This is a genomic window from Streptomyces sp. NPDC088745, from assembly GCF_044751045.1.
Taxonomy (GTDB): domain Bacteria; phylum Actinomycetota; class Actinomycetes; order Streptomycetales; family Streptomycetaceae; genus Streptomyces; species Streptomyces cremeus.
On sequence record NZ_JBIVLB010000001.1, the window covers coordinates 908436 to 1020515 of the forward strand.

84 protein-coding genes, 10 tRNA genes, 1 other RNA gene, 4 pseudogenes and 1 riboswitch are annotated in these 112080 nt (G+C 71.0%); of the genes and pseudogenes, 51 read left to right on the forward strand and 48 right to left on the reverse strand.

The window, feature by feature from the left end:
* Nucleotides 1–116 precede the first annotated feature (116 nt).
* Both cynS and ACIP93_RS04140 read right to left on the reverse strand, forming a co-directional pair.
* Complete coding sequence (gene cynS / locus ACIP93_RS04135) at nt 117–599, reverse strand: cyanase (RefSeq protein ID WP_345220658.1); 483 nt, start codon at nt 597–599, stop codon at nt 117–119.
* 65 nt (nt 600–664) lie between these two features.
* The gene (locus ACIP93_RS04140) at nt 665–1285 is read right to left on the reverse strand and encodes a carbonic anhydrase (protein ID WP_401755395.1); all 621 of its coding nucleotides are present in this window, start codon (nt 1283–1285) and stop codon (nt 665–667) included.
* Between the two features lie 152 nt (nt 1286–1437).
* Between ACIP93_RS04140 and cynR the strand changes: the two genes are divergently transcribed.
* Complete coding sequence (gene cynR, locus ACIP93_RS04145; RefSeq protein ID WP_401755398.1) at nt 1438–2382, forward strand: transcriptional regulator CynR; 945 nt, start codon at nt 1438–1440, stop codon at nt 2380–2382.
* Nucleotides 2383–2427: 45 nt separating this feature from the next.
* Here the strand turns inward: cynR and ACIP93_RS04150 are convergent, their stop codons facing one another.
* The 3 genes from ACIP93_RS04150 to sigJ form a co-directional block, all read right to left on the reverse strand.
* Entirely contained in the window at nt 2428–2997 is a 570-nt protein-coding gene (locus ACIP93_RS04150) for a hypothetical protein (protein ID WP_401755401.1), read from the reverse strand.
* A 193-nt stretch (nt 2998–3190) separates the two neighbouring features.
* Nucleotides 3191–4279, reverse strand: a complete 1089-nt coding sequence (locus tag ACIP93_RS04155) for an NAD(P)/FAD-dependent oxidoreductase (protein ID WP_401755404.1) — start codon at nt 4277–4279, stop codon at nt 3191–3193.
* A gap of 292 nt (nt 4280–4571) precedes the next feature.
* Nucleotides 4572–5459 carry an RNA polymerase sigma factor SigJ gene (gene sigJ / locus ACIP93_RS04160; protein ID WP_345220648.1) on the reverse strand — a complete coding sequence of 296 codons (888 nt, stop codon included), beginning with the start codon at nt 5457–5459 and terminating at the stop codon, nt 4572–4574.
* Nucleotides 5460–5532: 73 nt separating this feature from the next.
* Here sigJ and ACIP93_RS04165 point away from each other — a divergent pair, with 73 nt between their 5' ends.
* Both ACIP93_RS04165 and ACIP93_RS04170 read left to right on the forward strand, forming a co-directional pair.
* Nucleotides 5533–6303: a PIG-L deacetylase family protein gene (locus tag ACIP93_RS04165; protein WP_401755407.1), complete on the forward strand. Its 771-nt coding sequence runs from the start codon at nt 5533–5535 to the stop codon at nt 6301–6303.
* 138 nt (nt 6304–6441) lie between these two features.
* The gene (locus tag ACIP93_RS04170) at nt 6442–6882 is read left to right on the forward strand and encodes a DUF6083 domain-containing protein (RefSeq protein WP_401755410.1); all 441 of its coding nucleotides are present in this window, start codon (nt 6442–6444) and stop codon (nt 6880–6882) included.
* Between the two features lie 15 nt (nt 6883–6897).
* Here ACIP93_RS04170 and ACIP93_RS04175 read toward each other — a convergent pair whose 3' ends face one another.
* Nucleotides 6898–8238 carry an SGNH/GDSL hydrolase family protein gene (locus ACIP93_RS04175; protein WP_401755413.1) on the reverse strand — a complete coding sequence of 447 codons (1341 nt, stop codon included), beginning with the start codon at nt 8236–8238 and terminating at the stop codon, nt 6898–6900.
* 171 nt (nt 8239–8409) lie between these two features.
* Here ACIP93_RS04175 and ACIP93_RS04180 point away from each other — a divergent pair, with 171 nt between their 5' ends.
* On the forward strand, nt 8410–9318 hold the full coding sequence (locus tag ACIP93_RS04180) for a LysR family transcriptional regulator (RefSeq protein WP_401755416.1): 909 nt from the start codon (nt 8410–8412) through the stop codon (nt 9316–9318).
* A gap of 99 nt (nt 9319–9417) precedes the next feature.
* On the opposite strand, the gene ACIP93_RS04185 is transcribed toward ACIP93_RS04180, so the two are convergent.
* Both ACIP93_RS04185 and ACIP93_RS04190 read right to left on the reverse strand, forming a co-directional pair.
* Nucleotides 9418–10953, reverse strand: a complete 1536-nt coding sequence (locus ACIP93_RS04185; RefSeq protein ID WP_401755664.1) for a M28 family metallopeptidase — start codon at nt 10951–10953, stop codon at nt 9418–9420.
* A 225-nt stretch (nt 10954–11178) separates the two neighbouring features.
* Nucleotides 11179–11901 (reverse strand): TetR/AcrR family transcriptional regulator, encoded by a 723-nt coding sequence (locus ACIP93_RS04190; protein ID WP_401755419.1) that lies wholly within the window; start codon nt 11899–11901, stop codon nt 11179–11181.
* 254 nt (nt 11902–12155) lie between these two features.
* On the opposite strand from ACIP93_RS04190, the gene ACIP93_RS04195 reads away from it, so the two are divergent.
* Both ACIP93_RS04195 and ACIP93_RS04200 read left to right on the forward strand, forming a co-directional pair.
* Complete coding sequence (locus tag ACIP93_RS04195) at nt 12156–12896, forward strand: aquaporin (protein ID WP_401755422.1); 741 nt, start codon at nt 12156–12158, stop codon at nt 12894–12896.
* Nucleotides 12897–13215: 319 nt separating this feature from the next.
* The gene (locus tag ACIP93_RS04200; RefSeq protein WP_401755425.1) at nt 13216–14622 is read left to right on the forward strand and encodes an LPXTG cell wall anchor domain-containing protein; all 1407 of its coding nucleotides are present in this window, start codon (nt 13216–13218) and stop codon (nt 14620–14622) included.
* A 103-nt stretch (nt 14623–14725) separates the two neighbouring features.
* Here ACIP93_RS04200 and ACIP93_RS04205 read toward each other — a convergent pair whose 3' ends face one another.
* The 4 genes from ACIP93_RS04205 to ACIP93_RS04220 all read right to left on the reverse strand — a co-directional run bounded on the left by ACIP93_RS04205 (nt 14726) and on the right by ACIP93_RS04220 (nt 20904).
* Nucleotides 14726–15427 carry a sensor domain-containing protein gene (locus tag ACIP93_RS04205; protein WP_345220631.1) on the reverse strand — a complete coding sequence of 234 codons (702 nt, stop codon included), beginning with the start codon at nt 15425–15427 and terminating at the stop codon, nt 14726–14728.
* Between the two features lie 281 nt (nt 15428–15708).
* Nucleotides 15709–17940, reverse strand: a complete 2232-nt coding sequence (locus ACIP93_RS04210; protein WP_401755667.1) for an ABC transporter permease — start codon at nt 17938–17940, stop codon at nt 15709–15711.
* A 92-nt stretch (nt 17941–18032) separates the two neighbouring features.
* Nucleotides 18033–18707: an ABC transporter ATP-binding protein gene (locus tag ACIP93_RS04215; RefSeq protein ID WP_401755428.1), complete on the reverse strand. Its 675-nt coding sequence runs from the start codon at nt 18705–18707 to the stop codon at nt 18033–18035.
* Between the two features lie 835 nt (nt 18708–19542).
* Nucleotides 19543–20904, reverse strand: coding sequence for a hypothetical protein (locus tag ACIP93_RS04220; RefSeq protein ID WP_401755431.1), 1362 nt, complete (start codon nt 20902–20904; stop codon nt 19543–19545).
* A 437-nt stretch (nt 20905–21341) separates the two neighbouring features.
* Between ACIP93_RS04220 and ACIP93_RS04225 the strand changes: the two genes are divergently transcribed.
* From ACIP93_RS04225 to ACIP93_RS04240, 4 genes are all read left to right on the forward strand, one after another.
* Nucleotides 21342–22931: an endonuclease NucS domain-containing protein gene (locus tag ACIP93_RS04225; protein WP_401755434.1), complete on the forward strand. Its 1590-nt coding sequence runs from the start codon at nt 21342–21344 to the stop codon at nt 22929–22931.
* A 206-nt stretch (nt 22932–23137) separates the two neighbouring features.
* Entirely contained in the window at nt 23138–23470 is a 333-nt protein-coding gene (locus ACIP93_RS04230; protein WP_401755437.1) for a hypothetical protein, read from the forward strand.
* Nucleotides 23471–23482: 12 nt separating this feature from the next.
* Nucleotides 23483–24352 carry a tyrosine-type recombinase/integrase gene (locus tag ACIP93_RS04235; protein WP_401755440.1) on the forward strand — a complete coding sequence of 290 codons (870 nt, stop codon included), beginning with the start codon at nt 23483–23485 and terminating at the stop codon, nt 24350–24352.
* Nucleotides 24353–24391: 39 nt separating this feature from the next.
* Nucleotides 24392–25200 (forward strand): IS5 family transposase gene (locus tag ACIP93_RS04240; protein WP_401755442.1). Its coding sequence is split into 2 segments (ribosomal slippage): nt 24392–24740 and nt 24740–25200, totalling 810 coding nucleotides; the frame shifts between segments, so codons are not numbered across the junction.
* 88 nt (nt 25201–25288) lie between these two features.
* Here ACIP93_RS04240 and ACIP93_RS04245 read toward each other — a convergent pair.
* The 4 genes from ACIP93_RS04245 to ACIP93_RS04260 form a co-directional block, all read right to left on the reverse strand.
* Nucleotides 25289–28366 carry a type I restriction endonuclease subunit R gene (locus tag ACIP93_RS04245; RefSeq protein WP_401755445.1) on the reverse strand — a complete coding sequence of 1026 codons (3078 nt, stop codon included), beginning with the start codon at nt 28364–28366 and terminating at the stop codon, nt 25289–25291.
* A 3-nt stretch (nt 28367–28369) separates the two neighbouring features.
* Complete coding sequence (locus ACIP93_RS04250; RefSeq protein WP_401755448.1) at nt 28370–29557, reverse strand: restriction endonuclease subunit S; 1188 nt, start codon at nt 29555–29557, stop codon at nt 28370–28372.
* Complete coding sequence (locus ACIP93_RS04255) at nt 29550–31121, reverse strand: N-6 DNA methylase (RefSeq protein ID WP_401755451.1); 1572 nt, start codon at nt 31119–31121, stop codon at nt 29550–29552. The genes ACIP93_RS04250 and ACIP93_RS04255 overlap by 8 nt, the downstream gene beginning before the upstream one ends.
* Before the next feature lie 328 nt (nt 31122–31449).
* Nucleotides 31450–31534: transfer RNA gene (locus ACIP93_RS04260), tRNA-Ser, on the reverse strand.
* Nucleotides 31535–31656: 122 nt separating this feature from the next.
* Here ACIP93_RS04260 and ffs point away from each other — a divergent pair.
* The 6 genes from ffs to ACIP93_RS04290 all read left to right on the forward strand — a co-directional run bounded on the left by ffs (nt 31657) and on the right by ACIP93_RS04290 (nt 41055).
* Nucleotides 31657–31747: signal recognition particle sRNA small type (ffs, locus tag ACIP93_RS04265), an RNA gene on the forward strand.
* Nucleotides 31748–31812: 65 nt separating this feature from the next.
* Nucleotides 31813–34050, forward strand: a complete 2238-nt coding sequence (locus ACIP93_RS04270; RefSeq protein ID WP_401755454.1) for a DNA polymerase III subunit gamma and tau — start codon at nt 31813–31815, stop codon at nt 34048–34050.
* A gap of 647 nt (nt 34051–34697) precedes the next feature.
* A complete protein-coding gene (gene purD, locus ACIP93_RS04275; RefSeq protein WP_345220624.1) occupies nt 34698–35975 on the forward strand; it encodes a phosphoribosylamine--glycine ligase in 1278 nt (425 codons plus the stop codon).
* 498 nt (nt 35976–36473) lie between these two features.
* Nucleotides 36474–38237, forward strand: a complete 1764-nt coding sequence (locus ACIP93_RS04280; protein WP_401755457.1) for a hypothetical protein — start codon at nt 36474–36476, stop codon at nt 38235–38237.
* A 320-nt stretch (nt 38238–38557) separates the two neighbouring features.
* Nucleotides 38558–40036: a N,N-dimethylformamidase beta subunit family domain-containing protein gene (locus ACIP93_RS04285; RefSeq protein ID WP_401755460.1), complete on the forward strand. Its 1479-nt coding sequence runs from the start codon at nt 38558–38560 to the stop codon at nt 40034–40036.
* Between the two features lie 98 nt (nt 40037–40134).
* Nucleotides 40135–41055, forward strand: a complete 921-nt coding sequence (locus ACIP93_RS04290) for a phosphoribosylaminoimidazolesuccinocarboxamide synthase (protein WP_345220617.1) — start codon at nt 40135–40137, stop codon at nt 41053–41055.
* Nucleotides 41056–41208: 153 nt separating this feature from the next.
* Here the strand turns inward: ACIP93_RS04290 and ACIP93_RS04295 are convergent.
* The 8 genes from ACIP93_RS04295 to ACIP93_RS04330 form a co-directional block, all read right to left on the reverse strand.
* A tRNA-Gly gene (locus ACIP93_RS04295) sits at nt 41209–41281 on the reverse strand.
* 23 nt (nt 41282–41304) lie between these two features.
* Nucleotides 41305–41916 carry a response regulator transcription factor gene (locus tag ACIP93_RS04300; RefSeq protein WP_345220615.1) on the reverse strand — a complete coding sequence of 204 codons (612 nt, stop codon included), beginning with the start codon at nt 41914–41916 and terminating at the stop codon, nt 41305–41307.
* Nucleotides 41913–43247: a sensor histidine kinase gene (locus ACIP93_RS04305; protein WP_401755466.1), complete on the reverse strand. Its 1335-nt coding sequence runs from the start codon at nt 43245–43247 to the stop codon at nt 41913–41915. Before ACIP93_RS04305 ends, ACIP93_RS04300 begins: the two co-directional genes overlap by 4 nt.
* Before the next feature lie 57 nt (nt 43248–43304).
* Nucleotides 43305–44123, reverse strand: a complete 819-nt coding sequence (locus ACIP93_RS04310; protein WP_401755469.1) for an ABC transporter permease — start codon at nt 44121–44123, stop codon at nt 43305–43307.
* The gene (locus ACIP93_RS04315) at nt 44120–45088 is read right to left on the reverse strand and encodes an ABC transporter ATP-binding protein (protein ID WP_401755472.1); all 969 of its coding nucleotides are present in this window, start codon (nt 45086–45088) and stop codon (nt 44120–44122) included. The genes ACIP93_RS04310 and ACIP93_RS04315 overlap by 4 nt, the downstream gene beginning before the upstream one ends.
* Nucleotides 45089–45245: 157 nt before the next feature.
* Nucleotides 45246–45321, reverse strand: a tRNA-Gly gene (locus ACIP93_RS04320).
* 77 nt (nt 45322–45398) lie between these two features.
* Nucleotides 45399–45470, reverse strand: a tRNA-Gly gene (locus ACIP93_RS04325).
* A gap of 166 nt (nt 45471–45636) precedes the next feature.
* A complete protein-coding gene (locus ACIP93_RS04330; RefSeq protein ID WP_345220606.1) occupies nt 45637–45954 on the reverse strand; it encodes an Lsr2 family protein in 318 nt (105 codons plus the stop codon).
* Nucleotides 45955–46298: 344 nt separating this feature from the next.
* Here ACIP93_RS04330 and purS point away from each other — a divergent pair, with 344 nt between their 5' ends.
* From purS to purM, 7 genes are all read left to right on the forward strand, one after another.
* Nucleotides 46299–46550, forward strand: coding sequence for a phosphoribosylformylglycinamidine synthase subunit PurS (gene purS / locus ACIP93_RS04335; protein WP_266651644.1), 252 nt, complete (start codon nt 46299–46301; stop codon nt 46548–46550).
* Nucleotides 46547–47251 carry a phosphoribosylformylglycinamidine synthase subunit PurQ gene (gene purQ, locus ACIP93_RS04340; RefSeq protein WP_345220601.1) on the forward strand — a complete coding sequence of 235 codons (705 nt, stop codon included), beginning with the start codon at nt 46547–46549 and terminating at the stop codon, nt 47249–47251. Before purS ends, purQ begins: the two co-directional genes overlap by 4 nt.
* Entirely contained in the window at nt 47248–49521 is a 2274-nt protein-coding gene (gene purL, locus ACIP93_RS04345; protein WP_401755477.1) for a phosphoribosylformylglycinamidine synthase subunit PurL, read from the forward strand. Before purQ ends, purL begins: the two co-directional genes overlap by 4 nt.
* A 116-nt stretch (nt 49522–49637) precedes the next feature.
* Nucleotides 49638–50489, forward strand: coding sequence for a sterol carrier family protein (locus ACIP93_RS04350; RefSeq protein ID WP_401755480.1), 852 nt, complete (start codon nt 49638–49640; stop codon nt 50487–50489).
* A gap of 148 nt (nt 50490–50637) precedes the next feature.
* Complete coding sequence (locus tag ACIP93_RS04355) at nt 50638–51501, forward strand: META domain-containing protein (RefSeq protein WP_401755482.1); 864 nt, start codon at nt 50638–50640, stop codon at nt 51499–51501.
* 120 nt (nt 51502–51621) lie between these two features.
* The gene (gene purF / locus ACIP93_RS04360; RefSeq protein WP_401755485.1) at nt 51622–53148 is read left to right on the forward strand and encodes an amidophosphoribosyltransferase; all 1527 of its coding nucleotides are present in this window, start codon (nt 51622–51624) and stop codon (nt 53146–53148) included.
* Between the two features lie 48 nt (nt 53149–53196).
* Nucleotides 53197–54273, forward strand: a complete 1077-nt coding sequence (gene purM / locus ACIP93_RS04365) for a phosphoribosylformylglycinamidine cyclo-ligase (protein WP_401755488.1) — start codon at nt 53197–53199, stop codon at nt 54271–54273.
* A 195-nt stretch (nt 54274–54468) separates the two neighbouring features.
* Here purM and ACIP93_RS04370 read toward each other — a convergent pair whose 3' ends face one another.
* Together ACIP93_RS04370 and ACIP93_RS04375 are read right to left on the reverse strand one after the other, a co-directional pair.
* Nucleotides 54469–54717, reverse strand: coding sequence for a DUF3073 domain-containing protein (locus tag ACIP93_RS04370; RefSeq protein ID WP_345220585.1), 249 nt, complete (start codon nt 54715–54717; stop codon nt 54469–54471).
* A 275-nt stretch (nt 54718–54992) separates the two neighbouring features.
* Complete coding sequence (locus tag ACIP93_RS04375; RefSeq protein WP_345220583.1) at nt 54993–56078, reverse strand: Glu/Leu/Phe/Val dehydrogenase dimerization domain-containing protein; 1086 nt, start codon at nt 56076–56078, stop codon at nt 54993–54995.
* 196 nt (nt 56079–56274) lie between these two features.
* On the opposite strand from ACIP93_RS04375, the gene ACIP93_RS04380 reads away from it, so the two are divergent.
* Both ACIP93_RS04380 and bldC read left to right on the forward strand, forming a co-directional pair.
* Nucleotides 56275–57126, forward strand: coding sequence for a hypothetical protein (locus tag ACIP93_RS04380; protein ID WP_401755491.1), 852 nt, complete (start codon nt 56275–56277; stop codon nt 57124–57126).
* Nucleotides 57127–57748: 622 nt separating this feature from the next.
* A complete protein-coding gene (gene bldC, locus ACIP93_RS04385; protein WP_003949541.1) occupies nt 57749–57955 on the forward strand; it encodes a developmental transcriptional regulator BldC in 207 nt (68 codons plus the stop codon).
* A 603-nt stretch (nt 57956–58558) separates the two neighbouring features.
* Here bldC and ACIP93_RS04390 read toward each other — a convergent pair.
* From ACIP93_RS04390 to hrpA, 3 genes are all read right to left on the reverse strand, one after another.
* Entirely contained in the window at nt 58559–58804 is a 246-nt protein-coding gene (locus tag ACIP93_RS04390; protein ID WP_401755494.1) for a DUF6274 family protein, read from the reverse strand.
* Nucleotides 58805–58921: 117 nt separating this feature from the next.
* Nucleotides 58922–58996: transfer RNA gene (locus ACIP93_RS04395), tRNA-Asp, on the reverse strand.
* Nucleotides 58997–59096: 100 nt separating this feature from the next.
* A complete protein-coding gene (gene hrpA / locus ACIP93_RS04400; protein WP_345220577.1) occupies nt 59097–63020 on the reverse strand; it encodes an ATP-dependent RNA helicase HrpA in 3924 nt (1307 codons plus the stop codon).
* Between the two features lie 271 nt (nt 63021–63291).
* On the opposite strand from hrpA, the gene ACIP93_RS04405 reads away from it, so the two are divergent.
* The 3 genes from ACIP93_RS04405 (at nt 63292) to ACIP93_RS04415 (ending at nt 65450) form a co-directional block, all read left to right on the forward strand.
* Nucleotides 63292–63651, forward strand: a complete 360-nt coding sequence (locus ACIP93_RS04405; protein ID WP_401755497.1) for a hypothetical protein — start codon at nt 63292–63294, stop codon at nt 63649–63651.
* A 75-nt stretch (nt 63652–63726) separates the two neighbouring features.
* Complete coding sequence (locus ACIP93_RS04410; protein WP_401755500.1) at nt 63727–64587, forward strand: DsbA family protein; 861 nt, start codon at nt 63727–63729, stop codon at nt 64585–64587.
* The gene (locus ACIP93_RS04415) at nt 64584–65450 is read left to right on the forward strand and encodes a cytochrome c biogenesis CcdA family protein (RefSeq protein ID WP_401755503.1); all 867 of its coding nucleotides are present in this window, start codon (nt 64584–64586) and stop codon (nt 65448–65450) included. Before ACIP93_RS04410 ends, ACIP93_RS04415 begins: the two co-directional genes overlap by 4 nt.
* 71 nt (nt 65451–65521) lie before the next feature.
* On the opposite strand, the gene ACIP93_RS04420 is transcribed toward ACIP93_RS04415, so the two are convergent.
* The 5 genes from ACIP93_RS04420 to ACIP93_RS04440 form a co-directional block, all read right to left on the reverse strand.
* Nucleotides 65522–67597: a LamG domain-containing protein gene (locus ACIP93_RS04420; RefSeq protein ID WP_401755506.1), complete on the reverse strand. Its 2076-nt coding sequence runs from the start codon at nt 67595–67597 to the stop codon at nt 65522–65524.
* Between the two features lie 165 nt (nt 67598–67762).
* Nucleotides 67763–67836 (reverse strand) — tRNA-Phe (locus ACIP93_RS04425).
* Between the two features lie 20 nt (nt 67837–67856).
* A tRNA-Asp gene (locus ACIP93_RS04430) sits at nt 67857–67931 on the reverse strand.
* 38 nt (nt 67932–67969) lie between these two features.
* A tRNA-Glu gene (locus ACIP93_RS04435) sits at nt 67970–68042 on the reverse strand.
* Between the two features lie 81 nt (nt 68043–68123).
* Nucleotides 68124–69596, reverse strand: a complete 1473-nt coding sequence (locus ACIP93_RS04440) for a metallophosphoesterase (RefSeq protein ID WP_401755509.1) — start codon at nt 69594–69596, stop codon at nt 68124–68126.
* Between the two features lie 461 nt (nt 69597–70057).
* Here ACIP93_RS04440 and ACIP93_RS04445 point away from each other — a divergent pair, with 461 nt between their 5' ends.
* From ACIP93_RS04445 to ACIP93_RS04470, 6 genes are all read left to right on the forward strand, one after another.
* Nucleotides 70058–70408, forward strand: coding sequence for a metallopeptidase family protein (locus ACIP93_RS04445; RefSeq protein WP_345220564.1), 351 nt, complete (start codon nt 70058–70060; stop codon nt 70406–70408).
* Complete coding sequence (locus ACIP93_RS04450) at nt 70405–70809, forward strand: CrcB family protein (RefSeq protein ID WP_401755513.1); 405 nt, start codon at nt 70405–70407, stop codon at nt 70807–70809. Before ACIP93_RS04445 ends, ACIP93_RS04450 begins: the two co-directional genes overlap by 4 nt.
* Nucleotides 70806–71180: a fluoride efflux transporter CrcB gene (crcB, locus tag ACIP93_RS04455; protein WP_401755516.1), complete on the forward strand. Its 375-nt coding sequence runs from the start codon at nt 70806–70808 to the stop codon at nt 71178–71180. Before ACIP93_RS04450 ends, crcB begins: the two co-directional genes overlap by 4 nt.
* Nucleotides 71181–71372: 192 nt before the next feature.
* Nucleotides 71373–71975 carry a hypothetical protein gene (locus ACIP93_RS04460; RefSeq protein WP_401755518.1) on the forward strand — a complete coding sequence of 201 codons (603 nt, stop codon included), beginning with the start codon at nt 71373–71375 and terminating at the stop codon, nt 71973–71975.
* Nucleotides 71976–72169: 194 nt separating this feature from the next.
* Entirely contained in the window at nt 72170–74578 is a 2409-nt protein-coding gene (locus ACIP93_RS04465) for a DEAD/DEAH box helicase (protein WP_401755521.1), read from the forward strand.
* Nucleotides 74579–75064: 486 nt separating this feature from the next.
* Nucleotides 75065–75138 (forward strand) — tRNA-Lys (locus ACIP93_RS04470).
* A 256-nt stretch (nt 75139–75394) separates the two neighbouring features.
* On the opposite strand, the pseudogene ACIP93_RS04475 reads toward ACIP93_RS04470, so the two are convergent.
* Nucleotides 75395–75814 (reverse strand): annotated as a pseudogene (locus ACIP93_RS04475) (hypothetical protein); the annotation flags it as partial.
* Between ACIP93_RS04475 and ACIP93_RS04480 the strand changes: the two are divergent.
* The 6 genes and pseudogenes from ACIP93_RS04480 to ACIP93_RS04505 all read left to right on the forward strand — a co-directional run bounded on the left by ACIP93_RS04480 (nt 75804) and on the right by ACIP93_RS04505 (nt 77680).
* Entirely contained in the window at nt 75804–76115 is a 312-nt protein-coding gene (locus tag ACIP93_RS04480; protein WP_401755524.1) for a transposase, read from the forward strand. The pseudogene ACIP93_RS04475 and the gene ACIP93_RS04480 overlap by 11 nt on opposite strands.
* A gap of 120 nt (nt 76116–76235) precedes the next feature.
* Nucleotides 76236–76397, forward strand: a pseudogene (locus ACIP93_RS04485) (IS3 family transposase); the annotation flags it as partial.
* Nucleotides 76398–76418: 21 nt separating this feature from the next.
* Nucleotides 76419–76640 (forward strand): DDE-type integrase/transposase/recombinase, encoded by a 222-nt coding sequence (locus ACIP93_RS04490; protein WP_401755679.1) that lies wholly within the window; start codon nt 76419–76421, stop codon nt 76638–76640.
* Nucleotides 76625–76975, forward strand: a complete 351-nt coding sequence (locus tag ACIP93_RS04495; protein WP_401755527.1) for a transposase — start codon at nt 76625–76627, stop codon at nt 76973–76975. Before ACIP93_RS04490 ends, ACIP93_RS04495 begins: the two co-directional genes overlap by 16 nt.
* A gap of 11 nt (nt 76976–76986) precedes the next feature.
* Nucleotides 76987–77253: pseudogene (locus ACIP93_RS04500) on the forward strand (creatininase family protein); the annotation flags it as partial.
* Between the two features lie 43 nt (nt 77254–77296).
* Entirely contained in the window at nt 77297–77680 is a 384-nt protein-coding gene (locus ACIP93_RS04505; RefSeq protein WP_401755530.1) for a creatininase family protein, read from the forward strand.
* An 89-nt stretch (nt 77681–77769) separates the two neighbouring features.
* On the opposite strand, the gene ACIP93_RS04510 is transcribed toward ACIP93_RS04505, so the two are convergent.
* Both ACIP93_RS04510 and ACIP93_RS04515 read right to left on the reverse strand, forming a co-directional pair.
* The gene (locus ACIP93_RS04510) at nt 77770–78492 is read right to left on the reverse strand and encodes a very short patch repair endonuclease (RefSeq protein ID WP_401755533.1); all 723 of its coding nucleotides are present in this window, start codon (nt 78490–78492) and stop codon (nt 77770–77772) included.
* A gap of 74 nt (nt 78493–78566) precedes the next feature.
* On the reverse strand, nt 78567–79886 hold the full coding sequence (locus tag ACIP93_RS04515; protein WP_401755536.1) for a DNA cytosine methyltransferase: 1320 nt from the start codon (nt 79884–79886) through the stop codon (nt 78567–78569).
* 83 nt (nt 79887–79969) lie between these two features.
* Between ACIP93_RS04515 and ACIP93_RS04520 the strand changes: the two genes are divergently transcribed.
* A complete protein-coding gene (locus tag ACIP93_RS04520; RefSeq protein ID WP_401755539.1) occupies nt 79970–80890 on the forward strand; it encodes a GIY-YIG nuclease family protein in 921 nt (306 codons plus the stop codon).
* A gap of 206 nt (nt 80891–81096) precedes the next feature.
* On the opposite strand, the gene ACIP93_RS04525 is transcribed toward ACIP93_RS04520, so the two are convergent.
* A complete protein-coding gene (locus tag ACIP93_RS04525; protein ID WP_401755542.1) occupies nt 81097–81663 on the reverse strand; it encodes a phospholipase D-like domain-containing protein in 567 nt (188 codons plus the stop codon).
* A gap of 3 nt (nt 81664–81666) precedes the next feature.
* Here ACIP93_RS04525 and ACIP93_RS04530 point away from each other — a divergent pair, with 3 nt between their 5' ends.
* On the forward strand, nt 81667–81870 hold the full coding sequence (locus tag ACIP93_RS04530; RefSeq protein WP_401755545.1) for a hypothetical protein: 204 nt from the start codon (nt 81667–81669) through the stop codon (nt 81868–81870).
* A 20-nt stretch (nt 81871–81890) separates the two neighbouring features.
* Here the strand turns inward: ACIP93_RS04530 and ACIP93_RS04535 are convergent, their stop codons facing one another.
* Both ACIP93_RS04535 and ACIP93_RS04540 read right to left on the reverse strand, forming a co-directional pair.
* Entirely contained in the window at nt 81891–83759 is a 1869-nt protein-coding gene (locus ACIP93_RS04535; protein WP_401755548.1) for a hypothetical protein, read from the reverse strand.
* Between the two features lie 62 nt (nt 83760–83821).
* On the reverse strand, nt 83822–87316 hold the full coding sequence (locus ACIP93_RS04540) for a helicase-related protein (protein WP_401755550.1): 3495 nt from the start codon (nt 87314–87316) through the stop codon (nt 83822–83824).
* A gap of 486 nt (nt 87317–87802) precedes the next feature.
* On the opposite strand from ACIP93_RS04540, the pseudogene ACIP93_RS04545 reads away from it, so the two are divergent.
* A pseudogene (locus ACIP93_RS04545) lies at nt 87803–87942 on the forward strand (IS5/IS1182 family transposase); the annotation flags it as partial.
* Between the two features lie 290 nt (nt 87943–88232).
* On the opposite strand, the gene ACIP93_RS04550 reads toward ACIP93_RS04545, so the two are convergent.
* Nucleotides 88233–89996 carry a protein kinase gene (locus tag ACIP93_RS04550; RefSeq protein WP_401755670.1) on the reverse strand — a complete coding sequence of 588 codons (1764 nt, stop codon included), beginning with the start codon at nt 89994–89996 and terminating at the stop codon, nt 88233–88235.
* A gap of 220 nt (nt 89997–90216) precedes the next feature.
* Here ACIP93_RS04550 and ACIP93_RS04555 point away from each other — a divergent pair.
* From ACIP93_RS04555 to ACIP93_RS04570, 4 genes are all read left to right on the forward strand, one after another.
* A tRNA-Met gene (locus ACIP93_RS04555) sits at nt 90217–90290 on the forward strand.
* A gap of 284 nt (nt 90291–90574) precedes the next feature.
* Nucleotides 90575–91723: a PP2C family protein-serine/threonine phosphatase gene (locus ACIP93_RS04560; protein WP_401755553.1), complete on the forward strand. Its 1149-nt coding sequence runs from the start codon at nt 90575–90577 to the stop codon at nt 91721–91723.
* Between the two features lie 233 nt (nt 91724–91956).
* Nucleotides 91957–92090: riboswitch (cyclic di-AMP (ydaO/yuaA leader) on the forward strand.
* A gap of 197 nt (nt 92091–92287) precedes the next feature.
* Nucleotides 92288–93484: a M23 family metallopeptidase gene (locus ACIP93_RS04565; protein WP_401755673.1), complete on the forward strand. Its 1197-nt coding sequence runs from the start codon at nt 92288–92290 to the stop codon at nt 93482–93484.
* Between the two features lie 53 nt (nt 93485–93537).
* Nucleotides 93538–94491: an aldo/keto reductase gene (locus ACIP93_RS04570; protein WP_345220545.1), complete on the forward strand. Its 954-nt coding sequence runs from the start codon at nt 93538–93540 to the stop codon at nt 94489–94491.
* 18 nt (nt 94492–94509) lie between these two features.
* Here the strand turns inward: ACIP93_RS04570 and ACIP93_RS04575 are convergent, their stop codons facing one another.
* From ACIP93_RS04575 to ACIP93_RS04590, 4 genes are all read right to left on the reverse strand, one after another.
* Nucleotides 94510–95889 carry a PrsW family intramembrane metalloprotease gene (locus ACIP93_RS04575; RefSeq protein WP_401755556.1) on the reverse strand — a complete coding sequence of 460 codons (1380 nt, stop codon included), beginning with the start codon at nt 95887–95889 and terminating at the stop codon, nt 94510–94512.
* Nucleotides 95890–95959: 70 nt separating this feature from the next.
* On the reverse strand, nt 95960–96820 hold the full coding sequence (trmB, locus tag ACIP93_RS04580; protein ID WP_401755676.1) for a tRNA (guanosine(46)-N7)-methyltransferase TrmB: 861 nt from the start codon (nt 96818–96820) through the stop codon (nt 95960–95962).
* 164 nt (nt 96821–96984) lie between these two features.
* Nucleotides 96985–98193 (reverse strand): L-2-hydroxyglutarate oxidase, encoded by a 1209-nt coding sequence (gene lhgO, locus ACIP93_RS04585; protein WP_345220541.1) that lies wholly within the window; start codon nt 98191–98193, stop codon nt 96985–96987.
* Nucleotides 98194–98316: 123 nt separating this feature from the next.
* On the reverse strand, nt 98317–99747 hold the full coding sequence (locus tag ACIP93_RS04590) for an MFS transporter (protein WP_345220539.1): 1431 nt from the start codon (nt 99745–99747) through the stop codon (nt 98317–98319).
* 798 nt (nt 99748–100545) lie between these two features.
* On the opposite strand from ACIP93_RS04590, the gene ACIP93_RS04595 reads away from it, so the two are divergent.
* Entirely contained in the window at nt 100546–102666 is a 2121-nt protein-coding gene (locus ACIP93_RS04595) for an asparagine synthase-related protein (RefSeq protein ID WP_401755560.1), read from the forward strand.
* Nucleotides 102667–102777: 111 nt separating this feature from the next.
* Here the strand turns inward: ACIP93_RS04595 and ACIP93_RS04600 are convergent, their stop codons facing one another.
* Both ACIP93_RS04600 and ACIP93_RS04605 read right to left on the reverse strand, forming a co-directional pair.
* Nucleotides 102778–104610, reverse strand: a complete 1833-nt coding sequence (locus ACIP93_RS04600) for a sigma-70 family RNA polymerase sigma factor (protein WP_401755563.1) — start codon at nt 104608–104610, stop codon at nt 102778–102780.
* A 444-nt stretch (nt 104611–105054) separates the two neighbouring features.
* Complete coding sequence (locus ACIP93_RS04605; protein ID WP_401755566.1) at nt 105055–105909, reverse strand: TetR/AcrR family transcriptional regulator; 855 nt, start codon at nt 105907–105909, stop codon at nt 105055–105057.
* 356 nt (nt 105910–106265) lie between these two features.
* Here ACIP93_RS04605 and ACIP93_RS04610 point away from each other — a divergent pair, with 356 nt between their 5' ends.
* Both ACIP93_RS04610 and ACIP93_RS04615 read left to right on the forward strand, forming a co-directional pair.
* Nucleotides 106266–107630 (forward strand): NAD(P)/FAD-dependent oxidoreductase, encoded by a 1365-nt coding sequence (locus tag ACIP93_RS04610; protein ID WP_401755568.1) that lies wholly within the window; start codon nt 106266–106268, stop codon nt 107628–107630.
* A gap of 273 nt (nt 107631–107903) precedes the next feature.
* On the forward strand, nt 107904–109553 hold the full coding sequence (locus ACIP93_RS04615; protein ID WP_380836665.1) for a SpoIIE family protein phosphatase: 1650 nt from the start codon (nt 107904–107906) through the stop codon (nt 109551–109553).
* Nucleotides 109554–109557: 4 nt separating this feature from the next.
* On the opposite strand, the gene ACIP93_RS04620 is transcribed toward ACIP93_RS04615, so the two are convergent.
* Complete coding sequence (locus ACIP93_RS04620) at nt 109558–110853, reverse strand: MFS transporter (protein WP_345220527.1); 1296 nt, start codon at nt 110851–110853, stop codon at nt 109558–109560.
* Between the two features lie 114 nt (nt 110854–110967).
* Between ACIP93_RS04620 and ACIP93_RS04625 the strand changes: the two genes are divergently transcribed.
* The gene (locus tag ACIP93_RS04625; RefSeq protein ID WP_345220525.1) at nt 110968–111525 is read left to right on the forward strand and encodes a MarR family transcriptional regulator; all 558 of its coding nucleotides are present in this window, start codon (nt 110968–110970) and stop codon (nt 111523–111525) included.
* Nucleotides 111526–112080: the final 555 nt, after the last annotated feature.

Here is a 112080-nt window from a genome sequence, read left to right on the forward strand (position 1 = left end):
GGGGGGGGGGGGGGGGGGGGGGGGGGGTCGGGGGGGGGGGGGGGGGGGGGGGGGGGGGGGGGGGGGGGGGGGGGGGGGGGGGGTTCCCCCCCCCCCCCCCCCGCCCCGGTGGAGGACTAGAAGGGCTTGGTGGGGAGGTACTTGCCGTCCAGCGTGATGACGGCCCGCTCGCCGCCCTCGGGGTCCGCGACCTTCTGCACGTCCAGCCTGAAGTTGATCGCCGAGATGATGCCGTCCCCGAACTCCTCGTGCACCAGGGCCTTCAGCGTGGTCCCGTACACCTGGAGCATTTCGTAGAAGCGGTAGATGGTCGGGTCCGTGGGGATGCCGCCGTTGCCGACGATGCTGCCGCGCATCGGGACGGTCTGGAGGAGGCGTACGGCCGCGTCGTCCAGGCCGAGCAGGTCGGCGACCGTGCGGGCGGCGTCGGCGGGCAGCGGGTGCTGGCCGAGGAGGGCGGCCGTCACGAAGGCGACGGACAGGCCGGTCGGCTCGGCGATCTCCTTCCAGGACAGGTCACGGCGGGTCTTGGCCTCGATGGCCGCGACGGTGAGCTGCTGACGGGAGTTCTGGTCGGCCTGGGCGTGGAGGGTGGTCATGGAGGAGGTCCTGCTTTCGTGGGTGGGGGGAGTCGGTTCTCGTGGGGGGGGAGGGGTCCGTGGGGTCAGGCGGCCTGTCGGGCCGGTGCTCCCGCAGCCGTGTCGAGGGCTTCGACGCGGCCGGAGCCGATGTCGTAGACCCAGCCGTGCAGGGTGAGTGCGTCGCGGGCCAGGGCGCGCGCCACCGAGGGGTGGGTGCGCAGGTGGGTGAGCTGCGTGGCCACGTTGAACCGGATGAGGGCGGCGATCCGCTCCTCGCCCTGCTGGAAGGCGTCCAGCAGCGCCTGCGAGGAGTCCGCGTGCCGCAGCCAGTCGGCCGTGGCGGGCAGGGACGACATGTCCGTGCCGGAGGCCAGCGCGGTCATCGCGCCGCAGGCGGAGTGGCCGCAGACGACGATGTCGGCGACCCCGAGGGCGTTCACCGCGTACTCGATGCTGGCGGCGATGCCGTCCGCGCCCTGCCCGTACGCCGGGACGAGGTTTCCCGCCGTACGGATGACGAACAGCTCGCCCGGTTCGCGCTGGGTGATCAGTTCGGGGACGACCCGGGCGTCCGAGCAGCCGATGAACAGGGCGTTCGGCGTGTGGGTGGTGGCCAGCCGCCGGAAGAGCTCGGCTCTGGGCGGGAAGGCCTCGCGCCGGAAGCGCTCGACTCCGGCCTCGAATCCTGCTGCGATCTCCGGCATGGGACCACTCCTTGCGGCCTTGCGGCTGACGGGGGCTCTCGCCCGGTTCGCCGGGCTGTTCGTCCGACGTGCTCCACCATGCATGAGCTGGCTCTATAGAGTCCAAGAGCTGTTGCCGCTGTCAGTGATAGGTCGCATCTATAGTCGAGGTCATGGCTCTGGAACTCCGTCACCTCCGCTATCTCCTCGCCGTCGCCGAGCACGCGAACTTCACGCGCGCCGCCGAGGCCCTGCACATCTCGCAGCCGACGCTCTCGCAGCAGGTCAAGCAGTTGGAACGGGCGTTGAAGGTGCAGTTGCTCGACCGTTCCGGGCGGTCGGTGCGGCTCACCGACGCGGGTGAGGCGTACGCGGCGTACGCGCGCCGGGCGCTGCGGGACCTGGCGGCCGGCGAGCGGGCGGTGCTGGACGTGGGGGACCTCTCGCGGGGGGCGCTGCGGGTCGCGATGACGCCGACGTTCGCGACGTACCTGGTGGGGCGGCTGGTCGCGGACTTCCACGCCCGTCACCCGGGGATCACGCTCGACGTGCGGGAGATGACGCAGGCGCGCATCGAGGCCGAACTCCTCGACGACCGGGTCGACGTGGGAATCGCCTTCACGGGCGAGCGCGTGGCGGGGGAGGGGGCTGCCGGCGGGCACGCGCCGGGGATCGTGGTGACGCCGTTGTTCGAGGAGACGTTGGGGCTCGTGGTCGGACCGGGGCATCCGTACGCGGAGCGGGACGCGGGGAGTGGTCCCGTGCCGCTGACATCGCTGTCGGGGCGGCAGCTCGCGCTGCTCAGCGGTGACTTCGCGACCCGGCGCCACATCGATGCCTACTTCGAGCGGGAGGGCGTGCGGCCCGGCATCGCGGTCGAGGCGAACTCGCTCGGCGTGCTGGTGGAGGTCGTCGGGCGGGGCGGCCTGGCGACCGTGCTGCCGGACCCCATCGCGGCGGGCGACGGCCGGCTGCGGCGGGTGCCGGTCGAACCCGCGCTGCCCGCGCGGACGGCGGCGCTGCTGCGCCGGGACTCGGCGTACCGGAGCGCGGCGGCGCGGGCGTTCGAGGAGCGGGTGGCGGGGTGGGTCCGGGAGGAGGGGCTGCGGGGGGTGTGACGAGGGGAACGGAGGAGGGCCGTCCGGTGTCGGCTGCGTCGGCGCCTATCGCGACGTGAGTGAGGGGGCGGCCAGCGGGGCGGTGAGGGCGGTGGCTGCGGCCGGCTGCGGCGTGGCCGGGGCCTCGTCCCGCCAGGGGTGGCCGTGCGCCAGGAGCGCCGTGCTCAGCGCGTGCCGCGAGGCCTGACGCGGGCCGCGCGCCAGTTCCCGCCCGGCGGCGTCGAGCACCACGAGGTCCCGGCGGTCCAGGTACACGGCCGCCACGTCGGCCCGGGCTAGCGTCGTGGCCTTCCTGCCGTCGCGCGGCGCGAGGACCAGTGCGTCCTCGGTCACGGTCAGCCGGGTCGCGTCGGCGACGGCGACGTACGCCGCGAGCAGCCCGAACGCGGTGGCGGCCAGTGCGCACAGCGCGATCTGCCAGGGCTGGTCCAGGCCGCCGAGCGCGGCGGCGACGCGGCGCAGCGGACCCGTCGCCGAGCCGTCGACCCAGCGGGCCACCGGCGGCAGCAGGAAGCCGATGCCGAGGCCGGCGGCCGGAAAGCCGACGAGGATGCGCAGGAGGCGGGTGCGGGAGTATCCCAACACGGTTGCTGCGGCTGGTTCGTTGTGGCTCATGCGTGGCTCCCCCGTCGGCGGGCCGGTCGTGCCCGGTTCATGTTTCGAGCCTAGTGAACCGGGGAAGCGCCGGGCATCACCCGATGGGTGGGAACGCGGCGACTTCGGTCTCCGACGCAGGTGGGAGAGGCGTCCTCCTTTGTGCGTACGTGCCCTGCGTTCCCGGGGCCCGGCGCTCCTTCCGCGCCGCGCCTCAGCCCAGCCCGGGGACCGCCGGGAGCGCGCCGGGCCTGCGGGAGGCCAGGGCCAGGGCGCGGACGGTGCTGCGGCAGATCTGCTCCTTGACGAAGGCGGCGGGCTTGCCGGTGAGGGTGAGTTCGCGGGGCGAGTCGTCGGAACGTACGGACTGGACGAGGCCGTCGGCGCGGCCGAGGCTGACGCACTGGAGGACGAACGCGACCGGGCGGGCGTCCGGGGCCTTGCCGCGCGCCTCCGCGAGGATCGAGGACGCGACCCGTGAGCCGGTGGGCAGGGCGGCCTGGCAGGACATCCGCTGGGTGCCGCCCGCGTCGCCCGGCACGTAGATCTCCGGGTGCGAGACGCTGCGCCGGGAGGCGTCGACGTCGATGCGGCCGAGGGAGTTGAGGGCGAGGCCGGCGCGGGCGGCGAGCGCGGTGCCGGGGACCATCGACGCCGACCAGACGACGACGTCGGCGTCCACGGCGTCCGGGTCGTCGACGCGGGCGCCCTCCGTCACCCGTACGCCGAGGGCGGCGAGCGTCGCGTGCAGATGGGTGCGGCCCTTGGCGCTGACGCCGGGGGCGAGGCCGCCGGAGGTGAGGAGCCGCACCTGCCAGTCGCGGCCGCACCGCTCGGCGATCTCGGCGGCCGTCTCGATGCCGGTGAGGCCGCCGCCGACGACGGCGAGGCGGCCGGGCCCGTCGAGGAGGCGTTTGTGCAGGGCGGGGGCGGACTCGGCGGTGAAGAGGCGCTCGGTGTGGGCGGCGGGGAGGCGGGTGGTGCTGCCGAGGGCGTACACGAGACGGTCGTACGGCAGGACCAGCCCGGTGTCGAGGGTGACGGTGCGGGCGGCCGGGTCGAGGTCGGTCGCGCGGGCGGTGTGATGGGTGATGCGGGTGTGCCGCAGGAAGCGCCGGAGCGGGTGCACGACCTCGGCCTCGGGCCGCCCGGCGGCGACCTCGTGCAGCCGGATGCGCTCGGTGAGGTGGCCGACGGGGTCGACGAGGGTGACGGGGACGTGCGGGGCCAAGCGCAGGGCGGCCATGAGCCCGGAGTAGCCGGCTCCGATGACGAGGGTGCGGGGGGTGCGGTGAGTGTTCATGCCCGGGGGACGACGCGGAGGCGGAAAGTGTGAGGTCGTGTGGGCCACACGGGCTTCCGGCCGTTTGTCGGCGGGAGGGCGCTGGGCCGGGTGGGGCGCGGCCGGCTTCTGCCGGGGGAGGACTCTCGTACCGGCCCGGGTCCGACCAAGGGCCAAGGACCGGGGGCCGGGGCCGGAACGAGAAGGCCGGGCCTCCGCCCGGGGCCCGGCCCCAACCGTGACCCCGGCTCCAGCTCCGACCCCGGCCTCGGCCTCGGCCCACGGCTCCCCGGACCCGGCCCCCGGAACGCCCCTACAGCGCGTCGAAGTCCAGATGCCCCAGCTTCTCGGGGTTCAGGACCACGTCGATCCCGCTGATCAGCCCGTCCTCCCCGATCGTGAACGACAGCGTGCCGTGGTACCCGACCGCCCGCGCGTCCAGCACCAGTCCCGGCGCGCCGTTCACGTCGTACCGCAGAATCCGCATGCTCGCCGGGTCGAAGAACCGGTAGATCCCCTGCGCGAGCGCCGCCACCTTCGCCGCGCCCCTGACCGGCCGCCGTGCCGCGCTGACGACGCCGCCGCCGTCGGAACGCCAGACCACCTGCGGGGCGAGGACGCGCAGGAGCGCGTCGAGGTCGCCGCTGCCGGTGATCGCGGCGAGGAAGGTCTCCACCGCCCGTCGGTGCTCGTCCCGCCCGACCCGCTGCCGCGGCCTGGCCTCCCGTACGTGCTTGCGCGCCGTCGACGCGGACTGCCGTACGGCGGCGGGCGACTTGTCCAGCGCCTGGGCGATCTCCGGGAACGGCACCCCGAACACGTCGTGCAGCACGAACGCCACCCGTTCCGCCGGCGTCAGGCTCTCCAGCACGGTCAGCATGGCCGTGCTCACCGACTCGTCCAGCGCGACCCGCTCCGCAGGGCCCTCCTCCGCCGGCGCGGTGACCAGCGGCTCCGGGAGCCACGGGCCCACGTACCGCTCCCGGCGGGCCCGGGCGGAGGTCAGTTGGTCGTAACAGAGACGGCTGACCGTCGTCGTCAGGTACGCACGCGGATTGCCGGCCGTGCCGTCCTCGACCGCGTTCCACCGCAGCCAGGCCTCCTGCACCGCGTCGTCGGCGTCGGCGACGGACCCGGTGATGCGGTAGGCGACGGCGTGCAGATGCGCACGATGCTGTTCGAACTCGGCCTGGTCCGCCATGGTTTCCGCTCCGGGGGTGAGGTGCGAGGGCAGGTGCCACCGACCCTAGACGGGCTTTGCGAGGATGGGTGGCGTGCCCACACTCATCGCGTTCTTCGCCCACCCCGACGACGAGGTCCTGCACGCGGGCGGCACCCTGGCCCGCGCGGCGGCGGAGGGGCACCGGGTGGTGCTGGTGTCCGCGACGGACGGCGAGATGGGTCCGGTACGGGAGGACCAGGTGCGCCTGCGGGAACTCGCTTCCTCCGGAGCGGCGTTGGGAGCGGCCCGGGTGACCACCCTGGGCTACGCCGACAGCGGCCACGGCAAGGACCTGTACCCGGACCCGCCGGACCGGCGGCGCTTCGTACGGGCTCCGCACGAGGAGGCGGCGGAGAAGCTGGCCGCGATCCTCCGGGAGGAGCGGGCGGACCTGCTCCTCACCCACGACGCGGGCGGCGGCTACGGACACCGCGACCACGTCCACGCCCACGAGGTCGCCCTGCGCGCGGCCCGGCGGGCGGGCGGCGTCCGCACCTTGACTGCCGCCATTCCCCTCACCGCCCCCATCCGTCTCCTCCGCCTCACCTCCCTCCTGACGTCCCCTCTGGCCCTCCTGCGCGGCTCACGGACCTTCCGTACGGCGCTGCTGCGCGTCGAGCACACGCCCCGCGCACGGATCACCCACGCCGTCGACGCCCGCCGGTACGCCTCGCACAAGCAGGCCGCCCTGGCCGCCCACGCGTCCCAGGTCCGGGGTCCGGGCCGCAGCGCGGGAGCCTTCCGGGCCCTGGTGAACATGCGCACACCACTGTTCGCGGCCCTGCTGGGCCGGGAGTGGTGGACGGAGGTCGAACGGGGCTGATCCCGCGGCCGGGCCTGGTCCTGGCCCTCTCCAGAGGGGGCTGAACTGCGGCGATGCCATTGCCAGGACTGATTGTCAGACCCCTGTGGAAGCATTCTTCACGTCAGCTGCAATCGACGTGGTTTGCGGGTGGGGGTCATGATCAGTTCGTACGGTTGTGAGGCGTGCGGCGGGCCGCAGGGCAGGTGGCGCCCGGTGCTGGGACGCGCGGTGTGCGCGGCCTGCGAGAAGGGGAGCGGCGGGCGGGAGCCCGTGGTCCTCGCGGAGGTGCTGGCGAACGCGGCGATCGAACTGGGTTCGGCCGCCCGCCAGTTGCGGGCCGTGCCCGATCCGCGTACGTCCGGCGGGACGTTCTGCAAGCGGTGCGGGGCGGCGGCCGAGTGGCACCGGACGGTGCGTGGGAAGTGGATCCTCATCGAGCCGGGCGAGCGGGTCGTGGGGTCCGTGCCCGCCGGGAAGCGGTGGCGGATCGCGGGCGACGGGACGGCCGTCAACCTGGGCTCCTCGATACCGACGGACACCTGCCGGATCAGCCACTTCGACCTGTGCCCCGCGAGGTCGGCGGCGGCGGTGGCGTGACCGCCGGCCGGGGGCTCACAGCACGGCGGGGGCGAGGGCCTCGGCCATCGCGCGGTAGCCGGCGTCGTTGGGGTGCAGGTGGTCGCCGCTGTCGAAGGCGGGACGCAGGCGCTCCGGGTCGGCCGGGTCGGCGAGCGCCCTGTCGAAGTCGACGTACGCGTCGTACGCGCCCGAGGTGCGGACCCACGCGTTGAACTCGTCGCTCGCCGCTGCCGCCCGCTTGCCGTAGTGGTCGGAGCCGCCGAGCGGGAGCAGCGTCGCCCCGACGACGCGGACGCCCTTCGCGCGGGCCTGACGGATCAGCTCCTTGTGCCCGTTGATGAGGTCGCGGCCGGTGATGTCCGGTGCGGGCTTGTAGAGCGGGTGGTCCGTCTCCTGGAAGCCGATGTCGTTGACGCCTTGGAGGACGACGACCGTACCGACGCCCGGCAGGTCGAGGGCGTCGCGCGAGAAGCGGTTCGTCGCCCGCTCGCCGAACCAGGCGGAGTCGTTGAGGACGAGGTTGCCGCCGATGCCGGCGTTGAGGACCGGGCGGGGCTTGCCCAGGGACTTCAGACGGGCGGCGAGGGCGTCGGAGTAGCGGCGGTCGGCGTTCGGGGTGGAGGCGAAGCCGTCGGTGATGGAGTCGCCGAAGAGGACGATGCCGTCCCGCTGCCGGGTGCGGGAGTCGGAGCCCGGGCCGGCGGGCGTGCCCGTACCCGCGTCCTTGCCCGTGCCCGGGACCCCCGCGTCGACTCCCGACAGGTAGTACCAGGACTCGGTGGACTCCGTGAACGCGGCGGCCGAGGCGTCGGACGCGTGGTCCCCCTCCGCCCGGTAGGAGTCCGTGAAGGACTGGGCGTGGAAGGTCGCGGGGCCGGTCGTCCGCTTGAGGTGGAGGGTGACGGTCACCTGGTCGCCCGCCGTGAGCCGCAGCCCGGCGGGGTCGCTGGAGAGCTGCCCGCCCGCCGGGACGGACACCGACCTCCCGCCGGCGAAGGTGAGGTCCCGGACCGTGCCCGCTCTGACCGCCGCGCCCTTGTCCGTACGGGCGACCGTGGCGCGCTCCACCCGCAGCGGGGAGGTTCCGTACGCGTTGGACAGGCGGATGCGGGCCTGTGTGCCGCCCGCGGTGACGCGGACGACCTGGCGGACGGTGTGGTCGTCGAAACCGGCCTCCGACCAGTTGGGCTTGAAGCTGACGGAAGGGCGCTGCGGAGAGGCGGCCCACGCGGCGGACCACTTCCCGGTCGCCGCGGGCGAGGGCGCGGTCGCGGGAGCGGAGTGCGTACGGTCCAGCGCGACGGCCGTCGTTCCGGCGCTCAGCGCGAGGGCGACGGCGGCGGCGAGCGCGGTCCTGCGGGCACGTGAAGGCATGGCTGGCTCCAGGGGAGTCGGTCGGTGGGTGATGTCCGGACCGGACTCCTCAAAGATCCTCCGCGGTCCCGCCCCGAACAACGCCGATCCGTGCAACGATCGATAACCCAGCACAATCGATCCAGCTCGACGGGGAAGAGCGACGACCCTGCCTGGAGGCGATCACCGGTGATGGAACGGCACGAGGCCGAGATCTTCCTGGCCCTCGCCGACGAACTCCACTTCGGCCGCACCGCCGAGAAGCTGCGCGTCTCCCAGGCCCGTGTCAGCCAGGTCCTCAAGCGCCTGGAGCGCACCATCGGCGCCCCGCTCTTCGACCGCACCAGCCGCAGGGTCGCCCTGACCCCGCTCGGCCGTCAACTGCACACCGAACTGGCGCCGCTGCACGCCGAGTTGGCCGCGGTGCTGCACCGCGCGAAGGCCGCCGCGCGCGGTGTCGACGGAGTCCTCGCCGTCGGCTTCCTCGGCTCCGGTGCGGGGCAGCTCACCCGGGACATCCAGCGCACCTTCCGCGAGCGGGCGCCCGGCTGCGAGGTGCGTCTGCGCGAGGTGCAGTTCGCCGACCCGCTCGGCCCCTTGCGTGCGGGCGAGGTCGACGTGCTGTTCACGCGGCTCCCGGTGGAGGAGCCGGACCTCACCGTCGGCCCGACGGTCGTGTCCGAGCCCCGGGTGCTGGCCGTCCCCTGCCACCACCCGCTGGCCCACCGGGACTCGGTCTCCCTGGAGGACGCCGCCGGGGAGCGCTTCTTCGGTGTGACGGGAGGAGCTCCGGCCTACTGGTGGGACGCGCAGGTGCCCCGTCGTACCGCCGGTGGGGCGGTCCTGGAGCGCGGGCAGGACGTGTCCACGTTCCAGGAGATGCTGTCGATGATCGCCGCCTGCCAGGGGGTCTCACCGGTCGACGCGTCCATGGCGACGTACTACGCCCGCCCGGACCTGGCGTACGTCCCGCTCACCGACGTACCGGACAGCGAGGTGGCCCTGGTGTGGCGCACGGGCGGAACGAACGCGCGCTCCGAGGCGTACATCGGGGCGGTCCGGGACGCGGTGGCGGCGCACGGCGGCCCATTGGCCCTCTGACCCGCCCCGTCGCCGCGTTCGGCAACGCATGTTTCACGTGAAACAACGGTGGGGCACCGGCGGTTGCCCGCCCGTGCCCCACCGCGCACCGCCGGCGTGCTAGCTGCTCACACCGTCGTGGTCGTGGCCGCTGTGCCCACCGCTGCCGCTGTCGCCGCCCGTGGTCGGCTTCGAGACGACCGGCTTGCTGAGCGAGCTCAGGTCATGGGCGTACGTGCCGACCGCGTTCGCGATCACGTCGACGTTGATGTCGAGCGCCTTGTCGTTGATGTTGGTGATGTCGTCGCACTTCGCGTGGTAGCACTTGTCGTACGCGACGCCCGCCGTACCGCCGAACTTGGCTGCCTGCGCCGGGGTCTTGATGCCCTCGGCGCCCGTGAAGGTGCCGCCCGACGGGATGCCGACCTCGATGAAGGGGCCGTAGTCCGAGCGACCGCTGAAGTCGGTGCCCTCGTGCGGGAAGTTCTTGCTGTCGAGGAAGTCGTTGATGCCCTTCTCGAGCTGGGCGGAGCCCTCCGGGCCCGGACCCTCGCCGACGCCGTCCGAGTTGTCGCCGTCGTAGACGAACTGGCCGAAGTTCGGCGAGGCGATCATGTCGAAGTTGAGGTAGAGCTTGATCTTCGCCTTCTGCTCCGGGGTCAGCTTGGCGACGTAGTCCTCGGCGCCGAGCAGACCCAGCTCCTCCGCGGACCACCAGGCGAAGCGCACCTTGTTGGCGGGCTGCTTGCCGTTCTTGGTGGCCTTGGCGAGCTTCAGGGCGACCTCGATGAGGCCGGCCGAGCCCGAGGCGTTGTCGTTGATGCCGGGGCCCTCGGCGACCGAGTCCAGGTGGGCGCCGAGCATCACGGTCTTGTCGGCGTTGCCGCCCTTGGTCTCCGCGATGACGTTGCGCGTGGTCTTGTTCTGCTGGAGCTGGCGGATCTCCAGGTTGACCTTGACCGGGCCCTTGGCGATCTCGGCGGCCAGCGCCTCGCCCTCGGCCTGGGTGATGCCGCCGGTGGGGAGCTTGCCCTCGGCGGCGCTGTTCAGGGTGCCGTTGAGGTCGCCCGGAACGTTGTTGTAGATGATCGCGGCGGCCGCGCCCGCCTCGGCGGCGATCGCCTGCTTCTGCGCGAAGGGGCAGCCGCCGCGCTTGATCAGGGCGATCTTGCCGGTGAATCCGGCCGCGTAGTCGCCGATCTCGCAACCCGTGGTGTCGTCGACCGGCACGGCCGCGAGGGTCGCGTTCAAGCCACCGACCGGAGTCGACTTCGTGTACGACATCGCGATGATCTTCACGTCGCGCTGCGTCGGCGAGGTGACCTTGAGGGCCTCGGCCTGCGTGGTGATCGAGACGAAGTCGAACTTCTCGTAGTGGACGTCGTACCCGGCGTTCTTCAGCAGGCTGTACACGTACGCGCCGGAGGCGTCGTGGCCCAGCGAACCTGCGGCGCGGTTGCCGCCCGCGGAGTCCGCTATCGCCTGGAACTGCTTGAGGTGCTGGAACGCGCCCGGCCCGGACGAGTCCGCCACCAGCTTCTTGGCCAGCTTGGCGGCCTCCTTCGCCGGGTCGGCGGCGGCGCGCTGCGCGGTCGCCGGGGTGGCGGCGGCGAGCAGGAGCGGGGTGGCGATCGCCAGGGACGCCAGCGCGGCCATGGATCTGCGACTGCGGGATGAAGCGTTCACAGAAGTCCTCTCGGTGCGAACAAATGTGAGGGGAAGTTAGCGATTCCGGGGGCGTCTGGGAATGCTTTTCCGAATACTCACGTGCCCGAGTGTGCGGACGGGGGTGCCGGGACGCGCGCGACGACGGCTGAATGGCGCTCTTGCGTCACCCCGGGTGCGTGTGCCACCAGTTGGGCCGCGCACCGGTCCGGGGCGTCAGTCCGTCAGGTGCAGCGAGAGGAGCTGGTTGAGGCCCTCCTTGATCTGGTCCGCCGTCGCGCCGCGGGTCGTGCGCAGGTGTTGGACGGCGCTCGGCGAGAGCGTGGCGAGCAGCAGATGGGCCACCAGGGCGGCGTTGGCGTGTGGCTTGATCTGGCCGATCAGCATCGCGACGTGGGTGTGCAGCGTCAGGTACGGAGCGCCGTGGTAGCGGCCCTGCGGCGACGCGCTCTCGGCGGCCAGCAGCAGCTCCTGCTGCTCGGCGGTGCGGTCCGCCAGCGCGTGCAGGAACGCCCGCAGCCGTACCGCGGGCGGCGTCGGCGGGGCGGGCAGCGCGTCCGGGCCCAGCGGGGGCGGCCCGCTGATGAACGCCTCCTGGAACCGCTGTTCCCGGTCGTCCAGGAGGGCGTACAGGAGGTTCTGCACGTCGCCGAACCGCCGGTAGACGGTGCCGACCCCGATGCCGCTGGCGTGCGCGACCGCGTTCATGGTGAGGGCGGCGGCGCCCTTGTCGGCGACGATCCGCGCGGCGGCGTCCAGGATGCGGCGCCGGTTGCGGGCGGCGTCGGCGCGTTCCGGCGGCGGCCCCTCCGCGAGCGGCAGTGCGGCCCGGCCCATCGGCGGCGGGACGACGGGGGCACTGATGCCGGAGGGGCCGGCCGGGGCGGGGGACGAGGGCGGGGGCGGCGGCTGGGCGGGGGCGCTCTCGGGCTCGCTCATGGCCGGGAGCGTACCCGAAACGGACAGCTATCCACTTCTTCCCCACCACCTCTTGCCAACCGGATAACCATCCGCTTAACGTCAGCGACGTCAACTCAAGCGGATGGCAGTCCGGTTGAGAGCCACGGGAGCGCACGCCTGACGCACACCCCCCGGAAAGGCCCCGCCATGACCGTCCCCGGCCCCGCGCCCATGCCCACGCCTACGCCCATGCCCGGTCCCGCGTCCGCTCCCGCGCCCGCGGAGAGTGCGGAGTGAGACGACAACTCCGCGAAGCGGCCGCGGAGTTGATTCTCACGGCCGCCCTGCTCCTCCTCGTCTCGACCGTCGTACGGTGGCTCCTCGCCCCGGACTCCCCGGCGGTCGCCGCCGTCCCGGACCCCACCCTCCGCCTCGCCGGGGTGGCCCTCGCGGTCGGCGCGGCCATCGCCCTCGTGATGTCACCCCCCGCGCGGCGCTTCACCGCCGGGCACCTCAACCCGGCGGTCACCGTCGGCCTGTGGGCGCTGCGGGAGTTCCCCGGCCGGGCGGTGCTGCCCTTCGTCGCGGCGCAACTGACGGGCTCGGCGCTGGGCACGGGGCTCGGCCGCGCGGTGTGGGGCCCGATGGCCGACACGGCGGCGGTGGCGCCGGGGGAGGCCTGGAGCGGGACGGCCGTGCTGGTGCTGGAGGCGGCCGCGATGGCCGCGATGACGCTGCTCGCGGCGTACGCGCTGATCGCCCCCCGCCTCGCCCGCGCGCTGCCGGTGCTGATGGGCGGGTCCGTGGCGGCGGCGATCGTCGGGCTCGGCCCGGTCACCGGGGGCTCGGTCAACCCGGCCCGGCAGTTCGGCCCCGCACTGTGGTCGGGGCAGACCGCGCACCTGGCCGCGTACGTGCTGGCACCGGTGCTGGGAGCGCTGCTGGCGGCGGCCGCGTTCAGGATCGTACGGGCACGGGCACGCACTCATGTGCGGCCTCGGGTACGGTCGTTGGGGCCGCCGCACGCGCTCTGAAGCGCCCGCGCACGCGCTCTGGAGCAGCCGCGCTCGCGCTCTGACGTGCCCGCGCACGCGTCCCTGTGAAACACCCCACAGAGAAAACACACGCCCCGTGGGCAACTGTCGCGAATGCCCGTGTTCGTGCGAGCGGCAGTCGGCCGACGGCCCGGCGGGGTGTGGATTTCTCCTTCTCCCACCCGCTCTCCGGTCGTACGATCACGGGGCCGCCGCCCGCGTGAGGCAGCACTCCGCAGCGGCGCCCCACCTCTTTCCTCGCCTTTCCTCGTTCCGAGGTCTCTCCGAACCGGAGACCCCTTCCCAGAAAAGGGCCCGCGTGAAGATACGCCGCATGCTCGCGACGGCCGTCGTCGCCGCCGTCACCACCCCCGCACTGCTCCTGTCCGTCGCCCCCGCGTTCGCCGCCGACGCCCCGCCGGCGGCCGGCCAGGCGCAGGACGCGAAGCCGAAGCCGACCCCGGCCGAGCTGGAGAAGCTCAAGAAGGTCATGGACGAGGCGAAGACGGCGTACGACACCGCCGCCGCCAAGGCCGCGGCGGCGCAGAAGTACGCCGACGAGTACCTGAACCCCGACAGCCCCGCCCGCAAGCCGATCGCCGAGGCCAAGAAGGCGGCCGAGGTGGCGGGCGCCGCGCTGACCGCGGCCAAGGCGGAGCTGACGAAGGCCGAGGAGGCCCTCGCCAACCTGCCCAAGGACGCCCCCGAGGCGGAGGTCACCAAGGCGAAGGAAGCCGTCAAGGCGGCGGACGACAAGCACAAGCTCGCCGTCACGGCCAAGTCGGACGCCGACAGGACCCTCTCGTTCACCGAGGGCAACCTCTTCAAGGGCTACATGGACGCCAAGACGAAGGCCGCCGAGGCGGCCATCGCGGCGGAAAGCGCGAAGAAGGTGTACGACGACGCGGCCAAGGCGTACAAGGACGCCGAGGCCGCGGCGGGCAAGCCGGACCCGACCAAGCCCCCGGTGGATCCGACCAAGCCCCCCGTCGACCCCACCAAGCCGCCGGTCGATCCCACGAAGCCGCCGGTGGACCCGACCAAGCCGCCCGTCGACGACGAGTGCAAGGTCGGCCCCGAGCTGCGCACCACGCTGGTCGGGCTGCCCGGCAAGGTCGTCGCCGGTACGACGGTGAACTTCACGCTGCGCGTCACCAACGGCACCGGCAAGAAGGTCGACGAGATCAAGCCGTTCGCCGTGGTCTACGGCCACGACAACAAGAACTTCGACGACATCAGCAAGCTGCTGCGCCTCCAGGCCGCCGGCGCGGGCTCCGACGACTGGAAGGACGTCAAGGAGGCCGAGTACGCGGGGACCGTCACCAACCTGGACGCCGGGAAGTCCGCCGACCTGAAGCTGCGCCTGACGGTCGACAAGAAGGCCCCGGCCGCCGACGGCATCGCCTTCGCCGCCGGTGACTACGCCAACGAGGACGGCTCCTGCGGCGGCAACGACCTGACGGAGTACACGTTCTCGATCCTCACCGCGGGCAGCGACCCCGGCAAGGTCCCGGACGCCAAGCCCGGCAAGGTCGCGAACCCCGCCAACGTCCCGGTCCCGCAGGGCGGCGCGAGCGCCACCCCGGTCACCACGGACGCGGGCAACCTCGCCGCGACCGGCTCCGCCGGCACCCCGCAGGTCGCCCTCGCGGCGGGCGCGGCGGTCGTGCTCGGCGCGGGCGCGATGTTCGTCGTACGACGCAGGAAGGCGGGCCAGGAGGCCTGAGCGTGACGGCCCGGAGGGCCTGAGCGGTACCGGAGGGGCGGGGAGCCGTGCGGCCCCCCGCCCCTCCCTTCGTCCACCCGCCCGGCCAGGGGCTCTTCCGCCCTCACTTCCCGAGCAGGCCCCGCACCGCCGCCCGGTCGACGTTCGTCAGCACCCGCACGACCTTCGGCGTCAGGAACACGATCGCGAAGCCGACCAGGGAGGCCGCCGCGAGCTGGATCGGCGAGGTGATGTCGTACGTGTGCCGGATGCCGCCGGAGGTGTAGTCGTACACCCGGTACCCCTCCCACCCCTCGATGTACTTCCCGAAGACCCAGTTGTACGCGGGCAGCAGCGTCACGACCCACCCGGTCACCAGGAACGTCGTCGCCACCACGAAGCTGACGACGCGGTACGGGAACATCACCACCTGGAACAGCAGCGCCTTCCACCCGGCGGCGTCCGTGAGCCGGGCCCGCGTCGCGCCCCAGAGCCCGTCCCGCTCCGCCACGACCGGAGCCGGGCCCGCCACGTCGATCCCCAGTCCGTGCCGCGCCCGCACGCGCTCGGCGGCCCCGAGCCCGCGCGCCCCGGTGAGCAGCACGGCCAGCAGCGGCAGCCCGAGAACGGTGACGGCGAGCCCGGCCCCCGCCGAGAACAGCGCGACGCTGAACACGAACCCGACGACCGCCACCGGCAGCGAGGTGATCGTGTACCCGATCTCGCGGAAGGTGGAACCGGCGAACGGGGCCCGCAGGAACTCGAGCTCGTGAGCGTCACCGGAGGTGGTGCGGGAGGAGACGGGGGCGGTGGCGTACGCGGTCATGCCGGGCCTCGAAATTCATCGCGGAGGGGACGGTTCGCAACGTGTTCGTTGACAAGGACCACGATCCCGAATCCCCGGGCCGGAGGACATGGGGCCGCCTGCCCGATCCGGGGTGGTGCTACCCCCCCCTGCCGAGGGCGCTCCTCCCCGGCCGACGGCGCGGGCCTCCCACCTCCTCTCGGACACCGAGCGCCGTGTCCTGGAAGCCCTCGCCCGCACGGACAAGGACGAGACCGTCACCCGTCACCCGTCACCCATCACCCGGCGCCCGGTCAGCCCGGTCAGTCCCGCCCGATGTGCTCCGGGTCGACGTGGCGCCGTACGAGCGGGAGAGCCGCGAGCCCCGCGACCACCAGCACCCCCAGCGCGCTCGCGAGGAGGAGCGGAAGTCCGTCCGCGTCCCAGAAGACGTCGCCGCCGCCGGTGATGAGGTAGCTGGACTCGGCGAGCCGCCCGGCGACGAGCGCGGCGGCGAGACCGATGCCGAGGGGGAGCAGGACCTGCACGCACTGGACGGTGCGCAGGGTGGCCGGGCGGGCGCCCAGCAGCGCGAGGGCGGTGACCTGCCCCCGGCGTTCCATGGCGCGGTCCGCGACGGACACGACGAAGGCGGCGACGCCGATGACGAGGCCGAGGACCATGCCGGAGGCGAGGAGGCTCTTGATGACGGTGATCTGTTGCAGGGCCTCGACGTTGACGCCGACGGCCTCGACGTCGGCGGTGGGGGCGAGGGTGCCGATGCCGTTGAGCGCGGTGCGCACGGACGTGGGTTCGGAGCCGGTGACGACGAGGAGGTCGCCCTTCGCGGGGAGTGTGCCGGCGGGCAGCAGCGAGGGCGGAATGCGTACGTCCGCACTGGTGAGCGCCGAGGGCTGGCGGGCGTGAAGGGTGAGGCGGTCGTGCGGGAGGGTGAGGGAGAGCTTCTCGGCACGGGCCGGGGAGGGCCCTGCCGACGGCCGGAGGAGGAAGGGGAAGGCAGCTCCGGGGCGCGCGTCGAGGTTTTCGGAGGTGTCGGGGTCGGTCAGGCGCTGGACCCTTCCGTCGACGCAGCCGGGGGCCAGGTCGGCGAAGGCGGCGAGTTGCGCGCAGGTGGCGACGACGGCGTTGATGCGGGGCGCGGGGTTGCTCAGGTCGGGAATCCAGGACTCGGCGGTCAGGGCCTGCGCGCGTACGCCGTCCACCCGGGCCATGCGGGCGCGCTGCTCCGGGGTCACGTCGCCGAGTGTGACCCGGTACTCCTGGGTGGGGGAGGTCGGCCGGCTGATCTGGCTGAGCTCGACGAGTACGCCCTGGGTGAGCGAGGCGGCGTACACGAGGAGGACCAGACCGGTGACGACGCGCAGGGAGCTGCCGGGCTCGACCTCGTTGCGGCGCATGGCGAGGGTGAGTGGGAGTGATTGGGTGCGTCCGGCGATGCGGCGGGCCAGCCAGGAGGTGATGGGGCCGAGCGAGAGGACGAGCCCGGCGCCGGTCAGCAGGACCGCCGCCGGAACGAGTACGGCGTCGGCGGGGCCCTCGGCGGGGGTGCGCCCCAGAGCGCCGAGGACGCAGTAGCCGGTGATGACGCCGAGGCCCGGCAGCAGCAGGAGCAGCCCGTACGGACGCGGCGGTGTGCGCTGCGCGCTGCGCCGGACGCTGAGCGGCGAGAGGGCGGCCTCCCGGGCATGGTGCCGCCCGACGAACCAGGCCAGGGCGGGGCAGCCGAGCAGGCATGCGGTCAGGGTCGGGGCGGCGGGGCGGCCGTCGGCCGCGTACCACCGGAGCCCGGGCAGGCCGACGCGGGCCACGACCTCGTTGACGAGGAGGTACGCGCCGATTCCGAGCAGTGCGCCGAGGAGCGCGGCGGCGACGGTTTCGACCGCGTTGACGCGCAGGGTTCCCTTGATGCTGAGGCCGAGCAGCCGCAGCGAGGCGAGCCTGCGGGACCGCGACTCGGCGGACAGCCGCGCGCACACGGACAGGAACACGGCGAGCGGCAGCAGGACCAGGCAGGCCAGGGTGAAGCGCAGGACGTCGAGGGTGGAGGCGTCCACGGCGGGGGACGGGGAGTGCGAGGACCCGAAGGAGGCCAACGGGCGTGCGTCGCGCGGAATCCCTGCCCGGGTCTGCCCGAGGTAGGCGTACAGCTCGTCGGGCCCGGCGAGCCCGGCCGCCCCGATGGTCCCGGTGACACGTCCGGGCAGGAGCCCCGTGAGGCCGGGTTCGGCGGCCAGGACTTCGCGCAGCCGGGGCGAGACGTACACCTCGCCGGGCGCGGGAAGCCGCTCCAGGCCGGGCGGCACGGGTGCGGGTCCTGCGACCGGGCGGGCGACGAGGACGCGCGTGAACGGCTGCGCGCCGTACGGGTCCTGGCGGGTGAGGAAGAGGGTGTCGGCGGCCGACCGGGCGTGCATCACCTCGGGAACGGCCTGCGGCGCGCGGGCGGCGGAACGCCCGTCGTGGGCGGAGAGGATGGCCGGAATGGTCAGCACGGCGGCCAGGCAGGCCACCCCGAGCGAGCACCCGAGCGACATCAGCAGGAAGCGGACCCGCCCCGTGCGTTCGCCGGACCACAGCAGCCGCAGTCCGAGCAGAACGGTGCTCGTGCCGGACGGCCGCGCGGCCTTCACACCGCCACCCGCTGGGTGAGGACGCCGTCGGTCATCGTGTACTGGCTGTCGGCGTGGGCGGCCACGTCCGCGTCGTGCGTCACGATCACCACCGCCGTGCCCTGTGAGCGCGCCAGACGCAGGAACTCCTCCAGTACGGCGGCGGCGTTGGCACTGTCCAGCGCTCCGGTCGGCTCGTCCGCGAACACCACGGCCGGCCGGTGCACGAGCGCCCGCGCGACCGCCACCCGCTGGCTCTGCCCACCGGACACCTGAGAAGGCCGCCGCTGCTTCAGCTCCCCGAGCCCCAACCGCTCCAGCACCTCGCCCGCCGCCGCATGCGCCGGGGCCTTGCGCTGCCCCGCGAGACGCAACGGCAAGGCGGCGTTCTCCTCGACCGTGAGCTCGGGCAACAACTCCCCGTACTGGAAGACGAACCCGAAGCGCTCACGCCGCAGGGTGCTCAACGCGTCGTCGGAGAGCCCGGAGAACGCGACCCCCTCGAAGGACACCGCCCCCTTCGACGGCGCGAGCACCCCCGCCAGGCAGTACAGCAACGACGACTTCCCGGACCCGCTGGCCCCCATGACCGCGGCGACCTCCCCGCGACACAGGGCGAAGTCCGCACCACGGACGGCTCGTTGCGATCCGTAGAGCAGGTCCACGCCCCGGGCCCGAAGAATGACGTCCATGGTGATGCGAACTCCCTTGTACGGCGGAGGCCGCGCCGATCGCATCGGCCGGACCTCCGCGTCGGCCGACCGCCGGCCACCGGTCGGAGCACCCCCCTGACGGACGGGCCGTCCCGGCGCGGCAAGCCCTCGCTGATCACCTCGCGGCTGCGCCGCACCCTCGTACCGGTCGGCCCGGGAGAGCGCCGTACGCGACTATGGCGGGCCGTACGACTGCCACCGCACGGTGAAGTGCCGACTGGCCCCGCGCCGCCCAGCACGACTGCCCTGCTGGTGGCGGTGTGCGGCGGGTGAGGGCTCGGGAGGGGAGAGTCACCCGGACGAGTGCGGTGATCGAACCGCGGGCCTGCTCCTGGGCCCGTTGAGGCCGGCTCGGGCGCGACGACGGGACAACTGGCGGAGCAGCCCACGGGCACGCCGGTCCCACCGTCCTCTGTGGCAGTGCCACTGGGAAGCGTTCTCAGCGGAGGGACTGCGCCCCCACACGACGAAGGCCCCGACCGGGAACCGGTCGGGGCCTTCGTCTGCCCTGTTGGGCGGGTGCGGAGGATACGAGATTCGAACTCGTGAGGGGTTGCCCCCAACACGCTTTCCAAATGTTCGTCTGGGGGTTCAGGGTGATTCATCGGCGTCCTGACCTGCACCGGAAGGAGCGGTGGGGTGCCCGGTGGACGGTGCTGATCAGGGATGAACGAGACCAGAACTGAGACCAATCAGGGCACGGCTGCCAAGGCCACTCCGTCGCACGGGTGCCTCTGGCCAGCCCCGCTGCAGCTTTGTGCGCCCCGAGTCGGCATTACACAGGACCGGCTGGCCGTTGCTGCGGGCTGCTGGATCACCCTTCCTGGAGCCGGATCGCCATCACGGTTCCGTCGGGGCGGATGGACACAGCGTTCCACTGTCCTGATGTGCTGCGGTCCGGCCACTGCCCTCGCATGGCGTGTACCTCGCTTCGGTATTCGTTGACGCGCCCGTGGCGGAGGTGCGTGTAGAGACTCTTTTTGAGTCCGGAAAACGCCTCCACTCGGATGCCATTGAGGCGGTAGATGTGATCGGTACCGACGAAGTCGATGCCGTGGATGCGGTGTTCCTCATCTCGCAGCTTGGCCGTTTTGGCGTGGACGTCGTGCTGGAAGTGGCGTCGTCCCTGGTCCTTCGTCAGGTACTGAGCGGTGGGTATGCCGCCCCCGGTGAAGGCCGTGAGAGTGGCTGCTTCCGTCCGCGCCAGCACGATGCTGAACCAGTCAAAGTCGTCGGGCAGTACCTGGTACCCGGGGACGGTTGTCTTCCCGCTGTCCGTGGGCCGCACGACATCGGACGGATAGTTCTCCTGTTCCAGGGCGAGGTTCAGGTCGGCTGCTGATGCTTCTCCGGAGGGGCGGAGGACAGTCGTACCCGGCCCCTCCAGGATGTGCAGGGCGAGGCTCTCCTTCTTGGGGATCTCTGTCCCGATGAGCAGGTACGGGACGGTGCCGTAGGGCCCGATATGCACGGACTCCACGTGAGCGCTGGCCGTGCTGAGTTGCTTGTACACCTGCTGAACGCTGCTGTGGGTGCCCTTGGAGGAGACGAGGAGAACCTTGGACGGCTGCCCCGGTTGCCAGGCTTCGACGAAGAAGTGGGGCCGTCGCTGCAGCGGTTCGGGGCGCGTGCCGGTGCCGGAGTCGGTGCCGCGGAGAGCCCAGCCGGCCTTCAGCGCAACATCCGCCGGGATCACGGAGACCGAGTGATCGGGGTAGCGGGACCTGACCACGTTCTCGGCCAACAGTGAGGCGAAGCCGGTGCCGATTTCTCCGGACTGGGTCGCCTTGTAGAAGCGAAGAAGATCGCGCCCTTCGGACGACAGCTGCAGGTAACGGCCGTGGTTGGCTTCCAGGGCCTGGCTGTAGCGCAGACTTCCCCAGTGTTCGGCCAGTCCTCGTCCCGCGCCTTGGCGGGCCGACGCGGCACCGAGGCCGATGGCGTGGATGACCTGCCAGGGCGTGAGTGTCAGTGTTCGCGGCGCTGTCCGGACGGCTCGGTAGTCGGTGCGCCGGCGAAGGGGGCCCCGCCCCTTTTTTGACCGCTTCTCGTCCTCGTCCTCAGCGGCCTCGGAGACCTGGTCGGCGAGTTCGGTGGATGAGCGGACCTGGACGTGGGAGGTGGTGCTCAGCTCGTGGAGGATCTCGGCGACGGCTTTGGAATGGTCCTCGTTCACTGGCAGCCCTTCCATCGATGTGATGTGGCGTGAGCCGGAGGACTGTAGGACGCATTAGGGGAGCACAATCAAGTGCGCACGAGGGGCGCAGGCCGGTATTCGGTCAGAGGCCCGTCGAGGAGCGCTCGGACAGCGCCATGTAGGGCCCCGTGTTGAGACCCCCGGGCCCTGGCACGCGGCAGTTCGAGGTTCCACTCTTCGGCACACCGCCGCGTGGGCTATGGGCACGGTGCGACAGCCCGTCCTTCCACGCGTCAACTGGCATCACGAGGGTGCTTGGGCGAACGCGACCCAGCGGGCGGGGCAGGCGTGGGCGTTCTAGACTCGCTGGGGAGAGGAGAGAACGGACTGGGAATGTCAGACTGATCGTCTACTGTCACCCTCTGATCAGCCACCAACTAGCGTTCCAGGGCGGGGACGTGTCCGAGAGGTGCGACATGGGTGTTCAGTACGAGGCGCGGTTGCGCGACATGTTGGCTGACCGCTTGTCTCTCCTGGAGCCGAGCCTTCAGCTGATCGAAACGGAATTCCCGCTACCCAATGCTCACGGAACGCGCGGGCGGATAGACATCCTGGCCCGAGATGGCCACGGATCTTGGGTGGTGATCGAACTGAAGCGATCCGACTCGACCTCGGGTCGAGCCCTCCATGAGGTCACGAAGTACGCCGAGCTGTTGCAGCGAGAGATGGGGCTCCGCAAAGACCGCATTCGCGCGATGATTGTCTCCACCACGTGGCGCGAGCTTCGCGTACCGGTCAGCAACATGGCGCGCGACTGGGCTCACGATCTGCGCGGGTACCAACTCACGTTGGACGACGACGGTGTCCCGGTGTGTGCAGACCGCGTGGAGTTCCTCGAAGCAGCGATCCCCCCACAGGTGACCCCGCATCACTTCATCTACCTGTACAACTCCCCGGAGGATAGAGAGCGGGGCTGGTGCGAGGTTCTGGCTAGAGCTGCAGAGGCAGGAGCTGATGATCTTCTGGCAGCGGATTTCCAGCGCATCTCGAAGAGAGACAGCGTGGTCGCACCGTACGGCCTGTACTTTGCGATCGGGCGTCTGGATCCGGACCGAGCACCGGCATGGCTCGACGACGGCGAGGCAGATTCACCCGAGGAAACCGGGGGGTACCCCCTGGAGTATGCGGCTCTTTGTCACGTCACCAGCAACGTTTTCGCAGCTGGCTATGACACAGCCCGCCCGGGCTTGCTTCGGAAGCTGGCAGAGGACCCGCATTGGGAGATCGAGGGCTACCGGACGGCAGGTGAATTCGCCAAGCGCACTTCGCTGGACGAGAGGGATCTTCTCCGGGACCTGAACGGTGACGACGAGGGGATCGGTCAGGTCCTCTACACAGGATCCGCGCGAACCACGGACCGTGGAAGATGGCCTGCTTTCCGGGAGGAGAGCAGAACGTGCATGGCGAGGAATCCTGATTGGGCGAGGCTCGTGGAGCGGTGGCTGGACGACGTCTCGGCCGATGGCGTGGAACGCGATGTCATGCTTCATGTGTACAACCCGTGTGACCTGATCACATCGTTGGTGCACGGATGGCCCGACAAGCTCTCAACACTCGTTCCGATGACCTTTGGGACGGCATTGGCTACTCCGGACGGAGACCACCGCACGATCCGTGGCTCCCTCTACTGGGACGGTTTTGCCTACCCCGACATGGCCGACCGGGTGCGCCTGGTCTATCGCGATGCCATGCACTGGCAGACTCATCGCCTCATGGATGAGACCTGGGTCGCCGATCTTGATCTCCTGAGAATGCTCGGACTTCGCTACGTACTTATCGAGCAGATCGGAGGAAACCCGCTCCTTGTGTCAGAGGCGAGTGAACTTCGACTCCACTTCGTTCAGGACGAGGTCCTCCGTACTCTGCCGATTCCCTGTGAGGGGGCACAGCTCCGCGACGCGGGTTGGAACGGCGCCTACTCGCTCGATACGTTCCTGGAAACGTACGAGGACCAGATCGACACGTTGGTTGAGACCTATCGAACCGGGTTTCATTTCGGGGCCTGAGGCTCCTCGGCGATCGGGTTCTGCCTGCAGGAGGGTCAGGACACGGGCCGTACGACTGCTGGTCCTGTGAGGAGCCACGTGCGCGGAAACGGTCTGGTTCGGCAGTACGGACCACGGCGGGGCTGGCGAAAAGGATGATGGTTGTCGAGGTCATGTCCCGGCCTTCCTGCTGCGCTCTACTTCTCGAAGAGGTGGGGGCGCCATCCTTGGATTTCCTCGTCGAAGTTTCCGTTGTGTACGCCTTGCAGAGCGGCCGTGTAGCCGATCTCGATGGCCTCGTTGATCAGCTGCTGCAGTTCCGTCGGCAAGTGCAAGAGTTGATGTCCGGCTTCCGAGCAGAGGTTGGCCGCAGCATGGCCGGCGGCCTGGGCGTGCTCGCCGGGAACTGTTGCGGCATACATGTCCGAGATGGTTTGGTCAGCGTTGTTGATCTCTTCCTGCGGCGCCGAACGAAGGAAACCAAGACCCGCGCCGGCAAGCGCCCGATCGGGGTACCGGAAGAACTACTGAAGCTGCTGATTCGGCACAAGGAGGAATAGGGCCGAGAGCGCGTGCTCGCCCGCGATCTGTGGGAAGAGAAGGGTTACGTCTTCACATCGCCGATCGGTGAACCCCTCAACCCCAACACGGACTTCCACCGATGGAAGGACCTGTTGAAGGCGGCGGGCGTCCGCGACGGACGCCTCCACGATGCCCGCCACACCGCCGCGACCACCCTGCTCATCCTCGGCGTCCCGGACACAGTGGTCGACCGCATCATGGGCTGGGAGCCCGGTAAGTCCGCGCGCATGCGACGCCGGTACCAGCACGTCACAGGGCAGGTGCTGCAGCGGACGGCGGCGCAGGTCGGAGGGCTGCTCTGGGGGCCGGAACCGACGCCGCACGTGGTCAACCTCAAGCCTCGGGGCTCTGCCACACCCTCCAGTGGCGACGCCCAGCCAGGCCCGACGGTGTACGTCGCCCGCCTCGGCGAACGCCTTGTCCCGTTCCAGCACCAGGAGCATGCGGAGGCTATGGCGGACCAGTGGGCCGCCGATCACCGAGACCAGCAGGCGCGAGTCGAGGAGTGGGACCCGGAGAAGTGGGAGCACAAGGGCCCTGGCGGTCTCCGAGCTCTTCGCGATGCCATACCGGACCGGCGGACCGTCCACCATGCCCACGCTGTCTTCATGCCGGGCGGCGAACCGCTCAACATCGGCCGAGATGGCCAATGGTCGGTAACGACCTGGGAGTTCGAGGCTGACCTCTATACCGATCTGCCGGTGCGCTGGCACACCACCCGCCGTTCCGGTCAGGAGGTCGAGGCTCAGGTCCGTCGTACGGACCAGGAAGCTGTCACCGCTGCGTTCGACGAGGCTCGTACACAGGCAGTGGACCGCGCGAGGAACCCAGGGAGGTACGGAGACCTCGGCACCTGCTAAAAGATCATCTCATTTGGCTTGGCCGGTATTCTGTGGGTCATGGTGGGGATCGTTGAGCGGTTGGTGCCGGACGAGTTGTGGGAGTTGTTTCAGAGGGTGGTGCCGGAGGCGCCGTCGCGGCCGCAGGGTGGTGGGCGGCGGCGGCACGGCGACCGGGAGGTGCTGGCCGCGATCGTCTTCGTGGCGACGTCGGGTTGTACCTGGCAACAGCTGCCGTCCGCGTCGTTCGGTCCGTCCGGGGCGACCGCTCACCGGCGGTTCTCGGAGTGGTCGAAGGCCAGGGTGTGGGCCAAGCTCCACCGCTTAGTCCTCGACGAACTCGGTGCCCGTGGCGAGCTGGACTGGTCGCGGTGCGCGATCGACTCGGTGAACATGCGGGCCCTGAAAAGGGGGACCTGACAGGCCCGAATCCTGTCGACCGGGGCAAGTACGGCTCGAAAATCCACCTGATCACGGAACGCTCCGGCCTGCCCATCTCCGTCGGAATCTCCGGGGCCAACCTGCACGACAGCCAGGCCCTGATCCCCCTCGTGAAGGGCATCCCCCCGATCCGATCACGCCGCGGCCCACGGCGCCGCAAGCCCGCAAAGCTCCACGCCGACAAGGGCTACGACTACGCCCACCTGCGACGATGGTTACGCGAACGCGGCATCACCCACCGCATCGCCCGCAAGGGAGTCGAGTCCTCACCACGCCTGGGCCGCCACCGCTGGACCATCGAACGCACCATGGCCTGGCTCACCGGCTGCCGCCGCCTCCACCGACGCTACGAACGCAAAGCCGCCCACTTCCTCGCCTTCACCAGCATCGCCTGCACCCTCATCTGCTACCGCAGACTCACCAAATGAGATGTCTTCTAAATCCCCGTGGATCGGGGCACGAGGGGCACAGCGAGGCCCGGCAACCACCATGCGTTGCCGGGCCTCTGCGTGTTCGTCAGTCCACGAGGTAGTGGGCCTCAATGTAGGCGACAGTGGAGCCATACGGCTCTCCTACCGGCTTCAACATGTACCGGCGGAAGACCGCGGCGGTGGCACGGCGGACGCCGCGATTGCGGGCCTCGGCGTTGTCCCATGACTGGGCGAGGGTGCGCTTGACCACCTGGTCGATCTCCTCCGCCAAGTTCTGCTCCGTGACGGTGAGACCGGACGGCGCGTGGTCCTGGATGATCCGCGACAGGATGCCTACGTGGTCGTCGTCTAGCACGACGGCCTCGTCAGGGTGTTTCTCGGCGTGCACGATGGCGCGGGCGACCCGGAGTGCCTCGGCAAGGAAGTCCAGGGCGTCCTGGGCGTTCTGAATGATCCGGTCCCGCAGTTGCCTGATCCGCTCTGCCAGAGCGGTGTACTTCGCGGATCCCGGTTCGACGCCCCTCTCGAGAGCCGCCTTGATGTGATCCAGGATCTCCGCAGCAGACGGCGGCCTCTTGTCCTCGTTGTCGTCCTTGCCTGGTTTGGGACGGACGAGGGCCAGCAGCTCCTTGAGGATCGTGATGCCCTGGGCGTCCAGGACGAGAGCTTCTTCCTGGGAAGCGGCTACGGAAAAGGAGTGGACGTGGGCGTTGATTATCTCCAGGACCATCGGCCCCAGCTCGCCCAGTCGCTCCTTCCTTTCCTCGTCGGAAGACTTCTTGAACAGGGTCGTGTACGCAGACCCGAAGAGCCCGAACCCGTCTTGGTACTTGGCGACTCGCTTGTCCGTGTTGATGAGTGGGTACAGGCGGGCCAGAAGCCGGTAGTTCTTGCTGAAGATCTCGGCGGCGTCAGAGCTGGCATCCAGGAAGGCGTTGATGGCACGTACGGACTCGTATCCGTTGGCTGTGAGGTCGAGGCCGTCCACGTCTGCGAGGAGATCTTCGATGCGAGCGAAGGTGGTACGGAACTCGGCGACAAGGTCGGTCAGGTCGGTGACGAACCCACCGCCCTTGCCGGCGGACCCCTCCGAGGTGGGGTCGACGACGGCACGCTGGACCTCTTCGGCCAGGCTGATGTAGTCAACGACTACGCCGCTGGTCTTCACGAATCCGGCCGGGGATACCCAAGTGCGGTTCGGGCGGGTAATCGTCTGGAACAGGTTGTGGGCCTTCATCGGCTTGTCCAGGTAGAGAACGCCTTCGTTGGGCGCGTCGAACCCTGTCATCAGCTTGGCTGTCACGACCAGGAAGCACAGCGGGTCATCGGGAGTGAGGAATCGCCGTTTCTGGTCTTCCTCATCGACCTCGGAGAGCCGGTAAGGCCGCATGGCAGCTTCCTCGGTCTTGGCGTCCGAGACGTGGATGTTCACCTCTGCGGTGATCCGATCGTGCTTGCCGACCTCGGCGAGTACCTGAGCCGCTTCGTAGCCGGCCAGCAGCTCGTTGATCTTGTCCATGTATGCCACGGCCAGCTCACGGTTGTACGCGACGACCTGCGCCTTGAGACCGTTGCGATAGGTACCGGCCAGATAGTGATCCACGATGTCCTGGCAGACCGTGTGGATGCGTTCGGGGTTGGTAAAGACCGAGGTGAGGCGCCCGAATTTGCGGGACAAGGTTTCCCGGTCGGGGTCGTCGAGGTCAAATTCGTCGGCAAACTGATCGAACTCGGCTTGTAGCGACCGGTCGTTCATCTCGAAGGTGACCGGGTGCGGGTCCAGCATGACTGGAACGGTCGCCTCGTCCTGCAGAGACCGGGACACCGAATATCGATGCAACACCCTGTTTGGGTCGGTCTCCTCACCGAAGAGAGCGAAGGTGTCGGTGGTGAGGTTCTTGACGGGTGTGCCGGTCATCCCGAAGAACTTCGCGTGCGGCAACGCTGCGCGCATCTGCCCCGCTAGGGACTCATTCTCGGATGACTGCGTGCGGTGCGCCTCATCAACCAGCAAGATGATGTTGCGGCGGGTCGACAGGTTCTTCCCAGCGCCGGCGAATTTGTGGACAGTCGTGGAGATGACACCACGCACGTCGTCAGCGAGCAGGGAACGCAACTCCGCGCTGGTCGTGGGCTGGTGGAAGTAGGCGTCGCCCATCGCGGAGGTGAACACCCCGGAGGTCTGCCGCACGAGCTGGGTTCGGTCCGAGAGCAGGATGATCGTGGGCGACTCAGTGCGGGTGTCAGCCAACAACAGAGAAGCAGCGAACACCATCAGCAGCGTCTTCCCGCTGCCTTGGTGATGCCAGATCAGCCCCTTCTTGCCGTCGGCCAGGACCCGTTTGTGGATGAGGTGGGCAGCCTCCATCTGCGGATAGCGGGGCAGGTACTTCTTGTCCGCCCCGCCTCCAGAGGTGTCGAAGAGGACGAAGTTGGCGAGCATGTCCAGGACCGTGGCCGGGTTGAGCAGCAGCTCGACAGAGCGCTTCACGTCGGCCTGCCCGGACAAGCTCTCGTCGTCGTCAGTGGATCGGAACGGCTGCCACAGGTTCAGGGGTGCACCAACGGCACCGAACCGCAGCTTCAGTCCGTCAGAGGCGACAGCGAAGATGTTGGGGGTGAAGAACCATGGGTATTCAGTGGCGTACACGTCGTTAATCTCGCGTGCCGCGTCGGCCCACCCGGACTTAGCGGTTGGTGACTTCACCTCCGCGACAACAAGGGGCAGTCCATTGACCCAATACACGAGATCGAACCGGCGGGGGGTCTTGCCGGGGATTGTTATGGTCACCTCGTCCGACACGACCAGGGTGTTGGTAGTCGGGTTCTCGAAATCGATGACCTTCAAGGCGTGCCACACACCGTCGGCGCCCCGGAACTCCTTGTGCCCGCGCAGCAGTTCCAGCACTTGTTCGTTGGCTCGCACCAGCCCGCCGTCGACGGCGTTGACCGTGGTGATGATCTCCTCGACCACGGCGTCCACGTCGAACCCTTCGATCACCACCTGGTTGAGCCGCACGATGGCGTCCCGCAGCTGGCCAGCGAGCACCGTCTGTGTCGTCTCGCGCGGCAGCGACCTACCCGCTGTGAAGTCCCATCCCATCGGGAGGGACCACTGGATCATCAGGTTCTGGAACTCGCGCTCCCGAATGCCCTTCGCCACGGCTCAGACCTCCAGCTCGGCAGTCTCAATTTTGATGGTGCGGTTGAGAATGTTGGAGAGCAGCCCTGCACGGGCTTCGCGGAGGCAGTTGGCCTCTGCGCGGATCACAGCGATGTGCCCCTCCATCGCATCTAGTGCCTCCGCTGCTTGCTTCTGCTCAGACTGGGATGGGATGGGCAGCGCCACCGATAGGAGCTGGTCGGGGTTGAGTCGCTTACGGCGCTGCACGGTTCCGACGACCCGGTTCTGCATCTCTGCCCATAGTCGAGGTGTTCGGCAGACATGCTTCATCCACTCCGGGGCGATGTCACCAGTGAGTGTGAAGGTTGGGAACTCGTTGCTCGCTACGAATCCGCTGAACTCTGCAGGGACCACAGTGATCGGCCCCTCCCAAGCAGTCAGCTTCCGCATCACCACTTGGTTCTCTCGCAGAACGTTCATCGCCGTGTACTCGGTATCTGCCCCGTCGAACGTCTCCTTGTCCACGAGCCCCTTGCCGGCATTGAGCACTCCAGCGAGGTGGTAGGTGGTTCCCGCCACCATTGGTGTCCGAACGACATCGAGGTGCATCACGTTGCCGAGGGGCTTGGATTCCGCCTCGTCGCCCTGAGAGGTGAGCCACAACAGAGACATTGCTGCCTGGTATACGCCTGCCAGTGCGTCGGCCTCGTCGTCGAGCGCGGTGATCTGGGCGTCTACCGCGCCGATGACCTCGACGATCCGCTTCTGCACCGGCAACGGCGGCAGGGCGACTGGGATGAGTCGCAGGCTCTTGGAGTTCAAGGTTTTGCCCTTGATTGCGCGAGGTGCGTTCTCCGTGAGGTCGTGGGACTCCAGCCACGCGGCGAGATACCGGTCATCGACTGTGGAACGGTCACGCGGGTCAATGCGAACGATGGCCTCGTTCGGGTAGACGTCCCGCTCGGCGAAACCGACACGACCGATGGTGAGCTTGAAACTCATTAGCAACGAGCCAGCGGGGGCCAGCTTGGCCTTGCCATCTCTTATTGCAGCACCGGTGACTCCCTCGCGCGCTGGGTTCACCGTCCATGACCGCTCGGGCATATCCGCGATGGTGCAGAACGGATGCGTGGTGTCTGTCGTCCAGTAGTCCGGGTTCTTGCGGTCGGGCGTACGGCCAATTGAGAGGTTCGCAATTGTCCCAAGAGTGGCCTGCTCCCACTCACTCATCGAAGCCCTCGATCCCGGCGGCGGTGAGCACGTTGGCCATCTGCTGCTCGGTCTTTTGACGCTCGGTTCGGGCAACGTTGTACGCCTTGATCAGGGCGCCGAGGTCTTCGGCTTCATCAGCAGCCTGTTTGATGTAGCGGCCGAGGCTGAGGTCGTACCCGTTCGTCACGATCTCCGTAGTTGGCACGAAGCGTGCGGCGGGTCCGGAGTCGCGGTCAGGGGCCACTGAGTCGTCGGTGGCTGCAAAGCTTGCGTGGTAGGTCGCCACAGTGTCAGCGATGTCGGTGCCGGTGAGGATGTTGCGCTTCTTGGCCTTGGCGAATTGCCTAAAGGCGTCGATGAACAGCACGCCGTTCTGGCGCTCCGGAACCTTCGTACCAGGGGCACGGAACACCAGGATCGCTGTCGGGATGGAGGTCGAGTAGAAGAGGTTGGCTGGCAGACCGATGACGGCCTCGAGGAGGTCGTCGTCCAGGACGCGTTGGCGGATGGCTGCCTCCTGGCCGCTTCGGAAGAGGACGCCGTGTGGGAGGACGACGCCGGCGCGGCCCTTCTTCGGATCCATACTGGCGATCATGTGCTGTACGAATGCCCAGTCCGCCGACGACTGTGGGGCGACCCCGCCGAGTGCACGCGGGTCGTTGGTCCAGGGCTTCCACTTCAGGCTGTAGGGAGGATTAGCGACGATCATGTCGAATTGCTCGACAGACCCGTCCGCCTTCCTGAAACGGGGATCCCTCAGAGTGTCGCCGACCTCGACCTTGAACGCGGTCAGGTTGTGCATGAAGAGGTTCATGCGGGCCACACCAGCAGTGTCAGTTACCGCCTCCTGGCCGTTCAGGCTGAGTGTGTAACCCCGCCCGCCGCGAGTCTTTAGGAAGTCCGCAGCAGCGATGAGCATGCCGCCTGACCCGCAGGTGGGGTCGTATACCGACTCGTGATTCTTGGGTCCTAGCAGTTCGATGATCAGTTCGACGACCTCACGCGGCGTGAAGAACTGACCAGCACGGGTACCGGACCCGTCTGAGAACCGCTTGAGCAGGTACTCGTACGCTCCTCCGAGCACGTCGTGGGACATATTGCCCTCATGCATCTTGGGGGCGCGGTCCATCGTCCGCATGACTGACGCGAGCACCTCCCCCGGCAGTACCGCTTCCGAGGTCCAGGTCATGGACCCGAATAGACGGGAGAACTTGTCGGGGTTGGCCGACTCGATGGCCTGCAGAGAAGCACGCACCCGCTGGCCGAGGCCGTGCTGGGCAACGGTGGCGAGGATGGACGACCAAGAGGCGCGGCTCTCGGCGACGGTTCCAGGGAAGATGAAGGGGATCTTGAACGTCTGGTAGTTGCTGTACTCGACCTCGTCGGCTTCCTCGGCTGTGAGGTCGAGGGCCTCGTTCTCCTTGAGAAAGATCTGGTGCGTGTGATCCCAGGTATCCGACAGGTACTTCCAGAACATCAGCGGGAAGACAACCGAGGAGTATTGCGCTTCTGGCATCGCCACGCGCAGCTCGTCGGCGGCATTCCACAACTGGTTCTCGATCTCCTGCTGGGTCACTGCCATCAGTTGGGGGTGTCCTTGCTCGTGTCCGGGTGGCGATCTCAGGGCCGTGGAGCCTCCGGCATCCTAATTTGTCCCTCTGACAGTGAGGCTGGGGTCGAACTTTTTGCTTGCCGGTTCCAGAGGGCCGACTGAGGCTGGGCCATGCGCGCTCCCTCAGAGTTCTACAGGGGGCGTCTGGTGCCCGGTGCGGCAGAGTGCGGACGGAGCCTGTCCGTGGTCGTCCATGACGGTCCGACCCGCGCAACTGAGACCAGAACTGAGACCACGCAACGACGAAGGGTCCGACCGCAGTGCGGTCGGACCCTTCGTTTGCCCAGGTGGGCGGGTGCGGAGGATACGAGATTCGAACTCGTGAGGGGTTGCCCCCAACACGCTTTCCAAGCGTGCGCCCTAGGCCACTAGGCGAATCCTCCGCCGCAAACAATACAAGACGTTGAGGGGTGCTTGCGACCGCCTTCCCCGGGCGGGGGTCCCGGAGGATTCGCAGGTGGGCCCGGGTCGTCAGGGGCGGGGGCGATCCGCTAGGGTGGGGTCCAGCCCCTCACGTGGCGCTATCTGACTGAACTCCCCCAGGGCCGGAAGGCAGCAAGGGTAGGTTGGCTCTGGCGGGTGCGTGGGGGGTCTTTGCGTTTCCGGCGAGGCGTTCCCGGGGCGGGGCCGGTTGTCGGTGGGTCCCGATAACCTCGTAGGTGTGTCGTCCCTTGCGTTGTACCGCCGTTATCGCCCCGAGTCGTTCGCCGAGGTCATCGGGCAGGAGCATGTCACTGTCCCGCTCATGCAGGCCCTGCGGAACAACCGGGTCAACCACGCGTACCTGTTCAGCGGGCCGCGGGGTTGTGGAAAGACGACCAGCGCCCGGATCCTGGCGCGCTGTCTGAACTGTGAGCAGGGGCCGACGCCCACGCCCTGCGGTGAGTGCCAGTCCTGCCAGGACCTCGCGAGGAACGGGCGCGGGTCCATCGACGTCATCGAGATCGACGCGGCTTCGCACGGTGGTGTGGACGATGCGCGTGACCTGCGGGAAAAGGCGTTCTTCGGGCCTGCCAGCAGTCGGTACAAGATCTACATCATCGACGAGGCGCACATGGTCACGTCGGCGGGCTTCAACGCGTTGCTGAAGGTCGTCGAGGAGCCGCCGGAGCACCTGAAGTTCATCTTCGCGACGACGGAGCCCGAGAAGGTCATCGGGACCATCCGGTCGCGCACGCATCACTACCCGTTCCGGCTGGTGCCGCCGGGGACGCTGCGGGACTACCTCGGCGAGGTCTGCGGCAAGGAGGGCATCCCGGTCGCGGACGGTGTGCTTCCGCTCGTGGTGCGGGCCGGGGCCGGGTCCGTACGGGACTCGATGTCGGTCATGGACCAGCTCCTGGCCGGCGCCGCCGACGACGGTGTGACATACGCCATGGCGACCGGGCTGCTCGGTTACACGGACGGGTCGCTGCTCGATTCCGTCGTGGACGCCTTCGCGGCCGGGGACGGCGCGGCTGCCTTCGAGGTGGTCGACCGGGTCATCGAGGGGGGCAACGATCCGCGGCGGTTCGTGGCGGACCTGTTGGAGCGGTTGCGGGACCTGGTGATTCTGGCTGCCGTTCCGGACGCGGGGGAGAAGGGGCTGATCGACGCCCCCGCCGACGTGGTCGAGCGGATGCAGGCGCAGGCCTCCGTCTTCGGCGCCGCCGAGCTGAGCCGCGCCGCCGACCTGGTCAATTCCGGGCTCACGGAGATGCGCGGAGCCACCTCGCCGAGGTTGCAGCTCGAGCTGATCTGCGCGCGGGTGCTGCTGCCCGCGGCGTTCGACGACGAGCGGTCGGTGCAGGCGCGGCTGGAGCGGCTGGAGCGGGGCGGGGCCGGCGCGGGCGGCGGGGCGTTCATGGCGGGCGGGGGCATGCAGGGGATGCCGCCTGTCGGGTACGTTCCGGGACCCGAGGCGCACGGGGCTCCTGCGGCGGTGCCCTCCGCGCCTCCCGCAGCGCCGGTGGCTCCTGCCGCCCCCGTGCAGGCCCCGGTCGCGTCCGCGCCGGTGGCGCAGGGGTCCGCTCCCGCTCCGGCTCCCGCGCGGCGGCCGGGCGGGTGGCCCACCACGTCCGCTCTCGGGGCGGGACGGCCCGAGCCCACCGCGCAGACGCAGACGCAGACGCAGGCCACGGCACCGGTGGCTGTCGCGCCGTCCGGACCGCCGCAGGCCGCGCCCAGCCCGGCGGCCGCGCAGGGCGCCGCCCAGGTGCGGAACATGTGGCCGAACATCCTGGAGGCCGTCAAGAACAAGCGGCGCTTCACCTGGATCCTGCTCAGCCAGAACGCCCAGGTGGCCGGTTTCGACGGCACCACACTCCAGGTCGGCTTCCTGAACGCCGGCGCCCGCGACAACTTCGCGAGCAGCGGCAGTGAGGACGTGCTCAAGCAGGTGCTCGCCGAGTCCTTCCAGGTGCAGTGGCGGATCGAGTCCGTCGTGGACGCGGGCGGCGCCGGTGCCGGTGGGCCCGGCGGGGGCCCCGCGGCGGGTCCGTCCGGCGGGTTCGGTGGCGGGAGCTTCGGCGGGGGCGGCGGCTTCGGCGGAGGCGGCGGTGGCGGTGGCTTCGGGGGCGGCAGCGCTCCCGCGCCGTCCGCCGCACCGCGCCCGCCGCAGGACATGGCCGCACCGGGGGGCGGCGGGCCCGTGTCGCAGGCGGCGACGTCGTACGCACCTGCTCAGGCCGCAGCCCCCGCGCCCGCACCTGCGTCCGCCCCGCAGGCCTCCTACTCGTCCGCCCCGGCCCCCGCGGCCCCGCCGCAGTCCGCGCCGATCCCGCAGCGCAGGCCCGTCTCCGCCGAGGACGACGTACCGGAGGACGACGACCCGGACCTCCAGGAGGACGCGCTGTCGGGCTACGACCTGATCGTCCGCGAACTGGGCGCGACGGTCGTCGAGGAGTTCGTCAACGAGTAGCGGCGCGGCGGGGGCCGTCGGCTGTGCTGGGGAGGGTTCTCTCGGCATTGGTCGTGCCGGGGAGGGTTCTCTCGGGCGGTGGCCGTCCCGGCGGGGCACGGCCGTTCCCGGCAGGGGCCGTGCTGGGCAGGGGCCTCTCGGGTGATGGCCGTCCCGGGGCGTGGCCGCCCCTGGCAGGAGCTCTCGCGGGTAGTGGCTGTGCCGGGCAGGGGCCCTCTCGGGCAGCGTCCGTCCCGGGCAGGGCCCCTCGGGCAGTGACCGCTCCAGGACATGGCCGTCCCCGGCAGGAGTTCCCGCGGACAGTGGCCGTCCCGGACAGGTGCAGGCGCCCTCCCGGACGGTGACCGCCCCAGGCACGGGCCGCCCCGGACACCCGCCTCCCGGGCACGCACCCCGCGCCGCAAGCACCTGCCAGGCACGCACCATCCCGGACACGCACCCCGCGCCGTAAGCTCTCTGCCAGGCGCGCCCCCGGGCACCCACCCCCGGGCACCCACCCCCGCACCACCACCCCCTCCCCAACCGACGGCCCACGGCCCACCCCCCCCACCCTCGTAGCAACCCACAACCCCCCGCCCCCACCCCCCTGGGAGGGAACTCCAGCCCCGGAGCGACCGGCTCCCGTTCCAGGCCCTAGGCTTCACCCCGTGAAGGTCCTCGTCATCGGCGGCGGCGCCCGCGAACACGCCCTGTGCCGCTCTCTGTCCCTCGACCCCGACGTCACCGCCCTCTACTGCGCCCCCGGCAACGCCGGCATCGCGGAAGTGGCGGAGCTGCGTCCGGTCGATGCCCTCGACGGGGCCGCCGTCGCGCGCCTCGCCACCGAACTCGGCGCCGGTCTCGTCGTCGTCGGCCCGGAGGCCCCGCTCGTCGCGGGCGTCGCCGACGCCGTGCGCGAAGCCGGGATTCCGGTCTTCGGCCCGTCCGCGGAAGCCGCCGAACTGGAAGGCTCCAAGGCGTTCGCCAAGGACGTCATGGCCGCCGCCGAGGTGCCCACCGCACGCAGTTACGTCTGCGCCACGGCCGAGGAGATCGACTCCGCGCTGGCCGCCTTCGGCGCTCCGTACGTCGTGAAGGACGACGGTCTGGCCGCCGGCAAGGGCGTCGTGGTGACCGACGACGTCGAAGAGGCCCGGGCACACGCCCTGGCCTGCGAGCGCGTCGTCATCGAGGAGTTCCTCGACGGGCCCGAGGTGTCGCTGTTCGCGATCACCGACGGCACCACCGTGCTCCCGCTCCAGCCCGCGCAGGACTTCAAGCGCGCGCTGGACGGGGACCAGGGGCCCAACACCGGCGGCATGGGCGCGTATTCGCCGCTGCCGTGGGCCGATCCCAAGCTGGTCGACGAGGTCATGGAGTCCGTGCTCCAGCCCACCGTCGACGAGCTGAGGAGGCGCGGAACGCCGTTCTCCGGGCTGCTGTACGCCGGGCTGGCGATCACCTCCCGCGGCGTGCGCGTCATCGAGTTCAACGCCCGCTTCGGCGACCCGGAGACCCAGGTCGTGCTGGCCCGGCTCCGCACCCCCCTCGCCGCGGTCCTGCTCGGCGCCGCCAACGGCACGCTCGACACCCTGCCGCCGCTGGCCTGGCGTGACGACGCCGCCGTCACGGTGGTCATCGCCTCGCACAACTACCCCGGTACCCCCCGCACCGGCGACCCCGTCGAGGGCCTCGCCGACGTCGCCGCACAGGACGCGCCGTACGCCTACGTCCTCCACGCGGGCACCAGGAGCGACGGGGACGCCGTCCTCAGCGCCGGCGGGCGCGTGCTGTCGGTGACCGCCACCGGCGCCGACCTCACCGAGGCGCGCACCCGTGCGTACCGCGCGGTCGGACGGATCCGCCTCGACGGCTCGCAGCACCGTACGGACATCGCCGAGAAGGCCGCCGGGGCGGCAGCCCGGGCGGTCTCCGCGGAGGGCTGAGGCCGCCTCCAGCAGGTACGACACGAACCGGAGCACACCTGAGCCCCGGGTTCGCCCGGGAAGCCAGCACCTTTACCCAAAGCCATTCCATCGGGTGACGGCTCGTCCATCCGGATGACTCGTGCGGAAGCCCCAACTAGGGTGCCGCGCAAGCGTTCCGGCACTTGGCCCACCGACATTGCGTTGTCAGTGGCGGGTGCCACAGTGGGGATGTGACCAACCCATTGGCGGGCGAGCAGGGCAGAGGGGGTGAATCCGGTCGTGTCCGGTGTGTCTGATTCCGGTGCCAGTTCCACTGGCCCCGATTCTCGGTCCGGTTCTGGTTCCGAGGGCGCCGCGGAGCCCGGAGGGCCCGGCGCCACTGGAGGGCCCTCCGGCGGCTCCGGTGACTCCGGTGCCCTCGGTGGCTCCGGCGGATCTGGTGCCTCTGGTGGATTCGGTGCCTCTGGTGGCTCCGGCGCCCCCGGTGGTTCCGGATCAGGGTCCGGTGGCTCCGGTATGTCCGGTGGCCTCAGTGATCCCTGCGATCCCCGTGACCCCCGTGATCCCCGTAATTCCGGAGCGTTCGGTACGGAGCTGGGGGCGCAGGCCGCCCGTTCCCGGGCCGCCGCCGTGCTGCGCGTGCGCAGCCGGGCGCTGACGGCCGCCCTGTTGCCCGCCGCCGCGGCCGTGGTGCTGCTGGCCGGCGGCGTCACCGGGCGGCTTGCGGGCGCGGGCTGGGACCTGGCCCGCTGGGTCGTGTCCGGGACCGCCCTGGTGGTGCTGGTCGTGGGGCTCGTGGTGGCCGCCGTGGTCGCCCGGGCCCGGCCCGCCGTGACGCCCACGGTCGAGCTGAGCGAGAAGTCCGCCCCCGACCTCTACCGGCTCGTACGGGACCTCGCCGCGCGGCTCGACGTGCCCGCGCCCTCCGCGATAGCCCTCACCCCGGACTGCGACAGCTGGCTGGAGGACCGCTCGCACCCCGCCGTGCGCGGGGGCGGCGGTGCCCGCGCCGCCGAGTCCATACGCGGCGGGACCGCCCCGGTGCTGGTCATCGGGTCGCCCTTCCTGTGGTGGATGCGGGTCGCCGAGCTGCGCGCGGTCCTCGCCCCCGTCGTCGCCGGTACGGGACCCGCCGCGCATCCCGACACGGCCGCCGCCCGCCGTTTCGTCCGGGGGCTCGACGCGGCCCTCGCGATCGCGGCCAAGCCCGGCCAGGGCGTCGTGCGCCGCCTCGCCCTCCTTCCGCTCGGGCGGATCTCCCGGTTCCTCCTGGGGGCCTGCCGCGAGCACATCACGCAGTTGGAGCGGGGCGTCGCCGCCGCCGCGTCCGAGCGCGCACAGGCTGTGGACTACGGGCTGCGGATCGCCGCCCAGGAGCAGGTCGGCCTCGCCTACGCCGGCTGGGACCGCCTCCTTACCCGGGTCGCGCTGCCCGCCTGGCGGATGGGCCGCTGGCCCGCCCGGCTCGACGCCGGGGTCGTCTCCGCCCTCACCGAGCTCTCCCGCCGCGACCGGCTCGCCGACGGGTTCGCCTCCCGGCTGGGGGAGCGGCCCGCGTGCGACCTCCTGGAGGAGCCGGGGGCGGTCGACGAGGCCGCCTCGCTGCTGGCGGCCCGGCTGTTCCACGGCGGTCCCGCCGCCGCGGGGCCCGACTGGTCGCCGGTCGACTGGCAGGCGTACCCCGAAGAGGTCGTCGACCGGAAGTGGCGCACCGAGGCGGCCCGGCTGCACCGGGTGCTGGACCGGCTGGGCGCGCGCCGCAGCGGCGGCGACCGTACGGGGCCCACGCTGGCCCGCGTCATGGACCACCTGGCCGCCGAGGCCATAGCGCTCACCGGAGCCCCCGGCCCCGACGACGGCCGCAGCGACGAGGAGCGCAGGGACGCCCTCGCGGCCGGCATCACGGCCGAGGCGGCCCGGGAGGAGGCCGCCGCGCCGACACCGGTGCCGGTGGCGCTGGGGGACGGCCAGGAGTTCATGGACGGCGGGGCCTGGAGCGGCGATCCGCTGCCGGTCTTCCCCATCCAGCCGCCCCGGACCGGGCGGGACCTGCTCGCCGACCACGTCACCGCGATGGTGTGCTGCGCCGCGGTGGACACGGCGGGGGCCGCGCCCGGGTTGGACTGGCTGGACGGGCCGTCCCTGCTGGTCGACGGCGTCCGGCGCGGTGACCTCGCGGGGCCGGTCCTGAGCCTGGTCGAGGACGGCGACCCCGGCCCCCTCCGGGGCTGGCTCACGGAGATGGGCGTCCGCCCCGAGAAACCGGTCCGCCTGGTCTGACCCCCCGGCTCGTCCCCGGCACGGGCGGCGGCCCCCGGGGCCGGCCTGGACGGCACCCCCAGGCCCACGCCGGACGCCACTCCGCGCCCCGCCCCCGCGCCCCCGCACACTCCCGGCCCCCACCCCCGTCCGCCCCGCCGACAAGTCCCACGAACGGAGTAACAGGTTCCGGTTCCCGCCAATTCGCGACGAACGGTGACGGAGTGAGTGCTTTATGTGATGTGCTGGGCCCTTGGAGCTGACAGCCGACGTACCGCTGTTGTCACCGAGTACCGAACGCGGGCCGGTGATGCCGGGGGAAAGCCAGGGAGGGGCGCGACGTGGCGGTGGAGCAGATTCGCTGGGATTCGGGGGCGCTCGCGCACGCCGTGTCGGACCCCTTCGGGCAGGGCCCCCTGCCCTGGCTGCGCGGCGGCGACCAGTACTTCGACGCCGACGGCACCGTCGTCCCCTGGTACGCGGACCTGGACCCGGCCACGGGCGCGAAGGTCCCGCCGCCCCGCCGCACCTCGGGACCCCGCGCCGCCGACGACGTGAACTGCCAGATCAAGGGCTTCACCTCGTCCGGCTCCGTCCAGCCCGGCGGCTCCGTCGACTTCCACGTCACGGTCAACCCGCCGCAGGAGTTCTCGGTCTACGTCTACCGGATCGGCCACTACGGCGGCGCAGGCGCCCAGAAGGTCGACACCAGCCCCCGCCTCTCCGGCATCGTCCAGCCCGCCCCCCTCGCCGTCGACCGCACGGTCTCCTGCCACCACTGGTGGCAGTCCTGGCGGCTGCAGATCCCCGAGTACTGGAGCCTCGGCGCGTACGTCGCCGTCCTGACCAGCGCGGACGGGCACCGCACCCACGTCCCCTTCACCGTCCGCGACGACCACCCCGCCGACTTCCTCCTGCTCCTCCCGGACGTCACCTGGCAGGCGTACAACCTCTTCCCCGAGGACGGCCGCACCGGCGCCAGCCTCTACCACGCCTGGGACGAGCGGGGACGGCTGCTCGGCGAGGAGGACGCCGCCACCACCGTCTCCTTCGACCGCCCCTACGCCGGCCAGGGCCTGCCCCTGCACGTCGGGCACGCCTACGACTTCATCCGCTGGGCCGAGCGCTACGGCTACGACCTCGCCTACGCCGACGCCCGCGACCTGCACGCAGGGCGCGTCGACACCGCCAAGTACCGGGGCCTGGTCTTCCCCGGCCACGACGAGTACTGGTCGGTGCCGATGCGCCGGGCCGTCGAGCGGGCCCGCGACGAGGGCACCTCCCTGGTCTTCCTGTCGGCCAACACCATGTACTGGCAGGTAGAGCTGGGCCCCGCCCCCTCCGGGGCCCCCGACCGCCTGCTGTCCTGCCGCAAGCGCCGCGGCCCCGGAAAGGCCGCCCTGTGGCGCGAGGTCGACAGGCCCGAGCAGCAACTGCTGGGCATCCAGTACGCGGGCCGCGTCCCCGAGCCGAGCCCGCTCGTCGTGCGCAACGCCGAGCACTGGCTCTGGGAGAACACCGGCGCGGGCGAGGGCGACGAGATCGAGGGCCTGGTCGCGGGCGAGGCCGACCGCTACTTCCCCCGCTCCCCCCTCCCGGAGCACCGCGGCCGCATCCTGCTCGCCCACTCCCCGTACCGCGACGGCGAAGGCGCCCTGCGCCACCAGGAGACCTCCCTCTACCGTTCCCCCAGCGGCGCGCTGGTCTTCGCCTCCGGCACCTTCGCCTGGTCCCCCGCCCTCGACCGCCCCGGCCACGTGGACCCCCGCATCCAGAAAGCCACCGCCAACCTGCTCGACCGCATCGCCAAAGGCACCTGAACGGCCCCTCTTCGCGCGCCCCGCCCACCCTGGCCGGGGTCTTCCCCCGCGCATACGGGAGAATCGACACCGATTGGCCATATCCACGGGGAGGAACCGTGTCCGGATTCGTAGTAAAGCCCGAACCCGTCGAGGTGCCGGGCCTGGTACACCTGCACACCGGCAAGGTGCGCGATCTGTACCAGAACGAGGCGGGCGACCTCGTGATGGTCGCCAGCGACCGCACCAGCGCCTTCGACTGGGTGCTGCCCACCGACATCCCCGACAAGGGCCGCATCCTCACCCAGCTCTCGCTGTGGTGGTTCGACCAGCTCGCGGACCTGATCCCCAACCACGTCCTGTCCACGGACGTCCCCGCGGGCGCCCCCGCCGACTGGGCCGGCCGCACCCTCGTCTGCACGTCCCTGCGGATGGTCCCCGTCGAGTGCGTCGCCCGCGGCTACCTGACCGGCTCCGGCCTGGTCGAGTACGAGGAATCGCGCACGGTCTGCGGTCTCGCCCTCCCCGAGGGCTTGGAGAACGGCTCCGAGCTGCCCGCGCCGATCTTCACCCCCGCCACCAAGGCCGCCGTCGGCGACCACGACGAGAACGTGAGCTACGAGGAGGTCGCCCGCCAGGTCGGCGCGGAGACCGCCGCCCAGCTCCGCCAGGCCACCCTCGCGGTGTACGGCAGGGCCCGCGACATCGCCCGCGACCGGGGCATCGTCCTCGCCGACACCAAGTTCGAGTTCGGTTACGAGTCCACCGACCCCGGCGACGACGAACCGCAGCTCGTCATCGCCGACGAGGTCCTCACCCCGGACTCCTCCCGTTTCTGGCCGGCCGCCGACTGGCAGCCCGGCCGCGCGCAGAAGTCCTTCGACAAGCAGTTCATCCGCGACTGGCTGTCCTCGGAGGCCTCCGGCTGGGACCCGAAGTCCGAGAACCCGCCGCCCGCCCTGCCGCAGGAGATCGTGGACGCCTCCCGGGCCAAGTACGTCGAGGCGTACGAGCGCCTGACCGGCCAGAGCTGGTCGTAGACCGCCGAAGGGGCCTCGGCGCCGACCCCCGGGGCCCCGCGGCATACGAAAAGAACCCCGCAGCACGCGCAGACGGCCTCGCAGCACGCGAAGAAGGCCCCGCAGCGCACGAAGAAGGCCCCGGTCGCGATGACCGGGGCCTTCTTCCTTCGGAGCGGACGACCAGGTTCGAACTGGCGACCTCAACCTTGGCAAGGTTGCGCTCTACCAACTGAGCTACGTCCGCGTTGCGCCGTGGCGCGAGGACAACTATACCCAACCCCGCTCGCGTGCGAGACGCACCGCCGCGTGCCGGTTCTCCGCCCCCAGTTTCGACGCCGCCGACGACAGGTAGTTCCGTACGGTCCCCCGGCTCAGCGCGGCCCGTTCGGCGATCTCCGCGACCGGCGCCCCGTGCGCCGCCAGCTCCAGCACCTCGGCCTCCCGCGCGGTCAGCGGCGAGTCCCCGGCCGCGATCGCGTCGGCCGCCAACTCCGGGTCCACATAACGGTTTCCGGCGCACACGGTACGGATGATCTCGGCCAGCCGCTGAGCGCTCACGGTCTTCGGCACGAACCCCCGCACCCCCGCCTCCAGCGCCCTCTTCAGGTGCCCCGGCAGCCCGTGACTGGTCACGATCATGGTCTTGCAGTCGGGCAGTCCGGTGCGCAGCGATGTGGCCACCGCCACACCGTCCAGCCCCGGCATCTGGAGATCCAGCACCGCCACGTCCGGCCGGTGCTGGAGCGCCATGGCCAGCGCCTCGGGACCGGTCGCCGCCTCCGCGACCACCTCCAGGTCGTCCTCCAGCGCGAGCAGCGCGGCCAGCGCCCCCCGGATCAGGTGCTCGTCGTCGGCGAGCAGTACGCGTACGGCGCTCACGCGGCATCCGCCCCCGCCGCGCCCGAACGCCTGAGGAGCCCCTTCGTGCGGGGTGCCGCTGTTCGCCGGGCCATGCCCTCGCCTTCCTCTCCGGTACGTGCGTCGGTGTCGTCCGGCGCGGACAGCGGAACCTGCGCCCGCACCCGGAACAGGCCGTCCTCGGCGGCCCCCGCGACCAGCGTGCCGCCCACCGCGGCGAGCCGCTCGCGCAGCCCCGCGAGGCCCGATCCGGCGGAGCTCACGGTCGCCCCGGCCGCGGCCCCGTCGTTCTCGACGACCAGTACCGCCCGCACCCCGTCCGAGGTCAGCCGCAGGGTGCAGACCCGGGGGTTCCCGTGCCGCAGGACGTTGGTCGTGGTCTCCCGGACCACCCAGCCGAGCGCCGACTGCACGCCGGGCGGCAGCTCGGCGGCGAGGCCGTCCGCCACGACGCAACTGATCCCGGCGGCGGCCAGCACCCCGCGCGCGCCCTCGATCTCGTTGCGCAGATCGGCCTGACGGTACCCGCGCACGACCGCCCGCACCTCGCGCTGCGACTCCTGCGCGATCCGCTGCACCTCGGCCATCTGCGCCACCGCCTCGGGCCTGCCCCGCTCGGCGAGCTGCACGGCGAGCTCGCTCTTGAGCGCGATGACGGCCAGGTTGCGGCCCATCACGTCGTGCAGGTCCCGCCCGAACCGCAGCCGCTCCTCGGCGACGGCGAGCCGGGCCTCGGTGTCCCGGGCCCGGTCCAGTTGCCAGACCAGCGACATGAACCAGAGCGTGGAGCGGAAGGCGCCCAGCCCGTAGAGGCCGGCCAGGACGATCGTGACCCCGGTGGCCGCGGCGAGGGGGCGGTCCCCCGTCACCGTTCCCACGACGACGCCCGTCAGCACCGCCGCCGCGACCGTTCCCACGGTCAGCCGCAGCGCCGTCGACAGGGCGCACAGGGAGACAGCGGTCGTGCTGAGGCCGAACATCACCATCAGGACGTAGTTCGACTCGCTGTCACCGCCCGCACTGAGCCCGCCGGTGGCCTGGAGCGTCACGGCCAGGACGAGGAAGGCGACACCCAGCACCAGGGACACCGCGCCGGTCCGCCACGGGGCCGGCGCGCCGTGCAGCCGGTGGGCGAAACTGCGCCTGACGGCGTGCATGGAGAGCACGGTCTGCACCAGGGCCAGCGCCATCAGCCCCTGCGCCAGCGCGACCGGACCCGGCTCCCGGACGAGATGACCGCCGAAGGGGCTCATGACGCCGAGGCACATGAACCACGGCAGCGAGTACATCGTCACCCGCATGTACAGGTCCATCTTCGCGGCCCTGCTGCGCCCCCGCCAGAAGCCCTTCATCCCCGTCTCCGTCCTCGGAACCGGCCCCCGCCCCGGACCGGGACGGGGGCCGGTGTCCTACCGCCGCGGCTCCCAGTGGAACCGCTTCTTGGCCGTGTACACCGACAGTACGGTCCAGGCCGCCACGACGACCACGTCGCCCAGCGCCCCGGCCCAGGTCAGCCCGCCCGACCAGCCGCCCCGCATCAGCTCCACCACCGGGGAGAACGGCAGCAGTTCGCAGATCCGTGCGGCGGTGTCCGGCAGGGCCTCCAGCGGGAAGAACAGCCCGGAGCCGAACATCGACAGGAACATCACCGGCGCGATGGTGAGCTGCGCCCCCTCCGCGCTCTTCGTGAACGCCGTGGTCGCGATCGCCAGCAGCACCGCGAGCCCGATCCCGAGCACGATGCCCGCCACCACGAAGAGCACGTTGGACGGCGTCTCCGCGTCCAGCAGCAGCACCCCGGCCGCCAGCAGCAGCACGCTCTGCACCAGCCCCGCCACCAGCGCGGCGACGGAGGTGCCCGCCAGGATCTCGATGTCGCCCTGTTCCCCGGTCCGCAGCCGCTTGAGCACCAGTTCCTCGCGCCGGGTGACGTAGGTGCCGACCAGCGTGGTGTAGATGCTGCCGATCATCACGTACGTCAGTGCCGTCGGGATGAGCATCGTGCCGAGCGACAGCCCGTACTTCTCCAGGTCCATGCCCTTGGCGACCGACAGGGAGGAGAGGGTCAGGACGACCGGCATCACCAGGATCATGACCAGGCTGGCCTTGTTCCGTCCCAGCAGGGTGAGTTCGGCCCGCGCCATGGCCCTCATCCGGCCCGCGGCCGTGGTGAGCGTCGCGGCCGCGGCCGTTCCGGGTGCGCCCTGCTTCAGCGTCGTCGTGCTCATCGCGCCGCCACCTCTTCCTTCGTCGTCGTGTCCGCCGTTGCCTTCGCGTCCCGCGCGATGTGCAGGAAGGCCTCCTCCAGCGAGGCCGACCGCACGTCGAGACCGCGCAGCTCCACCCCCGCGGACTCCGCCCAGACCAGCAGCCCGGTGGCCGCCCGTTGCAGGGCCGGCATCATCAACTGGACGTTCCGGCCGGTCAGTCGGTGCTCCGTGACGCCCAGATGCCCGAGCGGCGGCAGGTCCCCCATGTGGTACCTGTCCGGCAGCTCGAAGCTGATCCGCGACGGATGCGCGGCCACGACCTCGTCCACCCGCCCCTCGGCGGCGATCCGGCCCCCGTGCATGATCGCCAGCCGGTCGGCCAGCTCCTCGGCCTCCTCCAGGTAGTGCGTCGTCAGCAGCACGGTCGTGCCCTGCTCCCGCAGCTCCCGCACCAACTCCCAGGTCTCCCGCCGTCCTTCGGCGTCCAGACCGGTGGTCGGCTCGTCCAGGAAGAGCACCTCGGGCCGTCCGAGCACCGCCATGGCCAGGTCCAGCCGCCGCCGCTCACCGCCGGAGAGCTGGACCACGCGTACGGCGTGACGCCTGCCGAGACCCACCAGCTCCAGCGCCTCCTCCACCGGACGCGCCCCGCTCGTGCAGCCCGCCCACATCCGCGCGGTCTCCAGCACCGTCAACTGGGCGGGGAAACCGCCTTCCTGGAGCATCACGCCGACGTACGGGCGCACCTTCGTGCGCTCGGTGTACGGGTCGTGGCCCAGCACCCGGACGGAACCGCCGCTCGGTGCGGCCAGGCCCTCCAGCAGCTCCAGCGTGGAGGTCTTGCCCGCGCCGTTCGTCCCCAGCAGTGCGAAGAGTTCGCCGCGTGCCACGGAGAAGGAGACGGAACGGACGGCCTCGAACCCTCCGGCGTAGGTCCGCCGGAGCCCCTCGACGTCGATGACAAGCTCTGCGTTGGTGGTCATGTCCCAAGGCTCCCGCCGGCCCGGGCCCGGGGGCAGTGCGCGCTGTCATGACTCCCGATGACAAATGTCATGAGCGGATCGGTCATGGGCGGCCGGTCGTGAACGGTCGGGGGAACGCAGAAGGCCCCAGTCGCGACGACTGGGGCCTTCTGACTTCTGGAGCGGACGACCAGGTTCGAACTGGCGACCTCAACCTTGGCAAGGTTGCGCTCTACCAACTGAGCTACGTCCGCAAGGGGTGGTGCTTGGTGGTGCTTGCTCACCCTACCCGATGCTCCGGGGCTTCCGGAAACCGGTTCAGGCGATGCAGAGCGGGTGACAGGAATTGCACACTGCGCCTTCCCTCTGGAAGAGGGATGTTCTACTACTGAACTACACCCGCACGCTGCGTGAGGCGAGGCCCTGCGGCCTTGCCCTTCGGCGTGCTCCAGACTTTAGCCCAGGTACCGGGGTGTGATGCAAATCGGTTCCCGCGGCCCCGGGCGGACCGCCCGGAGACCTGTCGCTCCGTCAGGACGCCGTCGTGCGCGGCCGATGGCGCGTTCTCGTCAGGACGCCTCGGTGAACGCCTCGTAGACCTTCTTCGGGATGCGGCCCCTGGCCGGCACCTCCATCCGGTGCGACCGGGCCCAGGCGCGCACGGCGGCGGGGTCGGGGGCCACCGCGGTGTGCCGGTACACATTGCCCGACTTCGCGTGCTTTCGCGCCGCCGCCACGTAGGGCTTCAGCGCCGCGCGCAGTTTCTTTGCATTGGCGGGATTGAGGTCGATCTCGTACGACTTCCCGTCGAGGCCGAAGGTCACCGTTTCCGCTGCTTCTCCTCCGTCGATGTCGTCGAAGAGCGTGACCACTGTGCGTTGAGCCACGGATATCGGTCCTTCCTGGCGGACGAGTACCGGCAGGAGACCGATGTCACCGCGCTGACGTGCGGCGATGGCGGCCTTCCTGCGGGTTTGAAGCAAGGCGAACGCAATGCTGCTTTCCCTTGTATTCCTTTGTACAGGGGGAGGCATTGCATTGTGAAGCCCAGTCAATTCCGTCCGCGTGTCCGAGGGCAATGCGGGGCGCTGCTTTTTTCCCTGATTTTTCCTCGCGCGGTCGGCGCCGATACCGGAACGTGATCGTTCGGGATGATATCTACCCGCGTAGAATTTTTGGGCGGGTACGCTGGGGAAACCGCCTTAAGCACCACACCACACCGGGAGTGCCAGTGGCACGCGTCGTAGTCGACGTCATGCTCAAGCCCGAGATTCTCGACCCGCAGGGACAGGCGGTGCAGCGTGCACTGCCCCGTCTCGGCTTCAAGGGAATCGCGGACGTCCGCCAGGGGAAGCGTTTCGAGCTGGAGGTGGAGGGGCCGGTCGACGAGGCCGCCCTCGCCCGCATCCACGAGATGGCCGAAACGTTCCTCGCCAACACCGTCATCGAGGACTTCACCGTGAAGGTGGAGGAGGAGAAGTGACTTCCCGCATCGGCGTCGTCACCTTCCCCGGCACGCTCGACGACCAGGACGCGCTGCGCGCCGTCCGCCTCGCCGGGGCCGAGCCGGTGTCCCTCTGGCACCGCGACAAGGACCTCCACCAGGTCGACGCGGTGGTCCTCGCCGGGGGGTTCTCCTACGGCGACTACCTGCGGGCCGGCGCCATCTCGCGCTTCTCGCCCGTGATGGACACGATCATCGAGCAGGCGAAGGCCGGCCTGCCGGTCCTGGGCATCTGCAACGGCTTCCAGGTCCTCACCGAAGCCCACCTGCTGCCCGGCGCGATGCTCCGGAACAACCACCTCCACTTCATCTGCCGCGACCAGAAGCTGCGGGTGGAGAACGCGGAGACCGCCTGGACCCTCGACTACGAGCAGGGCCAGGAGATCTCCGTACCGCTGAAGAACATGGACGGCCGGTACGTCGCCGACGAGCGCACGCTCGACGAGCTGGAGGCCGAGGGCCGGGTGGCGTTCCGCTACCTGCCCGACGACGGGGCCACCGGCGCGTACGTGAACCCCAACGGCTCGCTCCGGGACATCGCCGGCATCACCAACGCGGCGGGCAACGTCGTCGGTCTGATGCCGCACCCCGAGCACGCCGTCGAGCCCCTGATCGGTACGGGCCGTACCGACGGGCTCGGATTCTTCACCTCGATCCTGAAGAAGCTGGTCACCGCATGAGCCTCGACACCGTCAAGCACGCGGCCGAGACGCCCGACGTCGAGCTGCCCTGGAAGGAACTCGGCCTCAAGGAGGACGAGTACGCCAAGATCCGCGAGATCCTCGGCCGCCGTCCCACCGGCGCCGAGCTCGCCATGTACTCGGTGATGTGGTCCGAGCACTGCTCGTACAAGAGCAGCAAGGTCCACCTCAAGCAGTTCGGCGAGAAGGTCCCGGCCAACGACGCCATGCTCGTCGGGATCGGCGAGAACGCCGGTGTGGTCGACGTCGGCCAGGGTTACGCGGTCACCTTCAAGGTCGAGTCGCACAACCACCCCTCGTACATCGAGCCCTACCAGGGCGCGGCCACCGGCGTCGGCGGCATCGTCCGCGACATCCTCGCGATGGGCGCCCGCCCGATCGCGGTGGTGGACCCGCTGCGCTTCGGCGCGGCCGACCACCCGGACACCAGGCGCGTCCTGCCGGGCGTCGTGGCGGGCATCGGCGGCTACGGCAACTGCCTCGGCCTGCCGAACATCGGCGGCGAGGTCGTCTTCGACGCCTGCTACCAGGGCAACCCGCTGGTCAACGCCGGCTGCATCGGCGTCATGAGGCACGAGGACATCCACCTCGCGCAGGCCTCCGGCCCCGGCAACAAGGTCATCCTGTACGGGGCCCGGACCGGCGGCGACGGCATCGGCGGCGTCTCCGTGCTGGCCTCGGAGACCTTCACGGATGCATCAGCGGCTGACGCCGCGGGCGTCAAGCCCGCCAAGCGTCCCGCGGTCCAGGTCGGCGACCCCTTCCAGGAGAAGCTCCTCATCGAGTGCACCCTGGAGATCTTCCGGGAGAAGCTGGTCGCGGGCATCCAGGACCTGGGCGGCGCCGGTCTCTCCTGCGCCACTTCGGAGCTGGCCTCGGCCGGGTCCGGCGGCATGCGGGTCGAGCTGGACACCGTGCCGCTGCGCGACTCCTCCCTCTCGCCCGAGGAGATCCTCATGAGCGAGTCGCAGGAGCGGATGTGCGCGATCGTCGAGCCGCAGCACGTCGACCGCTTCCTGGAGATCTGCGAGAAGTGGGACGTCATCGCCACCGTCATCGGTGAGGTGACCGACGGCTCGCAGCTCGAGATCTTCTGGCACGGCGAGCAGATCGTGGACGTGCCGCCGCGGTCCGTGGCCCACGAGGGCCCGACGTACCACCGGCCGTACGCGCGTCCCTCCTGGCAGGACGCCCTCCAGGCGGACGACGCGAACAAGCTGGCCCGGCCGACCGACGGCGCCGAGCTGCGCGAGCAGGTCCTCAAGCTGGTCGCCTCGCCCAACCAGGCCTCCAAGGCGTGGATCACGGAGCAGTACGACCACTTCGTGCAGGGCAACACGGTGCTCGCCATGCCCGAGGACGCGGGCATGGTGCGCATCGACGCCGAGACCGGCCTCGGCGTCACGATGTCGACGGACGGCAACGGGCGCTACGCCAAGCTGGACCCGTACACGGGCGCCCAGCTCGCGCTCGCCGAGTCGTACCGGAACGTCGCGGCGACCGGTGCGAAGCCCCTCGCCATCTCGGACTGCCTCAACTTCGGCTCCCCCGAGGACCCGGACGTGATGTGGCAGTTCGCCGAGGCCACCCGCGGTCTCGCGGACGGCTGCCTGGAGCTGGGGACTCCGGTGACCGGCGGCAACGTCTCCCTCTACAACCAGACCGGTGAGACCGCGATCCACCCGACGCCGGTCGTCGCGGTCCTCGGTGTGATCGACGACGTCGCGCGCCGCACGCCGATGGCGTTCGCGCAGGAGGGGCAGTTGCTGTACCTCCTCGGCGACACGCACGAGGAGCTCGGCGGGTCCGCGTGGTCGGAGGTCGTGCACGGCCACCTCGGCGGGATGCCGCCGAAGGTCGACCTGGCGCGCGAGAAGCTGCTCGCCGACATCCTGATCTCGGCCTCGCGCGACGGAATGGTCGACGCCGCCCACGACCTCTCCGACGGCGGGCTGGTCCAGGCCGTCACCGAGTCCTGCCTGCGGGGCGGGAAGGGCGCGCGGCTGGTCGTCCCGGACGGGCTCGACCCGTTCGTCTTCCTGTTCTCGGAGTCGGCGGGCCGTGCGGTCGTGTCGGTCCCGCGCAGCGAGGAGCTCCGCTTCAACGACATGTGCGGGGCGCGCGGTCTGCCCGTGACGCGCATCGGTGTCGTGGACGGCGACGAGATCGAGGTCCAGGGGCAGTTCAGCATCGCGCTGAGCGAGCTGAAGGACGCGCACGAGGCGACGATTCCGGCCCTGCTGGCCTGAGTCCCGCCGGTTCGGCGTTCTCGCGCGTGCGGCCCCGTCCCGGGGTGACCGGGGACGGGGCCGCACCCGTGCGGTGCGCGGGGCCGCTGTCAGTGGCCTCCTCTAACCTCGGGGACATGGCACAGAACGCTCGCTCCACGCCCGGCCGCAAGAAGCCGCGCGCCTACGACCCGGTGAAGATCCGGGCCGCCGTGCTCGCCCAGTTCGAGCTGGTCAGGGAGGTCGTCGAGGGGCTCTCCGAGGAGCAGCTCGCGCGGCCGGGCGGCGTGGGGGAGCGGTCGGTGCGGGAGCTGGCCGCGCGGGTGCCGACGGCGCTGGAGTCGGCCGTGCGGAGCCTGGCGGAGCCGGCGCGGGGCGCCGCCGAAGTGGGCCTGCTGGACTGGCCGTTCGCCATGGCGAAGCACGGCGCACGGATCTCCGAGGACGGGGCGGGGAGCGCCCAGGACGCGGAGGGGACGGCCGAGGACACCGCAGGGCCCGCCGCGGACGTGCCGGTCGCCGAGCTGTACGCGAGGGCCGCCGCCGCCGTCGCCGAAGCGCTCCCCGGCGCGGACGGCGACCGCGTCGTCCCCACCCGGGTCGGCGCGATGCGCTTCGCGGACTTCCTGGTCACCCGCACCGTCGAGCTGGTCGTGCACAGCGACGACCTGGCGCGGGCCGCCGGCGTCGAGGTCCCGTTCGACCGGCAGGCCCTCGCCGCGTGCACCCGGCTGCTGGCCGACGCCCTCGCGGTGAAGGCTCCCGGAGCCTCCACCGAGGTGCGGATCCCGCCGTTCGCGGTGGTGCAGTGCATCGAGGGCCCGAGGCACACCCGGGGCACCCCGCCGAACGTGGTGGAGACCGACCCGCTGACCTGGGTGCGGCTGGCCACAGGACGTGCACAATGGGCCGCCGCCGTCGAGAACGCGCAGGTCAAGGCCAGTGGCGAGCGTGCTGATCTGATGGGAGTGCTGCCAATTCTGGGATGAGGGGGAACGCCTGCCGCGGAGGAAGTGGAACCGGAGCCGTCCCCCGTTCCGTCACAGCGGCATGCAGAAGACGCCGAAGCTCACGACGCGGAAGCCCAGGACGCCGAAGCCCAGTACGCCGAAGCTCACGAGGCTGAAGTCGCTGGGCGTGCCCGTCACCGCCGCGGCCCTCCTCGCGCTGACCGCCTGCGGTACGGAGACCACCCCGGGCGGCGACAGGAAGAGCGCCGGGCAGGGAGCGGGGCAGGGCACCGTGCAGCCGGACCTGGCGCTGACCGGGGTGCGCTGGACGGTCGAGAGCTCGACGGCGGACGGCCGGAAGGCCGCCGCGCCCGAGAACACCTTCGTGCAGATCGACGACAAGGGCGCGGTCAAGGGCAACTACGGCTGCAACTCCTTCACCGGACGGGCCACGGTGAAGGGCGACACGGTCACCCTCGACAAACTGCTGTCGACCCAGATGGCCTGTGACGTCCAGGACTTCGAGCTGGCGATGCGCAAGGCCTTCAAGGAGCCGCTGAAGGCCGCCGTGGACGGCGACCGGCTCACGCTGACCACCGCCACGGGCGACACCCTCGCCCTGACCTCCCGCCCGAAGAAGGAGCCGGCGGCCCCGCTCGCCGGGACCAGGTGGACCGTCACCTCCTTCTCCGACCGCAAGACCGTCGACGGCGGTGGCGGCGGCGACGGCGGTGGCGGTGACGGCGGAAGCACCGCGTCCACCGTGCCGGCCGACCTCGCCGGAAAGGCCCACCTGACCTTCGGCAAGGACGGTTCGCTGAGCGGCCGCACCGGCTGCAACTCCCTGACCGGCACGGCGAAGGAGAGCGGCGGCAAGCTCGTCCTCGGACGCGTCGCGACGACCCGCAGGATGTGCCAGGGGGCGGCCGGCGAGGTCGAGAAGAAGATCCTGAAGGTGCTGACCGGCACGGTGTCCTACACGGTGGACGGCCGCGCCCTCTCCCTCACCAGCCCCGCCGGAGCAGGTCTGGAGGCCACCGCCGCCCCCTAGGTCCCGCCCCCCCTCGCCCCGGCCCTGACCTGGGCCTCAGCAGGACCGTTTCGTCCCGGGTCAGGGCCCTCGCGCATCCCCAATTCGGACCAGTGCTCGGTCTCGCCTACACTCGGTTGCGTGCCTCGTGGTGATGGACGACTCAACCACGACCTGCTCCCCGGTGAGAAAGGCCCCCAGGACGCTTGCGGCGTCTTCGGTGTCTGGGCTCCCGGCGAAGAGGTCGCCAAGCTCACCTATTTCGGACTGTATGCACTGCAGCACCGGGGACAAGAGTCCGCGGGAATCGCAGTAAGCAACGGGTCGCAGATCCTGGTCTTCAAGGACATGGGACTGGTCTCGCAAGTCTTCGACGAAACCTCTCTCGGCTCCCTCCAGGGCCATATCGCGGTCGGTCACGCCCGCTACTCCACCACCGGAGCCTCGGTGTGGGAGAACGCGCAGCCGACGTTCCGTGCCACCGCGCACGGCTCGATCGCGCTGGGCCACAACGGAAACCTGGTCAACACGGCGCACCTCGCCGAACTGGTCGCCGGTCTCCCCAAGGAGAACGGCCGCGCCACCCAGGTGGCGGCCACCAACGACACCGACCTGGTCACGGCCCTCCTCGCGGGCCAGACCGACGACGACGGCAAGCCGCTGACCGTCGAGGAGGCCGCCGCAAAGGTGCTCCCCCAGGTCATGGGCGCCTTCTCCCTCGTCTTCATGGACGAGGGGACCCTCTACGCGGCCCGCGACCCGCAGGGCATCCGCCCGCTGGTGCTGGGCCGCCTGGAGCGCGGCTGGGTGGTGGCCTCCGAGTCCGCCGCCCTCGACATCTGCGGAGCCAGCTACGTCCGCGAGGTCGAGCCGGGCGAGATGCTGGCGATCGACGAGAACGGTCTCCGTACCTCCCGATTCGCAGAAGCGAAGCCCAAGGGCTGTGTCTTCGAGTACGTGTACCTCGCGCGCCCCGACACCGACATCGCGGGCCGCAACGTCTATCTCAGCCGGGTCGAGATGGGACGCAAACTGGCCAAGGAAGCCCCTACCGAGGCCGATCTCGTCATAGCTACGCCCGAATCCGGCACTCCCGCCGCGATCGGTTACGCCGAGGCCAGCGGAATTCCGTACGGCTCGGGACTCGTCAAGAACGCCTACGTCGGCCGGACCTTCATCCAGCCCTCGCAGACCATCCGCCAGCTCGGCATCCGTCTGAAGCTCAACCCGCTGCGCGAGGTCATCAAGGGCAAGCGCCTGGTCGTGGTGGACGACTCCATCGTCCGCGGCAACACCCAGCGCGCCCTGGTGAAAATGCTCCGCGAGGCGGGCGCGGCGGAGATCCACATCCGGATCTCCTCGCCGCCCGTGAAGTGGCCGTGCTTCTTCGGCATCGACTTCGCGACCCGCGCCGAGCTGATCGCCAACGGGATGACCATCGAGGAGATCGGCACCTCGCTGGGCGCCGACTCGCTCGCGTACATCTCCATCGACGGCATGATCGAGTCGACGACGATCGACAAGCCGAACCTCTGCCGCGCCTGCTTCGACGGCGAGTACCCCATGGAACTCCCCGACCCGGAGCTCCTCGGCAAGCAGCTCCTGGAGACCGAGCTCGCGGCGGGAGTGGCCGGCACGGCCGCCGCCGAAGCGCTCCGTCGCCCGTAGCCGGCCCGCCACACCCTCGCTGTACGACACGAAAGTTCTCACCTCCCCATGTCTGAGAAGACTGAGACCACCGGTGCCAGCTACGCAGCCGCAGGCGTCGACATCGAAGCCGGCGACCGCGCCGTCGAGCTGATGAAGGAGTGGGTGAAGAAGACGAAGCGCCCCGAGGTCCTCGGCGGCCTCGGCGGGTTCGCCGGTCTCTTCGACGCCTCCGCCCTCAAGCGCTACGAGCGTCCGCTCCTCGCCTCCGCCACCGACGGCGTCGGCACGAAGGTCGACATCGCCCGCCAGCTCGGCGTGTACGACACCATCGGCCACGACCTCGTCGGCATGGTCGTGGACGACCTCGTCGTCTGCGGCGCCGAGCCGCTGTTCATGACCGACTACATCTGCGTCGGCAAGGTGCACCCGGACCGCGTCGCCGCCATCGTCAAGGGCATCGCCGAGGGCTGTGTGCTGGCCGGCTGCGCCCTGGTCGGCGGCGAGACGGCGGAGCACCCGGGCCTGCTGGGCCCGGACGACTTCGACGTGGCGGGCGCGGGCACCGGTGTCGTGGAGTACGACCGGCTGCTGGGCGCGGACCGGATCCGGGAGGGCGACGCGGTGATCGCGATGGCCTCCTCCGGTCTTCACTCCAACGGGTACTCGCTCGTACGGCATGTGGTCTTCGACCGCGCCGGCTGGGCCCTCGACCGCGAGGTGCCCGAGTTCGGCCGCACGCTCGGCGAGGAACTCCTGGTGCCGACCAAGATCTACTCGCTGGACTGCCTGGTCCTCACCCGCACCGCCGAGGTCCACGCGTTCAGCCACATCACCGGCGGCGGCCTGGCCAACAACCTGGCCCGTGTCGTCCCCGACCACCTGCACGCCACGGTCGACCGCTCCACCTGGACCCCCGGCGCCGTCTTCGACGTCGTCGGCCGGGCGGGCAAGGTCGAGCGCCTGGAGCTGGAGAAGACCCTCAACATGGGCGTCGGCATGATCGCCGTCGTTCCGCAGGAGTCGGTCGACGTCGCGCTGGCCACGCTGGCGGACCGGGGCGTCGAGTCCTGGGTGGCCGGAGAGATCCTGGCCCGCGGCGACCACCGCGAAGGCGCCGGGCTGACCGGCGACTACGCGAAGTAGGACACAGTCGCCCGGCCGTGTCCCACCTGGCCGGGCGCCGTGCCCCACCGGCACGGCGACACGACGCACAGAACCCGGCCCGGGACTCTCGTCCCGGACCGGGTCCGGTGGAACTGCTCAAACCTTATGAAAATGTTCGAGGTGTACGAACGCCAGAACTGCCAAAACCGAACCGGCCGCACCGGAACCGAAGCGTCAAGCGCCCCGGCGCCGCGACGAAGGACCCGACTCATCGTCGTCGTCCACGTCGTTGTACTGCGACGCGTACTGTGCGTACGGGTCGTCTTCCTCGTCATCGTCCTCGAACGGCTCGCCATTCGGCGGCTGTTGCGAAGTCGAAGCGCCCAGCTCACTGGCCAGACGCGACAGGTCAGTCCCGCCGCTGCTGTACTTCAGCTGGCGGGCGACCTTCGTCTGCTTGGCCTTTGCCCGGCCGCGCCCCATGGCTCGACCCCCTCGGTGACGGGGCTCGACGGCCCCAGAGTCTTGACACGCGTTCATGGTTGGGAACGGGCTCTCCGTGAAGAGACCGGTCCGCAGGACTTCAACGGTACCTGCTTCTTTGGCCATACGGTACGCCGCCCGCAGGAGACACCTCGAAGCACAGCCCGCGGGGAGCCCCGTCCCCGCTGGTCAACCGCGATTTTAGCCCCTTCCTGACGCCCGACCCGCCGAGGGGGGTGAGCCATGTCTCCCCCACGGCGGGCCGGGCCCCGCCGTCAGCGCCGGGCGCGCGCCTCGGCCATCCGCTGCTCGGCGATCCGGTCGGCCGCCGCGGCCGGCGGAACACCCTCTTCCTTCGCACGTGCGAAGATTTGCAGTGTGGTGTCGAAGATCTTCGCGGCCTTCTTCTTGCACCGGTCGAAGTCGAAGCCGTTCAGCTCGTCGGCGACCTGGATGACCCCGCCCGCGTTCACCACGTAGTCGGGCGCGTACAGAATGCCCCGGTCCTGGAGGTCCTTCTCCACCCCCGGGTGCGCGAGCTGGTTGTTGGCCGCGCCGCAGACGACGGAGGCGGTGAGCACCGGCACCGTCGCGTCGTCCAGCGCACCGCCCAGCGCGCAGGGCGCGTAGATGTCCAGGCCCTCGACCCGGATCAGCGCGTCGGTGTCGGCGGCCACCCGCACCTGCGGGTGCCGGTCGGTGATCCGGCGCACCGAGTCCTCGCGCACGTCGGTGATCACGACCTGCGCCCCGTCCTCCAGCAGGTGCTCCACCAGGTAGTGCCCCACCTTGCCGACGCCGGCGACGCCGACCGTACGGCCGCGCAGCGTGGGGTCGCCCCACAGGTGCTGGGCCGAGGCGCGCATGCCCTGGAAGACGCCGAAGGCGGTGAGCACGGACGAGTCGCCCGCGCCGCCGTTCTCGGGGGAGCGGCCGGTGGTCCACCGGCACTCGCGCGCGACGACGTCCATGTCGGCGACGTACGTGCCGACGTCGCACGCCGTCACGTACCGCCCGCCCAGCGAGGCCACGAACCGGCCGTACGCCAGCAGCAGTTCCTCCGTCTTGATCTGCTCCGGGTCGCCGATGATCACGGCCTTGCCGCCGCCGTGGTCGAGCCCGGCCAGGGCGTTCTTGTAACTCATCCCGCGCGAGAGGTTGAGGGCGTCCGCGACGGCCGCCGCCTCGCTCTCGTACGGGTAGAAGCGGGTGCCGCCCAGGCCGGGACCGAGGTCCGTGTTGTGCAGGGCGATGACGGCCTTGAGGCCGGAGGCGCGGTCCTGGCAGAGCACGACGTGTTCGTGGCCTCCCTGCTCCGAGCGGAACAGGGTGTGCAGGACGCCGTCGGAAGATGCGGTCACGGTGGTGACTCCCAAGTACGAGGCGGTGAAGCCCTCTTGCGGGTGGAGAGGGCCGGTGGGCATGAGCGTAGGGCCTGAGGGCCCGTTGCCGAGGGCCGGTGCCCGAGATCACCCCCTTTCCGACTACCCCCGTGGGACGATTTGCTTCCGGTCCGCAGTCGAGCCGTCACGGCGGCCGTAGGTGAGGAGCAGACGCGTGCCCCTGGCGTCATCGGTGATCGTCCCGTACGTGTCGTCCCTGCGGGTGTACGAACCGCTGGCGGCCTTCCCCGAACCCGAGCGCACCCACTGGGCCCGCTACGCGCGTCGCCCCGTCCTGCCCACCGGACAGGACGAGCTGCGCGCGGCCCTGGCCGACCTGCTGCCCACCCCGCCGGTCGCGGTGCCGGTGCACGAGAGCGGCGACGCGTACGTGGCCGAGGCCGAGGGGGTCGTGGTGGTCTGCCCGTGGCGGACCCGGCTGCGCGGCTGGCAGGCCCTGGAGGAACTGCCCGAGCACTACCCGCCGGCCCTCCTGGACGCCGTGCTGCCCCCTCTCGTACGGCGGCAGGCGAGCGCGGACTACGCGCGCTGGCGGGAGCGGAACCCGGACGCGCGGCCGTGGATCAGGACCTCGGTGTGGCAGGTGCCGGTGCGGTGGTTCGTGCTCTTCGGGGACGAGGAGCGGGAGTTCGCCGGGGCGGACGGCGAGCAGGCGGCGCGGCTGCGCTACCGGACGCCGATGGTGCAGGCCAGGCGGCGGGTGGCCCGGGGCCTGCGGACGCTGCGGCAGCAGGAGGGCGAGGGGCGGGAGGGTCCGCTGGTGACGGGTCTGGTGGACGTGGGGCGGTGGCTGGAGGAGTTCCACCCGCGTTCCCTCGTCGAACTGGATTACGGGGGCCTCACCCACGTGCTCGACGAGACGCAGCTCGCCGAGGACCGGTCGGCGGCGGACGTCGCCGAGGGCATAGGGGCGCTGCGGGCCGGTGACGCGGAGGGCGCGGCGGCGGCGTACGAGCGGCTGGCGGAGCGGTGGCGGGCGGTCAGGCACCGGCAGTTCGCCAACTGAGGCCCGCTCCCCTTCCGGAGGGCGGAGTCCCGTTTCCGTGGTGCGGAGGGCGACTTTCGGTCGTTCCGGATGGCTGAATGCTGAATACTGCACACGATTTGAGCAAAACCTGAGCTTTATCTGAACCACACCGTGATGTGGTGCGTGTGACATGTGAGGACGGATGGACAGGTGGGTCGGGACCTACGTCCTGATCCGGGCTTTTGTGTCAAGCGTGACGGACCACACTTATCTGCCCCTTGCGCCCATCCCCCGCCCTCGTGTCAAAATAGGACAAGGAGTCCGGAGAGGGCTCCTTCCGTCCAACTAAGGGCGGAATGCTCGGTATTGCTCGCTATGGGGGGTCTGACGACTCCCGATCGCTCTGTGACTGATCGTCACTGTGACGTAACTGTCCGCTATGGCATGGTCCATCGGCTTCCGTCGCGGATGAACACCTCAGAGGGCAATTCCGTCGGTTTGGCCCACACGGCTGGACGGATGGTGTAGTTGTAGTGCCGAGGACAAGCCGTTCGTCCTATAACCGACTCGGCCCGCGTCCGCCATTTCGGGCAACGCGGGTCAAGGTGCAGAATTTAGAGGAAAGAACCGTGAAGGTTCGGTTCTCCCGAGGAGGCCGCTCATGACCGCTCGCACCCCTGACGCCGAGCCGCTGCTGACCCCGGCTGAGGTCGCCACGATGTTCCGCGTGGACCCGAAGACGGTGACCCGCTGGGCAAAGGCAGGGAAGCTCACGTCCATCCGCACGCTGGGTGGGCACAGGCGTTACCGCGAGGCCGAGGTCCGCGCACTGCTCGCGGGTATCCCGCAGCAGCGCAGCGAGGCCTGAGGCATCGCATTACCTGGCACTACCGCTTCACACGCTTTATTGAGTCACAGCATTCGCGTCACCGCTTTACCCGCAGTAACGGCATGACAGGGCAACACCCCGCAATATCAGGGCAATTCGGACCCGAGTCCCCCAACTCGGGCCGTTGGCCCGCCCTTGCACCACCCCGAGTACCTCTCGGCACGCGCCCGCCCCAACGGGTGGCTGCCGATGATCGCGCCGGACTCCGCCGAGTCCGGCGCGATTTTTTTGCGCCCGGGCCGCACCGGACCCCGCCCGGCCCCGGCCGGCCCCTGGAGGCCCGTGGGCGGCCCCTGTGTGCGCCTCGGGCCTCCGGGGGGCTGTGAGCCGCGCTCCGAGGGCTGGAGTGCCGCCTGCGGCCGTGACCCGGGGAGGGCTCGGGAGGTGATCCGCGGGGAGGTCCGGGGAGGCCGGAGCGGGCCTGCCGGAGAGGGTGCAATTGCACATATTAAATTGACGACTTGTAGGGCGGGGATAAGCGCACCCCGTCCTACAAACTGTTTCCGTGACGCCCGTCACACGACAGGGCGCCCCTCACGATGGAGCCTGCCACCGGCGGCGGGTCCGATCCCGGGGCGATGGTCATGGAACAGGGGGACTTTCGTCCTGAGCCGTTCCGTCCTCGTCCTCGGCCGGACACCCGGCTCCGTACCCCGCTCCGTACTCGTACTCGTACTCGTACTCCTCGACGTGCTGCTCGGCCATGGCCAGCCGCAGCAGGCGCAGGCAGACCGGGCACCTCCCGGTGCGGTGCCGGTAGTTCTGGGCCGCCGCCAGGTGGGCGCGCAGCAGGGCCCGTGTCTCGTGCTTCTCCGTGGATGCCGCCATGCGCACCTCCGCCCGACCGGGGACCGAAATCCCTTGGTCTCCGGGGTACCGGTGGCAGGTGCCGCCGTCAAGACGCGCGAAAGCCCCGATCCAAAAGGATCGGGGCTTCCATCACTGCGGTCCTGACGGGATTTGAACCCGCGGCCTCCACCTTGACAGGGTGGCGAGCACTCCAAACTGCTCCACAGGACCTTGCTCCGCAGCCGCTCCGCAGGTGTCTGCGTGTTGCTGCGAGTCAGACTGTACAGCAGGTCAGAGGGTGCAGTCGAACCCGCTCGGACCGGGCGGCCCGCTACGGGGCCGCCGCGTCGATCGCCTTCACGATCCGCTTGTCGGAGACCGGATAGGCGGTGCCCAGGGCGTGCGCGAAGTAGCTGACCCGCAGCTCCTCGATCATCCACGGGATCTCCCGCACCTCCGGCGGCACCGGCCGCCCCTGCGGGAGCTGCTCCAGGAGCCAGGCGTACTCGTCCTGCATCTCGTGGACCTTCTCCATGCGCGCGGTGTCGCGCTGGGCGCCGGTCGGCATCTGCTGGAGGCGCCGGTCGGCGGCCACCAGGTAGCGCATCAGGTGCGGCAGCCGCTTCAGGCCGGTCTTCGTGACGAAGCCCGCGGGCATCAGGGCGTCCAGCTGCCTGCGCACGTCGGCGAGGTTGGCCAGCAGCACGGGGCTGCTGGTCGACTTCAGGCGGCGCTCGCAGGCCTGCCACGCGGCCAGCACCTGCTGGACCTGGCCCACGGTCCGTACCGTCGCGTCCACGAGGTCGGCGCGGACCCTGTCGTACAGCTTCCGGAAGGACTCCTCGTCCCAGGCCGGGCCGCCGTGGTCGGCGATCAGCTTGTCCGCGGCGGCCATGGCGCAGTCGTCGAAGAGCGCCTGGACGGAGCCGTGCGGGTTGCTGGACAGGGCCAGCTTCTGCTGGTTGGTGAGCTTGTCGGAGGCGAACTTCGCCGGGTTCACCGGGATGTTGAGCAGGATCAGGCGGCGGGTGCCGGCCCACATCGCCTGCCGCTGCTCGGCCTCGGAGTCGAAGAGCTGCACGGAGACCGAGGCGCCCTTGTCGACCAGCGCCGGGTACGCCTTCACCGGCTGCCCGGCCCGCTTGGTCTCGAAGACCCTGGTGAGCGTGCCGATGGTCCAGTCGGTGAGGCCGGTGCGCTCGATGGTCCCGCCGCCCGAGCGCTCGGCGGTGGCCGCCGCCGCCTTGGAGAGGGCCTGCCGGGCCTTGGGGCGGAGCTTCAGCCGCAGGGCCTCCAAGTCCTTGTCCTCGGCGAGCTTCTTGCGGCGCTCGTCGACGATGCGGAACGTGACGCGCAGGTGGTCCGGGATGCGGGAGAGGTCGAAGTCGGCCGCGGAGACCGGCACCCCGACCATCTTCTGGAGCTCGCGGGCCAGCGTGAAGTGGATCGGCTCCTGCAACGGGACCGCGCGGTCCAGGAACTTCTGCGCGTAGTTCGGCGCGGGCACGTAGTGCCGGCGGACCGGCTTGGGGAGGGAGCGGATCAGCTCGGTCACGACCTCTTCCCGCAGGCCCGGGATCTGCCAGTCGAAGCCCTCGTCGGTGACCTGGTTGAGCACCTGGAGCGGGATGTGGACGGTCACGCCGTCCGCGTCCGCGCCGGGCTCGAACTGGTAGGTGACCCTGAACTTCAGCGCGCCCTGCCGCCAGTGGTCCGGATAGTCGTCCTTGGTGACGCCCGCGGCCTTCTCGTTGATGAGCATCTCGCGCTCGAAGTCGAGGAGTTCGGGCTCCTCGCGCTTCTTGTGCTTCCACCACGAGTCGAAGTGCGCGCCGGAGACGACGTGTTCGGGGATGCGCTGGTCGTAGAAGTCGAACAGCGTCTCGTCGTCCACCAGGATGTCGCGGCGGCGGGCCCGGTGCTCCAGCTCCTCGACCTCGGTGAGGAGCCTGCGGTTGTCGGCGAAGAACTTGTGGTGCGTGCGCCAGTCGCCCTCGACCAGCGCGTTGCGGATGAAGAGGTCGCGGGAGACCTCGGCGTCGATGCGTCCGTAGTTCACCTTGCGCTGGGCGACGATCGGGACGCCGTACAGCGTCACCCGCTCGTACGCCATGACGGCCGCCTGGTCCTTCTCCCAGTGCGGCTCGCTGTACGTGCGCTTCAGCAGGTGCTGGGCGAGCGGCTCGATCCACTCGGGCTCGACCCTGGCGTTCACCCGCGCCCACAGGCGGGAGGTCTCGACCAGCTCGGCGGACATGACGAAGCGGGGCTGCTTCTTGAAGAGCGCGGACCCGGGGAAGATCGCGAACTTGGCGTTCCTGGCCCCCAGGTACTCGTTCTTGTCGGTGTCCTTGAGGCCGATGTGGGAGAGCAGGCCCGCGAGCAGGGAGGTGTGGACGGAGGTCTCCGGCGCGTCCTCCTCGTTGAGGTGGATGCCCATCTGCTTGGCGACCGAGCGGAGCTGGGCGTAGATGTCCTGCCACTCCCGGATGCGCAGGAAGTTGAGGTACTCCTGCTTGCACATCCGGCGGAAGCTGGACGAGCCGCGCTCCTTCTGCTGCTCGCGGACGTAGCGCCAGAGGTTGAGGTACGAGAGGAAGTCGGAGGTCTCGTCCTTGAACCGGGCGTGGTTCTGGTCGGCCTGCTGCTGCTTCTCGACGGGCCGCTCGCGCGGGTCCTGGATGGAGAGCGCGGAGGCGATCACCATCACCTCGCGCACGCAGCCGTTCTTGTCGGCCTCCAGGACCATGCGGGCCAGGCGGGGGTCGACGGGCAGCTGGGAGAGCTTGCGGCCCTGCTGGGTGAGCCGTTTCTTGGGGTCCTTCTCGTTCGGGTCGAGGGCCCCGAGCTCCTGGAGGAGCTGGACGCCGTCGCGGATGTTGCGGTGGTCCGGCGGGTCGATGAAGGGGAACTTCTCGATCTCGCCGAGCCCGGCGGCGGTCATCTGGAGGATGACGGAGGCCAGGTTCGTACGGAGGATCTCGGCGTCCGTGAACTCCGGGCGGGTGAGGAAGTCGTCCTCGGAGTACAGGCGGATGCAGATGCCGTCGGACGTACGGCCGCAGCGGCCCTTGCGCTGGTTGGCGCTGGCCTGGGAGATCCGCTCGATCGGGAGCCGCTGCACCTTGGTCCGGTGGCTGTACCGGGAGATGCGGGCGGTGCCGGGATCGATGACGTACTTGATGCCCGGGACGGTGAGGGAGGTCTCGGCGACGTTCGTGGCGAGGACGACGCGGCGGCCGGTGTGGCGCTGGAAGACGCGGTTCTGCTCGGCGTGGGAGAGCCGGGCGTACAGCGGGAGCACCTCGGTGAGGCGCAGTTTGCGTTTGTTCAGGGCGTCGGCGGTGTCACGGATCTCCCGCTCCCCGGAGAGGAAGACCAGGATGTCGCCGGGCCCCTCGGCCTGGAGCTCCTCGACGGCTTCCGCGATGGCGGTGATCTGGTCGCGGTCGGAGTCGTCGCCCTCCTCCTCCAGGAGGGGGCGGTAGCGGACCTCGACGGGATACGTGCGTCCGCTGACCTCGACGATGGGCGCGTCGCCGAAGTGGCGGGAGAAGCGCTCCGGGTCGATCGTCGCGGAGGTGATGACGACCTTGAGGTCGGGGCGCCGGGGGAGGAGCTGGGCGAGGTAGCCGAGCAGGAAGTCGATGTTGAGGCTTCGCTCGTGGGCCTCGTCGATGATGATCGTGTCGTACGCGCGCAGTTCGCGGTCGGTCTGGATCTCGGCGAGCAGGATGCCGTCCGTCATGAGCTTGACGAAGGTCGACTCCTGGTTCACCTGGTCGGTGAAGCGGACCTTCCAGCCGACGGCCTCGCCGAGGGGGGTCTTCAGCTCGTCCGCGATGCGTTCGGCGACCGTGCGGGCGGCGATGCGGCGGGGCTGGGTGTGCCCGATCATGCCCCGGACGCCCCGGCCCAGCTCCATGCAGATCTTGGGGATCTGCGTCGTCTTGCCGGAGCCGGTCTCGCCCGCGACGATCACGACCTGGTGGTCGCGTATCGCGTCGGCGATGTCCTGCTTCTTCTGGCTGACGGGGAGGGTCTCGGGATACGTGACCGGGGGCACCCGCGCGGCGCGGGCGGCCACTTTGGCGGCGGACTTCTCCGCCTCGGCGGCGATCTCGTCCAGGACGGCCTGCCGGGCCTCCGGCTTGCGGATACGACGGGCGCCTTCGAGACGGCGGCCGAGGCGGTGTGCGTCACGGAGCGAGCTCTGGGCGAGGGTGGCCTGGAGGTCGGCGAGGGAAGTAGACATACCTGGTCCAGGATCTCACTCCCGGTCTGTTCATGGCGAACCCATTTCGGTGGGGGGCGATGCGGGTCCTCCGCGGCTCCGGTCCTCTCCGGCCCCCTCTGGTCCTCTCCGCCCCCTCTGGTCCTCTCTGGTCCTCTCCAGCCCTCCCCGGTCCTCGCGTCCGGGGGCGCGGCCGGGTGCGCCCGGGGGGCGGACACCGGCGCGTACCCTCGGGGGGTGGGCGCTGTGACGTCCCGGCAGAGCTCGCTCGTACCCGCCCCGAGAGGCCCCCGTGTTGTCCGTCGCCCCCCTGAGCCGGCTGATCGCCGTCCTGGTGCTGGCGGTCGGGCTGCTGCTGTGCGGTCCGGCCGGCGCGGTGCCGGGGGCGGAGGGCCGGGCGGCGCCGGCGGCCTTCGAGGTCCGGGACGACGCGCCCGGGTGCAAGCCGGTCTCCGGGCACGGCACCGGGCAGCCCTCCTCGCCGCCGCGCAGCTTCCTCTCGTACGAGCTGATGCCCGCCCTCTTCGAAGCCCCGGGCGCCCAGGCCGCCGCCGCCGTCGACCGGCTCCTGGCGGCCCCGGCACCCGGCCGCGCACCGCCCCGGGCGGCCCCGCCGACCCCCGTGGACCTCGGCGTCCTGCTGCGCGTCTAGGGCGGACACCGGGCACACCCCTGCCCGTTTCCGGCCCTCAGACAGCCCCGTCAGGAGAACAGCACAGCCATGTCCATGAACAAGACCAGCGGCAGCAAGAACAGCAGCACCAAGAACAACGGCGGCAGGAAGAGCAGCGGCAGGACCCGCGGCGTCCTCATCGGCTCCGGTGTCGTCGCCGCCGCGGTGCTCCTCGGCCTCGCCTCCTACTCCGCGACCAAGCCCGACGACCGCGACACGCCCGGTTCGGTCCTGGAGGTCACCGCCTCCCCGGGCGACGGGGCCGAGGCGGCTCCCGAGACCGGTGTCTTCCCCGAGCTGGAGAAGCTGGCCCGCCGCATCGAGGGCGACCCCCTCGCCCAGGGGAAGGCCGACGCGCCCGTCGTCATGGTCGAGTACGCCGACTTCAAGTGCGGCTTCTGCGGCAAGTTCGCCCGCGACACCGAGCCGGAACTGGTGAAGAAGTACGTCGAGGACGGCACCCTGCGCATCGAGTGGCGCAACTACCCGATCCTCAGCGACGAGTCCGACGCCGCCGCCCGTGCCGCCTGGGCCGCCGGGCAGCAGGGCCGCTTCTGGCAGTTCCACGCCGCCGCCTACGCCAAGGACGCCAAGCAGAAGGGCTTCGGCGAGGAGCAGCTCAAGGCGCTCGCGCGGCAGGCCGGGGTGCAGGACCTCGACAGGTTCGCCGCCGACACCGGGAGCGAGGCGGCGAAGACGTCCGTACGGAAGGACAAGGAGGAGGCGTACGCGCTGCGGGCCACCGCCACCCCGTCCTTCCTGATCAACGGCCGCCCGATCTCCGGCGCGCAGCCCGACCAGGTCTTCGTGCAGGCCGTCGAGTCGGCCAAGAAGGCCGCCGCCAAGAAGCCGGCGGGCGGGAAGGGGACCGCGGAGGAGGGCGCGGCCGAGAAGGGCGCGGAGGGCTCGCGGTGACTCCCGACATCGGTTACTTCGCCGCCTTCCTCGGCGGTCTCCTCGCCCTGGTCAGTCCGTGCAGCGCCCTGCTGCTGCCCGCGTTCTTCGCGTACTCGATCGACTCGACGTCCCGGCTGCTGGCCCGCACCGGCCTCTTCTACCTGGGGCTGGCCACCACCCTGGTCCCGCTGGGCGCGGCGGGCTCCTTCGCCGGGCGGTTCTTCTACGGCAACCGGGGGCTGCTGATCACCGCCGCCGGGTGGCTGATCATCGCGCTCGGGGTCGCGCAGATCCTGGGCATGGGGTTCGCGTCGAAGAGGATGGCGGAGCTGTCCGGCCGCATCCGCCCGACCACGGCCCTGTCCGTGTACGCCCTGGGCGCGGTCTACGGCCTCGCGGGCTTCTGCGCCGGGCCGATCCTCGGCAGCGTCCTGACGGTCGCGGCCGTCGGCGGCAGCCCGGTCTACGGCGGGCTGCTGCTCGCGGTCTACGCCCTGGGCATGGCCGTGCCCCTCTTCGTCCTCGCCCTGCTCTGGGAGCGCTTCGAGCTGGGGCGGCGGAGGTGGCTGCGCGGCCGGACCCTCGCCCTGGGCCGCTTCGAACTGCACACCACCTCCCTCCTCTCCGGGCTGTTCTTCGTCGCCCTGGGCGTCCTCTTCCTCGCCTTCGACGGCGCCACGGCCCTGCCCGGCCTGCTCGACGTCGACGACTCCTTCGCCGTCGAGCAGTGGGCCTCCCGCCTGGGCGCCGCGGTCCCGGACTGGGCGCTGCTGGCGGGCGTGGTGGGGGCGGTGGGGGTGGGCCTGGGGGTGCGTGCCGTACGCAACCGCAGGAACGACAGCGCCTCGGCCACCCGCCCCGAGGAACAGCCCTCCCGCTGACCGCACCCCCGCCGCGTCGCCCGCCCGGACAACGCGGCGGGCGGACGCGGCGGGGGCTGCGCGGCCGGGGGTCAGCCGCAGAAGCAGGGCTCCCCGAAGCCGAAGCTCAGCATGCTGACGTCGGACGGGGAGAGCGCTCCGGAGAATGCCCGGACGTCGTCCACGTCCCCCTTCAGGTACTCGCCCCAGCCGTCGCCCGCGTGGGCCCGGCCCACGTGGAGACCTGTGCCGCTCTGCCAGGAGGACGGGACGGAGACCGTCGCTCCGTCCGCCGTGGAGCCGTTCAGGTAGAGCTGGAAGGTGCCTGCCGCGCGGTCGTGGACCACGGCCACATGGTTCACGGAATCCCGCTGGTCCCGCTGGACCGCCACCCACTCCCGGGCTCCCGGCCGGTCCGCCTCGGTCAGCACGAGCTGCCACTGGGAGGACTCGGGCACGTACCGGACCTTGAAGGCGTCCGTATGGGTGCCGCCCTGCGCGAGGACGGTCATCGGGCCGCCGTCCGCCGCACCGGCCAGGCGGACGCGTGCGGCGACGGTGAAGCTGTCGCTCGTGTCCACCGCCGGGCGGACGGTCGACGCGTGACCGTCCGTGCCGTCCAGGACGAGGTAGCCGCCTCCGTCGAAGTTGAGGGGATCGGCCTGGTCGATCTTCGCGCCGCCGTGCAGGGCGAGCGGCTGCCCGCCGGCCAGGTCCGGAGTCGTTCCGTCCGGAAGTGCCGCCGCCATGTTCCAGTTGCCCGTGGAGACCGGCTTGCGCCGGGCGTTCTCGGCGATCTCCGGCGCGAAGGCCAACCTGTCGTGCAGCTGTACGTCGCCGAGCCCGCCCCGCCATGCCGCCTGATGGCCCAGCAGCCCCCTTTCCCGCCCCAGTTGCAGGTCACCGGCGGTCGTGAAGGGCTTCACCTGCTGAGCGACACCCGCCTCCCGCCCGTCGACGAACAGCCGAGCGGTCTTCGCCACCGGGTCGTGCACACCGGTGAGATGGGTCCACTTGCCGGCGGCGGGGGAGCCGCCGACGACCCGGGTGCCGCCGACCGTGAACGCCCACCCGGCGGAATCGCCCGCGGTACGCAGCCCCAGGGAGAACAGCGCGGCGGTACCGGAGTCCTGGCTCACCGCGGTCATGCCCCGGTCGAGCCGGTCCGGCCGCACCCAGGCGCTGACGGCGAAGCCGGTGCCGGGCTTGACCACCGTGGCGCCGGGCGTCAGGAAGCCGTTGGCCGAGCCGTCGAGCACGGCCGCCGTCGTCAGTCGGGTGCCGGACGGCCCGGCCGCGCCGAAGGCCACTCCGCTGCCGGCCCGCGCGGAGGGCCCGGCCGTGGCCGTGGCGACGGGGGAGCCGACGGGGTCGCCCAGTGTCCAGCGAGCGACGGGTTCCCTGGCGGACCTGACCCGGAAGACGTACTGGGCGGACGGACTGTGGTTGCCCGCACGGTCCACGGCCTGGACGGAGACGGTGTCCACCCCGCTCCGCTCCGCCAGGTGCGGTATGACGACCGGAAGGCCGGGACCGCGCGCGGGCAGGCTGCCGTGGGCGCCGGTGCTGAAGCGGTACGCGTAGGAGACGACGTCCTCGGCCGGCGACGCGGCCCGGAAGCTGGTGCGGATGCCCACGCCGTCGTGCCAGGCGTCGTCCTGGGGGAAGTCGGAGGAGGTGATCACGGGCGGCTCGGGGACGTCGTTGTCGTACACGAACCGGCAGGCGGCACCCGTGCTGGTGGCGCTCCACGGGGACCACAGCGCGCCGTCCGAGGTGCGCACCCGCCACGCGACCGGGGTGTGGGGCGGTACGTCGTCCGGCAACTGCCACTGGAACTCGTGGCTCTGGCCGGGCAGGACGTCCGTCTCGAAGCTGCGCCGCTGCTCCTTGCCGGCGGAGTCCTTCCACCAGGCTTCGAACTGGCCGCTCAACCGGGCGGTGCTGTCCGGATCACGCAGGACCGCGCTGACGACGGGACGGCTGCGGATGTACGGCGGTGCCGCATTCGGCGCGCACGCCAGGCCGTTGGTCCGCAGATCCGCGGCGGCGGGCCTGGGCGGCGGCCGGTTCTCGTCCGCCGCCGACGCGGTGCCCGGCAGGGCCCCCGTCATGAGCAGTGCGACGGCCACCGCCGTCGTCGCTCTTCGTCTCGTTCTTCCGGTCATGCTGCCCCTCCCCTGATGGCGTCCGTCACAGTTGACGGACCGCTGGAGGTTAACAACGGCCACTGACAGGAGAGTGATCATTTTTCGGCCGGGGGACCCGGCAGCGCCCTGCGGGCCGGGGGAACGCCGAAAGGCCCCGTCCTGAGGACGGGGCCTTTCGAAGGGTGGCTGGGGCCGGGATCGAACCGGCGACCTATCGCTTTTCAGGCGATCGCTCGTACCAACTGAGCTACCCAGCCACTGCGACCGAAATCGCAAGCGGTCCTGACGGGATTTGAACCCGCGGCCTCCACCTTGACAGGGTGGCGAGCACTCCAAACTGCTCCACAGGACCAAGCAATGTGCGAGCACGAGTCTCGCACAGGTGTGGCGTGCCCCCAACGGGATTCGAACCCGTGCTACCGCCTTGAAAGGGCGGCGTCCTGGGCCACTAGACGATGAGGGCTAATTGGCCCGCCTTTGCGCTTCGCAGCGCGTCGGGGACGTCAGAAGCATATGGGATGCCGGGGGGTATCGCCAAAACGGTTTAGCGGGAGGGGGCGGAGGGGGTCGGGGCGGGGGTCGCCCCGGGGCGGTTGGTTTCCGGGAGGTGGCGGCTGACCTCGGCGGTCGTCAGGCCCAGGCCGCCCAGGGTGATCTCGTCCCAGGCCTGGAGGCGGCGCGTGTCGCGGTCCAGGTAGAGCAGGGAGGCACGGATCTTCTCGGGCTCGCCCTCGCCCTCCACGGCGCGCAGGCCGCCGCCGCCCGTGGAGCCCTCGACCATCAGGCGGGTGCCCCGGGGCAGGATCTCGGTCTTGCGGGAGTGGGTGTGGCCGGCCAGGGCCAGCGGGACCTCGCCGTCGGTCTGCGCCGCGGCGACCGGGTTGTGGGCGACGGCGATGTCGGCCGGGGTGCCGGCGGCCTTCTGGCCGCGCAGGGAGGCGGCGAGCCGGGCGCCCGCGAGGCGCTCGGCGGGGTCGCCCTGGGCGGCGACGGAGCGGTCCGGGGTGAACTGGGGATCGCCCGTGCCCGCCACGCGCAGGCCGCCGGCGACGGTGACGGCACTGCCGTTGTCGAGGACGTGCACGTTCTTGAGGCGTGACAGGTACGCCTGGGTGGCCGCCGAGTCGTGGTTGCCGCGCACCCAGATGTACGGCGCGCCGAGGTCGGGGATCGGGTCCAGGAAGACGTTCTCGGCACTGCTGCCGTGGTCCATGGTGTCGCCCGAGTCGATGATCGCGTCGATGTCGTACTGCTCGACGAGCGAGCCGATGATGCGCCAGGACGCCGGGTTGAGGTGGATGTCCGAGACGTGCAGGACGCGGTACGTGGAGGGGGACGGCTGGTAGGCGGGGAGGGTGGAGGCGGCGTCGTACAGCTTGGTGACGTTGGTGACCAAGCGGGCCAGCTCCTGCTGGTACACGTCGAACTCAGTGACGATGCTGCGGGCGTCACCGACGACCGAGGGCGCGGAGGAGAGCAGTCCCGAGAACTTCGGCTCCAGCACGGACTTCGGGTTCCAGGTGGCGTACGCGGCCCCGCCGGACGCGGTGAGGAGCGCCAGCGCGAGTCCGCCGGCCGCCAGGGCGCGGCGGGGGCTGCGGTAGACGGCGAGGCCGAGGGCGGTGGCGCCGGCGAGGACGGCGCAGCCGGAACGCAGGGCGAGGGCCAGGGTGCCGGACTCGACGTCCCTGGTGATCTCCTCCTGGAGGCCGGAGATCCGTTCGGGGTGGTTGACCAGGGCGGCGGAGCGCTCCGGGTCGAGCTGGTCGATGTCGACGTCGAGGCGGACGGGGGCGGTGTGGGAGTCCAGCTCCAGGGCGCCCAGGGGCGAGACATTGATCTTGGTGCCGCCGGTGAGGGAGGGACGCAGGGTCATGGTGGTGTCGACGGGGCCGACGGGGGTGCGTACGTCCCCCGCGGCGAGCAGGCCGAGCCAGGCGCCCAGCAGCACGACGAGGAGCAGGCCGAGGGGGCGGGCCCAGGGGTGCGGGAGGGGTGCGAGGTCGGCGCGGGCCATTGGAGGCGTATGCCCGCCCCCGCACGGGGCTATGCCGCCCCGGGGCGCGGCGATGCGCCCCTCCCAGGGGCGCGGGGAACTGCGCGACCGGCCACGACGCTCCCGCAGTGAACCGGAGGCAGCCGCGCGGCAAGCGCTTTAGGGAAAGGGGCGGGTCCGGGGCCTCTCCTGCCCGAGCCGGGCGGGGCTGAGCGTCCGGTGCCGGGGCTGGGCTCTCGGCCTGGGCGGGGTCGTGCGTCCGGCGCAGGCGCTTGCGCAGGGGGCGGCACCCGGGTGGGCCGGGAGCGGGAGGGGCCGCCCCCTTGCCCGCCCGTCCCGCCCCCTTGGGGCGGCCCCGTCGCCCAAGGGGGCGGGGGCAGGGCGGCTGCGGCGCCCAAGGGAGCGGGGGCGGGGGTGCGTCGCCCAAGGGAGTGGGGGCGCAGGGGGATGCGGGGGGAGGGGGAGGCCGCAGAATGGGGGGTGTGCTGGAGATGACGCGTGAGGAGTTCGAAGAACTGGTCGCCGAGGCCCTGGACCGGATACCGCCCGAACTGACGCGGTTGATGGACAACGTCGCGGTCTTCGTCGAGGACGAACCCGCCCCCGACGACCCCGACCTGCTCGGCCTCTACGAGGGGACCCCGCTCACCGACCGCGGCGAGTGGTACGCGGGCGTGCTCCCCGACCGGATCACCATCTACCGGGGCCCCACGCTGCGCATGTGCGAGGACCGCGAGGACGTGGTGGCCGAGACGGAGATCACCGTGGTCCATGAGATCGCCCACCACTTCGGCATCGACGACGAGCGGCTGCACGCCCTGGGCTACGGGTGAGCGAGCCCTCCGCCCGTGCCGTCCTCGCCGCCGTCTCCCTCGGCGGCGCCCTCGGCGCGGGTGCGCGCTACGCGGTGCTGCTGGTCTGGCCCGTGCCCGCCGCGGGCTTCCCGTGGGCCGTGTTCGGGATCAACGTGCTCGGCTCCGGGCTGATCGGCGTCCTCATGGCGCGGGCGGAGGAGGGCGGCCTGCCGCCGCTGGTGCGGCCGTTCCTCGGGGTGGGCGTCCTCGGGGGCTTCACCTCGTTTTCGACGTACGCCATGGACCTGGGCGGGCTGCTGGAGCACGGCGAGCTGCTCACGGCCGCCGCCTACGCGCTCGGGACGCTCGCCGGGGCGCTCGGCGCGGTGGCGGCGGCCGCCGCCCTGACCCGCCGGGTGCGGCGCGGACGTACGGCGTGAACTGGGTGCTCGTCCTCGTGGGCGGCGCGGTCGGCGCGCCCCTGCGGTATCTGACGGACCGTGCGGTGCGCGCGCGGTACGGCGCCGGCTTCCCCGCCGGGACGCTCGTGGTGAACGCCGCCGGGAGCCTGCTGCTCGGCCTGGTGACGGGGGCGGTCGCGGTCGGGGCGGCGTCCGGGGCCGTGCACCTGCTGGTCGGGACCGGGCTGTGCGGGGCCCTCACGACGTACTCGACGTTCAGCTGGGAGACGCTGCGGCTGGCCGAGACCGGCCGGCGGCTGTTCGCGGCGGCGAACGTGGCGGTGTCCGTGCTGGTCGCGCTGGGCGCGGTGACGGCGGGAGCGGTGCTCGGGCGGGCCCTGGGCGGCTGATGCCGCGGACGTGCGGTGGTACGGGTGTGACGGCGCGGTGGTGGTCACGTGCCCGCGCGTGTCCCCGGCGGGGCCCCGGGAGTTGAGAGGGGCAGACCCCAACTCGCCGTTACGGCTCCGGGAGTGTCGCAGGGAAGTGTCGCAGACCCGTGCGCCGGCACCCCCGTGCGCCGTCGTCCCGGAGGTGCGCCCGTGCGCCAGTTGCCCGCCCCTGTCCGACTCGCCGCCGCGGTGCTCGCGGTGGCCGCCTCCGCCGGCTGCATGAGCGTCAGCGACGACCAGGGGAAACCGCTTCCCGTGCGCCCCGCCGCCCAGCAGGAGCAGGCCGGGCCGGACGACGGCGGCGCCGCGGTGGACGGCGAGGGCCAGGGGCGCCGGGACGGCGGCCCCGTCCCGCGCGGCGAAGGCGGCGAGGACGGCAAGGGCGCGGACCCCCGGGGCGGCGCCTCCCCGAACCCCAGCGCCTCGCCGGGCCCCGAGGCCACCCGCCCCGGCGCGGGCGGGGCCTCGCCGGGCGCCACGCCGTCCCCGGGGGCCGGAGACGGCCGCGCCACGCCGCCCCCGGGGAAGGCGAAGCCGACCCCTTCCCGGCACACCGAGGAGCCGCCGCGGCCCCAGCCCACGCCCACCGGGCCGCCCGAGCCGACCCCGACGCCGAGCGAGCCCGAGCCGCAGCCCACGCCGCCCTCCGAGACGCCCGCCGCGCAGAACCGCGCGGTGGACTCCCCGGCACCGGTGAAGTTCCGGCAGGTGCGCTCGGGGCCGGGGGTGAAACCGCAGGTCGTGGCGGTGTAGCGGAGCCGATTTGCCAGGTGTGGGGGAGGGTGCGTATGGTTATAGATCGTTTGATCCCATTGCCCGGCGCCGACACAGAAGAGCGCCGTGTGGCGCGTACTCTCCCTTGCCGTGACTGACCGCATCGAGGCGGTTTCACTTGCGATTCACGGAGTTTGGGCGCGTGCCGAGACTCCGAGAGGTTTCGCATCCGCATGTCTGTTTCCAGTTCTGACCGCACCGCCATGCCCGTTGACGAGCGCGTTGACGCCGTCACCGAGGCTGTCGAGTCGGTCTCCCCCGCCACGGAGGCCCCCGTCACGGAGGTCCCCGTGACGGAAGCCCCCGTCGTGGACACCACCGAGGTCGTGGCGGCCGCCACCGAGACCGCCGAGGCCGAGACCGCCTCCGAGGCCGTCGTCGAGACCGCTTCCGAGCCGGTCGCCGACGAGGCCCCCGCCGCCGAGGCCGACATCGACGCCGAGGCCGACGCCGACGCCGAGCCCGGCGTCACCTTCGCCGACCTGGGCCTGCCCGAGGGCATCGTCCGCAAGCTCGCCCAGAACGGCGTCACCGCGCCCTTCCCGATCCAGGCCGCGACCATCCCGGACGCCCTGGCCGGCAAGGACATCCTGGGCCGCGGCCGCACCGGTTCCGGCAAGACCCTCTCCTTCGGCCTGCCGACCCTGGCCTCGCTGGCCGGCGGCACCACCGAGAAGAAGAAGCCCCGCGCGATCATCCTGACCCCGACGCGTGAGCTCGCGATGCAGGTCGCGGACGCCCTCCAGCCGTACGGCGACGTGCTCGGCCTGAAGATGAAGGTCGTCTGCGGCGGTACGTCCATGGGCAACCAGATCTACGCCCTGGAGCGCGGCGTCGACGTCCTCGTCGCCACCCCGGGCCGACTGCGCGACATCATCAACCGCGGCGCCTGCTCGCTGGAGAACGTGCAGATCGCCGTTCTCGACGAGGCCGACCAGATGTCGGACCTGGGCTTCCTGCCCGAGGTCACCGAGCTGCTCGACCAGATCCCCGGCGGCGGCCAGCGGATGCTCTTCTCCGCCACCATGGAGAACGAGATCGGCACGCTGGTCAAGCGCTACCTGTCCAACCCCGTCACGCACGAGGTCGACAGCGCGCAGGGCAACGTCTCGACCATGACCCACCACGTCCTCGTCGTGAAGCCGAAGGACAAGGCGCCGGTCACGGCCGCGATCGCCGCCCGCAAGGGCCGCACGATCATCTTCGTCCGCACCCAGCTCGGCGCGGACCGCATCGCCGAGCAGCTCCAGGACTCGGGCGTCAAGGCCGACGCCCTGCACGGCGGCATGACCCAGGGTGCTCGTACGCGCGTTCTTGAGGACTTCAAGAAGGGTTACGTCAACGCGCTCGTCGCCACCGACGTCGCCGCGCGCGGCATCCACGTCGACGGCATCGACCTGGTTCTGAACGTGGACCCGGCCGGTGACCACAAGGACTACCTGCACCGCTCCGGCCGTACGGCCCGCGCGGGCAAGTCCGGCGTCGTCGTCTCGCTGTCGCTGCCGCACCAGCGCCGCCAGATCTTCCGGCTGATGGAGGACGCGGGCGTCGACGCCTCGCGCCACATCGTCGGCGGCTCGGGCGCGTTCGACCCGGAGGTCGCCGAGATCACCGGCGCCCGCTCGCTGACCGAGGTCCAGGCCGACTCCGCGACCAACTCGGCCAAGCAGGCCGAGCGCGAGGCCAAGGAGCTCGCCAAGGAGCTGGAGCGCGTCCAGCGCCGGGCGACCGAGCTGCGCGAGGAGGCCGACCGACTGGTCGCCCGTGCCGCCCGTGAGCGGGGCGAGGACCCGGAGACCGCGGTGGCCGAGGCCGCTGCCGCCGCCGAGGCCGAGGCCCTGGAAGAGGCCCAGGCCGAGGCCGCCGCCGCCGCGAAGGCGGCGGAGGAGCAGCGTCAGCGCCGCGACGACCGCGGCAACTTCGAGCGCCGTGACAACGACCGCGGCGGCTACCGGGGCAACAACGACCGCGGCGGCGACCGCGGCGGGTTCCGTGGCGGCGACCGCCGTGACGACCGGGGCGGCGACCGCGGCGGCTTCCGCCGTGACGAGCGTCCGGCCGGTGGCGGCTTCCGCCGGGACAACGACCGTCCGTCCGGCGGTTTCCGCCGCGACGACCGCGGCGACCGTCCCACCGGCGGCGGCTTCCGCGGCAACGACCGTCGTGACGACCGTGGCGGCCGTTCCTTCGAGCGTCGTGACGACCGTGCGTCCGGTGGTTTCCGCGGCGGCGAGCGCAGCGGCAGCGACCGCCCGGCGGCCACCGGCTACCGCGGCAACGACCGCCGGGACGAGCGTCCGGCCGGTGGCGGCTTCCGCCGGGACAACGACCGTCCGTCCGGCGGCTTCCGTCGCGACGACCGCGGCGACCGTCCTGCCGCCGGCGGCTTCCGCGCCGGTGGCAGCGACCGCCCGTTCAACCGCGACCGTCGTGACGAGCGCCCCTCGGGCGGCCGTTCCTTCGGCGGCGGCGACCGCCCGTACGGCCGTCGTGACGACCACCGCGGTGGTTCCGGCACCGGCACCGGCACCGGTTCCTTCGGCCGCCGCGACGACAAGCCGCGCTGGAAGCGCAACGGCTGAGTCGGCCTGAACCCGTAAGAGAGACGGGCCCGTTCTTGACGACCGGGCCCGTCTCTCTTTTCACTTCCGTCACATCCGGAACTGCTGTTGGCATCCGGCGACTTGTGTGGGGAACACAGGCGCGACGCGGCCGGGGGCCCTGGCCGTTCGGCCTCCTCCTGGGCTGCCGGGGGAGGGGCCGGGCGGATGGATCGTCGTACGAGGAGCAGATCGGCGGTGGCGGCAGCCGTCGCCCTGGGCGCGGCCGCGGGGCTGGTGCCGGTGCTGGGCGGCACGGCGGCGGCGGACCCGGCCGGTGCGGGGCTGGGAGGGCTACCGGTCGGTGTGCTGATCCGGGCGTGGTCGCGGGCCCGGATCCGGGCGTGGTTCCCGGCTCTGATCCGGGCGCGGTTCCGGGCTCTGATCCGGGCGTGGTCCTGGTCCGGTTCCGGGCTCGGGAACAACGCCGTGGGAGCAGCGGGATCGTGCGGTTATGCTGGGGCGCGCGGGCCGCTAGCTCAATTGGTCAGAGCAGCAGACTTTTAATCTGTTGGTTGTGGGTTCGAGTCCCACGCGGCCTACCGCGTGCCGGTCAGTGGATGTACCGCTTGACCTGCGCTTAAGTGCCCCATTCGGCTTCTTCGGGTGGGGCACTTTGATGTGTTCGGGGGCGTCGGAGACCCGATGTGAGCCCGAGGTGAGCCCGGCGGTACGGGCGGCCTGACGCGGAACCAGCTTCACGGCTGCCTCGGCGGCCTTCCGGGCGACCTCGGGCAGGACGCTCGTGTACGTGTCCGAGGTGATGGTGATCGAGGAGTGGCCGAGCACCTCCTGGACGACTTTCATCTCGGCGCCGACCGCGAGGGCTAGGGTCGCCGCGCCGTGGCGCAGGTCGTGCAGCCGGATCGGCGGCAGTCCTGCCTCGGCAGCCAGCCGCCGGAACTGGTCGGTCACCCATGCCGGGTGGAGCCACTCGCCGTTCTCCTGCGTGAACACGCGACCGGTCTCGACGTACGCCTCACCCCACGTGAGGCGCTCCTCGAGCTGCCGCTTACGGTGCTTTGTGAGCACCCTCACAGTCTCGGAGTCGAGGGCCACCACACGCTCGCCGCTATCCGTCTTGGGCGCGGACTCCTCGACCTTCCATCCACGCTGTACGAGCTGCGTGGCGACCGTGAGCTGGGCTTGATCCGGTTTGACGGACATTTGAGATCTGGGGTTCAGCCCCGGAAGGATGATGTCCATCATGGAGAGCATGGGGAAGAAGAAGCCTCGTCGCCCTCGTCGTTCGTTCACGCCGGATTTCAAGGCCGAGATCGTCGGTCTGTACCGGCGAGGTGACCGTTCGGTCGGGCAGGTCGCCGGAGACTTCGAACTGACCGAGACCGCGGTGCGGGACTGGGTGAAGCAGGCCGAGGTCGACGCGGGCGAACGCAGCGGGCTGACCAGCAGTGAGCGCGAGGAACGGGCCGCGTTGCGGCGGGAGAACCGCAGGTTGCTTGAGGACGTCGACGTCCTCAAGCGGGCCACAGCTTTCTTCGCGAAGGAGACCCGGTGACGGTGCACCCGTTCATCGAGGCGGAGAAGTGCGCAGGTCACAGCGTCAAACGGGCGTGTGAGCTGATGCAGGTCTCCCGGACCGCCTTCTCTGCCCATCGCTCTGGCCTGCCCGGTCCTCGTGCAGTGCGGGCTGACTGAGCAGATCACCGAGGTGCATGCGAAATCACGCGGAACCTACGGGGCTCCACGCGTGCATGCCGTGCTCAAGCGCGAGGGCGCCGGGTGCGGCCGCCGCCGTGTCGCACGACTGATGCGGGCTGCCGGACTGCAGGGCCGACACCGCAGACGACGTCATGTGACCATGGTCGCCGATCCCCGGGCCGCCTTCCGTCCCGACCTCGTCGTCCGGGACTTCCCACCCGACCGCACCGGGCTCGATGCCCGCTGGTGCGGCGACATCACGTACGTCCCGACCGAGGAGGGCCGACTCTATCCGGCCACGGTCATCGACATCGCCTCCCGGCGCGTGGTCGGCTGGGCACCGCCGATCACCTGCGGACCGAGCTGGTGCCCGAGGCCCTGACAGCCGCCTGTCGGCAGCGTCGCCCCACCCACCCCGTGATCTTCCATTCGGACTGCGGCTGCCAGTGCACCAGTCAGCGATTCGCCTCCCTGGCAGTTGAGTTCGGCGTCCGGCTTTCGGCCGGCCGCACCGGTCAGTGCTGGGACAACGCGCTCGCCGAGTCGTTCTTCTCGACCATCGAACGCGAACTGCTCGGCACCTCCGCCTGGCCCAGCCGGGCCACCGCCCGCACCGCGATCTTCGATTTCATCGAAGGCTGGTACAACTTGCACCGACTACACAGCAGCCTCGGCTACCTCAGCCCTGCCGAATACGAGACCGCACTCGCAGCCTGACCACCACACCAATGGTGTCCGTCAAAGCGGAACAAGTTCAGGTTCGCTACCTACCGCTCACCACGGACACGGCGATCGCCTGCATCATCGGCCAGGAGATCGCCGACGCCTACTCCGTGCACTTGCTCCCGCCGATCACCATGTCATGCGGTCACGAGCACGCGGCGTTCCCAGGCACCGTCAGTATCAGCGCCAAGACTCTGTTCGCCGTGGTCGACGACATCCAGGTCTCCCTCGCATGGTCTGGCATAACCAAGCTGGTGATCGTGAACGGACACGGGGGGAACTACGTCCTGTCGAATATCGCTCAGGAGGCCAACGTTGACGGCCCCGCTGTGTCTCTCTTCCCGCTCGGATCGGACTGGGACCGCGCGGGACTACGGAGAACTGACCTCGGACCGGCACGGCGATATGCATGCCAGCGAGATCGAGACTTCCATCCTCCTTCACGCCGCCCCAGAGCTGGTGCGGGAGGGCTACACCGACGCGGACCACGATGGCGGCGCCCGGCCCTTCCCCCTCGTGCAGGGGATGAGCGCCTACACGGAGTCGGGAGTGATCGGCTATCCGTCCTACGCGACTGAGAGCAAGGGCAAGGCCGTGCTCGAAAGCCTGAGGATCAGCTTCGCCGCACACCTCGGCCTGCTGGGTGAGACTGCTGAAGCCTCCGGAATCGCTGAAAGCGAAGGGCAGGCCAAGGTGTGACTCCGAACCGGGCCACGTCCGGTACTGGGCGCACCCCTTGCTGCTCCACCGCCAGGCCGGTTGAGGCGCGGCAGAGCATGTCCGTGCGGTTACTCTCGGCCGGTGGTGCTTGACGTGCTGACCTGCCTCGACCGCAGCGCCTGCACCACTTCTTCAGCGGCTTGTTCCGGATCTTCGTGTTCCCACACCCGAATGACGAGCCAACCTGCTTTACGCAGTGCCTCGTTGGTCTCGACATCGCGGGCTCGATTCCCGTCGATCTTCTCCTGCCAGAACTCCGCCCCCTTCTTGGCGGGACGATGGTGTTCGGGGCAGCCGTGCCAGTAGCACCCATCGACGAAGACAGCGACGCGCGCCTTGGGAAAGACCACATCGGCTGTGCGGCGAAGATCCGGGATGGGCCTCACTCCCACTCGGTACCGCAGGCCCTGGCTGTGGAGCGCGGACCGCAACAGCCGCTCGGGCTTCGTGTCTCGTCCCTTGTTTGCGGACATGACTGCTCGCGAGGCTGGGGACGAGGCCCATGAGCTGGCGGGCACCTGCTCGTCGGTGACGAACTCCTGCGCGCGGGCGGATGCCCAGGCTCGTTCCAGGTTCGCTGCTCGCGTCGCCGCGTCCACCTCACCGACGTATCGCTCGTGCGTGGTCCCGTGGTCGGACCAGCGAAGGTAGGCCCGGATGCGGCGGGTGCTGCGGTAGAGACGGAGCGCAATGGATGCCCGAGCGTATCGGCCTTGGCCGAGGTCGACCGCGCGCCGGTGAAGTCCACCGGCCGCACGATCTTGTTCGGCCGAGCGGGCCACCCTGGTCATGCTGGCTCTCGGCTTCCATGCTCGGTCGGGTGGCAGACGATCGCTCCACCCCTTTTGACCGTTCGTGGGGTCGGTCATTTGCGTCCCTCGGCGGCATCGAGCGCGGCGGCTACTGCCTGGGCGAAGACCTCGCCGAGCTTGACGGGTACGGCGTTGCCCAGTTGTCGCATCTTCTCCCCGCGGGGGCCGGCGAGGGCCCAGTCGTCGGGGAAGGTCATAACCCGGGCGGTCTCCCGAACGGTCATGTACCGGTACCCGCTACCGTCGAACGCGATGTCGTCCAACTGCATGACGGACTCGCCCCCTGGGACGCCATGTACGCCGGCCTTTACGGTCTTGGCGGGCCGGTCCAGCAAGTTCGGCGTGTGCCCTGGGTAGGTTCGGGCTCCGGGCCACCCCACATGGTCCGCCACCGTGCCGACCTGTTCCTTGTTAGTGACGTGTTCCAGCAGAAGGGGAGGCAGCGGCTTGCCCTTGTTCTCGTAGATGCCGGCGATGGCATCGCGCAGCGTGTGCCATGCCTTCAAGGTCTGGCCGTCATCTATAGGCAAGGACTGCTGGGGCAGGTTGTCCATGAAGCGGTCTCGGACCTCGTCGGACACCCCGTGCCGCTTCCAGTACGAACCGTTGTACATCGACTGGAGCAAGGCAGCCTCGGAGTGCGTCGGAGTGGGCTTGTGCTTCTCCCAGTCGACATTGAGGTCAGCTCGGAACGCCACGATGATGACTCGCTGCCGGATCTGAGGAACGCCGTAATCAGCCGCATTGACTGGCATCGGGGTGAGGATGTACCGCTCCGCTGGATCGGTCCGATCCTCGGCAAGGGTCTTCTGTAGGACCTCGTCATGCTCTTCCCAAGTCGCCCCGTCAGCACGCTGAACGAACGGCAATTGCATCTCGCGCAAGATGTAGTCGAAGTACGGCTTGAACGAAGGGCGCAGCAGACCTCGCACGTTCTCGCAGATGACCGCTTTGGGTCGCATCTGCCGGATGGCCCTGAACATCTCGGGGAACATGTTCCGGTCGTCTTCCGTGCCCTTATGCGCGCCGCCGAGGCTGAACGGCTGGCAGGGAGGGCCGCCCGCAAGGACGTCGACCTCCGCGTCTTTGAGGAACTCGAACGACGTGATGGAACGAACGTCGCCCTTGATGAGGGGCCAGCCGGCCGCCCGCTTCCCTGGGCGCGCCTTACCTGGCTTGGGGATGCTCGTGTCGTCCTTGTCTCGGACCTCGGCGCCGTTGTTCTCAAGCGTCTCGCATGCCCGCGTGGCGTACTCGTTCACGAGCAAGGGGCGGAATCCCGCACGGTGTACGGCCATCGCGAGCCCCCCGCCGCCCGCGAACAGCTCTACGGACGTCCTGACCTTGTCACTCGTTTTCCCCAGCTCAGACATGGGCAAAGCATACCGCGGAGTTGTTGATCACTACAGTCCATTCATGTACTTGTGCCACCTGGCCGCCAGAATCACCGGTTAGAGTGACGGTGATCACGCGCCACGGGGAGGTTGTTGCAGGCATGGCCGCATCGTTCAGTAATCAGTTCCGCCTGAGCATTACCAAGGCGCTGGGGGACCAGCTCGCAGAGGAACTGGCCAAGCTGACGCCCGCCCCTCTCACGCAGGTCAACCTTGATGAGCTGGACCGCCGAGCTGTCGTCGAGAACCTCAGCAGCAGATCCGGGGTCTATCAGCTCTACCGGCAGACGGAGGCGGACGCTGAGCCCAAGCTGGTGTACGTGGGTAAAGCGGAAAAGCCCCTGCCTCAGCGCCTCGGGAACCACCTCAAGAAGATTTCGGGACGAACGGGTATCTCGCTCGACGAGATGACGTTCAAGTGCCTCTTCGTCGCCGAAGACTTCACTGCTGTCGCTCCCGAGAAATTGCTGATAAAGCAGTACAAGAAGGACGGGCACATCCCGTGGAACACGAACGGGTTCGGCAACAAGGACCCAGGTCGTAACCGCGACCGTACGGTTCTCAAGAAGAACCATTTCGACGTACTGTTCGGGATCGACCTGGAGCGAAAGGTGGAGGGGCTCGTCCCTGGCGAGCAAACTCTCGAAATACTTCTCGCACAGATCAAGAACTTGGTGCCGTACAACTTCCGCTACGAAGAGTCGGTCATCTACCAGGACGTAGCTGTCTCAGTACCCGATGGCCCGATGACCGCCGATCAGGCCTTTCGGCTGGTGGCCACTTGCCTTCCGGAGGGATGGCAGGTCGCCGCACTCATGGGATACGTGATCATGTACCGCGATTCCCAGGCCGACTATGCGAGTGCCTGGCGTTACTACCGCGGACTCGATGTCCACGACGCTCAGCCTAAACTTAAGCCCGCTGGAAAGATCAAAGAGGAGCCGGTCGGCAGCGACGCGGACGACAGCGACGCGGACGGTTAATTTCAGCCTGGTAAGTCGGAAGGGCTTGCTTCGCCCGTTGGCGTCCGTGGCGGCCTCGTGCTGTGTCGGGTGGTAATGCCGAGCGCGCATGCTCTCATCAGTTGCCACCTCCACAGGCGCTTTATTGCTCATAATGGTCGTCGCATCACCAGTTACCCCCTCATTTTCCCTTCCGTACCTCAGTGAGGAAAAATTCAGTAGGCACACTACGAGCGCCGCGCGAGCTCGTTCGCCACAACGTGGAGCCAACGGGAGAGAGCCTTTACTCGACTGCCCCGCAGGAGCATGCCCGCTTCAGCGTGAGCACGGGTTCCGCCGGGGGTGAGATTCGCAGAACCGATGTACGCAAGTTGGTCGTCGGCCAAGACGACTTTGAAGTGGATACCCAACCCGCTCTCGTCCCATGAGCACACCCTCAGCCCGCCCGCCGCACTGACCGCACCCCGTAAAACTTCCACCGCTGCCACGTTGGCATTGGAGCGGTCGGGCGCGGACCGACCCAGCGCCCTCGTGATCACTGTGCCGGTCCCGCCAGCCTCGGTGAGGGTGCTGAGGGCTGGCGCCACCGTGGCCGCGAAGGAGGGGTGTAGGTAGGGTGCGGCGATTACCAGGTGCGATTGCGCGCTCTCGGCGACATGGCGAATCGTCCGGCCCGTGTCGAGTGGCAGCCCAGGACCTCCGTTGTCACGCGACATCTCGTTCAAGGACTCGGTAAGGAAGGCCGGGACAGTGAGCACGAGCTCCCATCCTTCTTCGAGTGACATCGCAACCATGGCGTGAGCCTGAGCGAGAAGGAGAGGTGCGGCCTGCGTGCTTTCTCCGACTTCGTCCACGACACCAGCGTGGACGAGAGCGTACGACACGAGCCGTCGATCGACTACGGCGTCCTGGATGAGCGCGGCTATCTCGGGGCCGGTGCCGGCGGCGGCCGCGATGTTGGTCGCGGCCGCCGCGGTTTCCGCAGGGGCTGGTGCCTGTAGGAGCAGGGAGACTAGGGGTCTCAGCGGCTCCAGTACCCGCGCCACTGTCGTTCGCCTTCTCTTCCTGGATGTGAGCTTTGGCTGGCGCCGGGCAGGAGGGGGGGAAGCGTGCCGAACAGCAAGTTCCGGTCCAGAACGGTGTTGAACCTCGCGCAGGCGACCTCGGAGATGTGTAGGCACGCGGCACACGCTCCGCCGAAGTCGCGTCGGCAAGGCGGATCGAACACGCAGCGGGTCTCCGCGTCTAGTTCACACAGCGCATCTTCCAAGTCGAATCGGTAGACGTGTTCGAGCCCGCCGAGTGTGAAGTTGCTGCGGGTGTTGGCGTAGACGAGGAAAGCGCAATTGGAGGGGAAGAGATATTCCCCGAGGGAGTCGACGTTGAGCCCGCACCGGGTGGCGAGGGCCTTCATCATGCGGTGTGCCATGGAGTGGACGAGGCCGAGGAGGGCCTTCGTGATGTCGTTGTCAGGTGCGTTGAAGGCGTCGAGGACTGGATCGCTGAGCTGGAAGATCCATCGCTGGGCCTCTTCCTGGGTTTCGAGGCCGGGGTCCTCGATGACGCCGGAGCCGACGAGCCATCGCACCACGGCGAGCTTGTCCAATTCGAACAGTAGGCCCTCGGTCTCGGTTCGCACTCCGTACATGGGGAACTTACTGTCGCGTCCCGCCGGGAAGAAGCGGAACCGCTGCCTGGTCTGGGTCCCGCGGCGGGTGGTGGCCACCGCATTGCTGCTGATCCTCGTGTAGCCCGCCACTATGTACGCGATGGGCAGTTCTCGCAGCAGGGTGACGTCTGAGAATCCGTAGCGCGAGATCAGCTTCGGGTATTGCTGGTAGTAGGCCTCCAGTTGCGTGCCCGCGTCACCATCGAGCAGATTTTGGACGGTCAGGGGCTTTGCGTCCCAGGCGAGGCCAAGCTGCCGGCATTCTTCGCCGAAGACCTCGATCGTCTCGGGATCGCGGCCCAAGGCGTCGACCCGCGTGTCCCAGGCTGGTGTGTCGCCTTCCCGCTCCTTGGCCTTCGCGATGAGTTGGCGGTACAGCACGTCCTCCGGCTTGAGGCCGAGTGCCTCCGCCGTCTCGCGAGCCTGCTCTATAGCGCCGCCCGCAATGCTGGCGCCTCCGGCACGGCGGAGCCCCTCGGCTCCCTTGGGCAGGGCGCCCAGGCTTTGAGCCACTGCTGCCGCGTACACACCCTCATAGGCGAGCGCGCCGTAGTCGCCTCGGGTGGGCGGGTTGATGACAGTGATCTGCTGTGGGTAGTAGGCGGCGGTTTGGGGCACCCGCATGACTTGCGGACGGCCGTCGCGACAGGTGGCGCACCATCTGACAACGGGATCGTCAGAGCGCCGCTGGCAGCGGTCGCAGGTCCAGTACCAGCGGGAGGTGTTCAGGTCGCGGGTGTTGTTGAGTCGCATCGCGGCACGACAGCCGGAGCCGCATCGAGGCGGCGCGAGCTCGCTCAGGTGCCCGCACTCGTGGACCTCGCACCAGGAGAACTGCTCCATCCGCCCGTGGCTGGATGTGGAGCAGGTGGGCAAACTGTCACTGTTGCGGATGAGCCGGAAGGCGCCACACGCGCGGCAGAGGAAGGTGTTGGGGAAGCGGGCGGCTCGGAGGTCCTCCGCCTTGACCAGACTGAACTGACGTCGTTCGATCGCGGTGAGCTCGGTGCCAGATCGGGAACCGTTGTTCGACGCGCTCTCGAAGGGCAGGAGCAACCGGCGAAGCTGTGGGGCGACCCAGCCCTCGGGAACATCAAGGGGGGTCACCTGGCGGGGCGGCTCGCCGAGGACGGAGCCCTTTGAGGACCAGTTGTAGGGCTGGCCCGGCATATAGCGCCACAGCGCCTGGATGTTGCTGCGGTTGAGTTGTTCGAAGACCATGCAGAATCTCTCCGGATACGGGAGCGGGACGGCGGGGCACGAGGCGCGGGACGCGCGTGCGACTACAACTCGCCGTAGATGGTCAAGGGCTCCTCGATATCGCGGAGGGATCGCGGCACAGACGGGTGCAGCAGGTCGGGGAGGCGCTTGCCGGCTTCCGCTCGAAACGGAAGCGTGGCCAGCTGATCATCGACCCAGACGTCGATGGCCTCACGGTGCATCCGGTGGTAGACACTCGTGTCGTCGATGCCAAATCCGTGACGAAGCAGGGAAACGAGCAGCGCGCGGTCCAACACTCCATCCCGCACGGCGTCGCGGAAGGCGGTGGAGTCGGCGAGAGAGCGGCGCCGGCGGCCCCCTGTGATCCACTCGCGGTCGAGGACCTGCAGGAACCACGCCATCAATCCGCCCGGCAGGACCCGTTTGAGGACGGGCACCGATTCCCGGTTCACGGGCACCTTATGGACCAAGCGGTCCAGGTAGCGGATCCACTCCGGGTAGTAGCGGAAGACGCTCGCGTCGCGGTCTCGGCTGGGGTTGATCACGTTCACCACCAGCCCGGGAAAGCGACGTCCTACGCGGGCGGACGCCTGGATGATCTCAGATGCCTGGGTCGGTGTTCCCATGACAGCCATGACGCCAAGGCGGGCGACGTCGAATCCGTGCCCGATGGCCTTGGTGGCGGCGATCAGCCTGACCCGCTCCGATTTGTGGGCCGGAGGATTCCGCAGGCGGGCGACGGCTGAGCGGATGACGTCAGGGCTGGTGTCGCCGTTGATGATCGCCAGGTTGTCTTCGCTTTCCAGCAGCTCCCGTACAGCGGGGTCCCGGACGAAGCTGGTCAGGTCCTCGTTGCGCAGGCAGTAGGTGACCAGGACCTCGAAGAGATCCTCACCCGCGCGTCGCGCCTCCTCGACGATCTCCGCATCGATCGCGTCGAGGCCCGCTTCCGCGACGACGCTCTTGGGGTCGTCGCACAGGTCACGCACCCATTTATCGTGAACCACCGCGACCTCTCGGGTGGCGGTCACCATGGTGCTCGCCCGGGAGCGTACGCCGAGGTACCGGCGCAGGGGGTCGCCCTTACGGGTAGTCGACCAGAACGTCTCCCCCGCCTCCCGGCCATTGACGGGGAAGCGCCGGGCCTCGCGGTCGTAGAGGTGCCGCACCTGGTTCTGGTAACCCTCGATGGTCGCGGTGGCGCCGACGATCTGGAAGGGATCGTTCTTGAGGTGCTCGCTGATCTTCTGCAGTAGCGACTCGTACATGCCGTCCAGCGCGCCGAGACTCTCGTCGAGCAGGTGCAGTTCGTCGGCGATCTCAAGCCGCACATGTCCGAAGCCCTTAGGCACCGGGCGCCGGTCTTCCTTGCATCCGAAGACGGGGCACCAGGTGGGGCTGGCGGAGTAGCCGTGCTTGGGGCACAGGGAGTGCGGGCGGCCGAGCAGGATCTGGAAGGCCTGGTTCTGGCCGAGTTGCGCGAGCTTGTCGACCGTTCCGACGAGTACGGATGGTGCCCGGCGATAGATGTCGTCGTCCACACCCCAGATAGGGAGCACGCCGGCCAGGTCGCAGGCGGAGTTCTGGCAGATGTGGCGCATGGTGTGGGTCGGGTCGTCCCATTTGACGGTGAGGCCCTGTCCACAAAGCGGGCAGTTGTCCAAGACCCTGCACGCTTCGGCGGTTGCGGGGTCGGTGGGGTCCGGTCCGTTGTAGTAGTTGCTGCCGTCAGGCTTTCGGAGCCGGTTCGGGGTGTTGCCGCCGCCGACGAAGTACCCGATTCCGAAGGCCGCCGTATGGGCGATGCGGGGATCCTGTCGCCGCAGGACCTCCGCGTTCATGACCATCTTCGCGAATCGCTCGGTCTGCTGGAGGGCCAGCAGGCGCAGGGGGAAGCGTGCCCATACCTGAGTGCCTCGGGTGACGCCGGTGTACCGGCCGTAGAAGAGTGTGGCGAGCATGAGGCCGAGATAGGCCTCGGACTTACCGCCGCCCGTCTGGAACCAGACGATGTTAACCGCAGAGTGTCGCTTGGGGTCGACCATGCCGGGCAGGCATCCAACGATCCAGGCGACCTGGAACGGGTGCCAACTGACGTAGTCGTCCGCGGCGGCCTGGACCACCTTGTTCGCCGCCACGAAGGCATCGCGCACGTTCGGGTCCGTGTGCAGAAGATCCAAGCCGGCGCGCACCCATGCCGCCTCCGCGCGCGCGGCCGTCGCGTCCTTCTCGGCCTCCGCGCGCGCCTTGTCGTTCCATCCGCGTTCCGCGTGAAGTTCGTTCAGGGCCGTTGTCCCCCACTTGTCGTCCACCCAGACGTCCAAAAGGTCTACGAGTGTGGAGACGGTGCCGACCGGGTCGGCGATCAAGGAGGTGAAGGAAGTGTCGATCGGGACCTGTCGGCCGGCGGCATCGGAGGATTCTCTTCGGGGATACCCGCGCCAAGTCGGTTCCGTGGCGGCGAACTCGGTCCGGAGGGTGGTGTGTCCGTCGTCTTCCTTGTGTGAGACGGGCGAGGCGTGTCCGAACGCGGGCACAGACCGCTCATACCGATGTGACTGCGCGACCTGCTCCAGCTCGTACGGCTCGACGGGCACATCGAGCGTCGCCGTCAGGACGACCTGGTACAGGCGGGTGTCGAGGTACGCCTCCTCATAGGGGCGAACGCCATCGATCAACTGGTCCTGGGGCGCTGGCGTGGTGTTCACCACCGCGATGAAGACCTCGAAGAGGCCGTCGACCGGCGTGATCTCGATCTCGACGGCGGCACGATGTTCGGGCGGCAGCACATGCGTCGCCGGGACCAGGTTGCGGACGCCGTACGCGGCCCACGTCTGCTCATCGGCCAAGTCATGTTCGAGCGGCAGGGAGCCGTTCGCTGGGGCGCCTAGGCGATGACGGAAGAGCTGGTGGTCGTGGCGGGACGCGGCGGAGCGGAGTGCCGCAGCGATCTCGGCCTCCCCGACACGCATCGACACAGCCCCTGCGGGAGGCAGGTGGACGGGGATCCGCACAGGATCCATCGAGGCCTTCGTCCAGATCTGCGCGAGAGGGTACTTCGTCCTCCCGCCGTTTCCTGAGGCCGGCGTACGAGTCTGAGGTGAGCCGCCAGCCGTGGGCCAGGTAGAAGGCCGAATGGTCGCACCCGCCCGAGCCGCCCCGCCGCGCGCGTCGGAAAGAGGCGCGTCGCGTGGGGTGATCGCGGTGTCGCGCTGCTCTTCCGCGGTCGGATGGAGTGCCAGGAACGTCGACGCCCCGACCTCGATCGTGAGGGCTTCCGGCAGCGTTCGGACGCGGAAGGAGAAACCTTGGGCGGGTGGCGTGATCTGAAGCCCGCGGAAGCCGGCGTTGGTCTCGTTGACCAACTTCGCCTCGCTGGCGAGCATGCCAAGCCACAAGTGCTTCTGCGGCTGGTCAAGCAGTCGAGTCCCAGCGGGAATGAACGTACCGGCGGCTCGACTGACGATGCGACGTGAGAGGCAGGCCAGAAGAGCGTCATATCTCTGGGCGGGGGTTTCGGCCATCGCGATGGCACGGCCATGATGAAACACGGACATGGCGAAGCTCCTGTGTCAAGGGACGTGGGCAGGAAGCCATGGGCACGTCCGGGAGACCCCTCGCGTGACCTGCATGTGGTGTGAGATAGGAGAGCTACGTGCGTACTGCGCTTCTGGCCGCATAGCGTAGCAAGGGCGAAAGCGGCCGCGCACGCTGATCAACCCAACTCCATTTTTGCGGTGAGGATTTGACGAAACGACAGGCCTGTTTCGCATGGGGTCGTCAAGCGTCGCCCCCTCTGAGTACCGCGACGATGAGAACGGTGCGACTCGTTCCGCACATACCTAGTTCGCGGTGACGGTCTTGGGCAGTTCCGAGATGTGAAGCTCCAGACTGACGACGATCGCCCAGCTCCCGGGCAGACGCCCTCTTCTACGTGATCGACGGGGACGCTCGTGTGGTCAGCTGCCTACTGCCGGGCAACCGCAGCGACTGTCGAAGAGGGCTGACCATCTGGAAGCGGGAAGCGCAATCACTTCCGGTAACAGGTCCGAGCCCCCGTTGAGCAGGTCCTCGTTGGCGTGAAGACCTGGAAGGTCGTCTGGACTGCCGCCTGAGGGGCGATGGTGTTCACCACGTCTTGCTCGACATCGCCCGACCGCACTACCTCGTTCTAGGTGCCTAACAAGCGGTCCGCCACCTGGGCAGGTCAGAGGGCATGCGATGCGGGAGCATTGCGGGAGCGGACGCCCTTAGACGGGGTGCTCGCGGACTCCCTGATGCTGTCCGAGCTGGACGGGACATAGCCCCTGACCTGCGCGGGAGTCCGCGAGCTGGATCATGACTCACCCAGTTGGACGAATGCCTTTCGACTTTTAATCTGTTGGTTGTGGGTTCGAGTCCCACGCGGCCTACCGCCCCCGGCCCGACCGGCCTCCCAGCCGGTCGGGCCGTTCTGCGTTCCCCCGCGCGGCGTCAGGACGCGCAGCGGTTGAGTTCGCCGCTGTCCAGTGTGGACTTGTCGGCGATCAGCCAGCCCTCGGTCTTCGTGCCGGAGATGCGGCCGTAGATCCACTTGTTGGCGTACGCGTTGCTGACGTAGCAGTGGTAGTAGATCTTGGTGCCGGACTTGACCGCCGTCACGTACGAGCACTCCGCGTACGGCCCGGTGTAGAGGTGCGTGGTCTTGGCGGCGCGGCCGTAGCCGTCGCTGCGGTTGGAGTGGGCCCAGCCGGTGCACGCCTTCGACACCGGGGTGGGCTCGCGCGGCGGCGCGGCGGCGCTGGACCTCGCCGGGGGCGGCGGGGCGGTGGCCCTGTCGCCGGTGGCGGGCGGGGTGGCTCCGCCCTGCTTCGTCGCGGCGCTCGACGGGCTCCTGCCGGGCGCGCGGGAGGGCGCGCCGTCCGGGGCGGCGGTCGGCAGGGTTCCGGCCGGGGGCGGGGCGTCGGGGAGGGTCCCGGGCTCGGGGGCCCCGGCGTCGGCGGGGGAGCTCGCCGCGGGCGGGGCCGCGGACGGGCCGCCGGCCCTGTCGCCGCCGCCGACCAGGGCGAAGACGGTGCCGCCGCCGATGAGGACGGTCGCGGCGGCCACCGCGACGACCGTGCGGGTGCGGTGGCGGGCGGTGTTCCCGTCGGGGGCGCCTGTGGTGTCCCCGACGGTGGTGCCGTCGGCTGCCGAGGGGGCCGGGGCAAGCGTGTACGGGGGATGGCTGCCGGACGCGAAACCCGGCGGCGGAGTGCCGTACGCGCCGGGCCGCGGGGTGGCGGGGACACGACCCTGCGGCGGGAGCGCGGGGCCGAAGCCGGGGGGCGGCGTGGGGGGCGATATCGCGCCCGGCGTCGGGGCCGGGGTCGGGAGCGGGGCCGGGGCCGAGGTCGATGCCGGTGCTGGTGCTGGGTCCTGGGCCGATGCCGGTGCTGGAGCCGAGGCCGATGCCTGGGCCGGTGCCGGTGGCGGGGCCAGGTCCGTGCCGCTGCCGCCCGCCACCGCCTCCAGCAGTTCGCGGGCCCGCGCCGCGTCCGGCCGGCGCAGCGGGTCCTTTTCCATCAGCGCCCGCAGCACCGGGGTGAGCGGCCCGGCCCGGGTCGGCTCGGGCAGCGGATCGCCGACGATCGCCGACAGCGTGGACCACACCGACGTACGGCGGAACGGCGAGGCGCCCTCCACGGCCGTGTAGAGCGTCATGCCGAGCGCCCAGATGTCCGACGCGGTGCCCGGCACCTGCCCCTGCGCGCGTTCCGGCGCGAGGTAGTCGAGGGAGCCGACGAGCTGGCCGCTCCGGGTCAGCCGGGACAGCGCCTCGTCGCCGGTGGTCTCCAGGCTGGCGATGCCGAAGTCCGTGAGGACGACCCGGCCGCCGCGCTCCAGCAGGACGTTCCCCGGCTTGACGTCCCGGTGCAGCACCCCGGCGCGGTGCGCCGCGTCGAGCGCGTCCATCAGCCGGGCGCCGATCGCGGCGGCCTCGCGCGGGTCGAGCGTGCCGCGCTCAGCCAGCACGTCGTCCAGGGAGGGCCCGTCGACCAGCTCCATGACGATGACCGGCTGCCCCGCCTCCTCGACCACGTCGTGCACGGTGACGACACCGCTGTGGCGGATGCGGGCGGCGGCCTGCGCCTCCCGCCGCATCCGGACCCGCAGTTCGGCCAGTTCCGCCGCGGAGGCGTCGGTGTACGACCGCAGGACCTTGACGGCGACCTCGCGGTTCAGCAGTTGGTCCACGGCCCGGGCGACCACCCCCATGCCGCCGCGTCCGACGATCTCGGTCACGCGGTAACGACCGCCCAGCACCCTGCCCGTCAGCTCCGCACCGTTCGCCCCCGACACCTGTCACATCCCGTTCGTCGCGCTGTTCGATTCGGTCACGTGCGGGCACCAGGGTAGAGGCAGGGCCGCGAGCGGGTGCGGCGCGGCAAGGTGGTCGCGAGGGGTGCCGGGGATGGCGTAGGCTGGTGTCTACCGACGCGGGGTGGAGCAGCTCGGTAGCTCGCTGGGCTCATAACCCAGAGGTCGCAGGTTCAAATCCTGTCCCCGCTACTCAGTGGTCCGAAGGCCCGGAGTCCGTCAAGGATTCCGGGCCTTCGGCATGTCCGCGCGGTGCCGCGTCCGTCACCCGTACGGCGGACGCCGATTCGCCGTACGGCGCGGCTCCGGCCAGCCTGGGTGGGGAGCGGTACCGTCCGCACCCGGTGCGGACCTGGGCAGGAGAGCTGACGGTGGCGGGGTACGGGCGCGACGGACGTGGGGGCGACGCCGGCGGCGGGCCCGGGGGGAGTGCGTCCAGCGGGCCCGGCACGCCCCGCGCGTCCGGTCCTCCCGGCATGCCCGGCGTCCCCGGTCCGTCCCGGGAGAGCGGCCGCACGACGCGCCGGTTCGTACGGGCGCTGCCCGCGCTGATGATCGTCGGCGGGATCTTCTTCGACGCGCTGACGCCATCCGACTTCACCGCCTCGCCGCTGTTCGCCGCCGCGCCGCTGGTGGCGGCCCCCTTCTTCTCGCCGGCCAACACCGGGCTCACGGCCCTCGCCTCCGTGCTGGCCGTGATGGGGCTGCGGATCTGCGACGACGCCCTGACGTCCGTGGTGAGCGCGACGGAGCTGGTCACGGTGCTCACCGTGTCCGTGCTGGCGATCCTGATCAACCGGGTCGTGCGGCGCAGCGGGCGGCAGCTCGCCTCGGTGCGGGTCATCGCGGAGGCCGCGCAGCGGGCCGTGGTGCCGGTCCCGCCGGCCCGCATCGGCGGTCTGGAGATCGCCGCGCGGTACGAGGCGGCCGAGGCGGACGCGTTCATCGGCGGCGACCTCTTCGCCGTGCAGGACACGCCGTACGGGGTGCGGCTCGTGGTGGGCGACGTACGGGGCAAGGGACTTGAGGCCGTCGAGGCGGTGGCGGTGGTGGTCGGCGCGTTCCGGGAGGCGGCCGAGACGGAGAGCTGCCTGGAGGGCGTCGCGCGGCGCCTGGAACGGGCCCTGGAGCGCGAGGGCGCCCGGCGCGAGGGGCTGGACGCGCTGGAGGGCTTCACCACGGCGGTGCTCGCCGAGATCCCGCGCGCGGAGGGCGTCGTACGCCTGGTGAACCGGGGGCATCCCGAGCCGCTGCTGCTGTACGCGGACGGGGAACTGGACGAGCTGGAGCCGGACGAGTTCGCGCTGCCGCTGGGCATGGGGGAGCTGGGGGACTGGCCGGACCGGGCCAAGGAGTTCGCGTACCCGGCGGGTTCGATGCTCGTGTTCTACACCGACGGCCTGTCCGAGGCGCGGGACGGGGCGGGCCGGTTCTACGACCCGGCGGTGCGGCTGCGGCATTCGCTCTTCCCCGGGCCCGATGCCGTACTGGACGCGCTGACCAGTGACGTACGGGTGCACACCGGCGGCAAGCAGACGGACGACATGGCGCTGCTCGCGGTGGGGCGGCCGGGCGTGGGGCAGCCGGCGCGGCGGCGGACGGTGGAGATCATCAAACGTCCGTGAGGGGGGCACGAGGTGTCGGGCGGGCGGCAGAGGTGATCAGGGCGTTCTGGGGCCGCCGGGGCGGCCGGGACGCTGAGATGGCGTCAGTTCGCTGGTAGATAAGCGGAAATGTCCTGGCCAAAGGTGACTGCGGAGCGTTAAGGATCAAGAGGGACGGCTTGGAATTCCGGTCACATGTCTATTAACGTTCGATAACGCAGCACGGTCGTCCCAGCCGTCGTCAGAGACGGCGCCGTGCGCGTGCGCCGAATTCCGTGAGGAAACCGGGGAACCACCACTTGGGGTGAATCGGGCCCGACCCGGCCCGTAGGAGACCTTCCTGCTCCGAACCCGTCAGCTAACCCGGTAGGCGAGAAGGAAGGAAAGGAGCGCGCCTCCGTGGCGTCCAACAGGCCTGCCCCCGCAGCCCCCGCTTTCTCGGCCCCCGCTTTGTCCTACACGGCTTACGGAGTCCCCGGCGACGAGTACGGGACGGGGACCGGGGCCACCGCCGTTCTCGCTCCGCACGCTCCCGAAGCCGTCGCAGCCGCCGGAGTTCCGCAGGCCGCGCAGGTCACCCAGCCGATGCAGGCCGTGCGGGCCGCAGAGGCCGTGCAGGTCCCGCAGTCTCCGCAGGGCCCGCTGATCCCGCAGCAGCAGGGGCGCGACGGCTTCGACGGCTTCGCCGCGTTCGGGACCCCGGAATCCGCCTCCGCCCCGGACGCCCCCTTCGCCCCGGACGCCCCACCGGCCTCCGCCGACGAGTGGAACCCCACCGCCGACTCCGCCGCCCCGCTGCGCGGCAAGCACCGGGTCGCCAAGCAGCGCGGCTCCCTCGCCCGCAGCTCCACGGTCCTCGGCGTCGGCGTGATCGCCGCCGTCGGCGCGGGCGGCATCGCCACCGCGCAGGACAAGCCCGCCGTGTCGATATCCCTGCCGGACCAGCTCGCCGAGTCCCTGGACTCGCTCGCCGACTCGCTGCCGGACGCCACGTCGCTGCCGGGCGTGGGCGCCCTGCTCTCCGACTCCGCCGAAGAGGCTCCCGCGGAGGCGGGCGTGACCGTCGCCGCCGCGCCGGCCGCCGCCGCGACCCCCGCCTCGGCCGGGCAGCAGCCCGCCGGCGCCGGGGAGAGCCTGCGCGCCCGCATCCTCCAGCAGGCCGAGCAGCAGCGCACGGTGGCCGACGAGGCCGTCCGGCAGGAGGCCCGCGACAAGGCCGTGCAGGACGCCGCGGCCGAGGCGAAGAAGGCGCAGCAGCAGGCCGACGCCACGGCGCGGCAGGCCGAGAAGGAGAAGGCGGAGAAGGAAGCCCGCGAGAAGGCCGCCGCCGAGGCGGAGGCGAAGGCCGAGGCGGAGGCCGCGCGCCTCGCCAGGCTGGCCGCGAGCTACTCGCTGCCCACCTCCTCGTACACCCTCACCTCGACCTACGGCCAGTCCGGTTCGATGTGGTCCTCCGGACAGCACACCGGGCTCGACTTCGCCGCCCCGACCGGCACCCCGGTCAAGGCCGTGCACGGCGGCACCGTCACGTCGGCCGGCTGGTCCGGTTCGTACGGCTACCGCGTCGTGCTGGAGCTGAAGGACGGCACCGAGATCTGGTACTGCCACCTCTCGCAGATGAACGTCGCGGCGGGCACCGGCGTCGCCACCGGCCAGACCATCGGCAACGTGGGCGCCACCGGCAACGTCACCGGACCGCACCTGCACCTCGAAGTCCACACCCCCGGCGGCGCCGGCGTCGACCCGGCGGCCTGGCTGCGCGGCAAGGGCCTCACCGTCTGATCCCTGACCCGTACACGGAATAGGCCCGGCGGGCCCGGTGGTTGTCGTACGGCATGACTTCCTCCCCTCTCCGCCCGCTGGGCGGCTCCGGTCTCGACGTCTTCCCGCTCGCCCTCGGCGGCAACGTCTTCGGCTGGACCGCCGACCGCGACCAGTCCTTCGCCGTCCTCGACGCGTACGTCGCGGGCGGGGGCAACTTCGTGGACAGCGCCGACTCCTACTCGGCCTGGGCGCCGGGCAACGAGGGCGGCGAGTCCGAGCGCGTCCTCGGCGAGTGGCTGGCCGCCCGGGGCAACCGGGACGAGGTCGTGATCGCCACCAAGGTCGGCGCGCACCCCTCCTACAAGGGCCTGTCCGCCACCACCGTCAAGGCCGCCGCCGAGGCGTCGTTGCGCCGCCTGGGCACCGAGTACATCGACCTCTACTACACGCACTTCGACGACCCGGCCGTGCCGGTCGAGGAGATCGTCACCGCTCTCGACCGGCTCGTACGGGACGGCAAGGTGCGCGCGGTGGGCGCCTCCAACATCGCGCCCGACCGGCTGCGCGAGTCGCTGGACTTCGCCGAGCGCGAGGGCCTGGCGAGGTACAGCGCGCTCCAGCCGCAGTACAACCTGGTCTCCCGCGACACCTACGAGGGCGAGCTCCAGGAGGTCGCCTCGCACGCGGGCCTGGCGGCCGTCCCGTACTACGCGCTGGCGGCCGGCTTCCTCACCGGCAAGTACCGCGTCGGCGGCGAGGCCGTGGACAGCCGGCGTGCCGAGGGCGCGGCCCAGCACCTCCGGACCGAGCGCGGCCGCAAGGTGCTGGCCGCCCTCGACGAGGTGGCGCGGACGCACGACGCCGAGATCGCGTCCGTCGCCCTGGCCTGGCTGGCCTCCCGCCCGACCGTCGTGGCCCCCATCGCCAGCGCCCGCACGGTCGAGCAGCTCCCGGCCCTGCTGGCGGTGGCGGACCTCACCCTCACCGACGCCGACCTGTCGAAGCTGACCGTCGCCTCGGCCTGACCGGCCCGGCCGGCCCGCTCAGTAGGTCTTGTACGGGTTGTACGCGGCCGCGTAGGCCGGGTGGTACGGCGGCGGGAGCAGCCGTATTCGGCCGGTGATCTGCGCCGCGTACACCAGTGCCGGGCCCGCGAGGCGCTTGCGCTCCCACAGGCGGTGCAGCAGCTCCCGCTCGCGGGCCTGGAACCGGGCGGCCAGCTCCGGGGTGGCCGCCCCGCGCCGGGCCCGGTAGCGCAGGAAGGCCAGCGCGGTCGCCGCCTCCTCGTACTCGGCGACCACCTTCGCCGCACCCGGCCCGTGCACCCGGGCGGCCTGCCCCTGGGCGACGGACCGGGCCCGCATCGAGGACAGGGCGAACGGCTCGGCCGGGTCCAGCCAGCCGGCGGCGACGTACGCGGGCAGTTCGGAGCTCAGCAGCCGCAGCTCGCGCTGCCGCGTCCAGATCGACAGCCAGGTCAGGAAGGCGAAGACCGGCACCATGACCAGCCCGTACACCCCGTAGAAGGCCAGCGGGCCGAACGACGCCGAGCCGTTCCACAGCGCGTGCATGCCCATGGCCAGCAGCAGGCCCGTCAGCGGCAGCAGGAAGCGGCGGACGCGCACCCAGGCGCGCCCCCGCACCCGGCGGGTCGGGGTGAGCGCCACCAGCCCGAAGCCGATGCCGGTGAGCACGGTGAACAGGGGGTGCGCGAACGGGGACATGATGACCCGCACGAAGAACGTCCCGGCCGTCACCGACCCCAGCCCCGAGAAGCCGAACTCCTGGTCCTCGCCGAAGGCGTTGCCCAGGTAGAGGATGTTCTCGGTGAAGGCGAAGCCGGTCGCGGTGAAGCCCGCGAAGACCACGCCGTCCACGATGCCGGTGAAGTGCCGCCTGCGGAACAGGAAGATCAACAGGATCGCGGCCGCCTTCGCGCTCTCCTCGATGACCGGGGCCACCAGGGTCGCGCCCAGCGTGTCCGCGTTGTCGGGGTCGGCGGTGGCCACGGCTATCCAGCGCACGGCGAAGCTGTTGGCGGTGATGGCGACCAGGGCCGCGGCGCAGGAGCCCCAGGTGAACGCGAAGACCAGGTTCCGCCAGGGGCCCGGCTCGACCCGGTCCAGCCAGCGGAACGCGAGCAGCAGCAGCGGCACGGGGAAGACGGCGAGGCCCAGGCCCACCAGGAAGCCCCGGGTGCCGGTCTGTTCCCGTACGAGAGCGAGCAGGACCAGGCCGGAGAGGGCCAGCAGGACGATCAGCGCGGTGGCGCGGACCGCCCGGTTCCGCCAGAAGGCGCGGTGCCGCAGGCCCCGCAGGAGGCCGGGCTTGCGGGCATCGCCCGGGGCAGGTCCGGCCGCCGCGGGCGCCGGCTCGGGGGCCGGGGCCGCGGGCGGGGCGGGCGATGCGTACGTCTCGTACATCCGACGACCCTAACGACTGCCACTGACACTCGCGATCGTGTTCGGACAGTCGCTGTGGAGAAACGGTGCGTCAACTCGCGTGCGGGATGCGGCGGAACATCAGGTCGTGGACCTTGTGGCCCTTGTCCAGGCCCTGGCCCTCGAAGCGGGTGAGCGGCCGGAAGCCGGGCCGGGGGGTGTAGCCGCCGTCCGCCTGGGTGTTCTCGAAGTCCGGGTGGGCGCTGAGGACTTCGAGCATCTGCTCGGCGTAGTCCTCCCAGTCGGTCGCGCAGTGCAGCACGGCGCCGGGGGCGAGCCGGGTCGCGGCCAGGGAGAGGAACTCCGGCTGGATCAGACGCCGCTTGTGGTGGCGGGCCTTGGGCCACGGGTCGGGGAAGTAGACGCGCAGGCCCGCCAGGGAGTCGGGGGCGAGCATCTCGCGGAGCAGGATGATCGCGTCGCCGTTGGCGACCCGGACGTTGGAGAGGTCGTTGCGCTCGGCGAGACCGAGCAGATTGCCCTGGCCGGGGGTGTGCACGTCGACGGCGAGGATGCCGGTCCCGGGGTCGTCGGCGGCCATCTGCGCGGTCGCCTCGCCCATGCCGAAGCCGATCTCCAGGACGACCGGGAGCCCGCCGAACATCGCGTCCAGGTCGAGGACGCGCTGCCCGTCGATGTCGATGCCCCGGGTCGGCCACCACTTCTTCAGGGCCTCGCCCTGGCCGGTGGTGACCCGGCTGCGGCGGGGCTGGAAGCTGCGGATGCGGCGCTCGAAGTGCGACCCGGCGGGGTCGGGGGAGGGACCCGTCCCCTCGGGGAACATGCGGAGCGCCCGCGGACGCATCCGCTCGGCCCGCTCGTGCGCGGCGGCGCGGTCGGCGGCGGCGGCCTGGGAGGGGCCGGGGGCGCCGGCCTGCGGCTCGGCGGCCTGCGGCTCGGGGGACTGGGGCATCGTGGGGTTCTCGCTGTTCTCGGACACAGTGCTTCCGATTCTACGGAGCCGGGCACGACGGGGACGCCCAGTCAGGGGCGCGGAGGGGCCCCATCCCGCCCCGGCCCCGGCTTGCGGCACACCGTCCCGCGTCCCGCGTCCAGCCGTCCAGCCGTCCAGCCGTCCTACCGTCCCACCCGCTCCCCCGCCAGCACCCCCAGCACCCGCCTCGCCACCTCCCGCCCGATCGGCAGCGAAGCCGTCGCCGCCGGGGAGGGCGCGTTCAGCACGTGCACCGTGCGCGGCGCCTCCCGGATCAGGAAGTCGTCCGCCAGCGTCCCGTCCCGCAGGACGGCCTGTGCCCGCACCCCCGCCGGGGCGGGCGTCAGGTCCGCCTCCGTGACCGCGGGGAGCAGCCGGCGCACCGCCGCCGTGAAGGCCCGCTTCGACAGCGACCGGTGCAGTTCCCCCGCCCCGTACCTCCAGTGCTGCCGGGCTATCCGCCAGGAACCCGGCCAGGCCAGCGTCCCGGCCAGCTCCCGGGGGCGCACCACGCCCCAGCCGTACCCCTCCCGGGCCAGCGCCGGCACCGCGTTCGGCCCGACGTGCACTCCGCCGTCGACCCCCCGCGTCAGATGGACGCCGAGGAAGGGGAAGGCCGGGTCCGGCACCGGATAGACCAGCCCGCGCACCAGCTCCGGGCGGGCCAGGTCGAAGTACTCGCCCCGGAACGGCACGATCCGCATGCCGGGGGAGTCCCCCGCCAGCCGCGCCACCCGGTCGCAGTGCAGCCCCGCGCAGTTGACCAGGGCCTTCGCCCGTACGACCGTGCCGTCGGCGCAGCGCACCGCGACTCCGGACGCGCGGCGCGCGATGACCCGCACCTCCGCCCCGTACCGCACCTCGGCCCCCGACGAGCGGGCCAGCTCCTCGGTCACCCGGCCGTAGTCGCACACGCCCGTCGAGCCGACGTGGATAGCGGCGAGTCCGCGGACCTCGGGCTCGTACTCCTCGATCTGGGCGGGGCCCAGCTCGCGCACCGGGATGCCGTTGAGCCGTCCCCGCTGGACCAGCGCGTGCAGCCGGGGGAGCTCGTCCCGTTCCGTGGCGACGATCAGCTTGCCCGTCACCTCGTGCGGAATGCCGTGCTCCGAGCAGAACTTGATCATCTCGGCGGCTCCGCGCACCGCGTACCGCGCCTTGAGCGAGCCGGGGCGGTAGTAGATCCCGCTGTGGATCACCCCGCTGTTGCGTCCCGTCTGGTGGCGCGCCGGGCCCGCTTCCTTCTCCAGCACCACGACCCGCGTGCCGGGCGCCGCCCGCGTGACGGCATGCGCGGACGCCATGCCGACGATGCCCCCGCCGATCACCAGCACGTCGCAGTCATGACTCATCGCTGCCACCTCCCACCCCGCATAGTGCACTGGCCCACTGACAATGCCGTCAAACCCCGTGGACAGGAGTTATGGCCAACGCCACTCGGGACCGGGTCCGGCTCCGGGCCGGGCGGCCGGGCTCTAGGCGGGCGCCACCAGCAGCGGCCGCGCCCGCTCCCGCAGCTCCGCCACCCGCGGCTCGTCGCCGTACGGCTCCAGGCGGTGCAGCAGGTCCCGTACGTACTCCGTGGTGCGCGCCGACGAGATCCGCCCCGCCACCTCCACCGCCCGCGTGCCCGCCGCGCAGGCCGCGTCCAGGTTGCCCGACTCCAGTTCGGCGACCGCGCTCACCACGAGCCGCAGCCCGTGCGAGCGCACGAACTCCTCCGTCGGCCGCGACAGCGCCTGCTCGGTGAACCGGCGCACCTGGCGCGGCAGCTTGAGGTCGCGGTAGCACTCGGCGGCGTCGGCGGCCAGCCGGTCGTACGAGTAGAAGCCCAGCCAGGAGGGATCGGCGTCGCCGTCCCGGGAGCGCTCCAGCCAGCCCTCGGCCGCCTTGATCGCGGCTCCGGCCGCCACCGGGTCGCCCGCCTTCGCGTGCGCGCGCGCCTCCACCAGGCGGAAGAAGCTCATGGTGCGGGCGGTGGCCAGGCCCCGGTTCCGCTCCACGGCGGCCTGCGCGAGGTCGACGCCCTCGTCGGCGAAGCCCCGGTAGGTGGCCTGGAGGGACATCGACGCCAGTACGTAGCCGCCCAGGGGCACGTCGGCGGCCGCGCGGGCGAGGCGCAGGGCCTGGATGTAGTACCGCTGGGCGGCCTCCTGCTGGCCGGTGTCGAAGGCCATCCAGCCGGCCAGACGGGTCAGCTCGGCGGTCGCCCCGAACAGCGAGCGGCCCACGTCGTCGCTGTACGAACCGAGCAGCAGGGGGGCCGCGTCCACCCGCAGGCACTCGGGGACCATCGACGAGCGCCAGTCCCCGCCCCCGTACTTGGAGTCCCAGCGCCGCGCGTCCTCGGCGGCCTCGCGCAGCTTGGCCACGTCGCTGTGGCCGACCCGTAACGGCGTGGCGCCGGAGGAGCCGGCGGCGGCCGTGGAGTCCCGCGCCACCGACGAGTCCGCCGGGGTTATCAGCCAGCGCGAGGCGGGCGTCGCGTACGCGCTCACCGCGAAGGAGCCCGCCAGGGACTGCCAGATCCCGCCGCCGCCGGCCCGGCGTCCGGCCAGGTCCAGCCGGTACAGCTCGGTGGCGTGCCGCACCGCGATCCCCACGTCGCGCGGGAAGGCGAGCCCGACCTCGGGGGCCGGATCGGCGTCCGCCAGGCCGATTTCGTGCAGCGGTACGGGACGGCCCAGCTTGGCCCCTATGGCGGCGGCGATGAGGTGCGGGGCGGCCCCTTGCGGAACCATCCCCTTCGACACCCACCGCGCGACCGACGTCTTGTCGTACCGCAGTGTCATCCCGCGTTGCGCCCCGAGGTCGTTGACCCGGCGCGCCAGCCCGGCGTTGCTGATTCCCGCGAGGGCGAGAACCGTGCCGAGCTTGTCGTTCGGCCCGCGTTGCTCCCTGGACATTGCGCCACCCCTCACGCAGACGGCCGCCGCGGGCCCGGCATAGGCACGCGGCATTCGTAAACCCAGCGTAGTTCGCCGCATCCCACGCGTTAAGGGCACCTGTCCCGTATGGCGAGATTGTTGCCCGGACGGTCGGTTTCGGGGCGGGCGGAGAGGAACGTTCCGTCCGATTCGTGCTCCCTGTGTGTGGCCGTGCGCCCGGCCGTGCGCTCTTCTCGGCCTTTCCGGGCGGGGCTTCCATGGAGGTGCGTGGGTCGGCCCGCTGCACTGGACCCAGTGGGCTGGGGGACGCCGCCACCTTCATCCCCGCGGGTGGCGGACCGGTCCGGGAGGCGAACAGCGCCTCCCGGACTGCACGCGCGCGCCCGCAAGTTGGCCGGATGTGGACGCTGCGTCCTGTCCGGTGAGCGGTTCCGGGCGGCCGGTCGCGCCCCCGCGGCGGAGCCGCACACCGGCGCCGCCGCGCGCTCCCGACGGCATGCCCGCCGGGCGGCCGCCCCCCGCCGGCGCCTCCGCCGTCCCCGGGCCCGTGCCGCCCGGCCGCGGACGCCCACCCCCTTTGCCCGTCAACTCCCCCTTTGCCCCCGCACATTGGACCTTGCCACCGCCCCCCGCGTCCGCGCCCCCACCCCCCAGTCGTGGCAGCATGGTCCCCACGCGCGCGAGCGCACGGCACGGTGCACGCACCGGGGCGCCCGGGCGGGGGAGCGGCACGAGTGCACCCCCTCCCACCAGTTCACCCCCGCAAGCCCCGCCGTGCACCGCGAGCAAAGTTGTCCACAGCCTGTGGAGGCGGCGATGCGTTGGTTGGTGGGATGGAGCAGCGTCGCCGCGAGCTTCGGCACGGTCGGAGCCGTCGGCGCGCCCGGCACCGAGCACGAGGGCGACACCGTCCAGCCCGTCGGCGCCCAGCTCCTGTGGGGCGACCCCGACCCCCTGTGGGCCGTCGGCGACTGGCGCCCCGACGAGGTCCGCACCGTCTCCATCGACGACTTCACCCGCCTCGCCGTCCTCGGCTGCTGCGGCGCGTCCGACGAAGAACTCCGCGTCGGCCTCTTCGCGGCGCGCGGCGGCGCACTGAGGCACCTCACCGCCTGGCCCGGCTCCTACACGGCCGTCGTCCAGTCCGGCAGGCGCGTCACCGTCACCGGGGACCTGGCCGGCGCCCGGCCGGTCTTCTACACGCCCTGGGCCAACGGCACCGCGTACGCCACCGCCGCGCTCCCCCTCGCCGACCTCATCGAGGCCCAGCTCGACATCGGCCACCTCGCCGCGCTGCTGGCCTGCCCCGACGTCCCCGAAGCCCTGCGCGACGGCACCCCTTACACCGGCGTGAAGCGCATACCGCCCGGTCACGCGCTCGTCCTGCGCGAGGGCTCACGCGAGATCACCGGTTACGAACCCGTCGCCTCCCTCGCCGTCGCGGCCCCCCAGCTCGACCCGGAGCGCGCCGTCGACGGTGTCCGGGACGCCCTCGTCGAAGCGGTACGGGCCCGCCTCACCGCCCCCCGCCACGCCCCCGAGACGCCTCTGCCGGACCCCGGTCCGGTCCCCGGCATGGGCCCCGCCGAGCGCCGCGCCCGACGCAGGGGGGTGCCCGTGCCCGGCATCGGCTCCGACCTCTCCGGCGGCAGCGCGTCCGCCACCCTCGCCCTGCTCGCCGCGGGCCTCCCGGGCCTGCCCGGCACGGTCCTCGGCCACGGCGCCGGCGCGGGCGAACGCCTCCTCGCCGTCACCTTCAACGACCTGGCCGCCTCCGCCCGGGCCCGCGAGAGCGACCTCACCCCGGAGCTGGAGCGCGCCGGCGCGATCGCCGCCAACCCCCGCCTGCACCACGTCGTGGTCGCCGGCGGCGAGGAAGCGCTCCCGTACGCCGACCTGGAGACCGGCCCCCTCACCGACGAGCCCGGCCCCTCCCTCGTCAGCGCCGAACGCGCCCGCCTGCGCCTCCAGTCGGGCAGCGCCGACCACTTCGTCGGCAACGGCGCCCGCCAGGTCCTGGACGCGCACCCGGCCCGCCTCGCCGACCTGCTCATCGACCGCAGACGCCGCCACATCCTGCGCCCGGCCACCGCCCTGGCCAAGGCGGAAGGAGCGTCCCCCACCTCCCTCCTGGTCCCCCTCACGGTCTACCGCGCGGCCCGTCGCCTCGCCCGTACGCCGTACCGCGCGGGCATCGAGGAGGCCGCCGTCCGCCTGACCCGCCGCGAGCTCACGGACAGCACCCCCACGGGCGCCCTCGACGCCTCCCTCGACGCCCTGACCTGGTCGCGCCCGGGACCCGCGGCCCGCTGGCTCACCGGCGAGGCCCTGGCCGAAGTATCGATCCGCCTCCAGGAGTCGGCCCTGCGCCCGGCCTCCTCCCAACGCCCCGGCGAGGCCCGCGCCCGGGCGTCCCTCGCCCGCCACGCCCACGACCACCGCGTCTTCGAACAAGCCGCGGAAGTCCGCAGCCAGCGCCTCCACGCCCCCTTCCTGGACAACCAGGTCGTACGGGCCTGCCGCGCACTCCCCGAAACCCTGCGGGTCCAGCCCGGCGCCCGCGCGGCGATCCTGCGCGCGGTCCTCTCGGGGGCGGGCATCCACGATCTCCCGGCGGGCTGGGGCGCGGCCACCGCCCACACCACGGCCACCGCCACCGCCCAGGCGGGCATCCGCGCCGCCCTCACCTCGCTCCTCACCCTCTTCGAGGCGCCCCTCCTCGCGGACGCGGGCCTGATCGAGGCCCGGGTGGTCCGCAAGGCCCTGCGCGCGGCGGCCGAGGGCGAACCCGTCCCCCTCGACGGCCTCGCCGACCTGACCTCCACCGAGCTGTGGCTCCGCCGGCTGATCTCCCGCCGCGGCACCTGCTGGACGGGCTCCGCCGCGCCCCGTCAACGCGCCGTCGCGGCGGGCGTCCCGCACCGCCGCAGCCTCTGACGTCCCCGGGGAGATCGGCCACGAAGGACGTCCCCGGGGAAATCGGCCACGAAGCCCCCGCACGGAAAGCGCGGGCCCGCGCTCAAGCAGGAAGCACCGACTCGGCCCCCCTCACCGGCACCCGATCCTCGACCCCGCCCAGTCCGCGAACGCCGCGTCGGCGATGCCCCCGCCCACCGACTCCGTCACCAACCGCAAGGTCTTGCGCCCGCCGATGCCCACCTTCACCGGCACCGCCGCGTCGCCGCCCCGCAGCACCGGCGAACGCCACAGCCGCACCCCGTCCCCGTACACGGAGAACCGGACGGCCCCGCTCCCCATCGTCATGTCGTCGACTCCGACCCTCGCGTAGTACGTCGAACACGAGCGGTTCAGGTCGATGACCACCGAGGACGTCGCGGGCACCGAGATCCCGGCCCCCTGCGGCGCGCCCCCGATCGACATCCCCGACCGCTGCCACACCGGGCTGCTCTCCCCGATCCGCACCTCGGGCTCGGTGTGGTCCCCCATCGGCGAGTACGCCAACTCCGCGACGGGATACCCACGCGGCGGCTTCGGCACGGGAGCGGGCGGCGGAGGGGGAGGCGGCGTCGGCCGCGGCCTCGGCGGCCGGGGCGCGGGCTTCACCGGCGGCTTCGGCGGCACCGGCTTCACCCGGACCGGCACGGACCCCGGCTCGGCCCGCGGCGGCGGAGGCTGGGACGGCTTCGGAGAAGCAGAAGGAGAAGGAGAGGGAGAAGGAGACGGAGAGGGCGGAGGCGGCGCCGGGGCCGACGGAGCCGGCTCCACCGCCGGCGGCTTCGCATCCACCTTCGGCGGAAGCGACGCCTCGTCCCCGGCGAACGCGAACACCAGCCCCGCCGCCACCGCCACGGCCACCGCCGCGCCGATCCCCGCCTTCACCGGAGCCCCCAGCCCCTCCGCCGCGACCCCGCCCGCCCCACCGGCAGCGGCGCCCCCGGCGCCGGCCCCGGCGGCCCCCGCCCCGGCGGCGGCCCCCGCCCCGCCCGCCACGATCCCCGCGGCCTTCACCGAATACCCCGCGGCCACCCACCCGATGACCGCCACCGGCAGCAGCGCCGGAATCCCCGCGTTCACGTCACGCAACTCACCCGCGGCCAGCCGGCACTTCGCGCACTCCTCCAGGTGCTTGCGCAGCCCCCGCTCGGCCCGCATCCGCAGCCCGCCCCGCGCATAGGCGCCCAGCCGGTCCGCGTACTGCGCACAGTCCCCGCCGGCCGTCAGCGCCGTACTCACGTGCGCCTGCAAGTACGCCTGCTTCAGGCCCTCCCGCGCCCGCGACGCCAGTACGGCCGTCGCGTTCGCCGTGAGCCCGAACAGCGGAGCCACCTCACTCGGCGACTCCTCCTCGACCGTGGTGTGCCACAGCACCGCCTGCCACCGCTCGGGCAGCGACCGGAAGGCCTGCATGGCGAGCGTCTGCTCCGCCTCGTGCATCGCGCGCACGTCCGCGCCCAGGTCCAGCGTGTCGTCGTCCCGCGCCTCCGCGACCCGCGCCGCCTGGTCGGCGAACACCGCGAAGTCCTCGACGAGCTGCTCGCGCCGCGCCGTCCTCGTCCACGCCGCCGCGACCCGCCGCACCGTCGTCATCAGATACGCGCGTACGGCGTGCTCCGGGCCGGCGCCGCCCCGTACCGCCTGCAGGGTCCTGGCGAAGACCTCGGCGGTCAGGTCGTCGGCGGTGTGCGCGTCCCGGCAGCACGTGCGCGCGTAGCGCCGCACCGCGTCCGAGTGCCGCCGGAAGAGCTCTTCGTACGCGCCGTTGTCCCCGGCCCGCATCCGGTCGACCAGGTCGGCGTCGGAGGGACCGGGTTCGCCGCGCGGGATCCCGCCGCCGCGCTGCTGCGGCACGCTCGTGGGGTCGGGGCCGCGCTCGGCCGCCGGCGCGGGGGTCGCTCCCAGCGGTCCGCCCTGACTGGGCACCTGCCGCGCGGGCACCCCGGCACCGGCCCCGGCGGCCGCAGGGCCACCGTCGTCCGCGGGGCCACCGTCGGCGGCAGAGACGCCGTCAACGGAAGGGAGCCCTCCGGCCGGGGAAACCCCGTCACCCGAGAAGAGCCCGTCGGCCGGAAACGCACTACGGGCCTCGGCCGTGCTCTCGTCGGCGCCGGCGTCCTCGCCGTCCCCGGGGAACCCGTCCCGCTCCTCAACACCCATGGCGGAAGCCCCCGTAAACACCCATCGACCGCAACACCGGCCAAGAGTCCCACAGGGCGACGCGCCGAAAGCCGCTCAAGCCCGCCAACCACCCGTCCGGGGAGTTTTCCCGAAACAGAGCGCTAGTCCTCACCCTTTCGGGGAGAAGCCGGCGGGCCCGCGGTACGCCACACCCCCATCGCGGAGGGCTGTTTCGCGCCGTTGTTCACGTCAGGAGGCCGGCCGTGACCGCAGACCCTCCAGCAGGATGTCCAGCAGCCGCGACGACGCCGCCGCCTGCTGCGCCGGGTCCGGCAGCGAAGGAGCCGCCGTGGCGATCACCAGCAGCACGTCCGCCACGGTCACGTCGCCCCGCAGCTCACCCGCCGCCCGCGCCCGGTCCACCAGCCGGCCCACGACCTCCAGGAGCGTCGCCGCCCCCGCGCCGTCCGGACCGTCCTGGACGGACCCGCCCGGCGACCCGCCCAGCGGACCGCCCGTCGAACCGTCCTGCTCGACCAGCCGCAGGTCCGGAGCTTCCCCGGGCTGCCGCTGCTGCGGCACCCGGCCGGGCCCGCGCGCGGCGCCGTCGCGCGGGCCCTCGCCGTCGGCGTCGTGCGCCCCGACCCGCAGCACCTGCGGCGGCAGCAGCCTGCCCGCCCCCGACGCCACCGACGTGCGCAGGAACCGCGACAGCGCCGACCAGGGCTCGTCCTCCTGCCCCAGTGCCGTGCGCGCCTGCTCGGTCAGCCGGGAGGTCTCCTCCTCGGCTATCCGCCGCACCAGTACGTCCTTGCTCGGGAAGCGCCGGTAGACCGTGCCCACCCCGACCCGGGCCCGGCGCGCGACGTCCTCCATCGGCGCCCCGTAACCGAGCTCCCCGAACACCTCGCGGGCGGCCCGCAGCACGTGTTCGAGATTGCGCTGTGCGTCCACGCGGAGCGGCGCCGACCGGGGCGCCACGGACGAACCGCCCGCACCCACCCGCCCGTTGCCGTCCGCTCCACCGGCCGTCGGCGCGGCCGACGAAGCGGCCGAACCTGCCGATGACACGGCAGCCTGCCAATGTGAATCCTGAATGTGCATCAGCGTTCCCCCGGTAATGATGTCTCCCCCCGGAGACACTCCCCGCCCTGACTGCCGGAGTTCACGGGTCACACGTGCATCCATCCCGCCACCCCGACGAGATACGAACATAGTTGAGCGCGGGGCGATTCAGAAGGGGGTTGTTCCGCACGGTGCACCCCCCGAACGTCGCGGTTGCCCGGCTCTGCCCGGCCCCGGGCCTCCCGAAATTCCCCCTGGCACCCTCTGACCAGCGCATACCTCAGGCTTATCCATCCCCGACAGCAACTCGGGAACGGTGAAAGGTGGCTGGCGTCCCGTCAGGCAATACGACCGGCCCTGTGGACAAAGGCCCGCGCCCGTTGCCTCATGGGACGGTGACAAATCCAGTGCGCATTCTCGTGGTAGGCGGCGGATACGTCGGCATGTACACCGCGCTGCACCTCCAGCGGAAGCTGAAACGACAGCTTCCCCGGGGGACCGGGCAGGGCGGCGCGGAGATCACCGTGGTGACGCCGGACCCCTACATGACGTACCAGCCCTTCCTGCCGGAAGCCGCCGCCGGATCCATCTCGCCGCGCCACGTCGTCGTCCCGCTGCGCCGCGTGCTGCCGCACTGCCGCATCCTCGTCGGCGAGGTGAACGCGATCGACCACGCCCGGCGCACGGCCACCGTCACCACCCTCGCCACCGCCGAGGAGGGCACCGGACCCCGGCGGATGACGTACGACGAACTGGTGCTCGCCCCCGGTTCCGTCTCCCGCACCCTCCCCGTCCCCGGCCTCGCCGACCACGGCATCGGCTTCAAGACCGTCGAGGAGGCCATCGGGCTGCGCAACCACGTCATCGAACAGATGGACATCGCCTCCTCCACCCGCGACCCCGCCGTCCGCGACGCCGCCCTCACCTTCGTCTTCGTCGGCGGCGGCTACGCGGGCGTCGAAGCCCTCGGCGAGCTGGAGGACATGGCCCGCTACGCCTCCCGCTACTACCACAACATCAAGCCCGCCGACCTGAAGTGGATCCTGGTCGAGGCCAGCGACCGGATCCTCCCCGAGGTCGGCGAGAAGATGGGCAAGTACGCCGTGCGGGAGCTGCGCGGCCGGGGCGTCGACATCCGCCTGAACACCCGGCTGACCTCCGTCGACAACCGCGTCGCCGCCCTCGACGACGGCGCCCGCTTCCCCACCCGCACCCTGGTGTGGACCGCCGGCGTCAAACCCCACCCCGTCCTCGCCGCCAGCAGCCTCCCGCGCGACGAGAGGGGCCGCCTGCGCTGCACCGCCCAGCTCGCCGTCGAGGGCGCGCCGCACGCGTGGGCCGCCGGAGACGCGGCCGCCGTCCCCGACCTGACCTCGCCCGGGAAGGGCGAGGACTGCGCGCCCAACGCCCAGCACGCCGTCCGCCAGGCCAAGGTCCTCGCCGAGAACCTCGTGGCCTCCCTGGAGCAGCGCCCCCTCAGCGACTACCGCCACAAGCACGTCGGCTCGGTCGCCTCCCTGGGACTGCACAAGGGGGTGGCGTTCGTCTACGGCCGCCGCCTCAAGGGCCTCCCCGCCTGGGCCATGCACCGCGCCTACCACCTCAGCCGGGTCCCCACCTTCAACCGCAAGGCCCGGGTGCTCGCCGAATGGACCCTCTCCGGCCTCTTCAAACGTGAGATCGTCTCGCTCGGCTCGCTGGAACACCCGCGCGCGGAATTCGAACTCGCGGCGGGCGGCGAACCTCCCGGGCTCCGCTGACGTCCTCTCGATTACCGGCTGTCAGTGCGGTCCGTCACACTGGACGTGTGACGATAGGTTGACCCGCGCCTGCACACAGTGATCACGCACGCCGCCCCGTGCGCGCTCACCGACCGCACGGCCGCCGCACCAGGCGGTCGTACGGGAGTGGCCCGCGCGGACCGGCCACCGCGCACTTCCGCACCTGCCCCACCGAAGCACCGCAGCACCCCGGGCGAGCCCCGGGACCCAGCCGACCTGCACCACCTCTCCGATCATGAGGCAAGTAGTTCAGTGAACTTCACCCGCTGGAGCGCCCGGTTCCCCGGAACGCAGCGCCGCGCGGCAGCCCGGTCCGACCGCGGGTCCGTGCCGGCCGCCCGCGGCGAGGCCGGGCAGCCCGACGAGACCCCGGCCGACGGGACCGCACCGGCCGCCGACGAACCGCGCCCGCCCACCCTCGACGACCTCTCCCTGCGCGAGGTCCTCGGCCACCTCCCGGCCCTGGTCGCCCTGGTCCACGGCCCCGAACACCGTGTCGCGTACGTCAACGACGCCTACGCCGCCGTGTTCGGCGACCGCGCCCCCGGCGTGCCCGCCGCCACCGGGCTGCCCGAACTGGAGGAGCTGGGCCTGCTGCCGCTGATGGACCAGGTCCTGCGCAGCGGCACGCCCCGTACGGTCAAGTCCCGTCGTACGGCCAAGGGCGGCTCGTACACGATCACCTGCACGCCCCTGGACTTCCCCGACGGCGGCGGCGTCCTGGTCTTCGCCGCCGACGTCACCGACCACGCCGACGCCGCCGAAAGGCTGCGCGCCGCCGAACGCCGCCAGCGCGAAACGGCCGTCACCCTCCAGCGCTCGCTGCTCCCGCAGGAGCTGGAACAGCCGGACGACCTGCGCATCGCCGCCACCTACCAGCCCGGCGGCAAGGACGCGGCCGTCGGCGGCGACTGGTACGACGTGATCACCCTCGGCGCCGGCCGCACGGCCCTGGTCATCGGCGACGTGATGGGCCGCGGCGTGCGCGCGGCGGCCGTGATGGGCCAGCTCCGCACCGCCGTGCGCGCCTACGCGCGCCTCGACCTCCCGCCGCACGAGGTCCTGCAACTCCTGGACGGCCTCGCCGCCGAGATCGACGCCAGCCAGATCGCCACCTGCGTGTACGCCGTCCACGACCCCAACGAGGGCCGCCTCGTCTACGCCTCCGCCGGCCATCTCCCCATCCTCGTCCGCGAGGAGGACGGCACGGTCCACCGCGCCGAGGACCACACGGGCCCGCCGCTCGGCACGGGCGGCTGGATGCACACGTCCGGCACGATCGCCCTGCCGCCCGGCTCCACCGCCGTCCTCTACACGGACGGCCTGGTCGAGCGCCGTCGGGAGGACATCGACGAGGGCGTCGCCGCCCTCGAACGCGCCCTCTCCGGCGCGACCGGCACCCCGCAGGTCGTCTGCGACCGCCTGATGCGCGCCCTCGGGATCACCACCGACCACGACGACGACGTCGCCGTCCTGGTCGTCCAGCACCCCGCCCGCAAGGGCCACGACGCCGAGCTGTTCCACAACGCCGCCCTGGAACTCCTCGGCGGCATCGAGGCGGCCCCCCGCGCCCGCGCCTTCGCCACCGGAGTCCTCTCCTCCTGGCGCTTCCCGGTCGAACTGTCCGACCTGGGCGTCCTGGCCACCAGCGAACTCGTCGCGAACTCGCTCCAGCACGGCACCCCGCCCATGCGTCTGCGCCTGCGCCGTACGGACCGCCGCCTGATCATCGAGGTCACCGACGGCGACGACCACCTCCCCCGCCGCCGCCGGGCCGAGCCCGCGGACGAAGCAGGACGAGGCATCTCGATCGTCGCGACGATCGCCTCGTCCTGGGGTTCGCGCCGCACACCGGGCGGCGGGAAAGCGGTCTGGTGCGAGTTCGCCCTGCCCGATTCCTGAGCGGTTACGCGGCAGTCTTCACGGCGCTCTCGCCCTCGGCCGGCACGTTCTTGGCGACCACGATGGACGCCACCGGAACCGGCAGGTCCTGCGCGGGCGTGAGCCGCTTGCCCATCCGCAGCGCCAGCACGCTGATGCCGAGCGAGAACAGGATGAAGGTCACGATGTACGGCATGTGGAGCGAGGCCCCCATGGGCCCGCCCACGGCCGGCCCGACCGCCAGCGCGAGCTGCTTCACCAGCGCGAAGGCCGAGTTGTACGTCCCCACCATGGATTCCGGCGCCAGGTCGGCCACCAGCGGCGCGACGGTCGGCGACAGCATCGCCTCACCGAGCCCGAAGAGCGCGTACGTCGAGATGAACGCGGCGGTGGCCATCGTCTGGCTGCCGTGCCCGAGGCCCGCGTACCCGGCCGCGATCCACGCCACGGTCCAGATCAGCCCGACCAGCGCGATCATCCGCGAGCGCTTCCGGCGCTCGACGAACTTCAGCACCAGGAACTGCGCCACCACGATCATCGCCGTGTTGGCGGCGAGCGCGATGCCGAGCGTCGACGGGTCGATTCCGGCGGCCTCGGTGCCGTACGCGGCGAGCCCGGACTCGAACTGTCCGTAGCACGCGAAGAAGATGACGAACCCGAGCCCGCAGAGCTGCATCATCGCCTTGTGCCGGGCCATCGTCCTGATCCCGGCGAAGAAGCCCCGCCCGGCGGCAGCGCCCTCGACGAGGGGAATGTGCGGCATCCGCACGGTCATCGCGATCCCGGCGAGCACCAGGAACATCACCGCTTCGATCCCGAACAGCAGCGTGAAGGTGGTCGGGTCGTTCTTGTCGACGATCTGACCGCCGATGAGCCCGCCGATGCCCAGGCCGAGGTTGGCCAGGAAGAACTGCATGGCGAAGGCACGCGTCCGGGTCTCCGGCAGCGAGCACCGCACGATCATCGTCGCGAGCGCCGGCTGCATGACCGCCGTCCCCACGCCGAGCACGGCCGCCGACGCCACGGTCGTCACCAGGCTCGCCGCACTGCCGAGCGCGACCGCGCCCACGGCCGCCGACAGCGCGGCCCCGATGAGTACGGGCACGGGCCCGCGCCGGTCGATCAGCGCCCCCACGAAGGGGAGCGCCACCAGAGCCGCCATGGCGAAGGCGCCAAGAACGATGCCCGCCGACGTCGGTCCAAGATCCCGCACCTGAGCCACGTACACGTACAGATACGGAACCGTGAATCCGAGCCCGAACGCACTCAGCGCGTTGCCTGCCTGAATCCGCCGCATCGCCGAGCCCATCGCCTTGGTCATACTCACCTCAACCCTGAAGACCTGAAGTCCGAAGACTTCAACAGTAAAGTTCGAAGCTCAACAGTACACAGAGAAGGACTTCAATGCCAACGCGCCCCGTGCCATACTTCGCGGATGCCAGACACGCCAGAGACGCCCGGCCCTCATGAGCCGAGCCTCGACGAGCAGATCGCCGCATACCAACGCGAATTCCGCGACCTCGACCCCCAGGTGGAGAAGGTCGTCTCGGCCCTCGGCCGGCTGAACCGCCGGATGAACGTCGCGTACGGCCGCCAGGTCGCCGCGCTCGGCATCAGCAACGCGGAGTGGGAAGTCCTCAAGACCCTCGTGGTCTCCGGCGCCCCCTACCGCCTGGGCCCCGGCGAGCTCGCCAAGCGTCTGGGCCTGACCCCGGCCGCGATGACCCACCGCATCGACCGCATGGCAGGCGAGGGCCTGGTCACCCGCGACCGCGACGAGAACAACCGCGTCCGCGTCATCGTCGAGCTGACAGACGAGGGCCGTACGAAGTGGCTGGAGGCGATGCGGATGGCCTCCTCCTTCGAGGAGGACCTCCTCCAGGACCTCGCCGCGGAGGAACGGGCCGGCCTCGGCGAGATGCTGACCCGCCTCCTGCGCCGCGTCGAGGACGCCCAGCCGGACGCCGGCGGCCGCCTCACCGACCTGGACTGACACCTCTCATACGGAACGCTCCGCACACCGTTTCCGACGCCCGTTCGGGGGCAGGGTGGAGGGGTTGACACCCCCCACCGGGATCCGTAAGGTTCTCCGAGTTGCCGCAGCCGTAACGGTTCTGCGGCATCACCTCCCGCCGCGAAAGCGGCAACCAAACTCCTCACGATCTCCCGCCAGGGTCAATTTCGGCATGCCGAATTCTGACACTGGGAGCCGATTTCGGTTCACCGGGAAAATCCACTAGAGTTTGGGACGTCGAAACGGCCCAACAGCCGCAAGGACAACCTCCCGCTGACTGGGAATCAGGCCCGAAAGGATCTGATAGAGTCGGAGCCGCCGGAAAGGGAAATCGCGAAAGCGAAGAACCTGGAAAGCGTCGAGCGGAAACCGAGGAAATCGGCACTGGAAACAGTCTGATAGAGTCGGAGACGCAAGAACAACAGAAACACCGAACGACAACGTCCGGAGGAAAGCCCGCAGGGGTGAGTACGAAGGAAGCGTCCGTTCCTTGAGAACTCAACAGCGTGCCAAAAGTCAACGCCAAATATGTTG

Bases quoted from the DNA above. Each gene is read 5' to 3' on its own strand.
- ACIP93_RS04175 (WP_401755413.1), bottom strand. From the start codon at position 8,238: ATGCCTTCACGTGCCCGCAGGACCGCGCTCGCCGCCGCCGTCGCCCTC.
- trmB (WP_401755676.1), bottom strand. From the start codon at position 96,820: ATGCCCCAGTCCCCCGAGCCGCAGGCCGCCGAGCCGCAGGCCGGCGCC.
- ACIP93_RS04410 (WP_401755500.1), top strand. From the start codon at position 63,727: ATGAACAAGACCAGCGGCAGCAAGAACAGCAGCACCAAGAACAACGGC.
- ACIP93_RS04180 (WP_401755416.1), top strand. From the start codon at position 8,410: ATGGAACGGCACGAGGCCGAGATCTTCCTGGCCCTCGCCGACGAACTC.
- ACIP93_RS04605 (WP_401755566.1), bottom strand. From the start codon at position 105,909: ATGCACATTCAGGATTCACATTGGCAGGCTGCCGTGTCATCGGCAGGT.
- ACIP93_RS04250 (WP_401755448.1), bottom strand. From the start codon at position 29,557: ATGAGTGAGTGGGAGCAGGCCACTCTTGGGACAATTGCGAACCTCTCA.
- ACIP93_RS04280 (WP_401755457.1), top strand. From the start codon at position 36,474: ATGTCCGGTGGCCTCAGTGATCCCTGCGATCCCCGTGACCCCCGTGAT.
- ACIP93_RS04595 (WP_401755560.1), top strand. From the start codon at position 100,546: ATGCGTTGGTTGGTGGGATGGAGCAGCGTCGCCGCGAGCTTCGGCACG.
- sigJ (WP_345220648.1), bottom strand. From the start codon at position 5,459: ATGGCGGACCAGGCCGAGTTCGAACAGCATCGTGCGCATCTGCACGCC.
- ACIP93_RS04525 (WP_401755542.1), bottom strand. From the start codon at position 81,663: ATGGTTGCGATGTCACTCGAAGAAGGATGGGAGCTCGTGCTCACTGTC.
- ACIP93_RS04560 (WP_401755553.1), top strand. From the start codon at position 90,575: ATGCCCGGCGTCCCCGGTCCGTCCCGGGAGAGCGGCCGCACGACGCGC.
- lhgO (WP_345220541.1), bottom strand. From the start codon at position 98,193: ATGAGTCATGACTGCGACGTGCTGGTGATCGGCGGGGGCATCGTCGGC.
- ACIP93_RS04490 (WP_401755679.1), top strand. From the start codon at position 76,419: ATGGTCGCCGATCCCCGGGCCGCCTTCCGTCCCGACCTCGTCGTCCGG.
- purL (WP_401755477.1), top strand. From the start codon at position 47,248: ATGAGCCTCGACACCGTCAAGCACGCGGCCGAGACGCCCGACGTCGAG.
- ACIP93_RS04570 (WP_345220545.1), top strand. From the start codon at position 93,538: ATGACTTCCTCCCCTCTCCGCCCGCTGGGCGGCTCCGGTCTCGACGTC.
- ACIP93_RS04190 (WP_401755419.1), bottom strand. From the start codon at position 11,901: ATGAGCGAGCCCGAGAGCGCCCCCGCCCAGCCGCCGCCCCCGCCCTCG.
- ACIP93_RS04575 (WP_401755556.1), bottom strand. From the start codon at position 95,889: ATGTACGAGACGTACGCATCGCCCGCCCCGCCCGCGGCCCCGGCCCCC.
- ACIP93_RS04255 (WP_401755451.1), bottom strand. From the start codon at position 31,121: ATGGCAGTGACCCAGCAGGAGATCGAGAACCAGTTGTGGAATGCCGCC.
- ACIP93_RS04550 (WP_401755670.1), bottom strand. From the start codon at position 89,996: ATGGGGGTGGTCGCCCGGGCCGTGGACCAACTGCTGAACCGCGAGGTC.
- cynS (WP_345220658.1), bottom strand. From the start codon at position 599: ATGACCACCCTCCACGCCCAGGCCGACCAGAACTCCCGTCAGCAGCTC.
- ACIP93_RS04210 (WP_401755667.1), bottom strand. From the start codon at position 17,940: ATGTCGCTCGGGTGCTCGCTCGGGGTGGCCTGCCTGGCCGCCGTGCTG.
- ACIP93_RS04140 (WP_401755395.1), bottom strand. From the start codon at position 1,285: ATGCCGGAGATCGCAGCAGGATTCGAGGCCGGAGTCGAGCGCTTCCGG.
- bldC (WP_003949541.1), top strand. From the start codon at position 57,749: ATGACCGCTCGCACCCCTGACGCCGAGCCGCTGCTGACCCCGGCTGAG.
- ACIP93_RS04225 (WP_401755434.1), top strand. From the start codon at position 21,342: ATGGGTGTTCAGTACGAGGCGCGGTTGCGCGACATGTTGGCTGACCGC.
- ACIP93_RS04215 (WP_401755428.1), bottom strand. From the start codon at position 18,707: ATGGACGTCATTCTTCGGGCCCGGGGCGTGGACCTGCTCTACGGATCG.
- ACIP93_RS04540 (WP_401755550.1), bottom strand. From the start codon at position 87,316: ATGTCCGTGTTTCATCATGGCCGTGCCATCGCGATGGCCGAAACCCCC.
- ACIP93_RS04420 (WP_401755506.1), bottom strand. From the start codon at position 67,597: ATGACCGGAAGAACGAGACGAAGAGCGACGACGGCGGTGGCCGTCGCA.
- ACIP93_RS04150 (WP_401755401.1), bottom strand. From the start codon at position 2,997: ATGAGCCACAACGAACCAGCCGCAGCAACCGTGTTGGGATACTCCCGC.
- ACIP93_RS04620 (WP_345220527.1), bottom strand. From the start codon at position 110,853: ATGACCAAGGCGATGGGCTCGGCGATGCGGCGGATTCAGGCAGGCAAC.
- ACIP93_RS04170 (WP_401755410.1), top strand. From the start codon at position 6,442: ATGATCAGTTCGTACGGTTGTGAGGCGTGCGGCGGGCCGCAGGGCAGG.
- ACIP93_RS04625 (WP_345220525.1), top strand. From the start codon at position 110,968: ATGCCAGACACGCCAGAGACGCCCGGCCCTCATGAGCCGAGCCTCGAC.
- hrpA (WP_345220577.1), bottom strand. From the start codon at position 63,020: ATGTCTACTTCCCTCGCCGACCTCCAGGCCACCCTCGCCCAGAGCTCG.
- ACIP93_RS04185 (WP_401755664.1), bottom strand. From the start codon at position 10,953: ATGGCCGCGCTGGCGTCCCTGGCGATCGCCACCCCGCTCCTGCTCGCC.
- ACIP93_RS04465 (WP_401755521.1), top strand. From the start codon at position 72,170: ATGTCTGTTTCCAGTTCTGACCGCACCGCCATGCCCGTTGACGAGCGC.
- purM (WP_401755488.1), top strand. From the start codon at position 53,197: ATGTCTGAGAAGACTGAGACCACCGGTGCCAGCTACGCAGCCGCAGGC.
- ACIP93_RS04510 (WP_401755533.1), bottom strand. From the start codon at position 78,492: ATGACCAGGGTGGCCCGCTCGGCCGAACAAGATCGTGCGGCCGGTGGA.
- ACIP93_RS04315 (WP_401755472.1), bottom strand. From the start codon at position 45,088: ATGACCACCAACGCAGAGCTTGTCATCGACGTCGAGGGGCTCCGGCGG.
- ACIP93_RS04390 (WP_401755494.1), bottom strand. From the start codon at position 58,804: ATGGCGGCATCCACGGAGAAGCACGAGACACGGGCCCTGCTGCGCGCC.
- ACIP93_RS04590 (WP_345220539.1), bottom strand. From the start codon at position 99,747: ATGTCCAGGGAGCAACGCGGGCCGAACGACAAGCTCGGCACGGTTCTC.
- ACIP93_RS04350 (WP_401755480.1), top strand. From the start codon at position 49,638: ATGGCACAGAACGCTCGCTCCACGCCCGGCCGCAAGAAGCCGCGCGCC.
- ACIP93_RS04440 (WP_401755509.1), bottom strand. From the start codon at position 69,596: ATGGCCCGCGCCGACCTCGCACCCCTCCCGCACCCCTGGGCCCGCCCC.
- ACIP93_RS04305 (WP_401755466.1), bottom strand. From the start codon at position 43,247: ATGAAGGGCTTCTGGCGGGGGCGCAGCAGGGCCGCGAAGATGGACCTG.
- ACIP93_RS04565 (WP_401755673.1), top strand. From the start codon at position 92,288: ATGCAGGCCGTGCGGGCCGCAGAGGCCGTGCAGGTCCCGCAGTCTCCG.
- ACIP93_RS04155 (WP_401755404.1), bottom strand. From the start codon at position 4,279: ATGAACACTCACCGCACCCCCCGCACCCTCGTCATCGGAGCCGGCTAC.
- ACIP93_RS04515 (WP_401755536.1), bottom strand. From the start codon at position 79,886: ATGTCTGAGCTGGGGAAAACGAGTGACAAGGTCAGGACGTCCGTAGAG.
- ACIP93_RS04205 (WP_345220631.1), bottom strand. From the start codon at position 15,427: ATGACCGCGTACGCCACCGCCCCCGTCTCCTCCCGCACCACCTCCGGT.
- ACIP93_RS04370 (WP_345220585.1), bottom strand. From the start codon at position 54,717: ATGGGGCGCGGCCGGGCAAAGGCCAAGCAGACGAAGGTCGCCCGCCAG.
- cynR (WP_401755398.1), top strand. From the start codon at position 1,438: ATGGCTCTGGAACTCCGTCACCTCCGCTATCTCCTCGCCGTCGCCGAG.
- ACIP93_RS04310 (WP_401755469.1), bottom strand. From the start codon at position 44,123: ATGAGCACGACGACGCTGAAGCAGGGCGCACCCGGAACGGCCGCGGCC.
- ACIP93_RS04535 (WP_401755548.1), bottom strand. From the start codon at position 83,759: ATGGTCTTCGAACAACTCAACCGCAGCAACATCCAGGCGCTGTGGCGC.
- ACIP93_RS04480 (WP_401755524.1), top strand. From the start codon at position 75,804: ATGGAGAGCATGGGGAAGAAGAAGCCTCGTCGCCCTCGTCGTTCGTTC.